122 protein-coding genes, 3 tRNA genes and 2 rRNA genes (2 of these 127 cut by a window edge) are annotated in these 115,343 nt (G+C 45.6%); 65 read left to right on the forward strand and 62 right to left on the reverse strand.

Annotated features, from left to right (window positions below):
- The 3 genes in view from gatD to QXH45_04995 are tightly spaced (at most 55 nt apart) and all read right to left on the reverse strand, a layout consistent with a single transcriptional unit that may run on beyond the window.
- Positions 1-917, reverse strand: the 5' portion of a protein-coding gene (gene gatD / locus QXH45_04985; protein ID MEM2078604.1) for a Glu-tRNA(Gln) amidotransferase subunit GatD. It extends 433 nt beyond the left edge of the window; 917 of the gene's 1,350 nt are visible here — the first part of the coding sequence; the start codon lies at positions 915-917; its stop codon lies off the left edge, out of view.
- Between the two features lie 48 nt (positions 918-965).
- Positions 966-2,729 carry a Na+/H+ antiporter NhaC family protein gene (locus tag QXH45_04990; GenBank protein ID MEM2078605.1) on the reverse strand — a complete coding sequence of 588 codons (1,764 nt, stop codon included), beginning with the start codon at positions 2,727-2,729 and terminating at the stop codon, positions 966-968.
- 55 nt (positions 2,730-2,784) lie between these two features.
- A complete protein-coding gene (locus QXH45_04995) occupies positions 2,785-2,934 on the reverse strand; it encodes a 30S ribosomal protein S30e (GenBank protein ID MEM2078606.1) in 150 nt (49 codons plus the stop codon).
- Between the two features lie 101 nt (positions 2,935-3,035).
- On the opposite strand from QXH45_04995, the gene QXH45_05000 reads away from it, so the two are divergent.
- The 5 genes from QXH45_05000 (at position 3,036) to QXH45_05020 (ending at position 7,644) form a co-directional block, all read left to right on the forward strand.
- Positions 3,036-4,247, forward strand: a complete 1,212-nt coding sequence (locus QXH45_05000) for a C/D box methylation guide ribonucleoprotein complex aNOP56 subunit (protein ID MEM2078607.1) — start codon at positions 3,036-3,038, stop codon at positions 4,245-4,247.
- A 5-nt stretch (positions 4,248-4,252) separates the two neighbouring features.
- A complete protein-coding gene (locus QXH45_05005) occupies positions 4,253-4,960 on the forward strand; it encodes a fibrillarin-like rRNA/tRNA 2'-O-methyltransferase (protein ID MEM2078608.1) in 708 nt (235 codons plus the stop codon).
- A 71-nt stretch (positions 4,961-5,031) separates the two neighbouring features.
- Positions 5,032-5,922 (forward strand): helix-turn-helix domain-containing protein, encoded by an 891-nt coding sequence (locus QXH45_05010; protein ID MEM2078609.1) that lies wholly within the window; start codon positions 5,032-5,034, stop codon positions 5,920-5,922.
- Positions 5,923-5,941: 19 nt separating this feature from the next.
- On the forward strand, positions 5,942-6,475 hold the full coding sequence (locus QXH45_05015) for an NTPase (protein MEM2078610.1): 534 nt from the start codon (positions 5,942-5,944) through the stop codon (positions 6,473-6,475).
- A gap of 2 nt (positions 6,476-6,477) precedes the next feature.
- Positions 6,478-7,644 carry a tRNA (guanine(26)-N(2))-dimethyltransferase gene (locus QXH45_05020; GenBank protein MEM2078611.1) on the forward strand — a complete coding sequence of 389 codons (1,167 nt, stop codon included), beginning with the start codon at positions 6,478-6,480 and terminating at the stop codon, positions 7,642-7,644.
- On the opposite strand, the gene QXH45_05025 is transcribed toward QXH45_05020, so the two are convergent.
- The 6 genes from QXH45_05025 to QXH45_05050 form a co-directional block, all read right to left on the reverse strand.
- Complete coding sequence (locus tag QXH45_05025) at positions 7,630-8,064, reverse strand: Lrp/AsnC family transcriptional regulator (protein ID MEM2078612.1); 435 nt, start codon at positions 8,062-8,064, stop codon at positions 7,630-7,632. The genes QXH45_05020 and QXH45_05025 overlap by 15 nt on opposite strands.
- Positions 8,065-8,105: 41 nt before the next feature.
- Complete coding sequence (locus QXH45_05030; protein ID MEM2078613.1) at positions 8,106-9,419, reverse strand: transglutaminase-like domain-containing protein; 1,314 nt, start codon at positions 9,417-9,419, stop codon at positions 8,106-8,108.
- Positions 9,420-9,653: 234 nt separating this feature from the next.
- Positions 9,654-10,526 (reverse strand): transcription initiation factor IIB family protein, encoded by an 873-nt coding sequence (locus tag QXH45_05035; GenBank protein ID MEM2078614.1) that lies wholly within the window; start codon positions 10,524-10,526, stop codon positions 9,654-9,656.
- Positions 10,527-10,532: 6 nt separating this feature from the next.
- Entirely contained in the window at positions 10,533-10,817 is a 285-nt protein-coding gene (locus QXH45_05040; protein ID MEM2078615.1) for an RNA-binding protein, read from the reverse strand.
- Between the two features lie 154 nt (positions 10,818-10,971).
- The gene (locus tag QXH45_05045; protein MEM2078616.1) at positions 10,972-11,277 is read right to left on the reverse strand and encodes a signal recognition particle protein Srp19; all 306 of its coding nucleotides are present in this window, start codon (positions 11,275-11,277) and stop codon (positions 10,972-10,974) included.
- Positions 11,278-11,294: 17 nt separating this feature from the next.
- Positions 11,295-11,681 (reverse strand): 30S ribosomal protein S8e, encoded by a 387-nt coding sequence (locus QXH45_05050; protein MEM2078617.1) that lies wholly within the window; start codon positions 11,679-11,681, stop codon positions 11,295-11,297.
- Positions 11,682-11,806: 125 nt separating this feature from the next.
- On the opposite strand from QXH45_05050, the gene uppS reads away from it, so the two are divergent.
- Positions 11,807-12,622, forward strand: coding sequence for a polyprenyl diphosphate synthase (gene uppS, locus QXH45_05055; GenBank protein ID MEM2078618.1), 816 nt, complete (start codon positions 11,807-11,809; stop codon positions 12,620-12,622).
- A 16-nt stretch (positions 12,623-12,638) separates the two neighbouring features.
- Here uppS and QXH45_05060 read toward each other — a convergent pair whose 3' ends face one another.
- From QXH45_05060 to amrS, 5 genes are all read right to left on the reverse strand, one after another.
- Entirely contained in the window at positions 12,639-13,535 is an 897-nt protein-coding gene (locus QXH45_05060; protein MEM2078619.1) for an ATP-binding protein, read from the reverse strand.
- A gap of 15 nt (positions 13,536-13,550) precedes the next feature.
- Positions 13,551-14,249: an acetate--CoA ligase family protein gene (locus tag QXH45_05065; GenBank protein MEM2078620.1), complete on the reverse strand. Its 699-nt coding sequence runs from the start codon at positions 14,247-14,249 to the stop codon at positions 13,551-13,553.
- 2 nt (positions 14,250-14,251) lie between these two features.
- Positions 14,252-15,634: a CoA-binding protein gene (locus QXH45_05070; protein ID MEM2078621.1), complete on the reverse strand. Its 1,383-nt coding sequence runs from the start codon at positions 15,632-15,634 to the stop codon at positions 14,252-14,254.
- 91 nt (positions 15,635-15,725) lie between these two features.
- A complete protein-coding gene (locus tag QXH45_05075; GenBank protein MEM2078622.1) occupies positions 15,726-16,520 on the reverse strand; it encodes an ATP/GTP-binding protein in 795 nt (264 codons plus the stop codon).
- Positions 16,514-17,596: an AmmeMemoRadiSam system radical SAM enzyme gene (gene amrS / locus QXH45_05080; protein ID MEM2078623.1), complete on the reverse strand. Its 1,083-nt coding sequence runs from the start codon at positions 17,594-17,596 to the stop codon at positions 16,514-16,516. The genes QXH45_05075 and amrS overlap by 7 nt, the downstream gene beginning before the upstream one ends.
- Before the next feature lie 61 nt (positions 17,597-17,657).
- Here amrS and prs point away from each other — a divergent pair, with 61 nt between their 5' ends.
- Genes prs through QXH45_05095 form a run of 3 tightly spaced genes read left to right on the forward strand, consistent with a single transcriptional unit; the run spans position 17,658 to position 20,378 of the window.
- Complete coding sequence (gene prs / locus QXH45_05085) at positions 17,658-18,572, forward strand: ribose-phosphate diphosphokinase (GenBank protein MEM2078624.1); 915 nt, start codon at positions 17,658-17,660, stop codon at positions 18,570-18,572.
- Positions 18,565-19,629: an RNA methyltransferase gene (locus QXH45_05090; protein ID MEM2078625.1), complete on the forward strand. Its 1,065-nt coding sequence runs from the start codon at positions 18,565-18,567 to the stop codon at positions 19,627-19,629. The genes prs and QXH45_05090 overlap by 8 nt, the downstream gene beginning before the upstream one ends.
- Positions 19,626-20,378 carry a ribonuclease Z gene (locus tag QXH45_05095; GenBank protein MEM2078626.1) on the forward strand — a complete coding sequence of 251 codons (753 nt, stop codon included), beginning with the start codon at positions 19,626-19,628 and terminating at the stop codon, positions 20,376-20,378. Before QXH45_05090 ends, QXH45_05095 begins: the two co-directional genes overlap by 4 nt.
- A 40-nt stretch (positions 20,379-20,418) precedes the next feature.
- On the opposite strand, the gene QXH45_05100 is transcribed toward QXH45_05095, so the two are convergent.
- Both QXH45_05100 and QXH45_05105 read right to left on the reverse strand, forming a co-directional pair.
- Positions 20,419-20,802 carry an RNA-binding domain-containing protein gene (locus QXH45_05100; protein ID MEM2078627.1) on the reverse strand — a complete coding sequence of 128 codons (384 nt, stop codon included), beginning with the start codon at positions 20,800-20,802 and terminating at the stop codon, positions 20,419-20,421.
- On the reverse strand, positions 20,795-21,340 hold the full coding sequence (locus QXH45_05105; protein ID MEM2078628.1) for an AAA family ATPase: 546 nt from the start codon (positions 21,338-21,340) through the stop codon (positions 20,795-20,797). Before QXH45_05105 ends, QXH45_05100 begins: the two co-directional genes overlap by 8 nt.
- Before the next feature lie 71 nt (positions 21,341-21,411).
- Between QXH45_05105 and thpR the strand changes: the two genes are divergently transcribed.
- From thpR to QXH45_05120, 3 genes are read left to right on the forward strand one after another with little or no spacing between them, the layout of a single operon-like run.
- On the forward strand, positions 21,412-21,981 hold the full coding sequence (gene thpR / locus QXH45_05110; protein ID MEM2078629.1) for an RNA 2',3'-cyclic phosphodiesterase: 570 nt from the start codon (positions 21,412-21,414) through the stop codon (positions 21,979-21,981).
- 32 nt (positions 21,982-22,013) lie between these two features.
- Positions 22,014-23,417 carry a CCA tRNA nucleotidyltransferase gene (gene cca, locus QXH45_05115; protein ID MEM2078630.1) on the forward strand — a complete coding sequence of 468 codons (1,404 nt, stop codon included), beginning with the start codon at positions 22,014-22,016 and terminating at the stop codon, positions 23,415-23,417.
- Positions 23,360-24,154, forward strand: coding sequence for a serine/threonine protein kinase (locus QXH45_05120; protein MEM2078631.1), 795 nt, complete (start codon positions 23,360-23,362; stop codon positions 24,152-24,154). The genes cca and QXH45_05120 overlap by 58 nt, the downstream gene beginning before the upstream one ends.
- On the opposite strand, the gene QXH45_05125 is transcribed toward QXH45_05120, so the two are convergent.
- Positions 24,151-24,402, reverse strand: coding sequence for a hypothetical protein (locus QXH45_05125; GenBank protein MEM2078632.1), 252 nt, complete (start codon positions 24,400-24,402; stop codon positions 24,151-24,153). The two genes, QXH45_05120 and QXH45_05125, sit on opposite strands and share 4 nt — an antisense overlap.
- A gap of 244 nt (positions 24,403-24,646) precedes the next feature.
- Between QXH45_05125 and QXH45_05130 the strand changes: the two genes are divergently transcribed.
- A tRNA-Pro gene (locus QXH45_05130) sits at positions 24,647-24,752 on the forward strand.
- A gap of 9 nt (positions 24,753-24,761) precedes the next feature.
- Here the strand turns inward: QXH45_05130 and QXH45_05135 are convergent.
- Positions 24,762-25,166: a thioesterase family protein gene (locus tag QXH45_05135; protein MEM2078633.1), complete on the reverse strand. Its 405-nt coding sequence runs from the start codon at positions 25,164-25,166 to the stop codon at positions 24,762-24,764.
- A gap of 120 nt (positions 25,167-25,286) precedes the next feature.
- On the opposite strand from QXH45_05135, the gene QXH45_05140 reads away from it, so the two are divergent.
- Positions 25,287-25,538 carry a hypothetical protein gene (locus QXH45_05140; protein ID MEM2078634.1) on the forward strand — a complete coding sequence of 84 codons (252 nt, stop codon included), beginning with the start codon at positions 25,287-25,289 and terminating at the stop codon, positions 25,536-25,538.
- Between the two features lie 9 nt (positions 25,539-25,547).
- On the opposite strand, the gene QXH45_05145 is transcribed toward QXH45_05140, so the two are convergent.
- Positions 25,548-27,653 (reverse strand): minichromosome maintenance protein MCM, encoded by a 2,106-nt coding sequence (locus QXH45_05145; protein ID MEM2078635.1) that lies wholly within the window; start codon positions 27,651-27,653, stop codon positions 25,548-25,550.
- The gene (locus QXH45_05150) at positions 27,628-28,230 is read right to left on the reverse strand and encodes a hypothetical protein (GenBank protein ID MEM2078636.1); all 603 of its coding nucleotides are present in this window, start codon (positions 28,228-28,230) and stop codon (positions 27,628-27,630) included. The genes QXH45_05145 and QXH45_05150 overlap by 26 nt, the downstream gene beginning before the upstream one ends.
- A gap of 58 nt (positions 28,231-28,288) precedes the next feature.
- Between QXH45_05150 and QXH45_05155 the strand changes: the two genes are divergently transcribed.
- Both QXH45_05155 and QXH45_05160 read left to right on the forward strand, forming a co-directional pair.
- Positions 28,289-29,299 (forward strand): replication factor C small subunit, encoded by a 1,011-nt coding sequence (locus tag QXH45_05155; protein MEM2078637.1) that lies wholly within the window; start codon positions 28,289-28,291, stop codon positions 29,297-29,299.
- Between the two features lie 4 nt (positions 29,300-29,303).
- A complete protein-coding gene (locus QXH45_05160; GenBank protein MEM2078638.1) occupies positions 29,304-30,608 on the forward strand; it encodes a replication factor C large subunit in 1,305 nt (434 codons plus the stop codon).
- Here the strand turns inward: QXH45_05160 and QXH45_05165 are convergent.
- The 3 genes from QXH45_05165 to QXH45_05175 all read right to left on the reverse strand — a co-directional run bounded on the left by QXH45_05165 (position 30,593) and on the right by QXH45_05175 (position 33,400).
- A complete protein-coding gene (locus QXH45_05165; protein MEM2078639.1) occupies positions 30,593-31,858 on the reverse strand; it encodes an ORC1-type DNA replication protein in 1,266 nt (421 codons plus the stop codon). The two genes, QXH45_05160 and QXH45_05165, sit on opposite strands and share 16 nt — an antisense overlap.
- Positions 31,859-31,861: 3 nt before the next feature.
- Entirely contained in the window at positions 31,862-32,365 is a 504-nt protein-coding gene (locus tag QXH45_05170; protein ID MEM2078640.1) for a hypothetical protein, read from the reverse strand.
- Positions 32,366-32,527: 162 nt separating this feature from the next.
- Entirely contained in the window at positions 32,528-33,400 is an 873-nt protein-coding gene (locus QXH45_05175) for an EamA family transporter (GenBank protein ID MEM2078641.1), read from the reverse strand.
- Positions 33,401-33,819: 419 nt separating this feature from the next.
- On the opposite strand from QXH45_05175, the gene QXH45_05180 reads away from it, so the two are divergent.
- On the forward strand, positions 33,820-35,034 hold the full coding sequence (locus QXH45_05180) for a hypothetical protein (GenBank protein MEM2078642.1): 1,215 nt from the start codon (positions 33,820-33,822) through the stop codon (positions 35,032-35,034).
- 14 nt (positions 35,035-35,048) lie between these two features.
- Here QXH45_05180 and QXH45_05185 read toward each other — a convergent pair whose 3' ends face one another.
- The 5 genes from QXH45_05185 to QXH45_05205 all read right to left on the reverse strand — a co-directional run bounded on the left by QXH45_05185 (position 35,049) and on the right by QXH45_05205 (position 40,682).
- Entirely contained in the window at positions 35,049-35,843 is a 795-nt protein-coding gene (locus QXH45_05185; protein ID MEM2078643.1) for a hypothetical protein, read from the reverse strand.
- 46 nt (positions 35,844-35,889) lie between these two features.
- Positions 35,890-37,188, reverse strand: coding sequence for an FAD-dependent oxidoreductase (locus QXH45_05190; GenBank protein ID MEM2078644.1), 1,299 nt, complete (start codon positions 37,186-37,188; stop codon positions 35,890-35,892).
- Between the two features lie 225 nt (positions 37,189-37,413).
- A complete protein-coding gene (locus QXH45_05195; GenBank protein ID MEM2078645.1) occupies positions 37,414-38,805 on the reverse strand; it encodes an aspartate aminotransferase family protein in 1,392 nt (463 codons plus the stop codon).
- 75 nt (positions 38,806-38,880) lie between these two features.
- Positions 38,881-40,386 (reverse strand): sodium:solute symporter family protein, encoded by a 1,506-nt coding sequence (locus QXH45_05200; protein MEM2078646.1) that lies wholly within the window; start codon positions 40,384-40,386, stop codon positions 38,881-38,883.
- Positions 40,383-40,682, reverse strand: coding sequence for a hypothetical protein (locus tag QXH45_05205; GenBank protein ID MEM2078647.1), 300 nt, complete (start codon positions 40,680-40,682; stop codon positions 40,383-40,385). Before QXH45_05205 ends, QXH45_05200 begins: the two co-directional genes overlap by 4 nt.
- Before the next feature lie 214 nt (positions 40,683-40,896).
- On the opposite strand from QXH45_05205, the gene QXH45_05210 reads away from it, so the two are divergent.
- The 3 genes from QXH45_05210 to QXH45_05220 all read left to right on the forward strand — a co-directional run bounded on the left by QXH45_05210 (position 40,897) and on the right by QXH45_05220 (position 45,075).
- Complete coding sequence (locus QXH45_05210; protein MEM2078648.1) at positions 40,897-42,699, forward strand: aldehyde ferredoxin oxidoreductase family protein; 1,803 nt, start codon at positions 40,897-40,899, stop codon at positions 42,697-42,699.
- A 29-nt stretch (positions 42,700-42,728) separates the two neighbouring features.
- A complete protein-coding gene (locus QXH45_05215; protein ID MEM2078649.1) occupies positions 42,729-43,016 on the forward strand; it encodes a MoaD/ThiS family protein in 288 nt (95 codons plus the stop codon).
- 148 nt (positions 43,017-43,164) lie between these two features.
- Positions 43,165-45,075, forward strand: coding sequence for an aldehyde ferredoxin oxidoreductase family protein (locus QXH45_05220; GenBank protein MEM2078650.1), 1,911 nt, complete (start codon positions 43,165-43,167; stop codon positions 45,073-45,075).
- A 280-nt stretch (positions 45,076-45,355) separates the two neighbouring features.
- Here QXH45_05220 and QXH45_05225 read toward each other — a convergent pair whose 3' ends face one another.
- Complete coding sequence (locus QXH45_05225) at positions 45,356-46,588, reverse strand: chloride channel protein (protein ID MEM2078651.1); 1,233 nt, start codon at positions 46,586-46,588, stop codon at positions 45,356-45,358.
- Between the two features lie 141 nt (positions 46,589-46,729).
- A complete protein-coding gene (locus QXH45_05230; protein ID MEM2078652.1) occupies positions 46,730-48,055 on the reverse strand; it encodes an aspartate aminotransferase family protein in 1,326 nt (441 codons plus the stop codon).
- 168 nt (positions 48,056-48,223) lie between these two features.
- Here QXH45_05230 and QXH45_05235 point away from each other — a divergent pair, with 168 nt between their 5' ends.
- Together QXH45_05235 and QXH45_05240 are read left to right on the forward strand one after the other, a co-directional pair.
- Entirely contained in the window at positions 48,224-48,688 is a 465-nt protein-coding gene (locus tag QXH45_05235; protein MEM2078653.1) for an Lrp/AsnC family transcriptional regulator, read from the forward strand.
- Positions 48,689-48,830: 142 nt separating this feature from the next.
- The gene (locus QXH45_05240; GenBank protein ID MEM2078654.1) at positions 48,831-49,322 is read left to right on the forward strand and encodes a DUF1122 family protein; all 492 of its coding nucleotides are present in this window, start codon (positions 48,831-48,833) and stop codon (positions 49,320-49,322) included.
- Positions 49,323-49,392: 70 nt separating this feature from the next.
- On the opposite strand, the gene QXH45_05245 is transcribed toward QXH45_05240, so the two are convergent.
- From QXH45_05245 to QXH45_05280, 8 genes are all read right to left on the reverse strand, one after another.
- A complete protein-coding gene (locus QXH45_05245; GenBank protein MEM2078655.1) occupies positions 49,393-50,916 on the reverse strand; it encodes an aldehyde dehydrogenase family protein in 1,524 nt (507 codons plus the stop codon).
- Between the two features lie 296 nt (positions 50,917-51,212).
- A complete protein-coding gene (locus QXH45_05250) occupies positions 51,213-52,346 on the reverse strand; it encodes a NosD domain-containing protein (GenBank protein ID MEM2078656.1) in 1,134 nt (377 codons plus the stop codon).
- Positions 52,347-52,726: 380 nt separating this feature from the next.
- A tRNA-Gly gene (locus QXH45_05255) sits at positions 52,727-52,802 on the reverse strand.
- A gap of 50 nt (positions 52,803-52,852) precedes the next feature.
- Positions 52,853-53,143 (reverse strand): 30S ribosomal protein S25e, encoded by a 291-nt coding sequence (locus tag QXH45_05260; protein MEM2078657.1) that lies wholly within the window; start codon positions 53,141-53,143, stop codon positions 52,853-52,855.
- A gap of 56 nt (positions 53,144-53,199) precedes the next feature.
- Positions 53,200-53,742 carry a DUF998 domain-containing protein gene (locus QXH45_05265; protein ID MEM2078658.1) on the reverse strand — a complete coding sequence of 181 codons (543 nt, stop codon included), beginning with the start codon at positions 53,740-53,742 and terminating at the stop codon, positions 53,200-53,202.
- A 56-nt stretch (positions 53,743-53,798) separates the two neighbouring features.
- Entirely contained in the window at positions 53,799-54,569 is a 771-nt protein-coding gene (locus QXH45_05270) for an ABC transporter permease (protein MEM2078659.1), read from the reverse strand.
- Positions 54,566-55,357, reverse strand: a complete 792-nt coding sequence (locus QXH45_05275) for an ABC transporter permease (GenBank protein MEM2078660.1) — start codon at positions 55,355-55,357, stop codon at positions 54,566-54,568. The genes QXH45_05270 and QXH45_05275 overlap by 4 nt, the downstream gene beginning before the upstream one ends.
- Positions 55,358-55,361: 4 nt before the next feature.
- Positions 55,362-56,312: an ABC transporter ATP-binding protein gene (locus tag QXH45_05280; protein ID MEM2078661.1), complete on the reverse strand. Its 951-nt coding sequence runs from the start codon at positions 56,310-56,312 to the stop codon at positions 55,362-55,364.
- A 55-nt stretch (positions 56,313-56,367) separates the two neighbouring features.
- Here QXH45_05280 and QXH45_05285 point away from each other — a divergent pair, with 55 nt between their 5' ends.
- Genes QXH45_05285 through QXH45_05315 form a run of 7 tightly spaced genes read left to right on the forward strand, consistent with a single transcriptional unit; the run spans position 56,368 to position 60,468 of the window.
- Entirely contained in the window at positions 56,368-56,643 is a 276-nt protein-coding gene (locus QXH45_05285) for a monovalent cation/H+ antiporter complex subunit F (GenBank protein ID MEM2078662.1), read from the forward strand.
- Positions 56,643-56,999 (forward strand): monovalent cation/H(+) antiporter subunit G, encoded by a 357-nt coding sequence (gene mnhG / locus QXH45_05290; protein ID MEM2078663.1) that lies wholly within the window; start codon positions 56,643-56,645, stop codon positions 56,997-56,999. The genes QXH45_05285 and mnhG overlap by 1 nt, the downstream gene beginning before the upstream one ends.
- Complete coding sequence (locus QXH45_05295) at positions 56,996-57,262, forward strand: hydrogenase subunit MbhD domain-containing protein (protein MEM2078664.1); 267 nt, start codon at positions 56,996-56,998, stop codon at positions 57,260-57,262. Before mnhG ends, QXH45_05295 begins: the two co-directional genes overlap by 4 nt.
- Positions 57,240-58,016, forward strand: a complete 777-nt coding sequence (locus tag QXH45_05300; protein ID MEM2078665.1) for an MnhB domain-containing protein — start codon at positions 57,240-57,242, stop codon at positions 58,014-58,016. The genes QXH45_05295 and QXH45_05300 overlap by 23 nt, the downstream gene beginning before the upstream one ends.
- A complete protein-coding gene (locus QXH45_05305; GenBank protein MEM2078666.1) occupies positions 58,013-58,417 on the forward strand; it encodes a sodium:proton antiporter in 405 nt (134 codons plus the stop codon). The genes QXH45_05300 and QXH45_05305 overlap by 4 nt, the downstream gene beginning before the upstream one ends.
- Positions 58,414-58,899, forward strand: a complete 486-nt coding sequence (locus tag QXH45_05310; GenBank protein MEM2078667.1) for a Na+/H+ antiporter subunit E — start codon at positions 58,414-58,416, stop codon at positions 58,897-58,899. The genes QXH45_05305 and QXH45_05310 overlap by 4 nt, the downstream gene beginning before the upstream one ends.
- 9 nt (positions 58,900-58,908) lie before the next feature.
- Complete coding sequence (locus tag QXH45_05315; protein MEM2078668.1) at positions 58,909-60,468, forward strand: proton-conducting transporter membrane subunit; 1,560 nt, start codon at positions 58,909-58,911, stop codon at positions 60,466-60,468.
- Between the two features lie 6 nt (positions 60,469-60,474).
- Here the strand turns inward: QXH45_05315 and QXH45_05320 are convergent, their stop codons facing one another.
- From QXH45_05320 to QXH45_05330, 3 genes are all read right to left on the reverse strand, one after another.
- Positions 60,475-60,888 carry a DUF120 domain-containing protein gene (locus QXH45_05320; protein ID MEM2078669.1) on the reverse strand — a complete coding sequence of 138 codons (414 nt, stop codon included), beginning with the start codon at positions 60,886-60,888 and terminating at the stop codon, positions 60,475-60,477.
- Between the two features lie 52 nt (positions 60,889-60,940).
- The gene (locus QXH45_05325; GenBank protein MEM2078670.1) at positions 60,941-62,767 is read right to left on the reverse strand and encodes an aldehyde ferredoxin oxidoreductase family protein; all 1,827 of its coding nucleotides are present in this window, start codon (positions 62,765-62,767) and stop codon (positions 60,941-60,943) included.
- Positions 62,768-62,837: 70 nt separating this feature from the next.
- Complete coding sequence (locus QXH45_05330; GenBank protein ID MEM2078671.1) at positions 62,838-64,298, reverse strand: DUF2139 domain-containing protein; 1,461 nt, start codon at positions 64,296-64,298, stop codon at positions 62,838-62,840.
- 118 nt (positions 64,299-64,416) lie between these two features.
- Between QXH45_05330 and QXH45_05335 the strand changes: the two genes are divergently transcribed.
- Entirely contained in the window at positions 64,417-65,289 is an 873-nt protein-coding gene (locus tag QXH45_05335) for a hypothetical protein (GenBank protein MEM2078672.1), read from the forward strand.
- A 12-nt stretch (positions 65,290-65,301) separates the two neighbouring features.
- Here the strand turns inward: QXH45_05335 and QXH45_05340 are convergent.
- Positions 65,302-65,375: transfer RNA gene (locus QXH45_05340), tRNA-Ile, on the reverse strand.
- Between the two features lie 264 nt (positions 65,376-65,639).
- Between QXH45_05340 and QXH45_05345 the strand changes: the two genes are divergently transcribed.
- Genes QXH45_05345 through QXH45_05355 form a run of 3 tightly spaced genes read left to right on the forward strand, consistent with a single transcriptional unit; the run spans position 65,640 to position 67,837 of the window.
- Positions 65,640-66,446, forward strand: coding sequence for an S-adenosyl-l-methionine hydroxide adenosyltransferase family protein (locus tag QXH45_05345; protein MEM2078673.1), 807 nt, complete (start codon positions 65,640-65,642; stop codon positions 66,444-66,446).
- 48 nt (positions 66,447-66,494) lie between these two features.
- Positions 66,495-66,938 carry a hypothetical protein gene (locus tag QXH45_05350; protein ID MEM2078674.1) on the forward strand — a complete coding sequence of 148 codons (444 nt, stop codon included), beginning with the start codon at positions 66,495-66,497 and terminating at the stop codon, positions 66,936-66,938.
- 11 nt (positions 66,939-66,949) lie between these two features.
- On the forward strand, positions 66,950-67,837 hold the full coding sequence (locus QXH45_05355; protein MEM2078675.1) for a hypothetical protein: 888 nt from the start codon (positions 66,950-66,952) through the stop codon (positions 67,835-67,837).
- A gap of 130 nt (positions 67,838-67,967) precedes the next feature.
- On the opposite strand, the gene cas4 is transcribed toward QXH45_05355, so the two are convergent.
- From cas4 to QXH45_05380, 5 genes are all read right to left on the reverse strand, one after another.
- Positions 67,968-68,597, reverse strand: a complete 630-nt coding sequence (gene cas4, locus QXH45_05360; GenBank protein ID MEM2078676.1) for a CRISPR-associated protein Cas4 — start codon at positions 68,595-68,597, stop codon at positions 67,968-67,970.
- Positions 68,581-69,042: an NUDIX hydrolase gene (locus tag QXH45_05365; protein MEM2078677.1), complete on the reverse strand. Its 462-nt coding sequence runs from the start codon at positions 69,040-69,042 to the stop codon at positions 68,581-68,583. Before QXH45_05365 ends, cas4 begins: the two co-directional genes overlap by 17 nt.
- Positions 69,039-69,590, reverse strand: a complete 552-nt coding sequence (cyaB, locus tag QXH45_05370) for a class IV adenylate cyclase (protein MEM2078678.1) — start codon at positions 69,588-69,590, stop codon at positions 69,039-69,041. Before cyaB ends, QXH45_05365 begins: the two co-directional genes overlap by 4 nt.
- Complete coding sequence (locus tag QXH45_05375; GenBank protein MEM2078679.1) at positions 69,568-70,632, reverse strand: histone deacetylase family protein; 1,065 nt, start codon at positions 70,630-70,632, stop codon at positions 69,568-69,570. Before QXH45_05375 ends, cyaB begins: the two co-directional genes overlap by 23 nt.
- A gap of 61 nt (positions 70,633-70,693) precedes the next feature.
- On the reverse strand, positions 70,694-71,710 hold the full coding sequence (locus QXH45_05380) for a phosphoesterase (protein MEM2078680.1): 1,017 nt from the start codon (positions 71,708-71,710) through the stop codon (positions 70,694-70,696).
- Positions 71,711-71,790: 80 nt separating this feature from the next.
- On the opposite strand from QXH45_05380, the gene QXH45_05385 reads away from it, so the two are divergent.
- Positions 71,791-72,969, forward strand: a complete 1,179-nt coding sequence (locus QXH45_05385) for a DNA double-strand break repair nuclease NurA (GenBank protein MEM2078681.1) — start codon at positions 71,791-71,793, stop codon at positions 72,967-72,969.
- Positions 72,970-73,003: 34 nt separating this feature from the next.
- Positions 73,004-75,118, forward strand: coding sequence for an ATP-binding protein (locus tag QXH45_05390; GenBank protein MEM2078682.1), 2,115 nt, complete (start codon positions 73,004-73,006; stop codon positions 75,116-75,118).
- On the opposite strand, the gene pgsA is transcribed toward QXH45_05390, so the two are convergent.
- Together pgsA and QXH45_05400 are read right to left on the reverse strand one after the other, a co-directional pair.
- Positions 75,026-75,610, reverse strand: coding sequence for an archaetidylinositol phosphate synthase (gene pgsA, locus QXH45_05395; protein ID MEM2078683.1), 585 nt, complete (start codon positions 75,608-75,610; stop codon positions 75,026-75,028). The two genes, QXH45_05390 and pgsA, sit on opposite strands and share 93 nt — an antisense overlap.
- The gene (locus QXH45_05400) at positions 75,603-76,469 is read right to left on the reverse strand and encodes a TIM barrel protein (protein MEM2078684.1); all 867 of its coding nucleotides are present in this window, start codon (positions 76,467-76,469) and stop codon (positions 75,603-75,605) included. The genes pgsA and QXH45_05400 overlap by 8 nt, the downstream gene beginning before the upstream one ends.
- Before the next feature lie 52 nt (positions 76,470-76,521).
- Here QXH45_05400 and QXH45_05405 point away from each other — a divergent pair, with 52 nt between their 5' ends.
- From QXH45_05405 to QXH45_05465, 13 genes are all read left to right on the forward strand, one after another.
- Positions 76,522-77,067 (forward strand): NUDIX hydrolase, encoded by a 546-nt coding sequence (locus QXH45_05405; GenBank protein MEM2078685.1) that lies wholly within the window; start codon positions 76,522-76,524, stop codon positions 77,065-77,067.
- An 8-nt stretch (positions 77,068-77,075) separates the two neighbouring features.
- The gene (locus QXH45_05410) at positions 77,076-77,423 is read left to right on the forward strand and encodes a hypothetical protein (protein MEM2078686.1); all 348 of its coding nucleotides are present in this window, start codon (positions 77,076-77,078) and stop codon (positions 77,421-77,423) included.
- A gap of 50 nt (positions 77,424-77,473) precedes the next feature.
- The gene (locus tag QXH45_05415; GenBank protein MEM2078687.1) at positions 77,474-77,899 is read left to right on the forward strand and encodes a CBS domain-containing protein; all 426 of its coding nucleotides are present in this window, start codon (positions 77,474-77,476) and stop codon (positions 77,897-77,899) included.
- 122 nt (positions 77,900-78,021) lie between these two features.
- On the forward strand, positions 78,022-78,660 hold the full coding sequence (locus tag QXH45_05420; protein MEM2078688.1) for a V-type ATP synthase subunit D: 639 nt from the start codon (positions 78,022-78,024) through the stop codon (positions 78,658-78,660).
- Positions 78,644-79,060, forward strand: coding sequence for a DUF61 family protein (locus QXH45_05425; GenBank protein MEM2078689.1), 417 nt, complete (start codon positions 78,644-78,646; stop codon positions 79,058-79,060). Before QXH45_05420 ends, QXH45_05425 begins: the two co-directional genes overlap by 17 nt.
- A gap of 22 nt (positions 79,061-79,082) precedes the next feature.
- Positions 79,083-79,376, forward strand: a complete 294-nt coding sequence (locus tag QXH45_05430; protein ID MEM2078690.1) for a hypothetical protein — start codon at positions 79,083-79,085, stop codon at positions 79,374-79,376.
- Positions 79,373-81,343, forward strand: a complete 1,971-nt coding sequence (locus tag QXH45_05435) for a V-type ATPase 116kDa subunit family protein (GenBank protein MEM2078691.1) — start codon at positions 79,373-79,375, stop codon at positions 81,341-81,343. Before QXH45_05430 ends, QXH45_05435 begins: the two co-directional genes overlap by 4 nt.
- A 54-nt stretch (positions 81,344-81,397) precedes the next feature.
- On the forward strand, positions 81,398-81,868 hold the full coding sequence (locus QXH45_05440; protein ID MEM2078692.1) for an ATPase: 471 nt from the start codon (positions 81,398-81,400) through the stop codon (positions 81,866-81,868).
- The gene (locus QXH45_05445) at positions 81,865-82,461 is read left to right on the forward strand and encodes a V-type ATP synthase subunit E (protein MEM2078693.1); all 597 of its coding nucleotides are present in this window, start codon (positions 81,865-81,867) and stop codon (positions 82,459-82,461) included. Before QXH45_05440 ends, QXH45_05445 begins: the two co-directional genes overlap by 4 nt.
- A 32-nt stretch (positions 82,462-82,493) precedes the next feature.
- Positions 82,494-83,441: a hypothetical protein gene (locus QXH45_05450; protein MEM2078694.1), complete on the forward strand. Its 948-nt coding sequence runs from the start codon at positions 82,494-82,496 to the stop codon at positions 83,439-83,441.
- Entirely contained in the window at positions 83,429-83,776 is a 348-nt protein-coding gene (locus QXH45_05455; protein ID MEM2078695.1) for a hypothetical protein, read from the forward strand. The genes QXH45_05450 and QXH45_05455 overlap by 13 nt, the downstream gene beginning before the upstream one ends.
- Before the next feature lie 62 nt (positions 83,777-83,838).
- Positions 83,839-85,593 carry a V-type ATP synthase subunit A gene (locus QXH45_05460; protein ID MEM2078696.1) on the forward strand — a complete coding sequence of 585 codons (1,755 nt, stop codon included), beginning with the start codon at positions 83,839-83,841 and terminating at the stop codon, positions 85,591-85,593.
- Complete coding sequence (locus QXH45_05465) at positions 85,594-87,000, forward strand: V-type ATP synthase subunit B (GenBank protein MEM2078697.1); 1,407 nt, start codon at positions 85,594-85,596, stop codon at positions 86,998-87,000. It abuts the gene before it with no gap.
- Here QXH45_05465 and QXH45_05470 read toward each other — a convergent pair.
- Positions 86,997-87,716 carry an MBL fold metallo-hydrolase gene (locus QXH45_05470; GenBank protein ID MEM2078698.1) on the reverse strand — a complete coding sequence of 240 codons (720 nt, stop codon included), beginning with the start codon at positions 87,714-87,716 and terminating at the stop codon, positions 86,997-86,999. The two genes, QXH45_05465 and QXH45_05470, sit on opposite strands and share 4 nt — an antisense overlap.
- 49 nt (positions 87,717-87,765) lie before the next feature.
- Here QXH45_05470 and QXH45_05475 point away from each other — a divergent pair, with 49 nt between their 5' ends.
- Positions 87,766-88,485, forward strand: coding sequence for a diphthine--ammonia ligase (locus tag QXH45_05475; GenBank protein ID MEM2078699.1), 720 nt, complete (start codon positions 87,766-87,768; stop codon positions 88,483-88,485).
- Here QXH45_05475 and QXH45_05480 read toward each other — a convergent pair.
- The 3 genes from QXH45_05480 to QXH45_05490 all read right to left on the reverse strand — a co-directional run bounded on the left by QXH45_05480 (position 88,447) and on the right by QXH45_05490 (position 91,834).
- Positions 88,447-88,689 carry a hypothetical protein gene (locus QXH45_05480; GenBank protein MEM2078700.1) on the reverse strand — a complete coding sequence of 81 codons (243 nt, stop codon included), beginning with the start codon at positions 88,687-88,689 and terminating at the stop codon, positions 88,447-88,449. The genes QXH45_05475 and QXH45_05480 overlap by 39 nt on opposite strands.
- A 105-nt stretch (positions 88,690-88,794) precedes the next feature.
- The gene (gene proS, locus QXH45_05485) at positions 88,795-90,240 is read right to left on the reverse strand and encodes a proline--tRNA ligase (protein ID MEM2078701.1); all 1,446 of its coding nucleotides are present in this window, start codon (positions 90,238-90,240) and stop codon (positions 88,795-88,797) included.
- Positions 90,209-91,834, reverse strand: a complete 1,626-nt coding sequence (locus QXH45_05490) for a M28 family peptidase (GenBank protein MEM2078702.1) — start codon at positions 91,832-91,834, stop codon at positions 90,209-90,211. The genes proS and QXH45_05490 overlap by 32 nt, the downstream gene beginning before the upstream one ends.
- Before the next feature lie 58 nt (positions 91,835-91,892).
- Here QXH45_05490 and QXH45_05495 point away from each other — a divergent pair, with 58 nt between their 5' ends.
- Positions 91,893-92,363, forward strand: coding sequence for a hypothetical protein (locus QXH45_05495; GenBank protein ID MEM2078703.1), 471 nt, complete (start codon positions 91,893-91,895; stop codon positions 92,361-92,363).
- On the opposite strand, the gene QXH45_05500 is transcribed toward QXH45_05495, so the two are convergent.
- Positions 92,349-93,368: a site-specific integrase gene (locus tag QXH45_05500; protein MEM2078704.1), complete on the reverse strand. Its 1,020-nt coding sequence runs from the start codon at positions 93,366-93,368 to the stop codon at positions 92,349-92,351. The two genes, QXH45_05495 and QXH45_05500, sit on opposite strands and share 15 nt — an antisense overlap.
- Positions 93,369-93,550: 182 nt before the next feature.
- On the opposite strand from QXH45_05500, the gene QXH45_05505 reads away from it, so the two are divergent.
- A complete protein-coding gene (locus QXH45_05505) occupies positions 93,551-94,522 on the forward strand; it encodes a DHHA1 domain-containing protein (protein ID MEM2078705.1) in 972 nt (323 codons plus the stop codon).
- Here QXH45_05505 and QXH45_05510 read toward each other — a convergent pair.
- Positions 94,519-95,325 (reverse strand): DUF2258 domain-containing protein, encoded by an 807-nt coding sequence (locus tag QXH45_05510; protein ID MEM2078706.1) that lies wholly within the window; start codon positions 95,323-95,325, stop codon positions 94,519-94,521. The two genes, QXH45_05505 and QXH45_05510, sit on opposite strands and share 4 nt — an antisense overlap.
- Before the next feature lie 99 nt (positions 95,326-95,424).
- On the opposite strand from QXH45_05510, the gene QXH45_05515 reads away from it, so the two are divergent.
- Positions 95,425-95,655, forward strand: a complete 231-nt coding sequence (locus tag QXH45_05515) for a hypothetical protein (GenBank protein MEM2078707.1) — start codon at positions 95,425-95,427, stop codon at positions 95,653-95,655.
- 17 nt (positions 95,656-95,672) lie between these two features.
- Complete coding sequence (locus tag QXH45_05520; protein MEM2078708.1) at positions 95,673-96,140, forward strand: hypothetical protein; 468 nt, start codon at positions 95,673-95,675, stop codon at positions 96,138-96,140.
- Position 96,141: 1 nt separating this feature from the next.
- On the opposite strand, the gene QXH45_05525 is transcribed toward QXH45_05520, so the two are convergent.
- Positions 96,142-96,768, reverse strand: coding sequence for a hypothetical protein (locus tag QXH45_05525; GenBank protein MEM2078709.1), 627 nt, complete (start codon positions 96,766-96,768; stop codon positions 96,142-96,144).
- A 27-nt stretch (positions 96,769-96,795) separates the two neighbouring features.
- Here QXH45_05525 and QXH45_05530 point away from each other — a divergent pair, with 27 nt between their 5' ends.
- The gene (locus QXH45_05530) at positions 96,796-97,812 is read left to right on the forward strand and encodes an SIS domain-containing protein (protein ID MEM2078710.1); all 1,017 of its coding nucleotides are present in this window, start codon (positions 96,796-96,798) and stop codon (positions 97,810-97,812) included.
- A gap of 13 nt (positions 97,813-97,825) precedes the next feature.
- On the forward strand, positions 97,826-98,695 hold the full coding sequence (locus QXH45_05535) for a phosphatase PAP2 family protein (protein ID MEM2078711.1): 870 nt from the start codon (positions 97,826-97,828) through the stop codon (positions 98,693-98,695).
- Here QXH45_05535 and QXH45_05540 read toward each other — a convergent pair.
- From QXH45_05540 to QXH45_05560, 5 genes are all read right to left on the reverse strand, one after another.
- Positions 98,664-99,530 (reverse strand): geranylgeranylglycerol-phosphate geranylgeranyltransferase, encoded by an 867-nt coding sequence (locus QXH45_05540; protein MEM2078712.1) that lies wholly within the window; start codon positions 99,528-99,530, stop codon positions 98,664-98,666. The two genes, QXH45_05535 and QXH45_05540, sit on opposite strands and share 32 nt — an antisense overlap.
- A gap of 346 nt (positions 99,531-99,876) precedes the next feature.
- Positions 99,877-102,956: ribosomal RNA gene (locus QXH45_05545) — 23S ribosomal RNA — on the reverse strand.
- A gap of 198 nt (positions 102,957-103,154) precedes the next feature.
- Positions 103,155-104,651 (reverse strand): 16S ribosomal RNA (locus QXH45_05550).
- The 16S and 23S rRNA genes sit together here, the layout of an rRNA operon.
- A gap of 363 nt (positions 104,652-105,014) precedes the next feature.
- The gene (locus tag QXH45_05555) at positions 105,015-105,632 is read right to left on the reverse strand and encodes an HAD family hydrolase (protein ID MEM2078713.1); all 618 of its coding nucleotides are present in this window, start codon (positions 105,630-105,632) and stop codon (positions 105,015-105,017) included.
- A 15-nt stretch (positions 105,633-105,647) separates the two neighbouring features.
- A complete protein-coding gene (locus QXH45_05560) occupies positions 105,648-106,364 on the reverse strand; it encodes a phosphoglycolate phosphatase (protein ID MEM2078714.1) in 717 nt (238 codons plus the stop codon).
- Between the two features lie 202 nt (positions 106,365-106,566).
- Between QXH45_05560 and QXH45_05565 the strand changes: the two genes are divergently transcribed.
- Genes QXH45_05565 through QXH45_05610 form a run of 10 tightly spaced genes read left to right on the forward strand, consistent with a single transcriptional unit; the run spans position 106,567 to position 115,234 of the window.
- Complete coding sequence (locus QXH45_05565) at positions 106,567-107,661, forward strand: FAD-dependent oxidoreductase (protein MEM2078715.1); 1,095 nt, start codon at positions 106,567-106,569, stop codon at positions 107,659-107,661.
- A gap of 5 nt (positions 107,662-107,666) precedes the next feature.
- Positions 107,667-108,176, forward strand: coding sequence for a 4Fe-4S dicluster domain-containing protein (locus QXH45_05570; GenBank protein ID MEM2078716.1), 510 nt, complete (start codon positions 107,667-107,669; stop codon positions 108,174-108,176).
- Positions 108,177-108,191: 15 nt separating this feature from the next.
- A complete protein-coding gene (locus tag QXH45_05575) occupies positions 108,192-109,700 on the forward strand; it encodes a complex I subunit 5 family protein (protein MEM2078717.1) in 1,509 nt (502 codons plus the stop codon).
- Positions 109,690-111,192 (forward strand): complex I subunit 5 family protein, encoded by a 1,503-nt coding sequence (locus QXH45_05580; GenBank protein MEM2078718.1) that lies wholly within the window; start codon positions 109,690-109,692, stop codon positions 111,190-111,192. The genes QXH45_05575 and QXH45_05580 overlap by 11 nt, the downstream gene beginning before the upstream one ends.
- Positions 111,189-111,470, forward strand: coding sequence for a hypothetical protein (locus QXH45_05585; GenBank protein ID MEM2078719.1), 282 nt, complete (start codon positions 111,189-111,191; stop codon positions 111,468-111,470). The genes QXH45_05580 and QXH45_05585 overlap by 4 nt, the downstream gene beginning before the upstream one ends.
- 9 nt (positions 111,471-111,479) lie before the next feature.
- Entirely contained in the window at positions 111,480-112,364 is an 885-nt protein-coding gene (locus QXH45_05590) for an NADH-quinone oxidoreductase subunit H (protein MEM2078720.1), read from the forward strand.
- Positions 112,357-113,994, forward strand: a complete 1,638-nt coding sequence (locus tag QXH45_05595) for an NADH-quinone oxidoreductase subunit C (protein ID MEM2078721.1) — start codon at positions 112,357-112,359, stop codon at positions 113,992-113,994. The genes QXH45_05590 and QXH45_05595 overlap by 8 nt, the downstream gene beginning before the upstream one ends.
- Positions 113,991-114,512: a 4Fe-4S binding protein gene (locus tag QXH45_05600; protein ID MEM2078722.1), complete on the forward strand. Its 522-nt coding sequence runs from the start codon at positions 113,991-113,993 to the stop codon at positions 114,510-114,512. Before QXH45_05595 ends, QXH45_05600 begins: the two co-directional genes overlap by 4 nt.
- A complete protein-coding gene (locus QXH45_05605; GenBank protein ID MEM2078723.1) occupies positions 114,505-114,975 on the forward strand; it encodes an NADH:ubiquinone oxidoreductase in 471 nt (156 codons plus the stop codon). The genes QXH45_05600 and QXH45_05605 overlap by 8 nt, the downstream gene beginning before the upstream one ends.
- Positions 114,965-115,234: a hypothetical protein gene (locus QXH45_05610; protein MEM2078724.1), complete on the forward strand. Its 270-nt coding sequence runs from the start codon at positions 114,965-114,967 to the stop codon at positions 115,232-115,234. Before QXH45_05605 ends, QXH45_05610 begins: the two co-directional genes overlap by 11 nt.
- Here QXH45_05610 and QXH45_05615 read toward each other — a convergent pair.
- On the reverse strand, positions 115,224-115,343 hold the end of the coding sequence (locus QXH45_05615; GenBank protein ID MEM2078725.1) for a DMT family transporter. Its footprint extends 732 nt past the window's final position; 120 of the gene's 852 nt are visible here — the last part of the coding sequence; its start codon lies off the right edge, out of view; its stop codon occupies positions 115,224-115,226. The genes QXH45_05610 and QXH45_05615 overlap by 11 nt on opposite strands.

Below are 115,343 nucleotides of genomic sequence, written 5' to 3' on the forward strand. Positions count from 1 at the left end.
TTCAAAATCGGGGTCTTGTTTGAATCTCTTGGTTCGAAAACTCTTCCAACTACCCTGACCTCCTTCCTGGCAGGGTAGACAATTGCTATCGGCTTATCATTCACTGATTGAAAAGCGTCTCGCCTACTTGTATGCATTTTCCTGGTTTTCACACCTCTGTGAACAAGGGAATAAGTATCCGAGGATTCTCCATGCATGACGATCACGGATTCTGCAAACGGAGCCTTCGAAGCAGTTATCACCGCAGAATACAAGTTGAAGAACGCGTCGCTACTAGGCCTGTCACTACTTCTCTGAGAGCCGACGAATACTATTGGAACTGGCTTGTTTTGAATAGCAAAAGCAATGGCTGATGCCGAATATGCCATCATATCTGTACCATGAGCCACTATGACGCCCTCTGCGCCTTCTAACATTTCATGGTATACTTCTCGAGAAATAGTTTCCCAGTCGGAGGGAGTTATGTCTTCGCTAAACTTCTTCATAGTCTCTCTCACGTTGAGGAAAGAAACGTCGAGTAATTCCGGCGCCCACTCTATTAATTCATTGGCGTCTAATAATGGAGTCACCGCGCCTGTAGTATAGTCCACCTTCGAAGCAATCGTTCCACCAGTTGCCAGGAGGGAGACAAACGGCTTTTCTATTCGCGAAGAATGTGCCCCGACTGATTGCCTTCCCTTTCGCTTTGATATTACGGTTACATTACTCAAATCTTCTATTCTTATACCTACATTATACCCATTAGACAATTTCAACACAATTATGGGTCTATTAGAGTAAAGCATCTGCCTAGGCATTAAGACTCCGGTGAAAAATTCTCCGTTAGGATTTTCTATTCTAATCAAGTCGCCCGGCTCTGCGCCTGCTTCTCTTAGTTTTTGAGCAACCATTCCAGTGTATCCGTGATAAATATCCATGGAAACTCACAAGGGAGATTATGGAAAGTAAAGGTTTAAAAAGAAAAATTATCCACTGTAATCGGGCAGTACTTCTGGAAGCCCTGTTTTTCTCGAATAATACCTGTTCAGTAATCTGTGTCCAACTATTAATGATATGACTCCTACCGATAGTAATATGACTGGGTTGAAGATCCCTGCAGCGAACAGTAGGTAAAGCACGAGGGATACTGCAGCCGCGAATGTTCCATAAGGCATTTGAGTCGTAACGTGGTCAATGTGATCGCTACCGCTAAACATCGAGGACATTATTGTAGTGTCGCTTATGGGCGAGACATGATCACCGTATATGCCTCCGCCGAAGACAGCTCCTACTGACGCGGCTGAGAGTAAGTATGCCATGCTTACATCATTGAACTGTATTAAAGCTATTTTCCAAGCAAGCGGGATCGCTATAGGCATCATTAATGCAAACGTCCCCCAGCTTGTTCCAGTCGTGTACGAAATAAACATCGAGACTAGGAAGATTATCAAGGGGACTAGAGTAGCGGGGACATTAGCGCTTATAGCATGCGCAACCACGTAGTCGGCAGTTCCAATGCTTTGCGTAGCCGTCTTAATAGTCCACGCCAGTACGAGGATCGCATTAGCGTAGACCATAAGGTACATTCCTCTAATGGTGTACTCCATGGCTCTTCTAAACGATATAACTCTAGAGAGCAGTGCCCCAACAAATGATATCGTGAAGCCTGTGAAGCTTCCCCATAACAAGGCCGTTGCGGCATCAGCATTCATTAGTGCATCCACGAAACCGATAGTCCACCATTGGGCTTCAAGCCCTTCTTCTTCAATGATCACTAATGCTCCCGTATACCACATGCCTAACAGGGTTATTCCGATCAACCCTATTATCGAAGCTATAAACAGCAAGTATGATGCTTTTTTCTCGGCTGTCACTTGTCCAAGTACTGTTTCAGTCGGCATTAAGGGTTGAGCCCCATCCCTTAACACTTTCCCTTCGGTCACAGCCCTATACTCGGCCTTCAACATTGGACCGAAATGTCTCCTCGAAGCTGCAACGAGGAATACTAAAACAAGAGCTAGAATCGAGTAAAAGTGGAATGGCACTGAGCTCAACCAGAGCGCGTAAGCAGATACATCTGGAGCCGCCGATACCAGACCATCCTCGAACTGACTACGCAACACATCGAACGCTCCATTGATTTGGGCAACCTCGTATCCGATCCACGTAGACACAAGCATTAATCCGGCGACGGGAGCCGCTGTGGAGTCAACTATGTAGCTTAAGAGTTCCCTGCTCACTCTATGCTTATCTGTAAGCGGCCTCATCGAGTTCCCTACCACGATGGTGTTAGAGTAGTCATCAAAGAAGACAAATAATCCTAGAAGCGACGTCATGATGGATGCGCTCCTCGCCGATCTAATCCGGCGTCCAATTACCTCTGCGAGCGAGTGCATAGAGCCTGACACGTATAAAATAGCTACCATCGCTCCTATTATGAAGTCGAAAAGCAGTATTGTAGCGTTCCAAGAATCAGTGACGCTGGAGACAATCCATTTCCAAGTCTCCATTATCGCCATGAGGGGGTTGTATCCATGAACCATTAAAGCCGCTATCCAAATGCCCGCAAATAATGCTGGTAGTACTTGCTGAGTATAGATAGCCAAGAAGATGGCTACCAGCGGCGGCAGTAGCGGGAACGTCGGGTATGGGAACCTCGCTCCCTCAGGCATGTATTCGGCTTCAGGAGGGGCAAATGCAACGAAGCCGATCATTAATACAACTATCAATAGTATTAACTTTGCCTTCATATTATAACCCACCACGAGAACATGTATATTTTGGAAAACTAGCGGTATAAAAGCATTATTGTTGTTTAGGAGGGTTTAAAATCCTTCTAACATACTCTACTCTATTTCTAACTCTCGGAGGCTTGTTTTTCTTCTGCTTTGGAGGTATCTTAGGGGTTGCGTTCCTGACTTTCCCTGCTTTTGTAAGCGAACCGTGTGTTGGCATATTAACACACCTTATTTTCTTTCTATCGAGTTTTCTACGGTTTTAAGGGATATTTAAATATTCTTTAAATAATATAAAACAATGATACCTCGGTGAAAGTAATGGCAAAAGCCTATCTTGCTGAAACATTTATTGGAGTACTAGCTTTCAATGATGATAAAAAGCCGATAATAAGCATCCCAGCCCCAAGCTCCATTGATGACCACGTTGAATATCTTTTAAGAATTGAAAACGGTGAGGATACCCCTCAGTTAATCGAGGCCCTTAGCAAGCTAAAAGAAGCGGGTTTCTCAGAAGTAGAGGTAGAGCATCTGACGACGGCAAGACATGTTTCAAACCATGGCTTGACACCAATCATCTCCTCAAAGAGGGAGTTATTCCTAGAAGTGCGCGGGAGGCTCCCTAACATCGCATTAGAATTGGGTTTATTCAAAACAGTCGAAGAGTACTACCTAAAATACCACGAGATAATGATGGAATATACTAGAAGAAAGCTCCGAAGGGAAGCTCAGAAAAGAGATCTCCTAGCTGTCCAGGCGATTAGAGCTATAGATGACATAGATAAAACCATCAACCTCTACATTGCAAGGCTCAGGGAGTGGTACAGCATTCACTTCCCAGAGCTCGACGAGCTGGTAAAGGAGCATCCGGAGTATGCGAAGCTGGTTCTGGAGCTGGGTGATAGAAGTAATTTCACGAAAGAAAACCTAAGGAGGCTCGGCTATTCCGAGGAGAAGGCCACGAAGTTAAGCGAGGCAGCCAGGATGAGCATTGGAGCCGATTTGAGTGATTTCGATTTAAACTACATCAGAATTCTTGCAAACATAGTACTCGAGTTGTATAAGTTGAGGGACACTTTAGATGGATATATCGAAGTAGTAATGAAGGAGGTGGCCCCCAATATTACATCCATTGTTGGCGCAAAACTAGGAGCAAGGTTAATGAGCATTGCTGGAGGGTTAGAAAGGCTCGCCAAGCTCCCGGCCAGCACTATCCAGGTATTAGGAGCTGAGAAAGCATTGTTCAGAGCTTTGAGAACAGGCGGTAAGCCTCCTAAACACGGTGTTCTGTTCCAGTATCCTGCAATTCACAAGAGCCCAAAGTGGCAGAGAGGTAAGATCGCGAGGACGGTTGCAGCTAAGCTAGCAATAGCTGCAAAGATAGACTTTTTCAGTGGTAGATTTATCGGTGATAGGTTAGTGAAAGAGATTGATGAGAGGATAGAAGAGATTAAAAAGCTATACGCTAAACCACCTGTTAAGAAGGAGGAAGAAAAGCCTAAACCCAAACCTAAGAAGAAGTGGAGGAGGTGAGCAACTTGAGTGAAGTAGTTAGTATTAAACCTCATGGAAAATACTATGGAGTCTTCATTGTGGAAATGGATGATGGAAGCGTGAGACTCGCCACTAGAAACTTAGTACCGGGTCACAGGGTTTATGGTGAGAAACTCTTCAGGTATGAAAACGTAGAATACCGGGAGTGGAACATGTATAGGAGCAAACTGGCCGGCGCCTTAGGAAATGGTATTTCTGAGATGCCGATTAGAGAAGGGCATAAAATCCTTTACCTTGGAGTGGCCTCCGGAACCACTGCAAGCCACGTATCCGATATAATAGGAGCTGATGGAAAGGTATTCGGGGTAGAATTTGCTCCAAGGGTCATGAGAGAATTCGTGATCGTTGCAGATGTTAGGAAGAACTTAATACCAATACTCGCTGACGCTAGGAAACCGTTTCAATACCGCCACGTAGTCGAACTCGTCGACGGCTTATATGCCGATGTAGCCCAGCCGGATCAGGCATCCATAGTGGCTGACAATGCCGATTACTTCCTAAAGGATGGGGGATACTTGTTGATGGCTATCAAAGCCAGGAGTATCGACGTGACAAAGGAGCCCAGCGAAGTTTACAGGAAAGAGATCAACACCCTGAAGGAGCGCGGCTTCGAGATTGTTGATGTGGTCCACTTAGAACCTTATGACAGAGACCATGCGATGGTTCTAGCGACATACTCTAGGAGAAAGTAGAAATGTTTTAATGGGTTTTTAACAATTATTTTTAATCAAATATGTAAAAATCAGTTGTATAAGGGTTTGCCTTGAAAGGCTCTAAGGAGTTCGACGAACTAATTGATGAAGTTTTGAGTACGTTGAAGAGAGGAGGTTACATCGTTCATATAGTATCGTATCCCGAGGACAGGCGAAGCATCGACATAGTAGCTAGAAGGGATAAGGAAGTATTGTTAATAAAAGTAGCACTGGATGCTGATAAAATCACAAATCTGGAGATCGAAGATCTGCGCAAATCCGCGGTCGCATACTCTGCCTCAAGCATCATAATTTCTAGGTCTTACAAGGGGAGAAATATAGAGGATGACGTTGTGTATGTTAAAGGCAACGTCAACGTGATCTCGCCCGAGCTATTTAAGAACTATATTGTGAAGAACGAGAAACCGTTGATATACAATATCAAGGGTGTGTATGTTCTACGCTTGGATCCTCATAAATTCTGTGAGAGAAGAATGGAGATGAATCTCTCAAGGGGGGAGCTGGCTGAAGCTTTGGGATTAACGCGTAAAGCTCTTTATCTATATGAGAAGGGCTCCTCGATGGTTTCATTGAACACGGCTTTACAGTTGGCGGAATATTTTGGAGAAGACATATTTAAAGAGATCGATCCCCTCAAAGACAGGGTCAGCGAAGAAGATGCAACAGTCATCAAGAGCGATCGAGAACGCTTGGATCGAGAGCTTACAAATATTCTCTCAAGGTATAACTATGTAGGTATTCTATTCAAGAGGACGCCAGTCGATATTGCGTTGAAAGGTGATAGAACATTCAGCATCGTAAAACAAGATGAAACAATGGAGTCTCATCGAAAATTAGATGAAGCAGAAGAAATGGCCAACCTAACGGAATCCCTCTTAATAGTGTTGAAGGAGAAGGATGGGTTGAAGGAACTTGAAAAATTAATTAAGAAAATTGCATGATACTCAGTGCGGAGTAAAAATGAATATCGTGATAACCGGACGACCTGGGGTTGGAAAGTCTACTCTTTTCATGCATGTTATTAACAAGTTGAGAGAGAAAGGGTTCATGGTATATGGCTTTCGCACTCCAGAAGTCAGGGATGGAGGCGTCAGACTGGGGTTTAAGATAGTAGACTTGTCCACTGGTGAAGAGTCCTGGTTAGCCAAAAAAGGCGTTAACTCGCCGGTCAAAGTGGGGTCTTATGGAGTGTTGGTCGAGGAAGCCTCAGCATTAATCGAGAAATCTTTGAAAACAGCAATAGAAGCTAACGGTATTATAGGTATTGATGAAGTTGGACCCATGGAGCTGAAAATACCAGTATTTAAGCCATTGCTTCTCAAAATATTAGCGAAAAATACAGTGAAAATCCTGGTAGTCCACGAGAGAATGAGCGATTCAGAAATCCTATCGAAACTTAACAACGGGAAGTGGTTTAATGTAACAGTTTCAAACAGAGAGATCTTACGGGATAAAGTCTTTGAAGAGGCGTATGCTTCACTAAAGAGGGTTTAAGTATGATATTTCAGGAAAGCGAGGAAGTAATTAGCGAAGGACTTGCCAGAGTAATTGTTCCACGTTTGAAATACTACATCAGGTCGGATGGAAGGTTTGAACCAGCATGGATGCCCGTTTTCTACAATCCAGAAGCCGTTCTCGGGAGAGACGTCACGGTTTTATATCTCTCCACAAGATTTAAGAACGGTTCAACATTCATAGACGCTTTGGCAGGGACTGGAGTACGGGGTATTAGGATATCGTTAGAGGCAAACGGCGAAGGCATAGTCAACGATGTAGATCCTAGGGCTTACTACTATATTAAAAGGAACATCGCCATTAACAATCTTCAACAAAGAGTTCAAGCCTTCAATCAGGAGGCAAATGCCCTTTTAAATATGCTCACCTTCACCGGGATTCCGTTCGACTACGTAGATGTTGATCCATACGGCTCACCCGTTCCCTACCTTGATTCAGCGTTTAAACCACTCGCCAAGAAGGCATCGCTAGGGATCTCAGCCACAGATACCGCGCCCTTAACATGTAGCAATAGGGCCAAAATGCTTAGAAGGTACTGGCACAAGTGCGTTGACGTGGACTTCAACAAGGAGTTGGGTATACGCGTCTTGATATCCAACGTGGCTCTTAGAGGAGCCGCTCACGATGTTGCCGTAAAGCCTGTGGTATCATTCCAATACCGGCACTATTACAGAGTTATATTTGAAACGGAGCGGGGCGCTTCGCCCTCTCTCGCTACTCTCAACAAATGCATAGGCTATATATGGTATTCCCCCAAGACGCTTGAAAGAGGATTCATTGATAATGAAGTGGGAACGATGGAACTCGAGAAAGAAGGAGTCGTCTTAGTTGGACCCTTGTGGAAGTGCAACATTTTTTCAACCGAGGTGATCAACGATATGATCATTAATTCCACAAAATATCCATGGCTTCAGAGGCAAACGATCAAGCTACTGAAAACGCTAAACGATGAATCAAGAGTTGAAAACCCGTACGTCAGGCTCGACAAAATATATTCCAGAGTCAAAAAGAACATGCCTCCAATCGAGAGGATTATTGAGGCCTTACAAGACCATGGATTTAGAGTATCCAGAACGCATTTCGACCCGAGAGGCATTAGAATAGATGGGGACTTCCTAGAAGCGGTCAAAATACTAGAGAGCCTTTAGCTGAGGCCCCAACTCTCTAACAAGTTTTCTAATATAATCTGATAGCCATGTGCATGTTGTAGGATCATAGTATCCTCCCTGGTAGCACCTGTATATGAACGGGCAACTTACGCACACAACATCCAATACTTCTTCGAGACCGCTCTCACTTTTGGCTGATTTACGAGCCACCAGTACCTGATTTATCTTCTCAATATCCGGTTCAATAAGGAAGGTCTTTCGCCCATTTACCACAGCCTCCTTTCTCCTGATGATTCCAATAGACTCCAGTTTCTGTAAACTTCTCGAAGCAGCTCTACTGTCTAGTTTAAGTTCCTTCCAAATCTCGCTCTGATATAGAGGTTTGTCAGAGTTTCTCAATATGTGACGTAGTATCCTCAAATCCTCATCACTTAACTCGTAATCTAGTTGAGAGGTCATTTCTGACTCACTGAGCCTACTTTTAATTAATATTATGGAAATTAAACCGTAATATATTTAAACAATCCACCCCTCGTGTAATAGCCCCCTGTCTTTCTCCTTAAAAAGTATGCCACAGTTAGAACAGCAACTCCTGTGATGGAGAGTAAAAATAAGATCGTGCTAGTAGATATAATTTCACTTCCGGCTCGCCTCGACTCCTGCTCGCTCAAAAATCTCTCCTCCGAACTGGTTATCGTGGATGTGTTTGCGTCGGAGCCGTTCTCGGTAACCGGTGGACTAGGGGGGAGGGGTTCCCCCGAGAACGTCCGGTTGATAAAATCCTCTATAAATTCCTGGTTTAACTCTAATCCAAACGAATCGATGAACTCGTCACGCGAAAAGATTGCAATCAGCTGAGACCCATTAATATTTCTATGTAGATCAAGCATTTGCTCAACCGCTGATTCGTTTACCGCTGTTTCTCTTGATTCGCTCTCAAAAAGGAACGGATAGCGCCAAAGGGAGCCTGCCAACCAATCGACGCTAACCCATTCAATCCCTGGAATATATACCAGGGTGAAAGCGTGTGGACCATTAAATCTGAAAATGTAGGTTACGTTTTCAACAGGCATTACATACCTCGAAAATCTTTCATCACTGATATATACATATCCATATCCTATTGTTGCCGGGATCCCGTAGTAGTTTAAAATTTCGACGAGAATCCTTGACATGTCATCGCAATCTCCCCGGCGGGATTGAACAACCTGTTCAATGCTCCGTGGTTCCGCACTAGCATCATACTCTATGAACTCCATGTAAATAAACCACGCTGCCGCCGCCGCAAGGCCTACCGCGCTAGCATTTGCAACGGGGATCCCATAAGTTCGTTGGAACCATGCCTCGAACTGGGGAACAACTATGTTAACAACAGCGGAGTTCTGCGGTCTTACATACTTGTTAACGACTTCACTGGGGAAATCGCTCCAAGACGTAGGCTGGTAGGATACGTTGGATAAAGCTTTAATAATCAGGGTTTCCATCCAGCCCGGCCGAGGATAGCAAATCCGTATTTTGTTGACTAAATACGCGTAGGCCCCCTCGCCTTTTGCAACATTAAACTCGAATCCACTGACTGTAGAGTTGAACACGACATTCTTAGTGTAAAGTGTCTCCACGGTTTGATTAATAGTTGAGCCCAGGGTAAAGTTTGACGGCGACTCTAGATACAATGTCTCGGTATTATTTGAAAAACTAATCCATATAGCGTTGAGGAAAAAGAATTCCTCGCAGTCAACCGGAACTTGAACATCCGCGGTTAAAATTATAGGTTGAAAAATCGCGTATGAAATGATCAAGAATAGTAACAACAATAGTGCGGACCTCTGAAACGATCCCGATGTTTTTCCATGGCGTATCATGAGTTAACCACGATTAATCGCTTATGTTTTAAATTCAAATAAGCCTTTCCATCCAGTATTTTAACAGTCTTCACCCCTCTGTGACTATTATTGCCATAGCAAGTATTGCTGAAGAACGGCTAGCTCTGCTCTCTCATAATCTGGGATTTCAAGCTCTGAAATAATGTTAGGATGGACCTTTAAAAGCTACATTATAATGTCTATATACGTGTTCTTGACTATTGCGTCATAGGCATTTCTCACAGCAACATCCGTTAAACCCACTGAGCTTCCTACCTCCAACTGATTCCTCTTATTATTAGAGATGACGCTGGCTAAATAGACCGAGGCGGCAGCAAGGCTTGCAGGGCTCTTTCCGCTTAAATATGTTTCCTCGGTGGCGGATAGTAGCTTGTTGGCCAGGACCTCAACTTCGGCCGGAAGAGCAAGTTTTTTAACAATAACTGTAACATAAGTCCTCGGATCATACTTCTGAGGCTCTATTTTGAAGTCTTTAACGCTTTCCCTTATCTTCCTAATACCTTCCCATAAATCATCCATTGTAATACCAACTTCCTGTGCGAAAGCTCTCGCTACTTTGGGCTGATTGTGGATCTTGTATGCCAGGTATAAGGCCGCCGCCGCGATCCGTCTTAACGTTTTTTCTTTATAGTTCATACCTTTCACTGTTTGACTAGTTAAGTCTGCCGCAGTCTCCTGCACGCTTGAAGGTGGTTTTAGGATCTTGATCAATTCATTAAGCTCGGTTAATCCTTTCTTTACTATTCTACTGGACTTGTCAACTCTTATATCATAGTGCTTAGCTGCCCACGTCCTTCCCGACTTAACATGCGTTATGATATTCCCAGAGATCTCGGTGCCACCAACACCGTGATCGTGAACACGGTTCGTGAATGCTCCGCTGTATCTTGGCGTGGAATCGGTTCTTCCTGTCGACTCGAAACCACTGTAAACCGGCTTTTCATCCAGGACTACCCCACAACTAGTGCAGATAAACGCGTTTAAGTTTTCATCGAATACTATATGAGTTGATCCACAAGACTTGCACGCTATCTTCACGCTATGTCACCTCCTGGTTCTCCTCCCTGCGCGCCGGGGCTTGCGCTCAACTGGAGGTTGAAAATAGTAGAATGAGCCGGGATGGATTGACGCTACCACCTCCGGATTCTCAAGCTTTACTACTATTCGTGGATCCTCCACCCTGCCGATGATGTCAACGACTCTGCCAACCCTCCTCATGTTTTCATCATACACTGAAAAACCCAGTGTCTTCGAAGCATCTGCGACTTCGCTCACTAAAATCACGTTGCCATCGCGCGTTACTTGGTGAACACGGCCAAGCTTCTTCATTTTAATCACCCAGGACCGGGTAATACTGCTGTAATATATCCTTTGACTCTTATGCTTAAAAGGAGTCTCGCCAATAATACCTTTTTAATACAAAATTACCCGAATACATCAAAATTTAATCATTATCTTAAATTTCACCATAATACTATAGATATTATTTCAACGGTTTTCTTGACCTATTTTCCTTAATCTCCTTTGCAATTCTGATGAGGAGATTATGCTTCTCAGCATTCTTATCTACTAACACTCTGCCCTTAACCCACCATTGCCCAGGGTATGCCTTATCCTTCTCAAGAACCGGGTTTAAACCCAGTTTTAATGCTGCTTGAAAAATCTCTTCGATCGAGGGTGACGGAACACTCAGTGAAGCCGGGATTCTGCGGCCCTGTTTTCTCGTGAGGCTTGAGTCTAAATATGATGGATAAACAACTACTTTTCTTCCCCTATATTCTCGGCTCAAAAAACCACCAATAAGAGCTAACGCTTCAACAATACTCCATTCAATACTCCGTCTTGCCCGGGCCTTGACGTGATTTTAACAAGCCCCAGCTCCGTTTTAACTACTGTGCCTTTTGAAATAATTTGAAACCTAGCGTTCTGCGGGTTTGATGGCGTTTCCACAACGCTCATTATCTTTACTTTGCGGCACGACTTCTCCTCAGGTAGATAGACGTTCACGTATAAGGCCTTCTTCACCCTCACTTTTCTATTTCCACCTCTGGTACGAACGATCTTTATCTCCTCCTTGTCGGCAAGAACGGTTGAAGTAGGCGGGGAACCCAGCTCGTATTTTCTCTTGCCTTTGTGAACACCTTTCACTCCACCAGTTGGCTTTCTCAAGTCGTTGCCTTGGTAAAACGACATGTTTCCAACCCCTTAAGCACTATTAAAGAAAATGAGATGATTATTCATTTTTAAATATTCTCTTCTTGAAGTTATGAACCTTAATATAACTGGTTACATTATTATGGATATGAGATGATGCTGATTTGAAGACGAGCAGAGAGAGAATAGAAGCGCTGACCTTGAAAACTGGCAATAGATTCCTAAGGCCTTTCTACAAGATCTATGAGAAGTGGCTGTGGCTACAGATAAAGAATGGCCCTTTTCCAAACCACGTGGGGATCATACCTGATGGCAATAGGAGGTGGGCTAAGAGAGTTGGGCTAGATCCTTCTGAGGGACACGTTTTCGGATATGAGAAGATTAAAGAGACATTACGATGGATATGGGACCTAGGCATTAAACATGTTACTATCTATGCGATGAGCACCGAGAATTGCAGGCATAGGCCTCCGCAGGAGAGGGAAAAACTCTTTAACCTAGCATTTGAAGGGTTGAAGGAGTTGAAGGACCTCCCAGAGATACACGAGTATAAGGTTAAAGTGAAGATTATAGGGGATTACACCCTAGTACCTGCGGATTTGATAAATGCTATAAGAGAGTTAGAGGAAAAGACGAAAGACTACCATAACTATAGTTTAAACATAGCTCTGTGTTACGGAGGTAGACAGGAGATCTTAGATGCTATAAAAAAGATTTTGATGGATCTTGTAGCTGGGAAAATCACACTAGATGAATTAACAGAGGAGAACTTCAGGAAGTACTTGTACACCAATAATTCCCCCGACCCTGACTTGATAATTAGAACAAGCGGAGAAGAAAGAATAAGCAACTTTCTACTGTGGCAGTCAGCATACAGTGAACTATACTTCTGCGATGTCTACTGGCCAGAATTTAGAAAAATAGATTTTTGGAGAGCAATTAGGAGTTATCAATTTAGGGAAAGAAGATTTGGAAGATAGACTCTAAGTTAACAGGTTATTCTGATATCAGGTCGTCGGGTTCTCCGTAGAGTATCTTCAACTCCTCGATAGTGAGTTTACCGCCCCGCTTGAGCTTCTCCATAATTTCTTGCTTCTTTAAATCGATTATTCGTGTGACTTTACTCTTCTCCAACTCTTTCTGAAGCTGACTGATTTTTTCCCTCAAATCCGCTTGCTTCTTGAAGTATTCGTCTATCAGCGCAGATAGTTTGTTAACTCTCTCCTGCTTCTCGTTAATCAGTGATTTCAGCTCGAGATTTCTTTTGATAATCTCATCTATTTTAGACTTCAACGTGTCTTTTTCTTGCGTCAACTTGTTTATCTCATCTCTTAGAAGCTTCATCTTCTTGGTTAAATCTTCAACTTGAATCCTTATACTAGACAATAGTGCTTTCATCTCGAGCGTGCTATTCCTCTCCCTTCTCAAGGCTTCAGCCTTGTCAAGGAGCTCTTTCAATCTTTTAATCTTGCTTATGATCCTGTTCTCTTCTTCAAGCGTCAGTACCCGAGTCTGAAGCTGCCACTCTAAACGATTGATTTCTTCCCTCAGTATCGCCGTAGGAGTTCTAGCCTCCTTCTCCATTTCACGAATCTGATTGTTCTTTGCCAAAAGCAATTCCTTCAACTCTTTGAGTTCAGCCAGCCTTGACTTCTTCTCGTTGCTAAGCTTTTTGTACTCTTCAATCAGCTCTCGTCTCTTAGAAACTATTGATTTATATTTTTCCCTAATGCTTGGTAAATCGTTCAACAACTTAGCTCTTTCCGACCTAAGATTCTTCAGCTCATCAATGATTTTTGCTCTTTCTTCTTTAGCCCCTTTTATCTGCTCTCTAACTAGGTTCAACTCATTAGTCAATCCTTCGATTTGTAATTTTAACTCAGTGCTCTCCATTTAACTACCCATCCACTATGTTTTCTTCAATATGATCCTGGCGTCGACAGCTATTGCGGAGTCTGGATATGCCATGACTGGGTTTAAATCTATTGATTCTACCTCTTCATTGTCCTCGAGAAGTCTTGAAGTCTTAATGATCATGTCGGCTATTGCATCCTTATTGACAGGGGGTTGACCCCTATAGCCGTCTAATATCTTGTAGGACTTAATCTCCCTTAACATTTCAAGCGCATCTTCCATCTTGACTGGTGATACTCTAAAGGAGACGTCTTTCAATACTTCGACGAATATTCCTCCTAGCCCAAACATTACGACGGGGCCAAATATTCCATCCCTTACTCCCCCGATAATTACTTCAAGCCCCTGGGGAGCCATGTTGTACATTAACACTCCGACCAGCCTTGCATTAGGAGCTCTCGACCTAACGGTTCTGAACATTTCATCCACTGCTTTAGCAACTTCCTCCGGAGTTTTCAAGCCAAGCCTGACTCCTCCCACATCGCTTTTGTGAGAAATGTCTGGAGAGACTATTTTTAAGGCAATGGGGAATCCTATCTTAGGTGCTAACTCTTTTGCTTCCTCACCACTATTAACCACGACTACTTCAGGCGATTTAATACCATAGTACTTGATCACTTGGAAAGCTTCATGCTCTAATAGCTTGGTCCTACCTTCATCTAAGGCTTTTCTAATGATCTCTTTGGGAATCAATTTTAATCACACCTCTTCTTTATCATGCTATAAGTATATAATGCTTTTAGGGCTTTCGCAGCTCTTTCAGGCGACTCGAACACTGGCACTCCTCCAGATTCAAGCTTCTCGGATATCTTCTTGGCCTCCTCGCCGCCAATGGCGAGAGCGATAATTGGCTTGCCATATTTTTTCTTGGACTCTATCAAGTAGTCCGCGATCGCCCCTCTTATTCCGGGGACCTGAGGAAGAGCTACAACAACTACTGCATCCACATCGCTCCTCGGCAAGATTTTCTCAAGAACTTTCATATATCTCTCATCATCAGTATCGCCTGTTAAGTCAATTGGATTTTCAATGATGCAATGAGGGGGGAGAATACTCTTTAGCTCCTCCTTTAATTCAGGCGGCGTCCTAGGCAATTCAAATCCTTGAGTTGCTAAGGCGTCAGTCAACATTACCCCGACGCCCCCAGCGTCTGTTACGATGTATACTTTGTTACCCTTCATCAAGGGTTGGGTCAAGAGGATCTTAGTAATATCCATTATATCGTCGAAGGAGTCTGCCTCTATTAATCCCGCCTGTTTTATTGCCGATTTGTATAAGCTATAGTCGCCAGCCAGAGCTGCCGTGTGGCTCGCCGCGGCCATGCTGCCCCTGCTCGTCTTACCAGCCTTGTATATCACCACTGGCTTGACTTTCACGACCTCGCGAGCTACTCTTATGAATTCTTTACCTCGGTTAGTTTTCAATCCTTCAAGATACATAAGGACGATCTTTGTTTTCTCGTCATCCTTAAAGAACTTTAACAAGTCAACATCATCTACGTCGACTTTGTTACCATAGCTCACTGCCCTCGAAACCCCAATATTGTTGTATGCCATCCAATCGATTAGGGCGGATGCGAAGGCACCGCTTTGACTTATGAATCCGACGTGTCCTCTCGGAGGCCTCTTCATTTTCTCCTCTGGCAGGAAGAAGGTGTCGACCCCGCTCCAATTATCAAATATTCCTATGCAATTGGGTCCAACAATCCTTATACCGTATTTTGAGGCTATCTCCTTAACCTTGTTTTCTAACATCTCGCCTCGAGGAGTATTTGTCTCTCTAAACCCTCCGCTTATAATGATCACTGCCTTGGTCCCTTTCTCTCCCAAATCCTCAAGAACTTCTGGGACTCCGTCAGCGGGAATAACTATGACTGCTAGGTCTGGCGCTTTAGGCAGTTCTGAAACTTTCTTATAGCATTTCAATCCCATGATGCTCTCGTAGTTCGGATTTACAGGGTATATCTCTCCCTTGAATTTTTTCACGAAGTTCTCGAGAATGACTTTTCCAACTTTTCCTGGCTTATCGCTGGCTCCTACTATCGCCACTGACTCCGGATTGAAGAACTTTTCTATCATAATCTCAACCAATAATCCTGTTTGGTATAGATTATCAAGGCGTCAAGAAAATAAATATTAAATGTCTCCATCGATGCACGGAATAGCCACACTATAGTACCGGGTTCGGCTCCTCCGTAAGATAGTCCTCTCCACCGGCAACTATCCTCTGAATACTTGCATACAAGTCGTCGAAACCTTGTCCATTAACATTGGATACTGGTATGGACTCGAAATTGTGTAATTTCTCTGCAACCGCATAGACTTCCTCAGAGGACCACATGAGCAACGTTTCAGCATCACCCACTACTTTACTCGCAAGCTCATCCGGGTCTTCAAGCATGCTAAGCAAGCTCGAGAACTCGCTCTCGGAGAGTAGGTCTGTCTTAGTAAACACGTTGATCTGTGGATACTTTATCCTGAAGAATGTTGAAGCGGACAACAACATCGCCGAAAACAAGTTGCTCGGTTTCAGCGCGTATAGCCCATCAATCAGGAAGAGCGCGGCAGCCTTTGATTCGCCTATAAGTGTTCTCAATACTATGGGTCCTGAATCTCTGAACGCGAATATCTCTAACTGTCCGGGAGTATCAATTATAACGTAATTTGCCCTCAATGAATCAACCTGGTCTTTCAACTCATTGATGCTAAACGCCAACATATCCACGGATGCAATTAAAGCACCATTAGGTCCTAGTCCCTGCTTAACCATAATCTCCCTTGCATCAATCCACTCCCTAACATCCACGTCGGGTTCGTAGGGAAGCTCCTCGACAGCTGGATCCAGGTTAACTATGGAAGCATGTAATTGATGCGAATCTAGGTAGTTCATCAACATACCTGTCAACGTAGTCTTACCGCTTCCCGCAGTACCGAGAACAATAATGTAGTAGGGAATCTTCACCACCAGATTAAAGATTCTCTGAATCTGGAATCGTGAAAGACTCCCTTAAATCTTAGAGTATAATTACACCTTGGACACTTAAAATCCTTTGTTAAACCCCACCTACTGATATAGAAACCCCTCCTCTCCACTACGAGAGAGCCGCATGAAGGGCAAAAAGTGTTCTCTAGCTTGTGACCCCAGACGTTTCCCAAATAAACATGTTTCAAACCCTTCTTGAAGGCTATCTCCGCTAGCTTCTCGAGGGTTTTCACGGGCGTGGGCGGTATATTGTTCAGCATGTATTCAGGGTGAAACCTAAGAAGATGGAAGGGGGTCTCGGGGTCTAAATTAGCTGCGATCCATTCAGCCAACCTAGCTAAATCCTCCTCGGAATCCCCTATCCCGGGAATTATTAAATCAGTGATTTCTATCCACCACCCCTGTTTCTTCATCTCAATCAAGGATTCGTAGATGGGTTCTGATTGAGGTACTCCCATGTACTTCCTGTAAAATTCTACATTCCCTGATGCTTTGAAGTCCACTGTAGCAGCGTCTATCAAACTACCCAAAAGCTTTATCGCCTCAGGAGTCATATACCCGTTGGTCACCATGGTATTGAACAACCCTTTCTTCTTAGCTAATACAGCTACATCAAACATGAATTCAAAAAACACCGTGGGCTCGTTGTATGTGTAACTTATTCCTTCACAACCTCTTGACACGGCCTCCTCGACGACTTCATCCGGCGTGTATAACTCTCCATACACTCGGTCTCTTCGAGACTGGCTCAACAACCAGTTCTGACAAAACTTACAGTAGAAATTGCAACCAACCGTTGATATCGATAAAACACATGAGCCCGGGTGAAAATGCATCAGCGGCTTCTTTTCAATAGGATCCGGGTTGGCCGCCGTCAGCATGCCGTAGACTAGAGTGTAAAGCTTCCCATCATGGTTAAACCTGACTCCACATGCCCCGTAAGCCCCTGGAACTATTAGACATCTCCTGTGACATAGATTGCACTTCACTACTTTATTCGAGACGGGCTCCCATAGAACGGCCTCTCTAACTCCAGGTTGGTCAGGGGCAAACCCCATTACTCTCACTAAAAGGGTTTTTACCAATAATACCCTAATAAGTCAAGCAGGGGATGCGGGAGTGAGCGCCGTTGTAATCCCTGGAAGAAATTACGTTAGCCAAGCCGAGAGAATAGCCCAACGGTTAAACTGTATGCTTATCAAAACTCATTACAAGGAGTTTCCGGATGGAGAACAATACGTAAGGATTGAACCACCTGAGCAGTTGAAGAACAGGAAAGCCTTGATTATTAACACAATGTATCCATGGCAAGACAGGAGTCTCGTCGAGATATTGATGCTGGTAGATGCCGCTATGAGAGCTGGAGCAGAAAGCGTTCATTTAATCATACCTTACATAGCCTACTCTAGGCAGGACAAGATTTTCCTACCAGGAGAGCCGGTTTCTTTTAGTTTAGTGTTGAAAGCATTGAAATCCATGGGGGCTCGTTCACTATTAACGGTTGATGTTCATAACCCTGAGCGGCTCTCCGAGTTCGAGGGGTTTGTAGAAAATATTCTTGTTTCAGACCTGTTGGTCGCGGAGGCAATGGATATTGTCTCAAATCCCGTGGTAATTGCTCCAGACAAGGGAGCCTTGAAAAGGGCAGAGTTTGCTGCCCGGAAATTAGGCTTAAAATTCGACTATCTAATCAAGACTCGTGACAGGGTTACAGGACAGGTTTCATATCAACCACGTGAAGTAGAGATTAAAGGGGAAAACGTGGTTATGGTCGACGACATAATAAGCACGGGGGGAACCATGGCCGAGGCGTCCAGACTATTGTTAGACAAGGGCGCAGCCTCCATAGTGATAGCAGCAACCCATGGATTAATGATTGGAAACGCGCTTGAGAAGATCAAAGCCGCTGGGGTGAAAAAAGTTTTGCTGGCAGATACGCTGGGAATCCGTCTCTCCGACCCTCTCATAGAGTACATCGACATTACCAACAGATTATCGGACGCGATTAAAGAGATGGTTGAAAAAGTTGAGTGACGTCCCAGAAGACTTCATGGAAGAGTGTCGATGGATTAATGAGATATTTAACGAAAGACTTGAAAAGGTCGACGTTTACTTCGTGCTAAACGGCTCCAATGAGGAATTAGCGATAGGAGAGCTGAAAGCCCTTCTTGAAACGTATGATTTCAACAATCAGCTGAAGTGCACAACTATGGTATGCACTACTGAAGTCCCGTTAAGACTTCTCGATGTAATCATGAGAAGGTCTGGTTTTCTGAGAGAGGCTGGGATCTACCTGGGTGAGGATGATCCCCTGAACCCTCGTCTCGAGATACAAGCATTTTTGAACGATGTGAAGGGTTGGATTCACGCATCAGTTATGAAGAAAACAGTCAGCGAGAACGTCGTTGCTCCCTATCTCTCCCTTTTTTCATCGAAGACGCGGTTAGGCTTCAATTATTCCAAGGGTTGCGAGGTCAGGTTATTGTTCTCGGATAACAGAGTAGTGGTAGGGGTTAAAACTCACAAGCATAGGGACTTCTGGACGAGGAGGGGCAGATTCTATAAGCCATTCGATAGAAGCATCGCCCTGAACCCAAGAATCGCCGTGGCAATGGTGAATCTAGCAAGAGTTAGACCAGGGCACGTTTTAATAGATCCATTCGCGGGAACGGGGACCATCCCAATTATTGCTTCATTTTTCGGGATTGCATCAATAGGTATTGATCTAGATTGGAGTCTCGCTCATGGAATGCTGGTTAATCTCAAATACTATGGTTCAAACGCTATCCCGATCCTGGGGGACTCAACAACGCTCGCGCTCGTGGGCGCTGATGCTGTCGTAACAGACCCTCCTTATGGAAGGGGCGCCAGCACGCACGGCGAGAGCATACATTTACTGTATTCTATGTTCATTCACAAGATCCTCGACTGGGTTAAGCCCAAGGCCTATGCTGTCTTTATAGCACCATCTCACCTTGAATACTTCGTTGAAGACAAGTTGAGGGAGGAGGGATTATATCTCGTCAATAAGTATTATGATTACGTACACAGTAGTTTGACCCGGGCAGTATACGTGGTGAGACACGATTGAACATCAGAGTCTTCATGTTAGGTACAGGCGCTGCCATACCTATTAGTAGGGGATTACCTTGCATAGCCGTGAAGGCTGATTCAAATATTTACCTGCTCGATATTGGAGAGGGTTGCCAATCTAGGCTGTTCAAAGCCGGTTTGAGCCCATTGAAGATTAAAGCCGTGTTTATAACACATGTTCACGGCGACCATTACCTGGGGTTATTTGGTCTGATACAAACCATGCATCTTTCCAACAGGAAGGATCCATTGAAGATTATGGCTCCTAAAGAGATTTTCACTTTGATCGAAAAGTATAGGGAGTTGCATTTGCTTAACATAGGTTTTCAATTGAGTTTCATCGATATCACCGAGGGAGTAGAGTATACTGATGACAAGATCACAGTTACTCCATACCCAGTGTCTCACACAATTCCCGCGTACGGTTTTCTACTCAAGGCTGGTAAGACCGTGATAAGCTACTCGGGAGATACGGGACCTGCATCGACAACCATAGAATACTCGAAGAACGCAGACATATTGATACACGAAGCAACTTTTACTTCAGAGATGAGGGAAGAAGCACACGAACAGGGCCACTCGACCTCAGGCGATGCCGCAATGATAGCCTCAAGAGCAGGAGTAAAGCTTCTGGTTTTAACACATATTAGCGCCCGATACTCAGATGATAATGAATTATACGTTGATGCATATAGGTTCTTCAGAAACGTAGTAGTGGCAAAAGATTACATGATCTTACTCTCCTGAACCATGAGAGACGTTGAGACTTGATCAAGTTCTTAAGATATTAATCTGCAAGATACTTCACGACTTCATCAAGGTTATCACCAGTAACCACGATCTTGATCGGGCCCATGGGGGATTCTCTCGAGTCGTCAACGAACGAGACTCTGGAAGCAAAAGCTGCCTGTTTATGAAGAAGAATCGTTAATTGGTTATCATTGATTCTTCTTAGGAGATACGATTTGGCCGCCGGACCAATCTGCTGAACTCTAATGAGCTTTCTCAATGGCTCAAGGGACACAATATCTACTGATATACTCTTCACAAACGTGTTTTCACCATCCCTCACTACAACGAGGTCTCCCCGATAAACGTTTTCCACAGCTTTTTTAACCTTCTCAACCTCCTCAGTAGCCCGGACTTCGGCTTCAACCTCTATTTTAACCATCCTTCTTCACCAATCTCCCAAATATTTCCAGAGAGACTTTCTCCAATTCCTCCACAGTGGATTCATTAACAATCATGAAGTCGGCCAAAGCGATCAAGTTTCCAACCCCGAATCCAAGCTCTACGAGATCCCTTAGTGTGAAATCTTCGTATGAAATAGGATCCCCTGGTCTACGCCTCTCCAGGATCCTTTGGAATCTTGTTCTCGGTGAAGCATGTACTGCTACTATGATTGTCTCGCCAAGCTTCTTGAACTCTTCGAGCTCCTCAAGGCTTCTAACGCCGTCTATTACAACAATATCGAGCGATTTGTCTATTCTTTCTATGGTCTTAAGCGCAATTATTTTAGAACCGTATTCCCTCCTCAAAATGATTGATGTTTCAATCATTGTTTTAGGCGTTATTTCATTAAAACGCTTCAACGCTTCTTCCCTCACGATGTCACCCATGTTGTAGACTTTAATCCCAAGCCGTTTTGCGACATCGATTACCATGGTTTTCCCGGCGCCGGGCATTCCTACGACAAGTATTAGTTTCAACACGTCTCCCTGTGTTCACAGTATATAAGCGTTGAGGGTTATAACTAATTTGAGATCGCGAAGGGTTCCCAATGACGGGGGATTTGATAAGGATCTTCATAGCCATCGAGGTAAGAAATGAGGAAGTATTGAAGAAGTTGGTAGAAGTCAGGGATGCAATAACTTCGACAGGTGCAGACGTGAAACCAGTGGAAGACGAGAACATACACTTGACTCTCCGATTTATAGGAGAAGTGCCCAAGGAAATCGTGGATAAAGTTTGCAACTTATTATCTAACGTAGAGTTTCCGAGGTTTGAGATGCGGGTTAAAGGGCTTGGAGTTTTTCCATCGATCAATAGACCCCGCGTCATATGGGCAGGCGTCTCCGAGGGATCAAGCGAATTAACAAAGTTGTATGAGATCGTCGAGAAGGGCTTACGAGCTTTAAAGATACCTGGGGAGAGAGAGGAATTTACCCCTCACATTACTTTGGCGCGCGTTAAAAGCGGTAGGGGCGTGGATAGACTCGTCAAGGTCATCGAAGCATTTAGAGATTACGACTTCGGGATAACAATCGTTGACAGAGTGGTTTTGAAGAAGAGCACTTTAACGCCTAAAGGACCGATCTACAACGATGTATGTTTCAAAGCATTCAAGTAATCCTTATGATAGTTTTGGGTCGAGGTAATAATATGTCGTGGATAGTAGAGGAAGAGGTCCTCGCTAAAATAAAGCCTAGTAAGGAGGAATATGAGCTCGTTAAAACCATATTCGAGAGAATCTCAAACACTATTGGAGAAGTTAGTGAGGCCAGCGGATTAGCAGTAGAGGTCACCCTCCAGGGCAGCATTGCTCACGACACGTGGTTGTCCGGGGATAGGGATCTAGACGTCTTCGTGCTGTTCCCAACCTCTTTATCGCTGGAAGAGTTGAAAACCAAAGGATTCAACATCTTGCTCGAGGCTGCTAAGAGGCTGGGTGCTTACGAGCTTAGGTTCGCCGAGCATCCTTACGTAAGAGTCTTCATGAATGGTGTCGAAGCCGATCTGGTCCCGGCTTTTAAAGTAAGTGACCCTGGAAAAATAATATCGGCTGTGGATAGAACCCCCTTTCACACCACCTATGTTAATCAAGTCTTATCCCATGCGGAAAAAGACCAGGTTAGACTATTGAAGAAATTCATGAAGACCATAGGAGTCTATGGGGCTGAGCTTAAGACAAAGGGTTTCAGCGGCTACGCTGTGGAACTACTCATTGCGAAATACAAATCGTTTAGAAACGTGCTCGAACAGGCTTCTCAATGGGATATTCCTACTTTCATCAATATTGTGGGAGAAGATTTTACCGAGAATTTGAAGAACAAGTTGAAAAGAAAATATCCGGAGTCAGTCATATTCCTTCCCGACCCCGTCGATCCTCTGAGAAACGTCACCGCTAACGTTAGCATTAGAACTCTGTCTACATTTATTCTTGCATCCAAATGTTTTCTCAAACATCCCGACACATGGTTCTTCGAACCAGACACACCCCAACTACAGCTCAATGAGATAATGAAGCACTCCCTGGAAAGATGTATTATCGTACTAAAATACTCGCTAAGCAATCCGCCGCCTCCAGACGTTCTATGGGGGGAGCTCCAGCGTGTTGAAAACAATATAGTAAACGCCCTGAAGAACCATGATTTCGAGCCTATAGATTCCTCTTCATGGAGTGATGAGAAAACCGTTGCATTTATACTCCTCGAAGCTTCATCATGCGAACTCCCTGCGCACAAGCTCTATGTTGGACCTAGAGCATCCATGAAGGAAAGATCTGATAGTTTTATCGCTAAACACGCCGAGGGGGAATACGGTCCATGGATCGGGAAGGATGGCAGGCTCAGGTCCTTGAGAAAAAGGAAAAGTACTGATATAGTCGCCGTGCTAAAGGAGTTAATGCCGGTTTACAATGTTCCGCCTCATCTGAAGCAAAACACTCCAGAAATAACTAGGCTGTCTCCAGAGATAGCTATGGAGATCGTTGAGAAAAGGGGGGAGGCATGGCTAGCAGAGTTCATTTTGAAGAAACCGTTATGGATGGAGAAGTGCATTGGCTGAATCTCAACGATGACTTTGTGAGGAAAGTGCTCTGTTTCCCACTGAGCGATTGCAACGTAATCGCTGAAAGGTTAAACGGATTGAGAAACGACGGGTTCATCTACCTCTTGGAGACAGGGTGGAGATTCAAGGACATAAGGATCGCGGGAAAAGGGTATGCTGGACTAGTAGTTATCGCTAGACACAAGAAGCATGGTATCGGCGCCCTAAAGATAAGAAGACTTGACAGCAGGAGGGACAGTTTGTTACGTGAAGGATACATGATGAGGAGTGCCCAACCCTCCGGTCTTTCCCCAGCCGTCTACATCGAGAGAGACGACTATATTTTCAGGGAATACCTGTTGCCGAGCGAGTGCATCGCATTCGATAGATTTGTAGAGAACGCGTTGAGAGATAGAAGAACCTCAGCTCTGACGGAGGCCTTAAAATACTTAGTCCGTAGATTGCATACGCTTGATAAGCTTGGAATTGATCATGGAGAGTTGAATAGACCTGGTGATCACATCCTTGTTTGCAAAGACAGATTCGTTCTCATAGATTGGGAGAGCGCGAGGAAAAGCGTAAGACCTAGGAATGTGACGAGCGTTTTCTCACACCTTGTATTCAGGTCTCCCCATAGAAAAACCATCCAGGAAATCTTAAAATGGAGATTGGACGTGGTTATCGACAAGCTGAAACAATACAAGGATACGTATGATATCAGCGTGGTCGAAGATCTACTGTGTGGACTAAATTAATGATGTAGCGATACTTCCCCTGCTCTTCCAGACATAGGGATGGCCTTTCTCTCTTCGATTTTTCTGGCACTCGTGATCCTTATATCTCTCATCGTTGGCATGGCCAGGTCATGCTTGCACCGGGGACATATACCCCCATGTATCCTATAAACCTCTTCGGGCGTCGGCACGCCGTAATAGTCTTGGCCGACCTCGTAAAATATCGATAATATGTAGCCACAGTTTCCACAAATATAGCGTACAGGCATCAGGGGCCACCGTACAGGTAATAATTGAGTAATACCAGTAGTTAAGATGGAGGACTAATAATACTTTAAACAATCATTTTTAAAAAATCATAATAGTTTCACGAGTACTAAATGTGATTTTTAAAATGATTTTGAAAAGTATTATATGCCAAAAGGTTTAAATAGAAACAGAGGTGAGTGAAACTATTGGATACATAGAAACTTAAATGTTTTAAATACTCGTATTATTTCATGTTAAATAAGAGGGGCCGTAGTCTAGCCTGGCTAGGATGCCGGCCTGGGGTGATTACCCCGCTGGCCAGGTAAGCCCGGAGCGCCGGTGATCCCGGGTTCAAATCCCGGCGGCCCCATTGAAAAACTTACATTAGTTTTGAGGAGAGCTCTCTAACTTTTTCAGCAAACCTACTTCTATTGACTATAAATCTTTCATGAACGCCCTCTCCTATTACGACGTCCTTAACCATTGCTACCACGTTGAAAACTATTTTTCTCCCTTCAACGCTTTTAATCGTGGTTTTTACTTTTACTATGGAATTAACTGGGGCTGGGTTAAGGTGTTTAATGTTGACCAGGGTTCCAACGCTGGTGTACTCTTCCGGCAAGAATTTTTGGAGACACCTGAGAGATGCAGACTCCATGAAGCCTATCATACTCGGAGTCGATAGTACGAGGACGTCGCCGCTACCGATGTGCCTTGCAGTGTGGGTTTCGAGTACTTTAAATTCTTCCTCGCAGGATGTTTCAACCGGGATTTGAAAACTCATGATAATCTCCATGAAAAAATACAATATACACTGTATTTAAAAAGTTATGTGAAATAATAATTTAAAACCTTAAAAACTGATTAAGGTGTTAAATGTAATGACTGCTTTCAGGTGGTTGTGATGAGCAGTGAGCAGGAATATGTCGTCAAGATTGGTGAGAAGGAAATAGTTGTTGACGAAAAGGTGTTGGAAGTCTTAAGGGAATACATCAAGACTCCAATGGGGCTGGAGGAGCTGGCGGAGAAGCTGGGTCTGGAGGGTTGGGAGGAGGCATATGAGTTTCTCAAGGCGATTCCGGCATGGATACTCTGGACTCCGCCCTCAATGTGGAAGTATAGGAAAGAATGGATTGCTCGCAAAGAGCATGCTTGACCAATACTCCTATTTGACTCTTGCTATTGTTTTGCCTGGCCTGGGCTCGTAGTACTCGCCGCTTGCGATGAGCTTTCTAAGCTGCTCGAGCACTAGCTCGCGCTCGAAGCCCTTCTCGACGGCCCTCTTAACCAGCTCCGCCCTCTCGATCTCCCCAGTCTCGTCCAGGAGCTGGTCCATGAAGCTCTTCAGCGCTTTAATTTTTTCTCTCCTAGCCGCTGAGGTACCTGTTTCAAGGATGTCTATATCGATCATTTTAGACTCAATATCGTATCCAACCTTAACCAAAGTCGTCAACACTAATCTTATAGCTTCTTGAGCGTCTTCCTCGGTTGCTTTTTGCTTCAAAGCCATTTTAGCGTTTGCCTCAGTGAGCCTTATAAGCGCCTCTAACTGCCTCGGAGTTATGGCGATCGCGGATGGTTTGCCGGGTTCAGTTGATACTGAAGCAAGCCTCATGCTCACGTAGAAGTCTTCTAATAGCTTCTTAGCCTCCGGAGTTAGCTGGGGTCGTATATATCTTCTAGCATAGCTTACGTATTTCTTCAGCAACTGGGGATCTATATGGGGCCTCGCCCGCTCGGTGTCGCTGTGGACTTCGAGAATATGCTTAGCCAGCATTCTGTCCCTATCCTTATTTGGTATGTCTTGGATAACGAATATTAAGTCAAATCTTGACAATATGGTCGGCGGCAGATCAATATTCTTGCTTATGGGTTGAGTGAGATCGTACCTTCCAAACTTCGGGTTTCCAGCTGCTAATACTGATGCGCGAGCATTCAGTCTTGCTACAATTCCTGCTTTAGCTATGCTCACTGACTGTTGCTCCAATGCTTCGTGAATAGCACTCCTGTCCTCCTCCCTCATTTTATCGATCTCGTCAATACAGGCGACTCCCCCATCAGCTATCACTAGTGCACCGGCCTCAAGGTAGTACTCACCCGTCGTTTTATCCCTGAGCACAGTTGCTGTCAAACCTGCCGCGGTTGAGCCCTTACCGCTCGTGTAAAGCCCCCTGGGAGCTATCCTCGACGTGTACTGGAGTAGTTGAGACTTAGCCGTACCCGGGTCTCCCACGAGAAGGACGTGGACATCGCCCCTTATCCTTGTTCCATCTTGAAGTATCTTGGGGACTCCTCCAAACAACAAGAGAGCTATTGCCTCCTTCACATCCCAGTGCCCATAAATCCCAGGGGCTATACTAGCAATTATTTTCTCCCGAATCCAGGGATCCCTGGCTAACTCCTTGATCTTTTCTTCATCCTCCCTAGTGATCTCAATCTCCTCGAGAATCTTCTGCTGGACATCCACGTGGTTTGCCTCGATATAGAAGGAGAACAAAGGCTTAAGACCGGATGGCTTCGTCACGGATGTGAACGGTGCTACCCTTAATACTCCAGTGATAATAACCCTGTCTCCCGGGCGGGCTACGTCTATTAAATCCCCTGTCAAAATGACTTCGACACTGCGGGGCATCTGACCAGGGGGTATCTCCTCGGGTTTCTCCTGAACTACTATTTTCTGCCAATCGACAAACTTGCTCTTCTCCGGGACCAACTCGAACCTCGCTACCCTGCCACAAATTGGGCATGAAAGCGGCCTCTCGAGCCTCTCCCCCATTTCACCCTGTTCTGGATAAACGAACTGATGCAATTCTCCAGTCTCATTTTCCACGTGCCTGTAGAATGCTTTAACGATCCTTGCCTCAACTTTAGAGACTCTTGTGACTATCCCCTCTAGGGCAACTAGCTTGCCGATATAATCACTATTCAATTCTCTAATCCTGAAGATTCTAGGCGGGTTCCTAAACCTGGGATAGAATTTCTCCACGCCAGATGCGTATTCTGGGTAAGCTTTCCTCATTATCTCCATTATGGCTTGACTAGCGGTCTCCAATCCCTTGTCCGGATTATCGGTTATAAATCTCGCGAGTTCTCTATTGAAAAGAACGAGATCATCGAAATCGATGACTAGGCTCTTCTGATTCATGTAAACCATTTGCCTTATTCTATCTTGATACTTCGCAACACCATCTCTCGTCTGAAACTTCTCGAGAAATTTGCGAAACTCTAAAAGAGCGTCTAAACCCTTATCCTTTGAGACCTGGGCCTCCATGACCACCCCTCACTGATAAGTTCTTCCTGTGAATATCGAAAACGGTCTTTAAGTGAGAGTAGAGAACCTTCTCCTCCTCGCTCAACTTCTCACTGATCTCTTGCGGAATATCGATCAAGTGTAGAAAATTAACGATCTTCCTCACCCTCTCCCTGGTTAGAGAATCGTAGAACTCCATGAACGTCTTAAGCTCATCCGCATATATCCTCCAGTCTGGCGCCGTCTTTACCTTGTTCTCCAGCTCCGTTATCCTCCTCTTCAACCTGGTATAGAAATATCCGTTAAGCTTGGATAGCTGCAGCTTACCGGCGTATGATTCTTCGAGATAAACTAGTTGGGACAGTTTCTCCAGGGTGACATCCAAGTCCTTTACCTTGCAAACTCCTTGCTCTTGCAACTTGTACGCGAGCCATCGGGGAAGAGCGTACTCCGAGCCTTTCATCAACTCAATATAACTCTCCTCAAGGAAGATTTTCAATCCACCAGAGACTACTTCAACTTTAACGCTCTCTTCCTGGAAATCTCTCTCCATAAACCTTAACACTACCTCTTCAACAAGCTCGAGTAAACCCGTCAAAGTACCAACCCTTAGTATGGAAAATCTCTTTATTTACCAATCCTCCTATTAATAGAGAATAGAATTTAAAGCGTCGGTCGGGTGGAGTGTTTTGAGCGAGGCCGAGCTACTATGGACTGAGAAGTATAGGCCGAGAACTCTGGACGACGTTGTCAACCAGAGCGAGATTGTCTTGAGATTGAAAAAATTTGTCTCAGAAAAGAACATGCCGCACCTCTTGTTCTCAGGACCGCCGGGAACTGGTAAGACTACGATGGCTCACTGTCTAGCACATGATCTCTACGGAGAGAACTACCGACAGTACATGCTTGAACTAAACGCCTCAGATGAAAGGGGTATAGATGTGATCAGGAGTAAGGTCAAGGAGTTCGCAAGGACGCGTGTAGTGGGCGAGGTACCATTCAAGATAATACTCCTCGACGAAGCGGACAACATGACTGCTGATGCTCAGCAGGCTTTGAGGAGGCTGATGGAGCTTTACACTGTTTCAACTAGGTTTATACTGATAGCTAATTATCCAAGCAAGATTATCGAGCCTATTCAGAGCAGGACGGCGGTGTTCAGGTTTACTCCATTGAAGAAGGAAGACGTTGTGGAGAGGCTGAGATACATCTGCAATAATGAGAAAGTCGTGTGTCGCGATGACGCCTTGACAACTATCTACGAGCTCTCTGAGGGAGATATGAGGAGGGCGATAAACATTCTGCAAGCATCAGCAGCCTTGGGAGAAGCGACAGTAGAGAACGTCTACAAAGTAGTTGGTCTAGCTCATCCCAGGGAAGTTCGTGAAATGATTCAGCTAGCTTTATCCGGTAATTTCAACGAGGCGAGAAGCAAGCTTCGAACCCTAATGATAACATACGGATTAAGCGGGGTGGACGTCGTCAAGCAGATACACAAGGAGTTGTTCAGCTCGGAAGTAAAAATTCCTGACGAGCTGAAAATCGTTATATCCGACCTGGTAGGTGAAATACAGTTCAGGCTCGTCGAAGGAGCCGACGATGAAATACAGTTGAATACTCTACTAGCTAGACTCGCACTAATAGGCAAGAAGTTTAAGCCAGGGTGAATTCTTGAGCGCGAAAGTACCATGGATTATAAAATACAGGCCCAAGACGATCGAGGAGGTCGTAGATCAAGAGGAAGCAAAGGAGCAATTGTTGAATTGGCTCGAAAACTGGGGGAAGCCCAGTTCTAAATTCAAAGCAGCCCTTCTACACGGGCCTGCAGGATGCGGAAAAACAAGCCTCGTTGAAGCAGTGGCTAGGAGTAAAGGCTACCAGCTATTCGAAATGAATGCAAGCGATTTCAGGCGCAAAAGCGACATAGAAAAAATCGCTAAAGTAGCGGCCCAAACCTCCGGGTTGTCCAGTAAGATGAAGATAATATTGCTCGACGAGGTAGATGGCGTGAACGCTAAGGCTGATGAAGGAGGGATCGAGGCAATACTGGAGTTGATAAATATCACGAAAAACCCGGTTATACTGACTGCTAACAACCCGTATTCAGCGAATTTGCGCCCTCTCCTCCAGCATGCGCTCGTTATTCAATTCAAGAGGCTCACGGAAACCAACGTCATCCATGCGTTGAGAAGGATATGCCAAGAGGAAAAGATAGAATGTAACGATGAAGGCTTGAAGGAAATAGCTAGGAGGAGTGAGGGGGATTTGAGGAGTGCTATTAATGATTTACAAGCAGTTGCTGAGGCTCATGGAAGGGTGACCCTGGAGCTTGTCAAATCCCTAACAACGTATAGGGATAGGCAGTACGCCCCTTACGAGGCGCTCCAACAGCTTTTCAACGCGAAATACCTCTTTCAAGCAAAGGACGCTCTAACCTCTACAGATCTCGACTATGACGAGCTCTTCCTATGGTTGAATGAGCATATTCCGACCTATTATGAAGACCCGGAGGAAATGTACCGCGCTTACGAGGCATTGAGCAGGGCAGACGTATATTATGGGAGAATCAGGAAGAGCGGGCAGTGGGATCTCCTCTCATACATGTTCGACATGATGGGTCCGGGAGTCGCTTTCGCTAGAAAATCCTACAAATATCGATGGAAGCCCTTTAAAGCTCCTGCTAGGAAAAAAATGCTCAGCGAAACTAAACGCTCTCGCGAGGTCCGGGAAGCGTTAGCTGAGCATTTGGCCTCGAGACTTTTAACTAGCAAGGCAACCGTTAAGAACGATGTCCTTCCATTCTTGCGGATAATATTCAACTACAATCCCAAATACGCTGCGAGAATAGCAAAAGGGTATAATCTCAGCGAAGAACATATCAACTGGCTTGCCGGAGGCAAGGCTTCAGAGATAATTGGCTACGTGAAAAAAGCAAGCAAGCAGAGGGAAAAGGCTAAGGGCTATAAGCCCATCTGAATCTTCTTTCTAATCAGGTCATCAATATATTTTTCGAGAACATCCAGGGGTCCGTACGGAAGGGATACTATAGTAGTTCTGCCCCTCTGCCCCTTCCCGCTGGAGCGGGCTTGGATCACACCTGCTTTCCCAAGATTCATCACATACTCGTAGAGTTGCGTGTGTTTTCTCGGGATCTCCCCGTAGAGCTCACATATCATTCTATACTCCTCCTCCACCTCACCCATTTTCAACTCCATTCTACCGGTTTTCCTGTGGAGCCTGACAATGCTCAAGAGGACTAGGAGTTCGTGAATGGGGCTGTGCCTTATCGCATCGCTTACGTTAAGTATCTCCCTAGAGGTGCTCATTATCGCCTTCCTAACGTCGTCCAGTGTTATCCTATAGCGTCCATCAATCTCCGCTATACTGCCAGCGGCGTGAAGTATTTCAAGCGCGTGCCTAGCGTTCCCGCTACCTCCCTTATCCCATCCCTCGAATTCAGCAATAAACCTTAGTATTTCATCATCGTAGCTTCCCTCGTAGAGAGATGATTCAGCCCTATACTTCAATATATCGTAGAGCTGGGCTGAATTGTAAGGTTGCAACTTTATCAAGTGCCTGAGTAAATATCCCTCCGTAGTGGGATCCACGAAACTCAGTCTTACCGAATCGAGTGCAATGAATATGAAGTTCAACCTCCTAAAGACTTCTTCGGCGTCATAAGTTCTCACAATGAAATATACGGCCTCCGGCCCAGACATGCTTGCGAAATAATGGAATTCATCAAGAGTTATGATGGCGTATTCATCCCTCTCATCCAATTGACTAAGAACCAGATCATACATCTCCTTGACGGAGAGCCCCCTGGGAGGGATCGGGATATCTAGCTGCCTCCCTATATCTGATACCACGTTGTAAAGGGTCCTGTTTCTGTGACAATTAACGTGAGCATACCTTATCCTGAACCCCCTCTCCCTTGCAAGCCTCGTGAAATCCCTGCCGAAAACCCTTGCTAAAGCCGTTTTCCCCGTTCCAACGCCTCCGGTCACCAAAACCCTCTGTGATATTGAACCCGGAGTAGTGACTAAGTGTTTGAAAAAACTCGTCAACTCCTTTAGCTCCTTCTCCCTGTGGGGCAAATGGTCGGGTATGTATTCAGGCGAAAGGCTTTCACGGCTTTTGAACACACTTGGTCTTTCAAGTTCATCCTCAATAATCTTCCAAGTGTTCTTGTCTTCCACGAGAACCACGCCGAAACTTTCACTCATCCATTATTTCTCAAGGCGTTTAAAAACGGGTTGGCAGAAGCCGAGTCCACTATACACGGTGTCTCCAAAGCCTTCGATGAACAAACAGATTCTTGACTCAGGAGAATGCTTTACGTTTTTCGCCCTTAGGATCTCCCTCACCTTTTTCCACAATGCCTCGCTCCGACCTCTAACCCCTCTCAATCTAAGCCGTAGCTTCACTTCCCCTATATCGCCTAATACTTTTTCGATACACTTAATTAATTCTTCAAACTCCTCTTGAAGCTTGAACACGCATGAAATCGGTATGATATTCTCGACGAAACCGTATTCGCGAAAAACAACCGCTCGGTAGGCTTTCTCCGGGCTCAGAACTCTACTGTAAACAAGCAAAGTATCAGGGTAATTAGTTTTCACCACGGTTACTTGGGGATCCTTCTTGAAAAGAGCGTTACCTACCTCCTCTTCGCACCAAGCCTCACTCCCTTGTTTGCAGGTAACAATTAACACTGGTTTCCCTTCATTCAATGCTAACCCCAGAGATTAGACATTTCCAAATATGGTTATGAAGCCATATGTGCATACTGCTAACTCGGCTTTTCTCCAGCGCTTCAACCAACTGAGCGGGAAAAACAGGTGAGCCGGACACTCCATAATCGATCCCGAGACCGCCTCCCGTAGTGAACCAGATTAACCCCGGGTTTCCAAGGCAGATGCTACGACTCCGCTCAGAATCAACAAGCCCCCGATGATCTTCATGAGAGTGAACTCCTCGGAGTATATGATTCTTGAGAGGACAGATGCCGTCAATGGTTCGATGGTGGATGCTATCACAGCCCAGCTCGTTTTAATCCTCTTTAACCCAAGCATGTAGAGATAATACGCCAATATTGTGACGAAAAATGCCAAGTAGAGAGAGATGATGAAAACGCGTGCTTCAATGAGCCTTGAAACGTTGCAACCACCACTATTTTGGAGGCAGAGCAATGCGATAAAAGGCAATGCCCAAGCCGACCCTCCTATACCCGTCTCAAAGGGTTCTACACCCTCATTCATCAATTTTTTACTGAAAACTATGTAGAGGGCGAAGAAAAGCGAAGAAGACACTCCCAAGAGAAATCCGAGCGGCTCGCTAACGAATCCCTCGGAGCACACCAGTATTGCGCCCGTCACTGATAAAACAAGAAAGATCAAGTTTACCTTGGACAAACCCTCCTTGAGAACCGCCCAGGATAGAAAAGACGCAATGACAGGGTGGATGTAAAGTAAGATGGCGGCTGTTGAGACCCCGATACGCATGACTGCGTAGTAGTATGAGATGTGGAATGGCCCAAGCAGGAAGAAACCTATGGAAGCAACCTTAAACATCTTTTCAGGCTTGAAACCCCGGGAAAACAGTATAGCAAAGTAGAACGGAAGGGTCAACACTAACCTGTAAAAAAGTAGAAGTTCCGGTGAAACCCCTAGCTGAAACCCTAATCTAGCAGCAACTCCAGTAGTACCCCATAGAAACCCCGCCATCATTATGAATATCGCATTGATATCCGCTAAGTTCTTCCTCAACATTGACACCGCGTGATGTAATTTCTGAAATTAAAGTATAAATAAAGTATACATACTCCCTAGTGGGTTGATTAGGCTTACGTATGGATTATAATACAATTCATATTTTGTGAGTTGCATTGTAGCCTCTCTACATCGTAAACCATCTCGAATCTGTATTTATGTGAATTTTGTAGGAAGGTTCATAACGTGCGGTAATTTCACTGCTTTCCCTCTAGTGACGTTTTCCAAAATGGCCATTTGTAAAGCCCATCAATTTAAAACTTATATTAATCGAACTTCGTTCATATACTCAGAAATGGAAAGAGAGCTGAAATGTCTTGCAGAAAACTAGTCTAACCGTAATTACTCAGAATTTCAACTCAGGAAGCTACTTGCAACTCCCTATGTTGAGCTTGTATAGTTCTTTTGAGGCACTAGTGACGCTCAAAAGTTTGGTTAACGGACGAATCATTCTCATAGATAATGCTTCATCAGACAACTCATATGATAGGTTGTGTCGACTAGGAACGGAATTATCACATGAAAAAAACATTGACTTTGAATGTATCAAGCTGGAAAAAGATCTCGGTAATAGCTTCGCAATCTCATATGGGTTTATTCTAGAGAGGAAGAGAGGAACCAAATACATTATTAATATGGACAACGATTTTATCATTCTTAATCCTTACGTTTTAGAAGAGATGATCAAGCTTGCTCAATTATTTGAACGAGTTGGTGTAAAGTATCACGCAGTTTCATCTTTTCATATTGTGGCAAGTAGAGATCGTTTTCTAAGATCTTTTAATTCTATGGACAAAACAAACTGTGAAGCAATTTTCAAACATTTGAGTAATAACATTTTAGATTACAAAGTGTTGGGACTCAATATTACTTATGTAGACATGCTTAATCGACCTATCCGTATTTTTCCAGTTATCGACCAAGAAGAATTCTATAGTATCGTCAAGGAAGTGGTTTCTTTGCCAAGGTTTTTCATCTCGGCGTTTGTTCCAGCCACTTTCACGCTCTATAGTACTCATTCAGCACCGCCTCCACCGTTTTTCTATATACTGGGAGATGATATCTCATCCGGACTTGAACACTCTAAAAGGGGATACATCAGTGCGGTTTTACCAATTGTTGGAGGAATACATTTTGTTGAATCCTCACAGAAGTCTAACAAAGTACGATTTTATTTCGGGTTCAGAAATTATTTATTAGCAAACCCTTCTGCAAAATCTAAAAGAATTCTATTGAAAAACATAAGCACCGCTTATAGTTTGATTTATTCAACACTTGATATTGTTAACTTAAAGAAACCGTTGAAGCAAAGGTTTTCACCATTACATAGAACACTGTCAAAAACTTTTCATGATGACAAACAAGGGTTTAAGGAGAGTAGATATGCAATACTAGGAACTTTACACGCAATTCTTAGAGAAAGAGCTTTTAGAAGAAAAATTGACGAATGGATGGGTAAATACATTCCAGACACGGGTAATGACTTGCTAAGGTATCTAAGACTAAACTTCACTAGCTGGAGTAATGGGAGTTTTTCCCTAGAAAAACTTATTAAATATATGGTCTTACCGGATAAGTTCATTAGTAGGGAGGCTAATTCAAAAATACTTAAAAATAGGCTTAGACGATAGGTCTTGAAATTCTTCTAATGAGAAAATAGAATTGATTTAAATGAATGATATAAATGTGTCAATCTCATTTTACCATAATCATAATTGAACTCATATTTCCTCAAGCCATGAGAGAGAGCGTAGAGATATCCGGCAACGTTGAATAGGAATGCCTTGAGTTCTTTGTACTGATAAGGTTTCATCGCTTTCATTAGGCGTAGGTATATCCTAGTAATGGGTAGGATGAGTAGCAAGAAAAAAGGCATCCCCCATTTATAGTATTCAATACCATAAATGAACTCTCGATCCTTTAATGTGAGAATTTTAGGCATATTGATTTTTCCTACCCCATCGTAAGTAATAGGCCATATTCCTTTTGAAATAGCCATGGCGAGTATGTAACCATCATCGCAATAATTGATGGGATATTTTTTCTTGAGGAATTTTTTGAAGAAAGACGTAGATATCAGCATAGCAGGTCCCATACCCGCCACCAGAGGTTTTCTACTCACCAGGTTCTTCACGTAATCCTGGGGAAGAATCACGTCACCGTCTACCTTAAAGATGTAGTCATAATCGTCTACTTCAATATCGGTTATCAGTAGAGCCGCGTTGAATGAATATGCGACTTTCACAGGAACAGGCCACGAGGATCGCGTTGGAATCACTATGTTCTGAACTTGAAAGTTGTATTCCCCTAATGGAATCGGAGATGCAGAGACGACGAAAACATCTTGATAAACGCTCTCTTGTTTCATTACACTCTTAAGGCTTTGAGGATTAAATGTGGATTCATCCTTCGTGAAATATAAAGTAAGTATCTTAATCAAAATCTATCACCCGAAATCTACTTTAATTGTGCATGAAAAATTAATCTTAGATTAAAGATCCAACACTGGCCAGAACATCCGCCAGGACCATATCCATGTTCAAGTATCGCCATTTCCCCCATCTCCCTACGGAGGTGATTCCAAGTCTCTCCATCTCTTTATGTATTTCAGACCTTTTTGATGATAAATTCAGCTTATGTATGGGATAACCATATTCATGGACGTAAGTCTTTTCAAAAATTACCTTCCTAGTATCGATGGCACCAAGCCTCTCAAAGTCCTTAAGTACTCTTTCAGAGATATCAGCAGGAATTTTCGTGCCTTTTGGAATCGTTATTTCAGCTATCAGCAATGATTTACCTGGTGGAGAGTTGTAGGGGCTATAGTTGCTTATCCAAGCATATCTATGGAACGATATGTCCTTATCCGGGACATAGATCCAGTGATGATTTGGTGCGGGTTCGTCTAAGGCAATTGCTACAATTACTACTTTATTATAATCAAAATCTTTTATCTCTCTGAGTTCATCTTGTAAAAGTTCGCTGATTTCAATTAATTCCGGAATTGGTATAGTGTTGACAATTCTCTTACATTCTATGCTGTCATTTATTACAAAGTGGTTCCCTATTTTTCTGATACTATTGACGGAGAAATTTGTTAAAAATCTAGCCCCGAGAGAGAGCGCTCTCTCGAAAACCCTCTTTGCGAGAGAATGTATTCCTCCTCTAGCAGGATAGTAAAAGCGGGCTTGCTCTACGTAACCCATCGTGGGGATGCCTAATGCTGATTTAACAACCTCTCTCCAATCTGGTATTGGGAGTCGCCCAGGTGTAAAGACCCAGTCTACGTCTATTTCGTTGAGAGGTCTTTTCCAAATTTTCTCATTGTATGGGATTAGATACTTGTTAGCAATCCACTTGCCGAAGAACCCTCTAATCCACTCTTCCAGATTTCTTGGTGTCCAGTTATCCTTCAGTAATTGTAATGCCTCTAAGAAGGAGACTAAAGCCTCGTATCTCTCCTCGACTGGAAGTACGTGAAGACCGTTTTCTAGGGGATATGGCACTAAAATGTTACCAAGTCTAATGAACGAATTCCTATGATGGTATACTACGTTGCCTCCAAGGATAGAGGTAATTCGACTCAACACCTCTTTATTTTTCGAGAAAATGACATGGGAACCTCCTGTGTCTATTGTGAAGCCATTTATAATTTCGGTCCGCAGTAGTCCTCCAATCACATCCTCTCTCTCAAGGCATGTGACTTGGTAGCCTCGCTCCGAAATTATCTCGGCGGCAATGACGCCCGCCCATCCACACCCAAGAACGACGATATCGGCATTCATAGATCATCATCTATTGTTTCAATTATCGCTATCTCAGATTCATAAATACGTGTAATTAAAATTAATATCAACCATTTATTCTAAAGGATGTGAGACCGTATTGATTTATGGCGAGGAAACACAAAAAATACAAGCTATTAGTTCTAGATTTGGTGTGAACGTGCTGTTAGATATTACAAAATTTCATAAGAATGTTTGACGTAAAAAATATCAAATAGGTGTGATCTATATTGATTCTTCTATGCCAATGGCTTCGACGCTTTTTCCCTTTATCTCCTTCGCAACCTTATCTGCGGTCTCTATTGCTTTCTGAACATCTTCTTTTGTGTGCATGATGGATATTGTCCATTGTTCATCGTATGCTAGTGGCTGGGGGATAATTCCGTTAATTACCATTCCCAAGGTCCAAACAAACCACTGCCCCCATGATACTTTTAACACAAAGTCTCTCCAGTTGTTTACTTCTTCCTTGGCGAAGAACACTGTTCCTTTATTGGCTAGTTGAACAACGTGGGCTTCTAGTCCTCTATCCTGTATTACATCCCTATATCCCTTGGCGAGTTGCTCGCTTAACTGATGAGTGTATGCTAGGTTTGACTCTATTAACAACTCCGTCACGGTTATGTATGTCGCGTAAGTCGATAACGGGTTAGAGTTGAAAGTGCCTCCATGAGGGACTTTCTTCGGTCCAATCACTTCCATTATCTCTCTGCTTGATAATACTGCTGAAAACGGGAAGCCTCCTCCTAGTGCCTTAGCAACTGCTACGATATCTGCTTTAACGTTAAAGTATTCTTGAGCCCCCCTGACCCACATACCCGAGGTCTTTACCTCGTCAAAGATGAGAAGGGAGTTGTATTCGTCTGCGAGTTCTCTTAAATGTTTTACAAACTCCTTCTTTCCGGGAACGAACCCCATGTTCATTGCTACTGGTTCTAGAATGATCGCGGCAACCTCGTTTCCATGATTTCTCATTATTTTCTCGACGGCGTCGGAATCGTTCCATGGAGCTATGATTACGTTCTCCGCTACTTCCTTGGGAACAACATTATGCGGGTATCCTGTGGGAACAGATCTAGGGCATTTCGCGTTTCCAGCGTGTCTTAAACTAGGTTTAACTCCCACCATTACTAGTTCGTGTGAACCGTGATAGTGTCCCTCGAACTTTATTATTTTGTTGCGTCCAGTTACTACTCTGGCGAGTCTGAGAGAGAGCATGGTGGCTTCTGAACCAGTGTTTGAAAAGCGTACCATATCATATCCATATCTTCTCGTAAGAGTCTCTGAGAGTTTTAGACTGATCTCTGTTTCATGACCATATATTGTCCCATCCTCTAGTCTCTGCTTAATCTTCTCAATGAGAACAGGGTTAGCATGACCAACAACTAGTGCTCCAAAAGCCATGTTGAAATCAATGTACTCGTTTCCGTCGACATCATAAATTCTTGAGCCCTTTGCTCTGGAGATGAACAATGGATATGGTTCGAACACTCTCCAATTACTATGTACTCCGTAAGGAGTTAGTTTTGATAGGTTGGTCCATATTTCTTGGGATTTTTTGGTCCTGTCTACTAGAATTTCTTTATAAATTTCCGTGAGGGATTTGCTTTGGGTCAAGCTAACACCTACATAGTTATTTGTGAACTTGAACAATATTTAAAAATTAGGTAAAAATAATTGGACAAAGTTTAATCACTGCTTTGTCTGTCCATAGTATTTTTCAACGAAGTGCCTTGAAGGAGGAGAAGTCAACAATGACACTACTATGAGAGCTATTAGAGAGATCAAGGTTGGTAGGGCTCCTTCCCAGATACCGAAGGGATTATGTGGTGGTTCAGGCCACACTACATATGTAAATAATAATAGTGATGCAAATCCGGCGAGATAGCTTGCAAACCCCCCGTATTTATTAGCTCTAGGCCATAGAATGAGCACTATCGTAGGCCATGCTATAATCGAGTATGCAGGCCAGCACAGCTGATATCCAAGTATCACCATTGGTGCCTCCGGATTCAACGCTATGATCATGCTCACCAAAGCCACAAACACTACTATCAAAGTGGTAACAAGCCTTCTCTTATTCGCAGATATTTTCACTCCTATTCCTTTCTCTATGATGTCGACATCTATGAGCGAGGAACATAATAGTAGCATAGCGTCTATCGTTGATCTCGTAATGGCTATCAAGCCAATCAATATAAGGATCAGAACGAGTCCTCTCCCAAACAAGGCTTCAAACAATAATGGAACAAGGCCTTCAACAACCTCTACCTGGGGTAAATTACCACCACAATATGCAGCAAGACTCAATCCAATTAACAAAGGCGATACAAATGCGCCAAGAAAGAACCCAGCTATAGAACCCATTCCTCCAATGATTACGCCCTTGTAGTTTTTAGCAGCGAAGAATTTTACCGTCAAGTGCGGTATAAACAACCAAGATATTCCGTAGAAAAGATACATAGTAAGGAAGTATTGTAATGGTTGAGTTTTCTGAAAGATTTGTGGGCCCAGCTCTGACATGTAAGCCGACCAAGCAAGCTTGTCGACTCCTCCCCAGTGAACAAATGCTCCATAAACCATTGAGATGAAGCCGACTATGAAAGCAACTCCAGCTAGAATGTCGGCGTACGCAACAGCCCTCATCCCGCCTGCACTGACATATATGATCACGAATATTACGTAGATTAATAGGAACATGTGGTATGGAATTTCACCACCTGTGGCTGCTGACAGAACACCCGCCGCAGGGATGTATATCATTCCAATGTAGATGATAGTAGCGTAGAAGATCATTAATGCTATCAGTATTCGGAGAGGTCTCTCGAAACCATTCACTCTGTGAATGATTAAATCAGTCGGAGTAATGTACCCGAATTTCTTCCCCAGCCTGTAGAGGCGTAAACCTATTGCAAAGAATAAGCCAACATAGCTTAGGTAAAATATGGTTTCTATCACCCACCACTCAAACCCCTCGCTCACAATCACCGCGGGCATGCCCACGAATTCCCACGCCTCCATGTAGGCAGCCATATACGTGAACATCACAGTTACTGCTGAGAGCGTGCCGCCTGCAACGTAGAACTCGTGAAGACCTTGTTTAGTTCGCCGAGCTCCGAGAAACCCTACTACTGTAGTGATCAAGAAGTATCCTATGGATATTCCTAAGACTATTAGAGTCCAAGTGGATAAGTTCATTTCAAACCCTCCCTAGACTTGTTTTCAACGCGGTTACGAATATTCAACAAGTATATGGTAGCGAAGAGAAAATTCGCGATAATCCAGGTTGCAGCAATGATGATTGCGCCAGTCACAGGTTTCGGAAGCCCCATAAGACTCTCGTTGGGGCTCCATACTAGAAGGTTCTCAGATACGTACCAGACGATGTAAGCTGCTATCGCCAAGTAAGGTATGATCAAGACATATTCCCAAGAAGTGAGTGTGGATGGAATATAGTCGGCATCTGAGAATGATTCTTTATCATCATTAGACAATACTTTTCACCACTTCTATACTTGTTTTTTAGACAGCATTAATAACTATTCATTATGAAAATTGGTCAATGTCTATATTCCATTAAATCAAACATCCAACGCAATAGTGCCTTAGATTGGGATGAATATTTGGATTGCGTTTGATTACGAAATAATTGTTTTTTAAATATTGGACAATAGAAAATATTAATCTGGTCAGCGAGAGGCATTAAACATGATTCATAAAACTCAACTTCTCTTACGTATTGACCTGTCCAATCATAAAATTGAAGAAGAAGAAATTCAAGACAATATTGTTGAAAAATTTGTCGGTGGAAAAGGTCTTGCCTCGTACTTCATGTACAAAGAATTAAAGCCGAGAATAGATCCCTACTCTCCTGAAAACAAGCTGTTCGTATTCAACGGTCCTTTGGCATACATCTATCCGACTTTCACTAGAACGGTTGTAGCTTCTAAATCTCCATTAACCAACTTATTCTGCGATAGTTACGCAGGCGGTTCATTCGGGCTGGAGTTAAGGCGGGCCGGATATTCTGGAATCATCGTCGAAGGGAGGAGCGATAGAATGGTGTGTCTCAAGGTGACTAGGGATGAGAAAACCCTTATTGATTGCGAAAGCTTGAGGGGAAAGACGACTTACGAGGTGGGGGATTTCTTCAAAGACTATTCAATACTAACTATTGGACCAGCTGGCGAGAATTTAGTGAGATATGCTGGTGTGTACATTGATCTAAGGAGAAACCCTGATACGAGGCCTGGAGTTGCTGGACGAGGCGGGCTTGGGGCTGTTTTAGGCTCGAAAAACTTGAAAGCCATTGTGGTAAAGGGATGGTTGAAACATGATGAATTGACTGTAGGAGTGAACGCTACGAGAAGACAAAAACTGATTAACAAGTACTTGGAAATCATAAAGCGGGATGTAGTCCCTGGCATCGGCATCGGGGGGAATCTGCCTGTTTTCAAAGTAGCCGCGGAATCCAAGATACTGCCGGTTAAAAACTTCCAGCAAGGTGTCCACGAAAACTGGGAAGAATTGACTGACGACTCATGGTCTAAGGTAACTACTAAGAGAATAACTTGCCCCACGTGTCCAATAGCATGCGGAGATACGATTGTCGCGAACGGTGAGTCAACCGAGAGAATAGAGTATGAAACTGTTGCAATGGATGGTTCAAACTTGCTGATAATCAGTCGTAAGTCTTTGACAAAGATTAACACCACACTCAACGCACTAGGTCTCGACACTATTTCCACCGGAAGCGTCTTAGCATTCATGACCGAGCTCGCCGAGAAGGGAGTAGTAAAGGACTTCAATGTCAAGTGGGGAGACCTCGACTCTTATTTGAAACTCATGAATGATATTGCCCATAGGAGAGGGATAGGAAACCTTCTAGCCGAGGGAGTGGCAAGAATAGCGAAATATCTAAGCGCGGAGGAGACGGCTGTGCATGTCAAAGGATTGGAAGTCCCCGCATACGATCCTCGCGGAGTGGTGGGCATGTCTCTTGCCTATGCTACAGCAGACAGAGGTGGAGATCACTTACGAGCATGGACGGTTGCATCAGAATTATCGACCAGCCTCTCACCCGAGGGTCTAGTCGACCTGGTCAAATACCTGCAAGACAGAAACGCTGCACTCTGGACCCTCATAGCGTGTGATAATATACCAGGAAATTCCATTAAGCCGCCAGACGAGATAATAAAGATTTACATTGACATGTTGAATACTCTCGGATTTAACCTCGATTACGCTGACTTCCTCGAGATGGGTGAAAGAATCTACAATTTAACGAGACTGTTCAACGTGAGAGAGGGGGTTGGAAGAAGGGAGGACGATTTACCCCTTAGATTTTATCAACCAAGAAAAGATACAGGCTGGGCGATCAAGAAGGAAGACTTTGAAAAAATGCTCAATTTGTACTATGCCAAGAGAGGTTGGAGCGAGAGTGGAGTACCTCTCGATGAAACATTAAATAGATTGGGGCTCACAGAATATGTCTCGGTGAAAGAGGCTTAGCCATCCCCTCTCGACGTCGTGGTATGAAAATGCAAATCAGGATTAGAGTCTACGGGATGTTGAAAGAACTTGTTGGCAGAGAAGAATTAACTGTGAGCCTAGACTCTGAAAGAATCATTCTAATAAGTGTGATTGAGAAAGTTCTTGAGCAATATCCTCAACTCGGGGAATTTATTGAACTCGTCGACGATGACGTTAGAGTGAGAGGAGTTAGTATTTTGTTAAATGGACGACACGTTATGTTTCTCGGGGGATCTAAGGCAGTAATTCACAACAACGATGTCCTAGATCTCATCCCACCCATGCGTGGAGGATGAACATTGAATCGATCAACTCAAATGGTTAGCTTGACATCAAGATTCAAGATTATTGAATTGACAATCTTGAACCTGATTGTTTTTTATCATATTGTAAGCCCTGCATACAGTTTTTATAAAAGATGTCTTCTAAACCTCGGTTCGGAGGATGGTTGAGTTGGTTAAAGGAATAGCTGGGAGTATTCTAATCGTAGATTTATCTACTCAAAAAATTCTACGAGAGAAGACTAGAGTCGAGTTTATTGAAAAATTCACCGGGGGCTACGGCTATGCTGCAAAAGTATTTCACCAGTATCTTAGAAAATATGGTGTTTTTGATTCATTCTCAGCAGAAAATCCTTTCATAATTATGACAGGCCCGTTAACCGGGGTCAGCTCCTTCGGCGCTAAAACATGTATTTCTTCCCGATCGCCTCTTACAGGAACTTTCTCGTGGGCAGTTAGCAGTGGAGGATATGGCTTAAGTCTTAAGCGAGCAGGCTTTGACGGAGTTGTAATCACTGGAGACGCGGAAGAACCGGTTTATTTAATCATCGAAGACGATTACATCGACCTGAAGAGTGCTAAACACTTATGGGGTCTCACCACAAGTGAAACACATGTTAACTTGAAGAGAACTCACGGTAGCGATTTCAACTCAATCGCGATCGGGCCTGCCGGCGAAAAATTAGTAAAATATGCAGCCATCGTGAGCGATGAGAGAAGGTGTGCAGCTCGCACTGGTCTAGGAGCTGTCATGGGTTTCAAGAAGCTCAAGGCAGTTGCAGTCAAGGGTTCCAAAGAAGTCGAAGTATACGATAAAGAAGAGTTGAGAATGCTTAACAAGGAATGGTTGATCAAGGCATCCCAATCCCTCCGTGGAAAAACTCTCGGCGATTACGGAACCGGCGCCATGGTCCAAGTATATGCCACGACAGGCGGCTTACCGGTGAAGAATTGGACCAAGAATACATGGGAACACGCGGTCAAGCTTTCGGGCCAATATATTATGCAACACTACAAGAAGGGAACAGGGAAGAACGTCTGCAGCAAGAGAGTTATGTGTAGCATAGCCTGCGAGAGAGTCGTTGCCTATGATGACCCAGTCCTCGGGAAATACGAGGGTAAAGGACCTGAGTACGAATCACTGGCTTCACTCGGCTTAATGACGATGATAGATAATCCGGTGGCAGTCATAAGAATGAATGATATATGCGACAATCTAGGACTAGACACGATCTCAACGGGCGCGGTCATCTCTTGGGTCATGGAGGCTTTCGAAAGAGGAGACTTATCAGTAAGGGACACGGGCGGGCTCGAGATAAAATGGGGCGATTACGAAACAGTTTTCAAACTTATTGAAATGATCGCTAATCGGGAGGGAATAGGAGATTTGCTTGCTGAAGGAGTTTGGAGAGCCAGCAGTTTATTAAATCCTAGAACTTCTGGATACGCTCTCCACGTGAAAGGGCTAGAGTTTCCCTATCACGACCCTAGAAGATGGAAGAGCATCGGATTAGCCTACGCTACTTCAAATAGAGGCGCTTGCCACCTTCAGGGAATGACCTACCATGTAGATAGGGGTGCTTTGAAACTCCCAGAGTATTCAATAACTAATCCACCGACCAATCCCTTAGAGAGAGCTAATGCGGTAGTAGTCACTCAAAACTTATGTGCATTTCTAGACAGTGCAGGGTTATGCAAGTTTGGTACCCTCGGGATCGTCGACTTCGACTTCGTTGCAAGAACATGGTCTGCTACAACAGGATTGAAGATTGACAAGTATGGAATCTTAACCATGGGTGAGAGAATCTGGCTGAGCACGAGAATTATTAATTACCTACTAGGGTTCGCCAATAAAGACGACAAATTACCAAAAAGGTTTACAAGCGAACCCATCTCCGAAGGACCCGGGGCTGGTTCGGTCTGCGACGACCTCCAAGAATCATTGAAACACTACTACGAGATTAGAGGCTTAACCAATCATTCAACACTTACGGATAAGCTGAAGAAACTAGAGCTCGACGAGTTCATCGAGGATTTGGATAGAATAAACCCATCGCAGTTGACAACAGAGTAGCTGTGGTTAGCGAGCCAGCTGATTCAACCAAGGATTTTATTGAACGTTCTGCAAGCAACTTTCTCGGAAAACACTATACTATTGCTTCGTGAAATAATTGCATGAGGGGAAAGGCTTATGAATCACGTTTAAACCTCCACCCTAGATTATTAAAAACCAGCATTAAACAGCGTGAAAGCCCTCCTAACCCGAATTCTTACACTTATTAAATATTAAAGCTGGCAAGATTACTTTTCAACGTCTGAGTTGACGGTCTCTCATGGTTTCAAATAATATCCCACTATCTTGTAGGAATTTGATACTTGTGTACCGTCCACGGTAGAGTAAGCATGTATGATATTGATGACGAGATTAATGTTGGAACAAGCATTCCTGGTCCGAACACTTCCGCTACTAAGGCAACCGATGTTAGAAAGGTATTGTTTACGCCTGCGAAAATGCCCGCTATAGCCGAAGTTATGATCACGTACTGGTTGACTTGAAATCCCAACATGCTGAATAACTCGTTCAACAAACGACCAAGTATGATTCCTACGAAAATCCATGCTCTAAAAATCCCTCCGAAACCCCCACCCTTCACAGTGAGCGACGTCGTAGCGATTCTTGCTAATAGAAGAAGTAGAAGAAATGATGCTGTTGCTTTGAAACCAGGATCCATGAATTTTTCAACTATATCGCCGCGAGAGTCCGGGATTAGAAACACGAGGACCGTAATTACCAAGCCAGCAATCAGGGGCGTGTGAACTCTGAGCCTCCCATTGGTCGCTTCAAAGGTGTTCATTATTTTTACAATTAATATCGTTACAACCGCAGCGATTAAGCCTACGAGAAGACTTGTGAACACCACAGCTAGGTTGATTTCCGTGTGAAAAACATACTTCCATGGCCTGGCTGTGGGTCCTATCAATAAATGTGAGACTATGAAAGCCGTTATGGACGCGATCGCTGCATGTAAGAATACAGGAGCCTCCAAGTCTTGCTTATATGGTATCTCCAATGCGAAAAGAATGCCTGTCAATGGGGCTTGGAAGGATGCCGAGATACCTGCCGAAGCTCCAGCTAGGATTAAATGTCTCCTCTTGTCTTCACTCATCTTTAAAGCCATCGCAATGTTCGAAGCTACACCAGTTCCTAAGACTAGGAGAGACCCCTCGGGACCTAGAGTGCCGATCAACCCTATTGTTAAGAGTGAGAGAGCAAAATATCCCAAGGTCTCACTCAGGCTTATCTTCTGGCTGTAATGGTATGAATACAACAGTATGTCAGTCCCCCCGCCTCTTCTAATCTTAAATCGCTCCGAAACCATGTAGGAGACGACTAGTACTGGTACTGTAAGAAAAATGCTATTGAAGCCAATGCTACGTGAAATGCTCGAAAAATATGAAATTCCGTTCACTAAGAGAAATTCCGAAAACCCGCAGAAGACTCCTATCAGTAGAAGTAACGCTACCTCGAGAAGAGTTATGGATAAAAGTTTCCTCAAACCCCCATGGTTTGCCGTGTTCAAAGACATCGCAACTTCACCAAATCTTTTTATCCGTCGACCACAGCGTCAAAGCCGTATATTCACTATTAATCACAAGTCTTCAAAAATTAATCAAAACCCTAATATCTTGTGTGATAACGCGTTTAAGTTGCTCTACGATCACTAACCCTAGCCCTCTCTAGTATCATTATTGAGTTCTCTTATTGAGTCCTCTAGAACGTCTAGACCGCCCTGTAGCATCTCCTCTTCTATAGTCAATGGAGGATGTATACGAATCACGTTTGAATACATCCCAGCCTTCAGTAGTAATAGTCCCTTATTTCTCGCTTTTTCAATAATTACTGATGTTTCATCGATTGCCGGCTCCTTGGTTTTCTGATCCTTTACGAGCTCGATGGCTTGCATCAAGCCTAGTCCTCTAACATCTCCAATAATTCGATATCTCTCTTGCATCTCCAGAAGCCTCTTCCTAACAATAGTTCCGAGTCTCATGGCTCGTTCAGGCAAGTTGTCTCTCTTAATTATCTCTATTACTTTCAAGGCAACGGCGCATGCAACTGGATTGCCACCGTATGTTCCCCCAAAGCTCCCTGGGCGTGTCTGATCCATGATTTCCTTCTTGCCTATCACAGCTGATAATGGGAGTCCGTTGGCTATAGCCTTAGCTGTTACCATTATCTCCGGAGTTACATTGAAGTGTTCAGAGGCCCACAATCTCCCCGTTCTCCCCCATCCTGCTTGAACCTCATCGTCAATAAGTATTATTCCGTTTTCATCGAGGAAGGTTTTCAACTCTCTAATATAGTCTTTCGGGGGAACGACGAATCCCCCCTCACCCTGAATCATTTCTATAATGAAGGCTGCGATTCTCTCTGGGGGAACTCGAGCATGTATAAACCACTTTTTAATGTAGTCGAGACAAGCCAGTCCACACTCAGGATATCTTTGCTTGAAAGCGCATCGATAGCAATACGGGTATGGGACGAACTCCACCCCCGCAGTGATTGGCTCTAAGTCCACCTTGTAAGGCTTGTACTTTCCTGTGCTCGCCAGGGCGAAACCGTAAGTGCTTCTCCCGTGAAACCCGTTTTCAAAAGCAACTATCACTCTCCTACCCGTTGCTTGTCTCACAACTTTGATGGCATTCTCCACGGCCTCTGAACCACTGTTCTGCAACACTACTTTCTTCTCGAAAGAGCCTGGAGATATTTCTGCCAGCTTCTCTGCCAACTCCACGTAGGGTCGATAATTCGCTACCATGAAGCACATGTGCCACAGCTTCTTTAATTGTTCCTCAGCAACCTCTATCAACTCCTTATTCGCATGCCCAAGATTAGTTACTCCAATACCACTGGTAAAGTCAATGTACTCTTTACCATTTACGTCAACTAGGATGGAGTTCTCTCCTTTTTCGATCGTGACAGGGTGAAGGAGTCCTGTACCATTCATTATGAATTTTGATCGCAGATCGACAAAGGGATCCGGGTTCAACAATTTGACACCATTAAAGTTTTTAATTCGACCATATATTATTTTCCAAGTATCATGAGATTGGAACTTTAACGAATTCTATTATTAATGACGCAGTATTTGTTCATTGTCTTAAGAGAGGCGAAATAATTATTAGGAAAATGTCCAAAAATTCTTAGTAGGGAAGGCTTTTTGAAGGTTAAAGTCGATCTAGACGAGCTCGACTTGAGCATTCTTAGAGAGTTAGAGTCCAATCCCAATGTAGGAGTTAGGGAGCTAGCTAGGAAGGTGAAAGTGCCAAAATCGACAATATACTACAGGTTACAAAGGCTGAAGAGGTTGGGAGTTATCAAAGGATACAATATAATAATAGACAGTGAAGCCTTAGGATATGAGTACCACGTAGTAGTTTTCGTTAGAGCAAAATACGGTCCCCAATATCACGACGAAGTGGGAAAAATCCTGTCAAATAACCCATATGTGCAAGCCGTGTATTACATTCTCGGGGACTGGGATTTCGTCGTATTAGCAAAATTTCCGAAGAAGGAAGTCTACATGGACTTCCTTGAAACATTGATTAACTCGAAATTCGTCGAGAGGAGTAATACTTTCATTGTAGCGAAAATCTACAAAGAAGATTTCAGACTGAAGATTTGAGAAAAATAAGCCAAGACTCTTTAATGGTGGTGAAAATAATCCGCCATGGGGCTATACAATCTCAATGGTTGAGAATCTAGGGCTTAATACTGTAATTAAGATATAATAGTCAATGACCAGACATTTTACCTGGGTGAATTCTTTGCTTTGTGAAGATGCATTCAAAAACAAATTAGGGTTTGAAGTCTCCATCGTAAAAAAGAGAGGACGATTTGCCGAGGAAGAGAATTATGAGGTATTCTTGACCTACAAGGGAGTTCCAAGAAGACTTTTAATTATGAAGATTTTCCATGGAAGACCCCCTTACTATCGCCGCTGGATTGAAGTATTCGCGATCAACGCGTCTCTAAGATGGAGCGACTTTGAATTCCGATTCGTGAATAGCGAGTACGAGGATAGACTCCTCGAGTGTTTGAGCTCGATACTGGGACCAGGGGAGTGGTTGTATATTGAATACTTATACGATGAGGAAACCATGCGCGAGCTGGAGAGAGGATCTCCCCCTGAGCAAACCCGCTTGGGTTCGAAACTAATCAGGATGGGTTTCACCTGGTTTAAAAACTGGTATTATCCAGAGGGCTTCATGGAGGGAGGGCCCAAGCTTCAAGCCGAGAAGGCGTCAAACAGACGGTGAGCTTGAGAAAACACTTTTGAGCAATTTTCAACCATCACCGCTCTATCTCGCTTGTTGAACCACGTGGAGCTCATATCAAATAGTGGTAGATCCCCTTCCCCTTGAAGTTGTAGATTATGGTCTTGGTGGCCATCACGTACTCTATGCTGTAGCCAATGCCTTCTCTCCCTATACCGCTCTCCTTCCTGCCTCCGAAGGGGTAGTATCCTATCCCATGCCTAGGCATATCGTTAACATATACTGCTCCGACCTCGGAATACCTCACCAAATATCTTATCTTGTCTATGCTCGAGCCGAATACCGCTAGGTCAAGACCCTGCCTCCTTCCATTAATCAACTTTACTGCTTCCTCTAGATTGTTGAATGAAGTTATAAGGGATACTGGCGCGAACACCTCTTCCGTATAAAGGGTTGTTTTCACCAATTCATGATGATCCCTTAATTCGACTAGGGTGGGCAACATGTACGTATCGCCGAGTCTCTCTCCACCGTATAAAACTACTCCCCCATGTGACACGGCGTTCCTCACAGCTTCGAGAGCCTTGTCAACCGCATCCCTACTGATCAACGGGCCCATCGTAGTCTCCTGCCTCCGCGGGTCTCCAACGACTACTTTGCTCAACTCCTTGATTAATGAATCCTTGAAGTCATTGTAAACCGGGTTTTCAACTAGAATGAGCTTTATAGCATCACATCTCTGCCCCGCATAGCTGTAGATTCCGGCTGCGACCAGGCTAGCGGATTTCGGAATATCTGCGTCTGAAAGGATTACAGCAGGGTCTCCTCCACCCAACTCCATGATGTACTGTTTAATGCCCCCGCTCCTGAGAACTTGTTTACCAGTCGAGCTACTCCCTGTGAAGCTTATCACTGAGATCCTTTGATCAGATACGAGTTTATCCGCCTCTCTCCCCGGAACGCTGGCGATGGAGAAAGCCGTCTTCGGGAATCCGCTCTCCTCTACTACCTTAGCAAACATTATAACCGGTAGCGGGTCGGCGGAGGGAGGCTTTAAGATCACTGCATTCCCCGCTATCATGGAGTAAGTGAACTTGGACACCGCATCGAACAATGGATAGTTGAAAGGTATTATGCCGAGGACCACCCCGTAGGGCTCCTTCCTCACTATGCCCTCGGTTTCAAGGGTCGAGGAATCCCAGTCCCCGGGCAAATACTCCCCCTCAATCTTTCTCGCGTCGAGAGAGGCGTCGCGGAGTCTGGAAATGCTCGCCGCAACCTCGCCCCTGGCTTGTTGATACGTTTTACCCGAGTTGTAAACAAGAGCTTCGACGAAAGCTTCCGCATGCTGCTCCAGCAGGTCAGCTATTCTCTGGGCTATTCTCACCCTCTTGAAGCCTGGAGTATCCCTTATCGACCACCTGCCCTTATCGTATAGTAGACCCAGGGACCCGTCGATCGTTTCAAATGAGGATACTGGTGCGAAAGCTATCTTGGAGCCATCTATCGGTGTGGTCACTGGATAGTAGTCTTCTCCATACCTCCACTCACCGCTAACATAGGTCTTAAACCGTGGGAGATCATTCGTGATGTCATATATGTCTTTGAAGAAGGGGTCTCGACGGAGTAAATCCATCATTCCACCATGTCTAATTAATGCTAAAACAACCTTATATATTAGGACAACCTAACACGCCGTCGTTTCTTCAATATCCAACCCCCTCAAAGAACCCTCTAAACAGCTGGGCTTAGAGCGCGTTGAGAAATCGGGCCCGAGCCTTGAATCTCCGTGACCGATAGCGCGGGCAGAAATCTCTTATTTAGCGTGAGGTCTCAAGAATCCGCGTAAGGATGCGCGAGCAAACCTCCTTTATCAAGCGTGGTGCAGAGATCCCTCTCTTCACGAAAGATTCGAGCATCCGCGGCAAATCTTTAATGCCCGCTACTTCTCCTCTTCCTTGAGGCGTAGAGAATAATTAATGCTGTTGAAGCCGTGGCGACAGCTACAACTATAATTACTGACCCGTTACTACCTCCCTCCCCACTAAGTGGCAGTGGGCTAGTAGCTGTCTCATGAAGTGTCGTAGAAGAGTATGGAGTTGTCGTTTCCAATGTGGTAGTTGTAAAGGTGATTAGAGTGGGGGTAGGGGTTGTCAACGTAGTAGTCAACAACGTCTCAACGTATTTTAAAGGCAGATAATCGATATTGTTCTCCTCGAGTACGAAGGGAGTGTCGCAAACCCCGTCTCTATCGCCGTCCCCACACGTCTCCGAGAATCCGAATCCATCCGGGTTGAACCAGGCATTACCCCCCATCAAGCTCCCACCGATGATGTTTACTCCCGGTTGTAGGCTAGCGTTCCAATCATTATAGTGTGTGACTGAGATGGCCCAGTTGGTAGTGCTATTGAACAAGTTGTTATAGATCAAGTTATCCCTCGACCCCCAGAGGTATACGCTCTGCTCGCTCGCGTTGAAGACTGAGTTGTTGAATATTTTATTGTTGTCCGAGCTGTCCAGGTATATGCCCGTTTTTGAATACGCTATGAGGTTGTGGTTAACAGTATTATTGTCCGAGTCCACCAAGGAGACTGCTTCTCCACTAATGTTCATAAAGGTGTTGTAGAATAATTTATTATAGTTCGAGTCCAGGAGCCCTAGTCCCTCACCATTTATCCCAGTTAGCGTGTTGTTGAAAATTGACGCGTACACAGGCCCGAGGAGATCTATCCCGCAGTGATAGCTGGATATATGAAGGTTCGTCAACGTGATGTTGAACCCGTCTATGACGTAGATCCCTATGCCGACACCAGCTCCCGTGAGCGAGTATCCGGCGCCATCCACTACCACGTTGCTCGCAGTGATTCTTATACAGTAGTCCTTACTGTCTTGGAGCCCTGTAATGTTCGTAAAAAGCCTGTAACTACCTTGAGCAGTTATATCCACGCATCCTATTACTTCATATGTGCTAATGTCCTCCCCGATAGTAACGTTCAAGCTCAAGCCCGTGGACGTTGCGAAAAACCCCAGCAACAATACGCAAGCAAGCAATGTCTTAAATCTCATAAAGATTCGCACATAATTATCCTGAATGCCGAGATTAATTAACGTTTGTCTCAAATCATACATACGAATCCTTCTTTGAAAACCCAGGGAAACCAGAGAATATAATTTCTTCTGTACGAATTAACTTTATTCCATTCTAGTTTTAATCGTCCTAGCCACACTGTAAGGCAATAAACCAATGGCTTTTTCATCCTCAGGAACTAATCAGGCCTTTTGATTCCAAATACCTAACCCGACCATTGACCCGTGAAGCTTGGAGAATCTTTACTCAAGTATTCCTATCATCAAAAAGTATCTCGGATTATCCCGATAAGACCATGTCCTCACGATTTTTTCCACCCGCAGGCAGGGTAAAATATTGTGGGAAGAGGGAAGATTATTGCGGCGGCCGGGATTTGAACCCGGGATCTCCGGCTTGGGGGGCCGGCGTCCTAGTCCAGGCTAGACGACCGCCGCGCCAGGTTATTTTGATAGAAGTTTGGGTTTAAAATCTTTGAATATGTTCTTTACCGGGCTGGGATGTATATTGGTGTTCTGCGCCCGCCGCTGTAGAGAGTGAGAATGCCTTTCCTCTCGGCTTCCCTCAGAATCCTCCTGGCTACGCTGATCTTGATGTTCAACTGGTTTGCGAGAGTGTAGGGTGTATAGTATTTGACATCGCTCTTCTTTACTTCTTTCTCAAGTCTTTTGAGAATATCCTCTGTGGGCTGGTAGATGTTGGCTAAGTGTATTTTTGCCTCTCCAGCCTCTTTCTCCTTTACTTGCTTCTCCGGCTTAGCCTTCTTCTGCGCGGACACTCCACTCACCCTGTTAAACATCTACTCTTATGGATAGAGCTTTAAGGGTTTTTAATTTATTCCTTCTTAAACCCTTCCATGTAAACGTCGAGATAGAATGGTATCACAGCGAAGATGGATATTAGCTCCGGAATGGCTGCTCCCCGGGGAGCTCTTACTGTGAAGTGCAACGCCCACCCTGTGATGGACGCGATTATTCCTATTAGGGATGCATTCCTCCTCCATCCATCCGTTCTCGACGAGTAGTATACGAGGAATGATAGGAGGATTATGAAGAAGATGATTGAAACTATGAAATGAGCCAGCCCATAAACCTCATCGAAGACTCCCACTAAGGCTAGGGAGAAGCCCGCTGAACCCATTAGGATCCTAAATCCCCTCTCAACTCTTGAGGCGATAAGGGAGGTCGTGTAAAGTAGAAATCCCCCTATTAAGAGTCCGAGGTTGAATATGATAGCTACGTTGCTCTTCGTAGCATGCCCCAGGTCGCTTAACGCGTTGTCCAACAGGTTGAACCAACCGGAGAGTGCTGCTGCCAAGGTTATGAATGCCAGTGGGGTAGCTATGGATACTATTGGAGTCAGCTGTTTAACCTTCATAAAACGGCCCCAACGTATCATATTCGTTTCACAATATATTAATATTTGGCTGATTATCAATCCCTGAGCAAATTCCTAATATATAGCCTGTACGCTAGTATCGCTATGATCGCGCTCCATAAAGTGAGACCTATAAAGTTATATAATGGGTCTATGGAAACATCGTACTGGAACGCCCACCTGTAAATATTAGTAGCCATTGTGAGCGGGGAGTAGTTAACGATCGGTGCGAGGGGGCCCAGCCTCAAAGCTATTACAGCCTGCGGGTAGAAAATATTGGAGACAAAGAACAACATGTAGTAGGTGAGGGATCTAATCGTTGCCTGCAGATTGAAATCCCTGGTCACGGTTGAAAGAGAGATCGATATGCTGGACATGGTTAATGCTACCAGGAAAGACGTTGGTAATATGTAAGCCCATCCCCTCGGAGTCGGCACTGTAAGGATTATGGTGGCGAACAAGAGGAAGCCCGCTTGATACATCAATCCTCTCAAAGCACCTCCCAACAACCTACCAATAATCAAGCTCTCCCTTCGAACCGGCAGAGTCAAGAGGTAGTGAGTCACCTCTCTCCTCAATTCGACGCCAACTTCTCTCCCAATACTGAAGGAGGAAATGAATAATGATAGGCATAAAATCCCTGGGGTTACGAATCGAACATAATCAGGGATGAGCTGCCTATTCACTACTCCGTTGAATATCAAGCCGAAAATCAGTATGTCAGCCAGGTTCATAGCTACTTGACCAGCGAGCCAATACTTGTAGCGCCAAAACCTTGCTAAATCCCTCCTTGCAATGAGAAGTATGTTCAACACCTCTGCTCTCACTTCACACCACCTGCCTCGAGCTTTTTCTCGAACAGCTCAATCGCGACTACTAGGAGGCCGAGGCTTAGGCCGAGCACGTAGAAGAGGGATTCGACGGGGGAAAACTGTGTTAGAGTATACCCAGGTATGAGAAGGGCTCTGAGAAAATCAGCGAAGTGCGTTAGGGGATTCATGAGGGCTGAATAGTAATAAGCTTCGATACCTATGGCCTTTATGATCGGTAAGGGGTAAAAGATTGAGCTCAGCCTCACCAGTATTGCGTCTATGGTGCCGAAAAATATGTCCGTGGTATCAGTTGATTTAAGCTTCATGACAACTAGGACGACGAAGCTCACGACGCCTGTTGAGAATGCGAAAGCTGATGCAACCGATATTAAAAGGCTCGGGAGGTCTATGCGTCCTATGAGAAGTAGTATGAACATCATCATTGGGATTGTGAACGCGAGGGTCGATATCGAGCCTCCTAGAACTCGTCCAATGGCGAGAATGCTTCTCTTTACGGGTAGCGATAGGTGATAATCTATTATGCCATCATCGAACTCGTCTGCTATCACGTAAGCTCTAGCAATGCTTGCTGAGTACAGAAGGGCTGAGTAGAGGCCTAATAAGTAGAAGTTATAGTAATCGACGCCTATGTCTGGACGAGCGAGTCTCGATATTGCATATCCAAACACAAGGGATTGTATAACAAACCACGCAGTCCTCATGGCTATGAAGGCTTTCTGCCTTCTAAGCTTCATTAAATCCCATTCAACGACTCTTAATACGTTTCTCGCAACCTCTAACATTAAACTATTCCCTCAGTTTAGCACCTGTTATATACATGAAGACGTCGTCGAGCGTTGGCTCCTTAATCATTATCCTCTTTACAGAAACGCCCCTCTTCCTCAAATATTCCAGGATTTCCAGCGATTTCTCCTCGCCTTTATTCATGAATATCCGGATCACGTTGTTGTTGGCTTCCGTCTTCCCATATACCGATAAATCGTTGATCAAACTAGTGGATAAGTGTTGCTCCTCGATGGTGATCTCTAAGATGTCTCCCCCCGGGATCGTGTCCTTTAGCTCGTCGATACTGCCGACTTTCCTCAGCTTACCCCTGTAGATTATTCCTATCCTCTCGCAAACCCTTTCAGCCTCGAACATGTCGTTAGTGGCAATTATTATTGTCGTGCCATTATCTCTCATCTTCTTGATGATCCCCCAGAGCACGTGTTTAGTAATAACGTCCACCTGCGCAGTGGGCTCGTCGAGAATTGCAAGCCTTGGTTTTTGAATCAACACTTTGGCCAGCTCCACCTTCTTCCTAGTTCCCCCGCTCAGCTGGTAGAAATACTTGTTCCTATGCTCCCACAACCCGAGCTCCTCCATTACATCTTTAACAACCGATTTAGCCTCACTACTACTATAGCCCGAGATCTTAGCATGCCAGAGGAGGAGGTCCCAAGGCTTGTCTATCCACATGGCTTTAGGCTCCTGGAAAGCAATGCCAATGAGCTTCCTCACCACGTAGTCTTCTCTAACAACACTGTGACCATAGACTAAAATATCTCCACTCGTGGGCTTGTAGACAGTCGAAATCGTTAACAATGTCGTTGTCTTCCCTGAACCGTTCGGGCCGAGTAGGCCAAATATCTCTCCATCATAAATATCAAGATTCAATTCATCTACGGCGACTGTCTTATCAAACCTCTTGGTGAAATCTCTTATCTCGACAGCCTTCTCAACCATATAGTCCGCCATTAACGGGATGATTTATTTACCCATGCCTTTTTTAAAATTAAAGGGTGCCGATTCAATGGTTGACTTAACGTTAGTATTGCTTGCAAGCGCTCCATTATACCTTGCCGCTGTCGTGTTATATGCTGTAAGGCTTGTAAAAGGGCCCACCATCCCCGACATGGTTCTCGCCGTGGACTGCATAGCTTTCGACCTAGCAGTGTTTCTCATCATAATAGCTCTATACTACCGCACCCCTCTTCTCATTGCTCCTTCGATCGTTCTTGCTCTTTGGGCGTATCTTTTAGATGTCTTTATTTCCAAGCACTTGATCTCTAAAGAGGTGGGAGAGTAATGCTTGACCAATTTTTATTCTGGATAGGATCAATACTACTTTTCGCAGGAGGGGTTTTTGACCTCCTAGCCTCCATAGGCCTCCTCAGGTTTCCCAACTTTTATGTAAGGCTGCATGCAGCAACTATAGGAGCAGTATATGGCGCCTTCCTACCCCTTCTGGGCATATCCCTACTAGTTCTCTCCCTAGATGATTTCCCCGCTAAATACATGGTGGCCGGAGGCGCTTTCGTCACAGGAATAATAATCCTAATAGTTGCCCCTGTGGGGAGTCACGTGTTGGCTTATGCTGCTCACAAATCTAAAACCGTTCAATGGAAGCCCACGGTAGATCATTTGGAGGAGGACTCGCATTGATCACTCTTATCCACTTACTGCTATCCTTTGCCAGCCTCCTAGCAATAGCATTTGTATTCCTAGCGATAACTGAGAAGGATTTGTTGAAAGCCATAGTTTTCTCGGCTGGGCAAAGCATCGCTTACAGCATCATCTTACAGCTATTTGTAGCCCCAGACGTACTCCTGGCATACATAGCTGTATCCGTGGGCATTTACTCAGCGCTACTCGTCTACATAGTTAGTAAAACGGAGAGGTTCGATGGAGGCGAGAGAAGTGGGTAGAAGAATGATCATCTTATTCGTAATTCTTGCCGTTTCACTATTGATAGCTCTCGCGATCTCTTACATGGAGTTGGTTGAACCAGTGAAGGAGTTAAAACCCTTAGGGCTATTCTACATTGAAAACTCTTATTTTGGGAACTATTCCTCGAAAAGCCCCGAGGCAGTTACAGCAATTGTTTGGGATTACAGAGGCTTAGACACTATTTACGAGTCCGCAGTGTTTTTCCTCGCAATAGTTGGAGGATTATCGATATTTAGGCTTACAAGAGAGCCGCCGAAAGAAGGCAAGCCATTAGGTTTGACAAGGATTTCGAGAAACGGGACAAAGATAGTTGCACTACTAATAATCAGCGTATCGGCGTCTATAGCTCTGCACGGACACTTAACACCTGGCGGAGGATTCCAAGGAGGATCCACCTTAGCAGTGGCTTCCATACTACTCATCCCAACATTCTCGATAACACGCCTCCTCAGTGCAGGTGTTACTTCCACGAGACTGGTGATCGCGAGGAGCACGGCGATGACGTGCATAGGCTTAACGGCTGTCCTCCCGGTGATAAGGGGTCTCGAGCTTGTCACCAATACATCCCTTTACCCTGCAGAGGTCGGTGGTGTTTTGTTGAGCGGGAGCTTGTTTTTCTACAACTTGTTTGAATACTTGGCCGTGGGCTCGGGGTTCACTGCTGTCTTCCTGTACTTATCCACTTTCGAGCACGTTTACAAGGAGGAGATTCGTGAGGAGGTGGTGGCATGAGCGAAGACGTTTTCGCATGGTCCATGGTATTGATAATGCTACTTGTGAATACCGTTATTTCAATCTACGGAATAATCTACAGGAGGAGTTTGACCAAGAAGCTCATAGCGTTAACGATTCTCAGCGACACAGCTAATCTGACCTTCATACTCATAGGGTACAGGTTCGTCCAGCCAGCTGTACCACCTGTTCTAACCCAGCTGAGTCTGGAAAACCTCGAGTACTTGAGGCAACATGCGGTTGACCCTCTGCCTCAGGCGTTAGTGTTAACAGGAATAGTCATCAGCATGGCGGTTAACGCTCTAATTGCCTTCGGAATCATTCAAGCATTCCGCATTACAGGCTCGACCGATGCTAAAACTGTAGTGAAATACTTCAGCGAGGAGGCGGTGAAGGAATGATCAAGCACGTTGCTGTAGCCTTAATAGTATTCATTGTTTACATTTTGTTCTCAGGTAGCATCACAATTTACGACGCTGTTACAGGGACGATAGTCGCTGCATTATGCAGTTATTTCATTACACCCTATATTGTTCAAAACGAGGGAAAACTCTGGCAACCCAAACGCCTGCTAACATTGATGGCTTACTTTGTAAAATACATCACAATAATTGAGTTTAAAGCTCACATGGATGTTGTGAAAAGAATATTCACTCTTGAAATAAACCCGGGCATCGTGAAGATTCCATTAAAGGCCCAAAGCGATTGGGCTAGGCTCCTCGTAGCCTCCTCGATCACAAACACTCCTGGAACAGTAGTTGTAGACGAGAAAGACGGATATTTCTACGTGAACTGGATAAACGTGACAACAACATCTCCCGAGGAGGCTAGGGTGATCATCAGCGAGGAGTTTGAGAGGGCTGCTGTAAAAATCTTCGATTAGGTGGTTTGAATGAACCTGGACTACTTGTTAATCGGAATGGTCCCATTTATTCCAACTATCGGAGCTTTCTCCGCTCCACTGGCCTCAAGCATTCTTAAGAGGAGAGGGATCAGTGTTTACTACGGCACAGTTTTCAGCCTAGTGACGTTGATAGTTTCAGCCAGACTCTTAATGACTGCCTACACCGAAGATAAGCCGGTAGTTTTCAAAGCAGGAGGCTGGCCTCCTCCAATAGGCATTATTTACATCCTGGATAGAGTAAACGCCATATTAGCTTTCACGACTGCTCTCGTCCTTACCCTTATCTTCATCTACAGTATAGAATATATACGAGACGGGGGTGAATTATGGTACACTATTCTACTCTTGGGCGCGGAGGCAGGGTTAATGGGCGTAATTCTGACAGCCGACTTCTTCAACTTATTCGTCATGCTTGAGGTAACGAGCGTTTCTTCATACTCGCTTGTAATGTACTATAGAAGCAAAGCATACGCTATAGTCTCGGGCTTAAAATACGCCTTCGTTGGAGCAATGGGCACAACACTCTACTTCGTCGCCTGTGCACTCCTCTATAATGCCTATGGAACCCTAAACATCGTGGATTTGGCGTGGAAGATTCGTGGCCAATACTTCTCAATAACTGGAGTTCCCGCGGAAGCCTACTTGTGGTCCCTCGGAATAGGTCTCGTATTAATGGCTTGGGCGTTTACTATTAAGAGCGGGGTATTTCCAAACCATTTCTGGCTACCCGATGCGCACCCAGCCGCCCCCACTCCTATCTCAGCACTCTTGAGCGGGCTTGTCATAAACACAGGCGGTGTGTCCCTATACAAATTCATGTATATTGTTCTTGGTGGAAACATTAGCCCAGAGGTCCAAACTCTGAAGAATGCTATATCCATTATCCTCATGTTCACTGGGACATGCTCAGCTATTATCGGAGCTCTTCTCATGAATATTCAAAAAGACTTGAAGAGACTGATCGCTTACTCGACAGTAATGAATACCGGGTTCCTATTCATGGCTGCTTCAACAGGAACGGTGCTCGGCCTTTCCGCCTTCATTTACCACACTATCGTTCACTCGCTGGCGAAATCAGTCCTATTCCTCTCGAGCGGCGTTTTCATTAAGGCAACTGGTTCGAGAAGCCTCGAAGACATAAGTGGACTCGGATTCAAACACCCTGTTGCCTCGACGGCTCTAACGGCTTCCATCATGACTCTAGCAGGTATACCACCTCTTCCAGGATTCCTCAGCAAATTACTCCTCTATGAAGCTCTCTTCCAATATAATGTTGCATCAGCCATAGCAATGATCGTAGCCAGCACTATTGGATTGATCTCTTACATGAAATTATTCTATATCATATTCTTCGGTACAGCTGGAAAAGAGAAGCAAGAAGCTCGGACGAGAACCGCTAACATCGTATTAGCAATTTTCACAGGAGTGTTAATATTGCTCACGACCTTATTGCTGACCTACCCTGGATTCTACAATGCTCTAGTATCTAGAACGGTTAGTCAAATAGAAGATATTGAAACATATCTCAGGAGCGTCCAACTCATTTAGAAGGGTTTAATCGTTACAAATTATTGAAACTTCAACGATGTCCCCGTCTTTTAATCCGAGAAGATCTCTCAGCCTGTGTTTCGAAACTATCTCAATTATTTTCGAATCATGCTTTGTCTTAAAAGGCTTAACGACGAATACGTCTACTCCGTCACCGATGAAGGCTCTGTATGCGAGAACGGGGGCGTGCTCCGGCGTTGGCGGATTTACAACTACTCCGCTACACCTTGACATGTCTTCTAATGCCTCAACAAGCTCTATGTTCAAGGTTCCTTGAAACGGTTTAAAGCCCAGTGCTCTCTCAAATTCATCCATATATTTAGCAACATAGAATGCTCCCTCGCCTAAGCCACGAGTAATTCGACCTCTAATTTTGACAACCTTGTGAGAAGATCCATTCAATTCAACTTCATCGATCAATAAGAGCAAGTGAGCCCCCCTTTATTGATGAGTAATGTGGATTGTTAAAAAATCATTTCAATTCAACTAGGTTTTCAAGCACCGGGATTGTGAAAGACAAGTTTAATCGCTCCAGGGTAGATTTCAGCGGAACACCGTTGTCATCCCACCCTCTTAACTTATAGTAGTAGTTGAGCATCTCTCCATACTTTGCAGGATCCAATCTAGATCCCGCATACGGTCCCTTAGTCAGTGGATGCTTAAACCATCTCGCGGGCGGATAGTCCATCATCCGGTTCCAGCCAGCGTGTTCTCTAATCCAGAAAGCTCTGATCAACGTGTAAATCCTCTGCGCTACTTGGCTCATATCGTCGAGAGTCCAAGAGATTCCGGTAACAGCTGAGAGGAACTTTGGATAGTATTCAAGATTTAAGCCGACCTCAACCCATGGCAACCTGCACGTGGTAAGGCTTTCGAACATTCCGCCTCTGATGTTTTGCAGGAATACAAGCCTTTCTACTTTTTCATGAGAGTAAGATAACCTGTCTGTTCGGACCTCGTAACTTATTATCCAAGCATCCTTGTGATGAGCACCTATCGAAGATGTTCCATACGCCAACGCCATCCCCGGGGCCGCGTGACAGTTGTATGCAGATACTTCTAATCCTTTAACATGCATGGCAAACTCCATAGCCTCCTTTCCAAGGCCCCATGCCATCCTCATAACTCCTTCAGCGAGATAATCCCCAAGCCCCCTTCTGTATGAAGTGTCGAGCGCCAGCTCCCTGATCAACTTATAATCTCCCCATTCAAGTCTTTCCCTTATCAGTCCTTTCTCGCTCGCCTCCATCGCAAACCCTATGCTACTTCCAAGGCTTATCGTGTCAACCCCCATAAGGTCTGCAATCTTGTTGATCTCTGCAACGCGCTTCAAATCGGGGAGCAGTATATTGCTACCCAGCATGGCAACGTTCTCGTAATCGAGCTCGCTTTTCTCGCCAAGCTCGTCTTCAATCACATTTCCACACTGCATGTTGCAGTATGGACATCCCTTTCTCTCAACCTTAAGCTTCTCCATCAAGTCGCCGCTTATCGTCTCGTAGAGTTCCCAGACTGCTTCCCTGAAGTTCATAGTGGGCAAAACACTGTTTTGATTACTCCAAACAATAGTTGACATAGTCCCCTGGCGAATCCAGTAGTCGTAATTATCGCTTTGAGTCACGCTCTTGTAGGCTTCCTCACTAAGTTTTTTCAACTCCTCAGGGTTCGCGATCTCTGGCTCCAGAGTGCCTTTCACGACTAGGGCTTTCAGCTTCTTACTGCCCATCACAGCACCTACTCCAGGTCTCCCCCCACTCCGACCCTTCTGCGAAACTATCGTAGCATATCTAACCATGTTTTCCCCAGCAGGACCAATGAGTAGAACACCCGTATTCCTCCCATGAGTCTTCAATAGGATGTCCTCTGCGTCAAAAGCGTTCCTCCCCCATATATCCTCCGCTGAATGAATCTCTGCCTTGTTGTTCTCAACATATATATAAACTGGTTTCCGAGACGCCCCTGTAACTACGATTGCATCGTAGCCGGTTCTCCTAAGGTGATAAGAAGCCATGCTTCCTAGATTACCGTCTCCATAACCATTCGTCAACGGACTCTTCGATGCTACCTGTATCTTGCCGCTGCTCGGTAAAGGTAGTCCCGATAAGGGTCCATTAGCGAATACTAGAGCGTTATAGGGTGATAACGGGTCAGCGCCTTGGGGCACGAAATCCCATAGTAATCTAGCCGCTAATCCTCTGCCTCCAATATACTCGGCATATACGCTAGGATCGAGCCTAATCTCTCTGGTCTTCCCAGACGACAGATCCACGTGTAGGATTCTTCCCCACCAACCTTTCATGATTACACCACCATATTATTTGTAAGTCATGGAAATATATAGGAATCGGTTGAGTAAAAACAGTACTGCATTAGCTCAATTCAATATAGATGACTGAGCTTTGGTCTGCTGAGTCGAGCTTGAACGATACGATGTTCGAGTGATTTGACAAGTCTACGCGATTCCAACCTTCAACTAGATCGATCCTTTCCTCATCGATCCTCATAGGAGGCAATCCTACATCATACTCAATTATTCTCAATGAATTAAGCTTGGAAGAATATATTCTCACGGTTTTCTCCTTGTATCCTGTCAACGGGATTCCTCCGAAAACATTATCCAATACGCCCTCCCCTAGGATCCTGAAGGCTATTGAAGGGGGTTTTGAGCCCAGGAGACTGTCTTCTCTCCATTGTATGATTTCCCTCCAGCCCGTTTCCAATGGAGTTGCGTCCTTGCCTCCGAGATTGGGGGTGTTGCTTACCCCAATCAGTATGCTATCACTCTTTTTAGCCATACTAGTTATTCGAGCACCCAGGCTTGCGACTATCCTGGCGGTTGGAGGCGTAATGTAAACGATTGTTGAGGGTCCAACTATGGAGTTAAACAATCTAGCCTTCGCCCTCCCCTCCACCCCTACGTGGAGATATCCGTGGCTATAGGCGTTGAAAGCCGCGAGTACTCCTCCACCCACTGGTAACGCGTTGCTCCTGTGTGGAGCATAGGGTGTGCCTGGGAAATCGAACATTCTCACAAACCTTGGCTTTTCAATTTCGGGCTCAATAGGGTTTCCAACTAGAATACCACCTCTGAAGAAATGCCAGTATCGAACGTAGGCTGAGATCGCATACCCGCTCCCCCTTCCCTCTACTGGGAAGCCGTCCACGCTGATCTTCGACCAATCCTCTATGAAGTGTTTAACCAGTTTCTTTTCGACAAGGTCGACACATTGAACACCGTCGACCCCTCTTTTCCAATTAGGTTGGAGATCGAAGCACGCATATTCTTGAAACAATGCCCCTTTCAAAGCGGGAACATTGCTAACCTCGACGGCTTGACCTGAATGCCTGTCGATTCTGTAGATGCCGAGGTTCCTCATCCCATCGGCTCTGGCTATCAATAAGGAATCGTCCAGAGGGTCGTAAATTATTTGCGAGACTTCGCCCGCCCACTCGTACTCGTGGTGAACGCTCTCACTCCAGATCAAACGTATTCTCCGTTCACTAATATCGTATTCGTGAACGTGGGAATACTTGTTTCTGAAATCGATCTCCCCTGCATTATCTATCCTTCCCTTGAAGACAGCGGGCTTATGAACCCATCCTCCGAAGTAGATTTTATCGTCGACGTAATCTACTGCATTGTAGGTATCCCCGCCCGAGGCTGGACCTTTCCCCAGCTGTTCAAAACGATATACTATCTCTGCACCATCATCGTGGTGAAAATGCGCTTCGCCCTCCATTGCCAGGGTGTAGTAGACTACGTGTTTATGATATAGGAGGCCGAAGACTCCGCCGCTCCCCCATTCCGGAGCATAGGTTGGCTTAATCATCTGCCTCAAGCAGACACCAATATGCTATCATGCGAGAGGGAGTTAAATACTGAAGCGACCCCTCTTCATGTAAATCATTAAATTGTTGATCATCATATCTCCTTAGTGGTGAATAATAGTGAATGGTCAAAGCAGGATTTTACTAAGAAATATTTACTACCAAGGCGCGAAAGGCATTAGTAAGGGATTTGTCTTCATAGAAGGCGGGAAGATAAGCGATACTGGGGAAGAACCCCCGCCGGAGTACGAATTAAGCGATGTTGTATATGATTTCGAGTATAAAGCCTACGCAATTCATGGGTACGGGTTGCTGGTGAAAGGTGTAGAGTACCCTTTTAGAGGGCTTGTGAAACCGGACCTATCGGTTTACTCAAAGACCGAATTGGAGATAATAGCACTATACGCTCTAGCATCGTTCTATTCAATGGGGATCTCCCTCCCTATAGTAGATACCGAATTCCCAGATATCTTCAACAAGATTGCAAGAGAGCACAATCTCCAACTTGTTATCATGCATGAGAAGGGGTCGATCCCACACTACAATGGTATCTTATACGTTGAAAAAGAGAACGATAAGCTCTATTTCAACGACAACTTCATAGGATTAAGAGAAAACATATTCTGTCGGCCAGAAAGCATTAGGGGAGATTGCATGATCCTAGATGCTAGGGAACTTGAATCCCCTTCCCCAGCTGCCATCTTCGCGTCAAGTAGGGACGATCCCAAAATAATTTCCCTTAAACTTCGCGAGCCTTACAGGCTATTGGGTTTAGATGAGGGATTGATAAGTAAAGGGTCGATTTCGGATATTGCGATCTACGACCTCAGACCTCCGTTAAAACAACAGCCATTAATAGGTGAAATACTATTTCGAACGCCTTTCAGAACAACACAACCGGACATCGTTTTAATTAAAGGAGAATTCGCAGTTGAATATGGAGACTTCATTCTTGCATCAATACCTGGAGGAATTTTCAAAGAGATCGAGTAAAAGCGATTCAAGTGGGCCCGCGGGGATTCGAACCCCGGGCCTCCCGGTTATCAGCCGGGCGCTCCACCAAGCTGAGCTACGGGCCCATTCAAGGATTATTGAAACTATTTTAACGGTATTTAAACCTTAACGAAGCCCTCAACCAAGTGAGTCATCATCCATCGGTTTATCCGCTGTATTTCATCGGGCTCAGACAAGAATTATGAAACAAGTCTCTTAATAAGCCGTTGAGGAGCCGGGTTTTAAAAGCTACAATGGGTCATCACTTCTCAGCCCGCCCATCGTATACATCCCCGGCTATTATTAAAATCATATTCAGACTAAAATAAACCTGTAGCAGGTGTCTATCCATGCTAATAGTTCTCCAAACAGACTTCGGTTACAAAGACCCATACGTAGGAGTGATGAAGGGTGTGATTAAATCCATTAATCCTCAAGCAGAAATCCTGGATTTAACCCATGGAGTTTCAAGACACAACATCCTCGAGGCTGCTGTGAATTTGCTGGTATCAGCCAAGTATTTTCCCCCAAATACCATCTTTGTCACCGTGGTAGATCCGGGAGTTGGGACCCAGAGAAGAGCATTAGTAATCAAGACCAGAAACTACTATCTCGTTGGACCCGATAATGGAGTATTATCGCTCCTCGCCTTGAAGGATGGAATAGTAGAAGCATACGACATCTCTAAGTCACCCTACATTCTTCCAAATATTTCAAGCACTTTTCACGGAAGAGACGTGTTTGCACCAATAGCAGCATGGCTGAGCAGAGGAATACCCATCCAGCAGCTAGGGATCCGTGTCTCTCCGAACAGCATATTAACCCTCGCCATAAAGGACCCGGAGGTAAACCCGGGTCAGGAGTTATTTGAAGCCGTTGTACTAGGCATCGATGTGTTTGGAAACATCTCCCTGTACGCTGGGAAAGAAGTACTGCAGAGCGTTGGGATAAGGCTGGGGGATAGACTATTGGTCGAGTCGAGTGATAGCAGGGTCGAATGCACGATGGTTAACACCTTCGGCGATGTTGAACCAGGAGAGTTCGCCTGCTATATTAATTCATGGGGGTTTTTCGAAATCGCTGTAAATCAAGGAGACGCCTCTAGCATAATTAATGTTAAACCCCTAGATAAAGTGAAAGTTGTGAAAAAACTCTGATAATGGTTTTTAATCACTAGTGAAAAATACTATATTGATGTGTTTCTAATGAGTTTCGAGAAAACAGATAAAGTGTTGAGATTTGGGAAAAGATTGATTAGTGTGATAAACTCAGTGATTATTTTAATGACGAGCTTGATTCTAGCTGTTACCCTTGGTATCATACTGAGAGATGTATACTTTCTCTTGACAGGTTTCAACTCTCTCGACTTTTCACTAATACAAAATATGGCTAATGAGGTAGTATTTCTATTTGTTTATGTCGAAATCGTTAGAAGCGCTATCATCGCTAAGCAAAGGCCAGAGATATATGTGGTCGCACTCGCTGAGGTAGGCTTCATAGTGTCTATACGAGATGTTGTCAGGTCTTCGATAATGGGTGTTGAAGAGGACTTATTGCTTTCCTCTCTATCTGTTCTACTCTTCGCCATTGTGCTCTTAATAATGTATAAGTACGTAGTACCCTCGAGAGCTCCTCCAAAACCCGACTAGGATGATTCCACATGTATAAAACCGTTATGAAGAACGTTTACGTAATCCCAGGGAGCCCGAACACCATTGTTATTAAATGCTCGGACTACAACTGGGTTGTTGACCCGGGAATGCTGGCTAGCCGCGAGGTCGTCTTGAAAGAATCCCTATCCAGGCTTGGCGTCAGCGAATACGATGTCCTTCTCTCCCACACTCATTACGATCATATCGAAGCCTTAAGTATTCTAAACCCAAGGAGAGTGTTTGTCGCGGCTGAAGAGTATAGTAGTATGGTGAATAGTGAAGTTAGAAACGCGTTAACATATGGATTCAACCAACTACCGCTCCTAATTGGATTAAAACGCATCGAGCTACAAAGGAACTCTGTGAGAATCGTTAGTGAAGAATTCAAGCTTGGAGACTTTTGCGGAGAACTGGTCGACCTCAAAGGACACTCACCAGGGCTCCTAGGGTTGACTATAGAAGACGCAATATTTGTCGCGGACTCAGTGTTCGGAGACAAACTCCTAGCAAGAGTTGGAATACCTTATCATTTCAACATCGAACTAGCTGTAAAAGCCCTAGAGAAAGCCCGAAAATATGCTGAAGACGGTTATTCAGGCATTCTCAGCCACGGTCCCTTCGTTAACAGCAAGAAGTTGGAAGAGTTCATCGACCTCAACCTCGATAGGCTTAGGAAGATAGAGGAGTTTACAATAGAATATCTCAGCCTACAATCGCTGTCGCTTGAAGAATTAGTAGCAAAGATCCTTGAAACCCTGGGATCACAATTGAGCATTGAAAACATAATATTGGGGACGGTGACGGTCAACTCGATTCTCTCCAAATTATCCAGGGATCGGGGGCTAACAGCGGAATTGAGGGACAACGTTGTAAAGTACCGTTTGGGGAGGAAATAACGTTGGTTATTCAAGACTAGACACAATTATAGAGACTGATTAAGATCAGAACTCAAGACCTTCATCACGGGTTTTCAGGTCTCCCGAGATCATCATGCACACATACATATTCGCGTAGGATGTTATATCTTTACTCCCTTCTCTCTAGGGAAAAAGGACACAGCCTCTTAAAGACGCAATAGCTACATTCCCACTCGTATTTCGGATGATCCGCGTCCTCCAAGAGAGTCTTGACGAGAGACTTTAGATTTATGCCTTCTCTCCTAACTAGGAATTCCACGATCTTTTCGGGGGTGATGTAAACGAGTGTTCCGTAATCGTAATTTAAAATCTCGAGATAAATTTTCAACTGACTAACGTGATGCTCCTTTGGAACATCCTGAGCTGAACGCGCTGTTTTAATCTCGACGACCAGACCCTCATCCCTCTTCAAAGCATCGACCCTGCCCCTTAACGTATATTTTTCACCGTCAACGTCGATTTCAGCGGAAATCTCCACCTCCGTGTTAAAACCTTTCTCCATCAAGAGTGAAGCAATGCCGGCGTGAACAAGATTTCCGAGCACTGCTGATGGTTCAAACTTTATGGTCAACTCTGGATACATCCTTCTGAAAAAATATTTGCGAGTACATCCCACTAAGTCTGTAACGTAGATCAAGTGTGGATCTTTCAGCTCTTCGAGTCTATGAAGCTCTTCTTTGACGTATTTCTCGTAAAGTATTCGCGTTATTTTCTCGTCAGGCTTAACATAGACTGTCAATTTCAAACACCATGTATCTACAATAACTATGTAAATACGTGTCTCCCGTATTTATTCTTCTCAAAATATCAGAAGCCAATTCTCGAGTCGCTCTCCCAGTATTATCCGGAAGCCTAGTTAACTGGAAGAACCCAACCTCCTCTGCATCCGAACCAGGTCTTAAACTACCACCAATCCTTTGCAGTAGAAACTCTATAATTACATAGTGAGGTTGCTCTTTTACCCTCGGTATTAATTCAACGATTCCGTAAATGCCTGTGGGCTCTACACTGAGGCCTGTCTCCTCTAGAATTTCTCTTTTAACAGCATCAACGGCTGTTTCTCCATGCTTCTGCCTTCCGCCAGGTATGCTCCAAAAGCCTTTGCATGGATGGTTCTTTCTTTTTACGAGAAGAATGGACGAGTCTTCGATCAATATGCCTCCAACGGAGGGTATAGGAATCATTTTCCTCCTACCACGTTCTTCAGGTACAATTCTAGATATGTCTCCTCGACTATTGAAAACTTTCTCGAATACTTCTCGATGAGTCTTTTAAAATCCAGAACTGCGTCATCCTTTTTCATTTCAATCTCAAAGAAAACGCCCAGCGGCTCGAAGAAATCTATGGAGGCTTCCATACCCTCCTTCGCGAGAATCAATCTCTTCTTACTAAGCCTCCACTGAATTGTGAACCCAATTTTCCTTAACAATGCAAGTGCTCGAGAGTAATCATCGGGGTCAAGTCTCAACTCAATTTCTTCACGAGCCTTAACTCCGTCTTCAAAACCTTTAATCCGGGGACCTTTATACGTCAGCCTTAGGCTTGATCCTTCAGTGCATGTTCTCTTTCTAAGTCTCAACGCCTGATCGCTTGTCGAGAACACGTGGCCCTCCTTATCAAAATAGATGTCCTCTTCATCACAAAAAGTCTTCACGGAGAAGCCGTCTTCAATGAGCATTTTCTTCAAATCCTGAGGATCGATCGAAACCCTAAACTTGACTTCCCTCTCCAATCCCTATCCCTTTACCTAAAACCTTCTGCTTGATCTTTAAAATAGTTTTCTCATTGACGCTCAAATCCTCTCTAGAGTTCGCATGATACATGGATCTTGAGGGATTTATGCTGATCTTAAAACCCCATAATCCCTTGAGAAAAGATTCAACACCTTTAACCAAACCAACAGAATATCCCCCCTCCAACACTATCAAACTCCTACTCTTGAGGTCTCTAATCAGTCTGCCGAGAACATAGTATGATGCCTCAGTTAATCTTAAATCGGCAAGACCATCATTGACGTAGGCGTCGAACCCTGCAGACACAACTAGTGCCTCCGGGTTATACTCCTCGAGAAGTTTTGAAACCATATTCAAGGTCTCAATGTAAACATCATCCCCTGTGAAAGGGCTGAAGACAAGGTTAGCTTTAAACCCATACCCCTCTCCCACTCCTATTTCAAACGGGTAGCCTGTATAAGGGTAAAGAGATCTGGGATGCTGATGGAGATCGATGTGGAGGATCTTATCGCGGTAGAAAATCTCCATGGTGCCGTTGCCGTGATGCACGTCGAAGTCTAATATCGCTATTCTACTAAACCCTCTATCTTTGAAGGCAAGAACAGCTGCTCCCGGATTATTCAGTAAGCAGAATCCTTGAGAAAAAGCCCTCATAGCCTTGCCAGCTATACCTGCATGATGACCCGGAGGTCTAGTAACGTAGAATACGATATCGTGGAGCTTGCTGGCTAAACCATAGCATGAACCAAAAGTTCTGTATGCCAGCTCTAATGAGTCATGGGCCAAATAAGTGTCTTCATCTATTATCGAGTACCTATTCCTGGACAACCTCTCCAAGTACTCTATGTATCCTTTGGCATGTATTCTGAAGGCAATTCTTCTGGCCTCTTCTAAGTTGACTTCTGGCCTCGAGTACTCGAAGTCAACTCGTATTTTTCTCAACAGCTCAATTATCTTTGCTACTCTCGCCGGGTTCTCCGGGTGTTTTTCAAGCGGTATATGCTTGTTTAACGATTCATTTTCGACAATGATTCTGACCAAGAGGCTTTCCTCTGATAAAGAAATATTTCAGCGAGAATAAAAGAGTCTTCTCCTATTTTTCCTAAGACGCGTAGTAAATGCCTTTATACAGGTGCTGGATTAATTCGTCCTTATTTATATTCTTAGGTAGTCTGACGATGGCTAGGTTGGGGTGGCCCGCTATGTCAAGTGCGATCCCTTCCCCTACAAGGAACTTAGCGATCCTGTACGCTCTACCATTAGAGGCTTTCAAGACGAGGAGCGAATAATCTCTATTGGTGTTTGCAAGCAATGCCACGGGCGATTTGAGGATCGAAGAGACCTTCGATGCTAGGGCAGTTACCCCTCTCTTCTTCCAAGCATTTCTCGCGTCGACAAACCTGAGATCACCTATCTTAACAGCCGCAACAGCTAGTTCCACCGCCTTATCACTAATCTCCTTATCCCTTTGCTGAATACTCGCTTTCACCTTCTCCCAGAGCTTCTCATCGAGAGGCATGGGGATCGGTGCCGGCGATGAAAGCCACTCAATGATCTTAACCCAAAGGTTCTCGTCCCTTTCGACAGTTAAAGCCTTAGAGAACATTTTCGTAAGCTCGAAGAGTTTTATGTAATTACTTGGAACCCTCTTGCCCATGTCCATGTACTCGACCACCTCTACGAAGCTTTTAAGTCTTTGATGAACAGAGATGCCCCTCGCCTGTAGCTCGCGATAGACAAGAGTTGAGGTAGGACTTTTATAGTCAACCAGAACCGTGTCGGCGACTTCTTCAATCTCCTTCAGTCTCTGAACACTCGTTATGTGATGGTCCACGTACATGATCTTTTTAACTCCAAAGTGTTCCTTAAGCATTCTACAAATGTTTTTTATAGTGTCATTGAATGGAAGGTCGAGAAAAACCACCAGGTCATAACTCCCGTTGATGCTTGTTAGGAAATACTTTATTCTATCGGGGTCCACAGGCGTCTTGTCGACAACTCCTTGGCATTCCAACGGATATTTGCCTAATTTCTCTTGCGAGTAAGATATTAAGGCTGTCGCCACTATTCCGTCGGCATCCCAGTCCCCCGCGGCTAGAATCCTGCAGACTCTGGTCATTTTGAACCACCAGTAAGCACTCTCCTAGTTAAACCTTACAGTTAAAACAGTGTTTTTATATGTATTCATTCAGATGAGTCTTGATCGCGATCGAGGAGATAGCTGAAGTTATAAGAAAACATGCAACCCAGGTAGTGAAGCCTGTTGTCGACGAAGACTCCCGCAGACCAGCGGAGGTGCAGGAAAAAGAAAACAACGTTAGGCTCCTCGTTGAGCCCGCGAAAGCATTGAAACGGTTCGAAAAAGCATCAGAGGTAAAACCCTACTTCAACCTCTACGCTCTAGATAGTAGTTCGAGAGCGTTAGATACTCCATACTTCTTCATAGCAATAGCCACGGGGACTTTAGTCAACAGGTTTACAGGGAAAACCATTGACTGCCCACCCGTATCCCTTCTTCAGGGAAGTCTTAAGGATTCATGTAGGTTTCTATCAGTCATTCCTAATTTCGAATCCAGCGTAGAATTCGAAGATAGATTCTCCAATTTATTGTTCACGAAAAACATCATCGGTGAAAAATACGATCACTCATACAACAAATACGTCTTGCTTGATGAGACACGATTGCTCGTCGAATCCCATCTATTGATTCAAGGTATGAGCAAGGGTCTTCTCGACGAATCTATCATCCTTATTGATGGCCCATTGATTTATCCTTCATTCTTTGAGTCATCGATATCAGGCCACACATCGAGGATTGACTCGTACAAGGCTAGCATAGAAGCTATTAATGAAGAGAGAGTTTCCGTTTGGAAAGATCTCCGCAAGAGGCGTTCGCGAGTAGTAGGTATAGTGAAGAGGCTCTACAGAAGCTACTACCTCAGCGCCTGCGACCCCCTCGAAATAGGCGTTTCAAACTTAAACGATGAGACTTATCTATCAGCAGTGTCAAGAAGGTTCTCGATCGAAGAAGGGTTGAAACCGTATCTTCTCGGCCCCTTGAAAATTGAATCAAAATTAAAAGAAGTCAAAGTCGAGAGAATAGCGTGGTACCTGGGAATACCTAGGCGAAGCTTCAGCTCTAGAACGCCTTTGACAAACTACACTCATTATAGAGTTGAGACTGTGGCGGATAGTGTTCTTGATGAAACGGTTCTCTTGCCAGTAATATATGACAGCTTGTCCACAGGCACTATTCTACCAATATCCATAATGATCGCCGATTACCGTGCAAGAAAATTGTCAAGCATAATCTCACATTATCTTGTATACTCGATGGGATTAGGGGAGGCAAGCGTTTATCAGTATTTATCTATTTAATGCGTTAGCTGATCAGATATCTAGGGGTTGGTCTTTGAATACGGATTTTATAAAATCCCTTGAAGACAGGCTTTCGGCAGCCGTTGAAATCGCGAAAAAATACGGCAGGGTTATTGGATTCGTCTCTAGAACAAGTCCCTCTAGAATAGATGAGGAAGGAGGTTTCGTCTATTTTGAGGTAGACCCCTTGGTCTACTTTAATGACTTCGCCGATATAGCTTCGGCCGGGAGTTATCTTGCGGTTGTTGATTTGAAAACCCTTCATTTAGTCAGCTTGAAGATAATTGCTGTGGAGAGACGGGACATTTTAGCAGAGTTAGACATGCCGGAGATGTACGTTTCAGTACCGACCACAGAGGTCTCTGGACTGCTAACTAAGACGAGAGTCAAGGCGAAGCCTCTACTATCCTATGATGTGACCCGTGATCTCGTGGTGTCAGCGGACTATGTCATAGAGCCTCAAAGCCCTGTTATAAAGTTGGAGAATACCCAGGCCATTCAGAAGGTGCTCGGACTTCCGGTTAAGGGCGTGTTCCTTGGTCACGTTACCGTGGGAGATAAAGTCCTGTTTGATGGAAACGCGGAACTCTACCTTCCCTTGAAGGCCTTTTACCAACACATTCTACTCATAGGGACAACGGGTAGCGGGAAAACCACATTGATCAAGAACATGGTGTCATCGTTAACGTCGAAGTTCTCAATCACGGAGGACGTGTCAGTAATCATAATAGATCCCAACCGCGACTATTTAACTCTAAATTTGAGGCCTCCGTGGGTGTTCGATGAAACGCTTGTCTCAGGAGAAAAAAGGGTCTTGGAAAGACTTTCAGGGAGGGTGAACCATCCAAGAGGAATAATCATACTACTACCTATAACTCGATTCCTCGTAGACAGGCACATCGAGACCGGTAGTACGTGGGCTAAGACTCTTAAAAACATATCAATAGACTACATCAGCCAAATCTTGGAGCCCATTTCGAAAAAATTCGCTCTCCAATACGATGTTGAGGCCGCTGACGTCGTGGAACAGCCCAGCTCAGGAAATCCCTTTAGGTTCGTCCGTGTAAAAGTAAGAGTCAAGTATTCAGGATTGGATGAAGAAATCGAATACATAATCGTGCCATACGGGTTCAGGTTCACTGATTTCACGCCCAGGGAGTTTATTTCGCTAAACCCATATTTCACTAGACAAGCCAAGGATTCTTTGACTAGACTTTTGAGATACATGAATGATATGAGATTAAATATCGAGACAGTCTACGACATATACGATGCGTTGCGAGATGCCAGGTTGAGGTTAGATGAAAAACAGAGAGCCCCAAGGGGAATCGTCCTGGATCCCAACAAGGAATACCTAGTAGACCTTGTAAGGGAGATAGCGATTCACAAGAGCACTCTTGAAAACATTCTTAGGCAAGTGGGTTCTATAATAGATACAGGTCTCTTCGACATAACAATCAGCACCCAGGGCGAGGACAAGTATCTGAGGGAGCCTCCACTAGACCTCCTCCTTGAGAAACATTTCGAATGGTTCAATGGGTACCCTATAGTAGTAGACTTGGAGCATCCGCTCGAATATTCCCTAGCAGACCCCGAGAAAGTCCTGAGCATTATAGCCTTTAGAATTTTGAACAAAATATTCGAATGGAAGATCCAGCAGGGCAGAAGAAAATTGGAGTCAAACCCCGTCGTAATAATAATAGATGAAGCGCACAGGTTTTTCCCCAGTAAATCAGGTATTGAAGACTATATTGAACACGTATCAGCAATGATAGACAGGATTGCTAGGCTCGGAAGGGCTAGGAGGCTAGGATTAATATTTAGTACTCACAGCCCCAAAGACGTTCATGACATAATACTCCAACTTGCCAATACGAAGGTTATCTTGAGAACTGATAAAAGCCACGTAAATCTTTTAGACATTCCATTAGAGTATCGGGAATTAATTATGAAAATGAGTGACAGAGTTGCCGTCTTGAAAAGCCATGCGCTAAGGCTTGGATACGTTACTTTCAGAACTCCGCCGCCGCTCGCCGGACACTACGACCTTTCAGCTCTAGAGTCCACTCCTGCCCAAGGATCTCCTAACGTGAACTATTCGCTGAACAACAGTTATGAAAGAGAGAACGAGAGCAGTGTAAAGCAATAGTAAAGCGATGCTTCTGCTCCAATTATTAATTATTAGGATAGCGGTTATCAACAAAATCCTCTCGGCTCTCTCCACAAGCCCCACCCCTTCTATCCTTAATCCTAGAGACTCAGCTTTCGCTCTAACGTAACTCGTCAGGAAGGCCAGTGACATTAGTCCGAAAATAAGATATTCATTAAACCCTAAGATGGAGAGAGATGCGATAATGAGAAAATCGTTCACTCTATCAATGGTTGAGTCAAGAAAGCTTCCAAAAACAGACGCTTTACCGCATGCTCTCGCGACTGCCCCGTCAAGAGCATCGAGGAAGCCTGAGAATGCGATGGATAGAATGAAAATCCAAACGCTACCAAGAAGTTTAAACAAAAACAATCCTACCAGTAAGATGAAACTTGAAGAAATAGTTAACAAGTTAGGGTGAACTCCAAGGCTACACAATGGTTTAGCGATGAGCCTCATTACTCCTTCTATTTTTCTTCGAATTTTACTCAACAACGCATTTCTCACCGCATACTTCCAGACATAGGTTTTTCATTCTTAAAGCATCTTGCTCTAGTATTGGGCTCTCACTGATTATAACCGAGTCTACGCCCGCGTCGCACAGACCTTTGCACACGATCCTAAAATCTGGTCCATATTTTTCTTCATCCAAGGTGTGATGCTCTCTCTCCCCTCCCCTTCCATAAGCTATCTTGGAAAAGTGAACATGCAATGGTTTTAATGCTTCAGACCCTAGCGAGGATTCTATTTTCTCAATTATCTTCAACACGTCATCTATTTTTGAAATGAGTCTCCCAGAAGTTCTAGCGTACAAGTGAGCGAAATCCACCACGGGACGCACTCCCTCGATACTTTGAGCGATCAGTATTGTTTCATCAAGATCCCCCACCTGAGAAGTCCTCCCAGTGGTTTCGGGACCGAGCCAGACTTCGCGCGCCCCTATTTGAGCCTTGTACTCCGCAACATGCTTAAGGTTTTCAATTACTTTTTTAACAGCCTCTCTCTTAGAGGGAGCCTCCTTATAGTATCCTGGATGGAAAACCACCACATAAGCATTCATCCAGTAAGCTGCCGTTACAGATTCTTTTAGCCTTTGTATGCTTGCCTCGACGGTGGATTTTCTACCCGCCAGGTTTATAAAGTATGGGGCATGAAGGCTCAACAAGATGTTATTAAGTCTAGCCTCTTCTCCGAAAGACCGAGCCTTCTCCTCCTTAATATTGACTCCGCGAACAGCCTCATACTCCATGCAATTCAAACCCATTTCTCGGAGAAACGACGGGGCTTTAAGCAAATCACTTGACTTCATCGTTATCGGTTTTCCCGCAGGACCAAAGCGGAAATGAGGCACGGTTTACACCTTGTTAATTTATTTAATTTTCAGGGAGTAAATAAACCAGAGCGTGAGGTCGTTGAACCCAGTTAAAATTCATGAAGAGTTGCTGTTCAAGGGATTAAGGTTCAAAGTAGTCAGGAGAAAGTATGCTAAGAGTGAAGGAGAAACGTTCGAGAGGGACATTGTTTTATTCCCCGAAGCTGTCGTAGTTCTACCGTTTATTGAAAACAACAAGGTAATCTTGATAAGGCAATTTCGTCCAAGTATAGACGATTATATAATTGAGGCTCCCGCGGGAGTTATCGATGAAGGAGAGACCCCGGAACAAGCTGCCTATCGGGAATTAGAAGAAGAGATAGGTTATCGAGCAAGAGAGTTGATGATGCTCGGTGAGTTCTACCCCACCCCAGGTTACAGCACGGAGAAGATGTACTTTTTCATTGCCAGTAACCTCCGATTCGTGGGGGCTAGACCCGAGAGATACGAGATCATAGAACCCTTCTCTATCACCATCGACGAAGCGCTTACCTTGATTGAAAACAATAGAATCAAAGATATGAAGACAGTTTTAGCCTTACTTTTATATCAGGCAAAACATAATAGGAGATGGTAGGAGTGGGAATGAGCATAGAATTGCCAACACTTAAGCGAGCATTGTCGATAAGACTGATTTTCGAGGGAGTGAGCGGTTGGGCGACTAGGGACTTGATCGAAGTAATAGAGGACTACTTAATGGAGAGACTGCCTCTAATTCTCAACAACTCCCTAGACCCACATGGGCTAGAAGCGTCAATACTGGATGAAGACCCGTGCCGGATAGTGCCCGATGAATCCATTTGTAAAAATAGCGTTGCAGTTGCTATTTACGAGCATGGTGGATCGAGACCGCTCTTCTATGCTATATATTTATGGAAGAAGGGGGACAACACTTTCGAGTTCAGCCTCGACAGGATCGTTCAGAAAGACTGAGGTTTCAAAGATATAAAGAGCGGTGAGAATATTTTAATTAGGTGAACCTAATGTCATTCATGAGAAGGAAAAGAGGACTACCAGTTAGGACTTCGGATATAATGTCAACCCCACCAGTAACCGCTGAGGAGACGACCCCCATAGAAGAGGTTGCTAAGAAAATGTTCGAGCACGATGTTTCAAGCGTCCTAGTAGTAGATTCAGCTGGAAGACTGGTTGGAATAGTCACGGAGAAAGACATAGTGGGGGCATTAGCCATCGGGAAAATCGGTAGCAGTATTCCAGTGGCAAGGTTCATGAAGGAGAACCCTATAACAGTTAACCCAGACACCCCCCTTGATGAAATATTGGAGAAAATGAGGCGATTCAATATACGTCATCTCCCTGTAGTCGATAAAGATGGAAAGCCTGTTGGCATGGTTACCCAGAGGGATCTCTTAGACGTGGTTCTTACATTGTTGAAAATAATCTCGTAAGAACGCTCGCGCTGAAACTAAAATAACAGATTCAAACGCGGTTTCGAGACTCCTCATGAGGACTCACACAGCCGTGGATTGCAACCTATTTAAATCCTCGATTTTCTTTAACTTATTATTCAGTGATTAATTTGTCAACCCTGCAGAGGACAAGGCCTACTAAGATCGAACTCATCAGGCTTCGAAAACAATTAGTCCTAGCTGTAAAAGTTCACAAAGTATTGCGAGAGCGTTTAACCGTTTTGATAAATGAGTTTTTGGCTCAGCTTAAAGAATCCATAGAGAAGAGGAAGAAGGTCAACGAACTAATCCTCCCAGTTTACAATAGAAGCGCGGGCCTCATCGGCGTCTACGGGGAGAACGTTTTCGACCTCTTCTACAAGAGCAGGCCTGAGCTAACCAGCATAGTAACGACCGAAAACATTATGGGTGTAATAACTAGGGGGATGATAATCAAAACCCAGAGCGAAGATAAAGCATTATACGCTGGATTCAAGGACTTCCAAACTCAGTCGCTCGAGCTTTTGAAAGCTATTGTGGAGCTGGGTAAAGCTGAAGAAGCTGTATTAGCCCTTGGACGTGAAATAAAGTCGACGAAAAGACGCGTGAATGCCTTGAACTACATAGTAATTCCGAGGCTGAGCACTCAGATTCGATTATTGAGAATGAAGTTCGATGAGAGAGAAAGAGAGGAAAAATCAAGACTGAAGAGAGTAAAAAGCGTATTGGACAGGAGGAGGCAACATGAGGGAGTACAATGATTTTTTAACGAAATACCTCGAGGGCGAGTTGAGACTTGTTAACAAACATCTTCCTTACAAGAGGTTGAATCTCTGCGAACTCCTCAAGATGCCGGTCCCATACGTTGTCCTCGCAGATGGGAGCCTACACGTGTTTAACCCCGATGAGTTGAAAAAGATAAAAGAGCTCCTGGGGGATAGAGGGTGTGATTTAACGCTTCCCATAGTAGTGGAGTACGTTCAGAGCGATGGAGAAGGGTTCTACGTCGTAAATAATCCCTTAGAAGCAGAAGTTATTTCGAAAACACTGGGACTCCCGGGGACACGGGAGCGGTTAGTCCTCTACCGGCCTCAAGTCATAGAATTGCGTAGAAAGCTGAGAACTACGACCACAATCTTAATAAGACCAGGGGTTAAATAGCTCCTTAAGGAGAGGTTTCAACTTGAGCCTCGCTGAAATCGATAAATTGATCGACGACATCTTAAGTGAGGCTGAAAACAAGAAGCTAATGATCCTTAAGAATGCGCAAAAGAAGGCTGAACTAATAAGGCAGAAGCCCTTCCCAGTGGAAGAGTATAGACAGGAGGCAGGGAAGATTCTCCAGGAAGCTGAGGAGTCAACCAAGCAAATCATTGCTGAGACTGAAAGAAAAATACTTGAACTGAGAAATATTCCAGAAGAGAAAAAGAGAGAGGTCATAGAGCTAATAAAGAAGTACGTAATGTGGTTAAAATGAAGGCTGTCTTAAACAGGCCTGCGAGAATGCTGAAGCTTAGAGTTGGTTGTTTAAAGGATAACAAGAAGGCTTTATTCCATTTTCTCGAGTCCTTGGGAGTAATCGATCTTCGGGAGATAAGAGAGTCAAAGGAGGTTGCTGAGAGAATAGAGAAGGCGAGGAGGCTATACGACTCCATACTCAAGATTCTTGAGAAGGCTGAAGTCAAAATTATTGATGCGTCTTTAAGCGAATACGAATACTCTACTCTAAGCCTCGACACGATTGAAAGAGACGTTAAGAAGATTGAAGAAGAAGTATTCAGCCTTGAGTACAAATCAAAGAGCCTTGAAAACACGCTGAATAGTCTAAGAGAACTAGAGAGAATAGTGTCAATGCTCCCGAATGATGTGGAGACTACATGGATTCATTTCAAGGGAAAACACATCGCATCCTTAGCCGTGATGGGTAAAAAACCCTTGGTTTCAGAATTCGTGAGTAAACGCACCGATATTAGACTGGTTTTTAAGGCGGAGAGCGATGAGGAAGAAGCCGCAGTCTTGGTCTTCTCAAGCATGATTTATAGTGAACTCATACAAGAACTGCTCCGACTGGGCATAGGATACGTTTCCGAGCAGGCTATGGAGCTTATTAGTAGATACAAGATTGTTGGAGATTTGAAAGCAAACATTCCGAAACTGATAGGTGAAAAGACCGGGGAAATCAACTCAGTTAGAGAAGAATTGAGAAAGACCATTAGCAAATACGTTGACCTTCTCGGCAAATATCTCCTGTTCCTCGATAATTTAGTTTCAAGTACGAAACTCAACACCTCCTCCACAGAGCTCAGACACCTCGTATTTGTTGAGGGCTGGATACCCGAGAAGTATTTTAATGATGTCTTCAAGGAGATCAATAATAGCTCTCTGGTAATGTTTTTCGAGGTAGAGAAACCGAGGAGAGGTAGCGATAATCCCCCTTCCCTAATGGAGAATCCCAGACCTCTAAGACCGTTTGAACTAATAACTAAACTGTATGGAGTCCCCTCTTACTGGGAGATCGACCCTACCCCGTTAGTTGCTTACTCTTTTGCCTTCTTTTTCGCCCTGATGAATAACGACATTGGCTACGGCCTAGCTGGAATCGTCGCCGTCCTGCTCGTGCTGGATAAGCTCGTGGAAAATCCCTTCGGGGAAAGCTATCGGATGTTTAAGAAGCTCCTGCTGATTAGCAATGGACTGTCAATCATATTTGGAGCAATGTCTGGGGCTTTCTTCGGAGACCTCTTACCAGCCGTTTTCGGAATAAGCGTACAACCAATTGTAGAAGTTTTCACATCACCCATTGAGATAATCAAACTATCTATCATCATAGGGTTAATACACGTGAACATAGCCCACATTTTAGCGGTTGCCAGAAGCTTGAGTGAAAGGAGGAAAGGGGATTTACTAAACGAACTGGGCTTGTTAATTTCACAGATTTTCGGAATACCATACATACTCCTAATCTTCTTCAATCTAAGAGTCCCTATCTTAAACGAGCTCGGCAGAGACATGCTATTGTATCTATCGCTACTTGGCATCGTTATCATCATCGTCGGAAATTATCTAAACATGAGAGGCCTAGGCTTGTTCATGTGGATATTCCAAATAACTGGCATACTAGGCGATGTTTTAAGCTACGTTAGGCTCGCTGGGGTTGGGCTTGCGACCTACTACATGTCAGTAATATTTAATACAATGATAAAGCTGATGTGGAACGGGTTGTCAGCATCAATACCCGGAGCTGGATTCTACATCGGACTCTTAGTATCGATTCCCTTCTTATTCCTAATTCACTTAATGGTCTTAATCTTGTCCATCCTAGGAGCTTTCATTCACTCGCTGAGGCTCTGCATCCTGGAGTTTCTCCCCAAGTTTTACAGTGGAGACGGTAGGGAATACAACCCCCTGAAAATCACCCTCTCGCGGAGAATAGTGGTTAAGTGAAATCCAACAATTTTTATATGGGGTACTCGGTTTAATCAAGTTGGTGATTAACCCTTGGATGCTCTCGCTATAGGGATTGGTTACTTTGCCGCCGCACTACCCGTCATAGGAGGCGTGATCGGGTCTAGTAAGGGCATGCAATACGCTGCTAGCGTCGGAGCCTCCGTCTTAGCTGAGGAGCCAACGCAGTTCAGGAACGTATTGATACTAGCAGCCCTCCCGATGACTCAGACTTTCTACGGACTTATTCAGATGATATATTTAATCTCCATTTATACCCCCTTGAAAGATGGTATGATAGAGCTTTCGAAAGCTCTCGCCTTACTCGGATTGGGCTTCATAGGATTCATGACAGAAGCCCTCTCAGCGTGGGCCCAAGGAGCCGTCTGTGCAAGCGGCATCGCTGAACTCCCTAAAACGAAAGGCGCTAACCTAGTCAGTACTATCATCCTAGCAGCCTACGTGGAGCTCTGGGGTATTCTCGGAATAGTATTCATGATACTCGGCATTACGCTGATCGGGTGAAAAGACTTTTGGAGCCGGAGAATCAGGTAATGGAAGCTCGTAATAGATTGATCGAGGAAGCTAGAAGAAGGGCTAACTCGATAATAGAAGAAGCTGAGAGGGAAGCTGAATCAATTATTCGTAAAGCTGAAGAAGAGTGGGAAAGGAACGCCCTTGAATTGAAAAACAGAATACTGGAGGAGGCAAGGCAACAAGCCTCCCTCCGAATATCAGAGGCTCAAACAGTTTCAAGACTTAGGATATCTCAGGAGTTATCATCCATTATTGAAGAATTATTCCAACAGGCAGACAAAGAATTAGAGAATCCGCCAGCCTCGGTGATCGAGCAGTCCCTAGAGAATTTACTACTAGAATCGCTTAAGTATGTCGATAAGCCGAGGAAAATTCGCGTGGCAAAAAGGGATGTCGAAATAATGAAAGATGTTGCAAGGCGTCACAACTTGAACGACGTTGAGATAATTCCAGAAGATATTAAGGGTGGGCTCATTCTTGAATCAGAAACCGGGATCATAATTGACAACACCTATGAGTCGAGATTGGCGGTTGCTCGAAGAGTTCTGGTACCGATAATCCGCAAGAAGATATGGGCTTGAGGGGAGATTTTACAGACACAAGAGGGAAAGAAATGCAACATGTGCACGCATTAACCTTGGAGGAGGTTTCATCTCTCCTCCAATATAATGATTTAGCGAATGCTTTCTCCTCCCTTTCTGAGAAGGCTTTAGCTGGAAGAATATTGAAGAGGGTTTCAACACAATTTTATACTCTATTAGACGTTCAACGAGACATCGACGACTACTTCACTCTTAAGATAGGCGAGCTTCTCGAGGCAACAAAAGATGAAACCGCCAAGAAAAACTTGACCTTAATACTAAATCTTTCAGAGCTCGTCAACATTGTAACGATTCTCCATAATCTAAGCATTGGGAGAAAACCTGCGATCATATATCCCTCGGTCTTAGTAAAGAAAATCCTTCCTCCCACTGGGGAGGAGATCGATCTGACTGCGTTAAAGGAAAGCGTTAGCAAACCTTTCGGCAGACTCATAGATCAATACGTTATCAATAAGAAGATTGAAGCAAGCGAGATTAGAAGGGCACTCAATAAATCCGTAGAGGGGGTTGACAAGATATCCAATTATAGGGTTTGGAAAGCGATCGGCTTATACCATGACATCATAGCTTTAAGACTCTGTAGAATGTTTCCAGAACTAATTGGCGAACACGTTAGCCTACTCATCCTAGAGGATAAGGCGTTTAAAGACGCCTGTAACATGGATTTGCCAGAGCTCTCTAAAACTGCTTCAGGCTATAGAAGAGTGGTTATGGAGTTTTTTGAGGCCTTGAATGATGCTTTATCTTTCCTTGGCGGAGTTGAAGCCGTTGATGTCGCGTTGATCTTAACCATGATGAGCATCTCCAAAACACTCACAGGAAGCGTTGAAGAAAGCAGCGTTAAAAAACTGATACATCTCATGGCAAATAGTATGATTTTGAAACTAATTGCTCTCTCCATCTACACTGGTTTCTATAAAGTGGAGCTTCAGAGGTTGATGAATAAGTGGCTGAAGTAAAACATCCCCCATTTCCAGAGAAGAAAATACTAGTTTTAGGAGACCCTATTTTAGGTTTAATAGGAGTGGCCGCCGGAGCCGATGCCCTGATATACAGGGATAATTGTAGCGAGACAGTTGAAGAATTGAAGAAAAATCTTCACAACTACAGTGTTATAATTTACTTCCGAGAGATGGAGTCGAGATGTAAGAACTTGAGCATCCTGCTCAACGAGTTTAGACAGCATGGACTAGTGATAGCCTTAGACAATCCTAGAGAAGTTGAAAAAATCGACGTCATAGAGTATTACAGAAGCATTGTGAAAAAGTATTTAGGGGTCAGCATTGAGCTTTAACCTGATGAGCTGTTTTTTATTTTCGAACACGCTTAATCTAGTGTGTTTACGAGGTGTCGAGTTTGAATAATAAAGGAGTTATTTACAAAGTATCAGGCCCTTTAGTAGTTGCCGAAAACGTTAAAGGCGTAGGAGTCTACGAGGTAGTGGAAGTAGGGGAAGAAAGACTAATAGGTGAGGTCATCGGTGTTGAACAGGATAAGGCTATAATCCAAGTATACGAGGATACTACAGGATTAAAAGTCGGGGACCCTGTCTACCCAACTGGACAGCCGTTATCAGCGGAACTCGGCCCGGGGCTTTTAACGTCCATATTCGACGGGATTCAGAGGCCCTTACCCGTAATTGAGGAGTTGGCTGGAATTTTCATTAAAAAAGGCATCAAAGCCCACCCCTTGCCTAGGGACAAGAAGTGGAGTTTTAAACCCCTCGTGAAACCTGGAGATTTAGTTGAGCCCGGGGATTTCATTGGATCCGTTAAAGAAACCGAGCTAATCACTCATTACATCATGGTTCCGCCGAATGTCAAGGGGGTTGTTAAATGGATCGCTGACGAGGGTTCATATACTATTGAGGAAACTATTGCACAAATAGAGAATACCGAGGTGAAAATGTATCAAAAATGGCCTGTCAGGAAGCCTAGGCCGTACATCGACAAACTAGACGCTAGGGAACCATTGATAACCGGGGTGAGAATCATTGATTTCTTCTTCCCGATCATCAAAGGAGGGAAGGCGGCAATACCCGGGGGTTTCGGCACAGGAAAAACAGTTGCTTTGCAAGGACTAACTAAACGAAGCGAAATAGACATTACCATTTACATCGGATGTGGTGAGAGAGGGAATGAAATGGCAGATGCTCTCCATAGTTTCGTTAAGCTTACAGACCATAGAACTGGTAGACCCTTGATGGAGAGAAGCGTGTTCATCGCCAACACAAGCAATATGCCGGTTGCGGCGAGAGAAGCAAGCGTGTTCATGGGAGTAACCATTGGTGAGTACTACAGAGATATGGGTTACAATGTATTGCTAGTGGCTGACTCCACTAGTAGATGGGCTGAAGCAATGAGAGAAATTAGCGGTAGGCTTGAGGAGTTGCCCGGTGAAGAAGGCTTCCCTGCATACCTGGGATCAAGGCTTGCATCATTCTATGAGAGAAGCGGGCTGGTGAAAACCGTAGGGAAACCCGAGAGGCTGGGCAGTTTAACAATAATAGGGGCTGTCTCTCCTCCTGGGGCTGACTTCAGTGAACCAGTTACTCAAGCTACGTTGAGAATCGTGAGAGCATTATTCGCGCTAGATGTCAACCTTGCGTATAGGAGGCACTACCCAGCTATTAACTGGCTCACAAGCTATAGTCTCTACGTTGAAAACGTTAGAGACTGGTGGAGTAAGCAGGGAGTAGAGTACGAGGTGGTAAGGGAGAAACTGATGAATATTCTGCAAAAAGAAGCTGAACTCGAAGAACTTGTTAGGCTAGTGGGGACCGAGGCGCTCCCGGCAGAGGATCGACTACTTCTAGAGGTTGCAAGAATGATTAGAGAAGACTTCCTTCAGCAAGACTCTTTTAGTCCCGTCGACGCGTTTTGCCCCCCGTTGAAAACCGTGTATATGGCGAAGGTGATAGCAATGTTTTACGACTACGCCAGAGAAGCTTTGAGAAGCGGTGTAATGCTAGAGAAGATACTTAACCTCAAGGTTAAAGAAAAAATCGCTAGAATGAAGGAGATACCATTGATCGACTTCGAGAAGTCATTCATGGAGATTATGGATGATATCAAGAAAGAATTTGAGTTATTGAACCAGGAGGTGGCATGAATGAGTCTAAATCTAGTAATAAGGGAGAGTAAGAGCCTACTTAAGGCTCAGGGAAGCTTGTTATTCGTGGAAACAATTCCAGGAGTCTCATATGGAGAGTTAGTTGAAGTGGTCCTTCCGAACGGCGAAGTCAAGCTTGGGCAAGTCATTGAAGTAGGAAAGACGATGACTGTAATACAAGTATTCGGCGGCGTCACAGAAATAGACCTGCAAAAAACTCGTGTCAGGTATAGGGGAGAAGTCCTCAGAGCACCTGTATCAATAGACATGTTGGGGAGAATACTCGATGGCTTTGGAAGACCCATAGATGGAGGAGGAGATATAGTTCCTGAAGATTATTTAGATATAAATGGTTATCCATTAAACCCCTCAGCAAGGCTCCCTCCTTCAGAGTTCATTGAGACGGGGATGTCCGCCATAGACGGATTATTCAGCATCGTGAGAGGGCAAAAACTCCCAATCTTCAGCGGTTCAGGACTCCCCCACAATAGAGTAGCAGCACAGATCGTTAGGCAAGCTAGAGTTTTGGGAAGGGAGGAAAAATTCGCTGTAGTCTTCGCGGCTATAGGAGTTCCCTACGATGATGCAATGTTCTTCATAGAGAACTTTAGGAGAACAGGCGCGATGGAGAGGACCGTGGCGCTAATCAACACTGCCAACTCACCAGTTATTGAGAGAATAGCCACTCCTAGATTCGCATTAACTATAGCAGAACACCTGGCATGGAACTACGACATGCACGTACTAGTAGTGATGACCGACATGACTTTCTACTGTGAAGCTTTAAGAGAGTTGAGCGCAGCTAGAGAGGAGGTACCTGGAAGAAGAGGGTATCCGGGATACATGTATACTGATCTGGCAACGATATACGAGAGAGCGGGTAGAGCAGCAAACAAGAAGGGAAGCATAACCCAGCTCCCCATCCTCACTATGCCAGACGATGATATCACCCACCCAATACCGGACCTCACCGGCTACATCACTGAAGGCCAGATTGTATTCTCAAGAGGGCTGTGGTTGAAGGGTATTTATCCCCCAATAGATCCTTTAATGAGTCTCTCAAGACTGATGAAAGACGGAATAGGCCCAGGTAAGACGAGAGAAGATCATAGTGGAGTTTTCATGCAACTAATAAGCTCATATGCCGAAGGAGTTAGACTGAGAGAGCTCTCGGTCATAGTCGGTTCTGAAGCGTTAAGCTCCAGGGACAAGAAGTTCCTAGAGTTCTCGGACGTGTTTGAAAGAAGGTTCATCGGGCAAGGAGAGTTCGAAAGGAGAAGCATTGAGCAAACCCTGGACATAGGTTGGGAGTTATTGGCGATTCTGCCTGAAGAGGAATTGAAGAAGGTTAAGGTTGAGCATATTAAAAAATATCATCCAAGGTACAGAGCAGGGCCTCGAGCCTAAGGTAGATTCAGCTCGAACCCCCCACCAGCTTTTATGAGAGAACTCCTGTATCTCTCCTCCATATACGACACAGCCCTGTCTCCTGTACAATGTAGCGGTATTAGTCTCCTTATACCCAGCTGTGTTATCATTGAATCGACCGTCCTCTTGATCACCTCATCTGGAGCATTCCTCAAATGATACCCTCCTATCAGGACTCCTATCTTCTTGTGGAAAATAGATGAAACCTCCCTGAGGCTTTCAACACCTGGATGTAAGCAGCCGGACACGACGAGCAACTCGTCCCCGAGGTCGTGTACCAGGTAGTGTTCGAAAGGCGGTCCGTAAAAAGGCCCTGTTAAATAAGTATCCTTCGCTAATTCAACTGTTTTCAATGTTTCAAACGGCATAAGATCATATGATCGAATCAATTTGCCTAAGGTATTCATCGAACCATATGGAATATAGGTAGTGAGATGCGGGTTCTCCCACGCTACGTGCTTAAACCCTCCGTAGTGGTCTGAATGAGGATGGGATACTACTGCTACATCTACTTTCGAAGCATCTATTCCAAGCCGTAGCATGTTGTTTTCCAGTGATTTCTCGTCTGGGCCCATGTCAAACAATATCCTGAATCCACCATTATCCAGTAAAATAGACAACCCGTGCTTCGCGATTATGCCCTCTCTCGTCGACTTATCATTTAAAACTATAACGATCCTCATCTCGAATCGCACGAGAGATTATTTATCAAGTATTTCCTTAAATTTAAAAGGGTATTCCAGCATGAGCGTTGCCCTCTTATTCACTGGTGGAAAAGACTCTGTTTTCGCTGCTCACCTGCTTATGGAGAAGGGTTTGAGCGTTAAGGTTTTAATAAGTATCATACCCTTCTACGATTATTCCATGCTTTATCATAAGCCCTTTCCCCAAGTACTAATGCTACAGAGTTATTCGCTAGGAATCCCTCTAGAAAGCGTGAGTGTGGTGAACCCTGAAAAGGAGTTGGATGCGTTAAAGCAGGTCTTATCCAGATGTGTCAGAAAATATGGCGTTACCGCTTTGGCGTCGGGAGCTGTCTTGAGCAATTATCAAAGAAGTCGGTTTGAGAAAATAGCGTCAGAGCTTGGTTTAGAATCGGTTAATCCTAACTGGGGAATCAATCAACACGAGTACATGAAAAAATTAATAGATAAAGGAATAAAGTTTATGATTCAATCGATAACCACGATGGGATTGCCACACAACATGATCGGCAGAGTATTATCCCGCGAAGACGTGGAGAAAATTCTAATATTAGCAGATAAATACGGTTTCAACCCCTCATTCGAGGGTGGAGAGGCAGAGACAATAGTGTTAGATGCTCCGTTGTTCAAGTATAAGTTAGACTGTAACGGGGATGTGGTGAGGAAGTCTGATTATGAAGCATTCTTCTCTATTAAAAAATGCCACTTAGTCTCCAAGACTTCACAATCTCTCCAGGTAGACCTTGAGCGTCTCAGCTAAATTCTCAGGCTTAGTATACCACTTGTCGTACTTGAATGTGTTATTCTTTATCGTGACGACGACGTAATCCTTTTCATCTCTAACAGTTGCTACGACGTTTCCCTCCTTAATCAACTGTACTTCTCCAGCACTTTTATCTTGGAATTTTATACCTGGGATCTTTGAAGCTATTTGGATTTTGAATTGCTTGATATATTCACTCATTTTTCTCACACACCATAAAGCTGAATGTTTTAAAAAATATTCTATCCCTTTAAAATCTTAATCGGTTTCCAAAATAAATGTTATCATATAATTTTAGTCCAGGATCTAATATGTCACTCCGAGAAGAGCCCATCTATCTGCTTTTCCTCCATTACAAGACTCGTATTTCGAAGGATCGCCGAGCTGAATGGGGGACTCTACTATCTCTCCCAATAATTGTTTACCGGTTGCCTCCTCAAGCTTATCTGAACATTCCTTGGAGCCGTCCCAGGGCATTATTAGAAGACCCTTGAACTCTTCGAGGCGTTCCCCTTCGAGCTGTGTCTTCCTAACCATTTTTTCCAGATGCTTTAAGCCTCTAATCCTTAAAGATTCGCCAACTTCTCTCCAAATAGCTTCGAGTATTGGTACTAGCTCATCGATTCCCACTGTTGTCTTCGGCTTTCCATCTCTTCGGGCAATGGTAACCGTGGAGTTAGAGGCTTCTTGCCTTCCTATTTCAAGCCTCGTTGGAACACCCATCATCTCCCAGTAGTAATATTTCCAGCCCGGAGTATGCTCCAAATCTTTGTCGACGAAGACTCTAATTCCATGGTCTTTCAAAAGCCTCTCAACTTTCATCGCGTACTCTAATACGTCCTCCTCGACACCCTTCATGATTGGAACAATTACCACTTGAATAGGAGCTATCTCGGGCGGGAAGAATAAGCCTTTTTCATCCCCATGGACTCCTATCACAGCCCCAAGGGTTCTCTCGCTAACGCCGTAGCAGGTTTGGTATACGTGTTTCTCGACTCCATCGTTATCCATGAACTTTATATCAAAAGCTTTCGAAAACCTTTGCCCTAGATTTATTACACTTCCAAGCTCCAACCCCTTTCCATCCGGCATGACGGTTATGAAGTCGTAGTTATATTCTGCGCCCGCAAAAGTATCCCATGGTGGCGTTTTCACAATGAAGTAGGGTAGTTGAAGCGCGTCGAAGAATTTCTTGTAAATGTTGATCGCCTCACGTATTTGATCCTCAGCTTCGCTCATGCTCGCGTGTGCAGTGTGAGCTTCTATGAATCCCATGATCTCTCTAACCCTAAGGATTGGATGAGTCATCTTTGTCTCGTATCTGAAAACGTTGACTATTTGATACATCTTCACTGGAAGGTCCTTCCTCCCCTTTATCCACATATTCCACATGTAGTACATGACGGTTTCACTGGTCGGCCTAACGAATAACCTCTCCTCGAAACGCTTAGTTGCTGTACCCTCTACTACGAAGGTTTCGCCTCCGAAACCCTCTAGGAAATCCCTCTCCTTGCTGAAAACGCTCTCGGGTATCATGGTGGGAAAATACGCTTCCACGTGACCCGTTTCTTCGAGAAGCCGTATCATTATTTTCTGCGTGAGTCTAAGAGCCTTGAGGCCGTATGGCATCCAAACATTCATTCCCTTAACCGGGTATCTAATATCTACTATCTTCGCCTCCTTGAGGATTTTATGATACCATTCTGGGAAATCCTTGTACTTATCGAATCCTACCGGGTTCTCCTTTCCCATCAAAGTCACCTTGGATCCTGTGAAACTTGCTCAATACTTTAAACGTATAGTCTAGCTTAAATGCCTCTTCATACTTTCCAACAGCATCTTCAAACACTCCATGCAGGAGTGTCTCAGCAAAGGATTTGTTGAAATCAGTCAGAAGGAAATCGTATAAGCCTCCATCAGACCGCTGCAACATTATCCTGTAGGCACTTCCTTCTTTCTCAGCAAACTTTTCAATAATTTTCTCCACTTGCTTTACCAGGACAACCGTGCTACCTAATCCCGCATAGTAATGGATTTGTTCATTAATCCTTAAAGCCGCGCACTCCGTTAAAGCCTTGGTTAATATTCTCATGGTTTCACGATCACCGATTAATCTACGAGCCTGCAGGGTCTTGACAACAAGAGATCTGTACTCTGATGAGAGATCATCACGGATCAAATACTCGAATAATCCTTGAGCCCCAATCTCTGACGGATTAACATGCATTATGGTTCTCAAAACAAAATTCGATATGCTATCCACTATTAGATCAACTTGCACATTTTCGAAATTATCTAAACTACTATAGTGAATCTTCCAGGAAAACATTCTTTGAAGAGTGGTTACAAGTATCGTGGGAATCCCCTTCTTCAAGTATGATAAGCTGTCGAAAGAATAGTGATTTCCGCCTGAGACGGCCTCCCAACCCGGGGGCAAGGATTCTATTAACAACTTTCGAAGAGAGGGGTGATAATACACGATGGGTTCTGGTTGATGAACGGCATCAATATTTATTGAGAAAACAACGTTCTCAAGTCTCGACTTATTATTCATGACTTCCAGAAAATAGTTCGAACCCCAGGACCAGGGATAGGGCTTAAGGCTTGGAGAGCCCAGTTCCTTTGCGGTGAAGGAAATCAAGATCACATTTGGTCTTTCTCGGGTCTTGCTTAAAAGACTTGTTAAACGTTCGAGAGTTTTCAAGCCCACCAAACTATCTCCTACGCCCTCGAACCAGTGATCATGATGTGATGAAACATGTATTTCGCCCTCCCCCCTTCCGTTAAACCCTGCAATCACCGAATACCCGAAGGAACTCTTGACCTCGGCCTTTACCAGGAGCCTTGCTCTCCTAGCTTGATCCGTCTCCAAGTATTTAACAAGCCTCAAGCCGTCTCGGGAGTCCAGGGTAACTATAGGTATCGGGGGCGGGAGGCCTCGGTTGCCTGCTACGTATGGTGGGTTCGTTATTACCACCTTCCTAGTTGTTAATCCATCCTTTTCAAGAAGGATTACCGCTGAAGCACCTTTTTCATAAGCATCGAGGATCTTGACCCCAGTTGAATAATAGTTCTCAGGGTATTCCGATACCAATATGCCACCTGGCTTCATTGAGGCCGAATTACTGGATGTTAAGTAATCTTCGACTTCGACTTCAATGGTGTAAGGTAGAGGAATACAGTTTACTTCTAAATCCCCTACCGTTAAAGTGCACTCAATGGGCTTCCAAGTAGTAACAGGGGTTTTCATGAAATCCGTCCAGTCAGCGTTCTCTGATAGTTTTCTCTTCAACTTTTCAACGGTTTTCCTCTCGATATCTGAGCCGGCTATTACCTCCTGAACCAAGTGATCACGCTCTATTTATTTTTAAAAGCGGTAAATCATTTTGTATTCATGGCTGACCGTGTTGATTAAGGTATACTCTCTAACCGTCAAAAATTTGTTGAAGTTTATTGACGCATTGAAAACTCTGGGATACGTTATTGATGAGGGACCTCACGCTGTATTAGAAGACAATAGCGAGGTCTCATTGTTCAAAGGATATAGGGGCGGTGAAATCGAATTCATCGTCGTGTCACACTTTTTAACACAGTACTATAAGGCTGTGCTCGAATCACCCACTACTGATGAAGAATTCCTTGGAAAACTCTTAGAGTTGAAGTATAGCGGCGAGAGATGGAGCATCCCAGTATCCCCAGTTTACATCGTGACTTTTAACGATGCGCTGGAAGGATTCCTCAACTCCTACATGGATGAATACCCTATTGAAAACGGAGAAGAGATCGTCAACAAATACAGAACGAGCAATCCAAACTATCATAAGATAATAGAGGCCGCTGTGGGAAGAGTCCTAGATGGGTTAAGCGAGAGCTAGGTTTTTCTGAGACTTAGATATGGACGTGCCACAATACGGGCAGAACGCGGCGTCGGCTGGGATGCTCCGCCTACAACTAGGGCACAATAACCCTTCACCAGCTATCGTTGAGAGCTTATTTTCAAGCTTTTCCCTGTATTCACGCTTGATATCGTCGATCGTTAAATGTAAATAGACCTGAGTGGTCCTTATATCGGTGTGCCCCAAAAGTCTCTGAAGAGATGGAAGGCTGATTCCGCTTCTAAGGGCCCTGGTCGCGAAAGTATGCCTGAGCACATGGGGTCTCACCTTTCCAGGCGGAATACCCGCTCTTAGAGCAAGCCGCTTAAGCTTCTTATACAACCCCCCGTAGGTCAGGTTTACCAGTCTATCATCCCTCGCTAGATTGTTCAGCTTGATCCACGACTCAATCAGCTTGAATGTATCTGATGATGCCGTAACATACCTTTCCTTCCCGTATTTTCCCTCAACGACCTTAATGACTCCGTTGTCGAAATCTATGTCCCCAACCCTTAGGCTCAGGATTTCCTTACTTCTCAAACCAGTATCCAGAAGCAACCGGAGAATTAACGTATCCAATGGCCCCCTAGCTGCGGCTAGAAGCTTGTTGACTTCTTCATCGGTTAAGGCAGTTATCTTCGGTGATGGTTTCTTAACACCTGGAATCTTGAGCTCCAAGCCAAGCCATTCAAAGAATCTCTTGAGGAAAATCGTATAGTAGTGAAGCGTTGACTGCCACTTATTCTTATCAAGAGTTTTTCTGCGGGGAAACCCATTCCTAAGTCTTTCATTTCTCCATGCCAAAACATCTCTGAGCGAAACCTCCTTTAATGGTTTACTCCCTATGAACTCTAGGAAATCATTTATTGCCGACTGATAAGCTTTTATAGTATCCTTGGAAGCGCCCGTGGACTCTAAAAGCATGACAAATTCTTGAAGGACCTCCTGATTGCTAAGCTCCAGCAACTCCGACGGTGCTTTGCCAACGTCGATTCGCCCAGGCACTTCTAACCCTGGGAAAAAATCCCCGGGGTTTTTCTTTTAAACATGGGCTCCCCGCTCATATTAGCAACGGTAAAAAGAGAGGGCAAACATATAATTGAATAGGGATGAGGAAGCGTGGCAGGTGTAACCCTAAATGGGGATGATATCCTCGCGCGGGGCTGACCGTCTTGCAAGGTGATGTAATGGAGAACTGGGTTATCCTCACTCATGGCGACGGAGACGGGGTTGCAGCGGGTTCTCTTGCATACGCTTTCTTTAAAAGAACTGGGAGAAGCTGCGATGTTTTCTTCACGCACCCTGTTGGATTGGTTGAAGATTTAGCCTCCTTCACTAAAAAAGGCGACAACATTGTAATCCTAGACATCGCCGTCGATGAATTAAACAAATCGAGACTCGCCGATCTCCTTGAAGACAGGGGTAAAGACGGGAGGATCATTTACATAGATCATCATCCGATGCCCGAGGATTTCATATTAAATGGAGAAAACGTTGAAATCGTACACAATACCTGTTGCTCGGCATCGGAGTTATCCTATAGGTATTTTCACGAGAGAGGGCTCAACCCCGACTATGGAAGAGTGGCCTTAATGGGAGCCATAAGTGACTACCTCGACGAGACGGAATGGGTTAGAGTAGAACTGCTCAGATGGGATAAAAGGAGCATTTATCTTGAAGCCGGCATCGTGACGCAAGGGTTAGAGGGTTCTCGAAGAGATCATGATTTCAAGAGGAGAGTTCTTGCCCATCTGAGCGATAATAAGCTTCCAAGCACCCTGACCGAATTGGTTACTAAGGCTTTATCTCAAGCACTAGCTGACGAAGAACTTAGACTGTGGGTTAAATCCAACGTCAAAACATATGGAAAAATCTCGCTCATTGTCGACCCCAAGGGGAGTTTAGGGAGGGCGGCAAACTACTCAATGGTGTACGGTGAAACCCCTATAGGATTAGCGGCTGAAACCCGCGGAGAATTATACGTATTAAGCCTGAGAAGTAGGGCGGGCGTTGACCTAAATAAATTGCTAAGAGAATTGAGCAAGCGGCTAGACATTCATGGGGGAGGCCACCCGCATGCCGCCGGGGCAAGAGTGAGAAGAAATTTGTTTAAAAAATTCTTGGATGAACTTAACGAGCTCGTTGCGAATCAATCTTAGACCATTAGAGAGATTTTTTCCTGAATAAGGTTATTAGCCTCCTCAGAGCCTAATTCGACGGGCTTAGTCGAGGCAAGCTCCTGCAAAATGATATCCGTGTTTTCAGCCAATACTTCTTTCCCCTTCTCAGATGATTTCAAAAACCTATATCCTCTTCCATCCATTATGATTATAGCATCTATTACGACTCCTCTTTCACTGGGTTCCAGAGTTACCATGCCTATAGTTTGATCCTTGTGGTCTACCATCTTGAATAGTAGTCCGTCAAGGGCTGTTTCCCCGAGCAGATATATAGATTTCACATTTTTCAACAAGTCTGCTCCAGAAACAATCTCTAGGGATTGTTGAACAACCTGTGCCTCCTCGGGTTTAATCGCTTCTTCAACCCTTTCAGCAACAGGTAGAACTGAATACTGTTTTATAACTTCCTCAAGCTTCTCCTTCAAGACTTTCTCAACGGTTGCTGAAACTTGTTCATCTGGAATCCTCTTGAAAACCTCCAATTTTAGTGTGTTGTAGTCGAATACTATTCTCTTAGAGGGTTCATCGATCCTGTACTTCACTCTTATTCTAACAGCATCCCCCTTATCGGTACGCAATGATTCAACAAGCACGTGATAAATAACCCTATTTAGCTCTGCTGAAGCCCTGGCGGCTTCCCTTGCGAGATTTTTATCATTCTTTATTTCGTTTCTTAATTGAGCGAAAAGTGTTCGCCTCACTTTTGTGGCGTAGCCTCCGGATATGACGATCCCTGTGTTAAGTTCCCTTATCAATGGTTTCGAAAGGCTGGGCTCGCTCAATTAATACCACCATAAATATATATTATGTTGTCTTGGTATATTACTGTTTCATTTACTTTTATTAGCTCCTCATCAATAATTCTATATAGGAGGAGAGTCTTGGATTCTGATGTTCATTTCGAGGGGGTTGTCGTAGGGATCGAACAACCCGATGGGATCGAAGAACCCTGCCTCCTCGTGAATGGAAGAGCCGGGGACTACTCTGGAGAGTTCTACATAATCCTGGATGAGAAGTCTTACAGCGAAGCCCTTAGGCTGGGAATTGGGCAGCAAGTCGGGGGAAAAGGGAGAATCATATCGTACAAACCTCTGATTATTAGAAAGGTTTAGGTGGAGGTAGTTTGAGCCTGAAACTCCTCTCGAAGCCTCCTAGGATCAAGGTCCTAGAGGCCATTGGGGCAATCGGCGACGGGAGAATCAAACTGATAGGTGATAATAAAGCCCTGGTCAAGTCTAGCACTGGGGAGAAAGAATACAAGGTAGTGATTATGAAGGAAGGGATAGATGCGTTTAGGGTTTTCAGCAATGATAACGGAACCATTTACAAAGGTTACGTTGGATACCCGATCATAGCCCTCCTAATAATGAAGGGCGAGCTACCGCTTGATAATGTTGTTGCAAAGGCTCTCAGCGGTATACCGTGGAGGGAGCTTAATGAAAAATATCAGAGATACGCCGTCGTAGAGAATATCGTGATTTCGCGGGCAGAGAGGCTTGGAGTCCAGCGGACAACGATAGATGAATATGTTAACGTAGTCTACAAGAAGCTTGGAGTGGTTAAAATCTACTTCGATGAAACGTTGGGCTCTCAGTGATTCAGAGAAGATTTATCTTCCCCTTAACTATCTTAACGTACTTCCTCCTCACCAATTGGTCCAGGATTCGGCGGGCATCTGTTTTATCGATTTTTAACTCGTTAGTCAGTATGAACATTGCATCCCTGAGGCTTAAATCACCGTAAGTCATCATAGAATCTTTCAATAGCTCGTATGCTTTTCCAACCGTACCATATGGTTTGTCTATGATCACTAGGTCATCGTCGAGTATTCTAAAACGTATCTTCAACAATTTTCTCTTGTTGAAGTATATGTAGTCGTTTTCAGCTTTAGATATGATTGCTCTTTCGAAAATCCTTGGAAATCTTAGCCTGGAAATAGGTGTAGTGAAGACGATAACGTTTTCCAAATACCCATTGAAAAGGGGAAGCCTGGAGGGCTCAACTATTACGAGTCTTCTCGAAGTAGGGGACAATTCTGTAGTCAATTTACCGGGCTCTAAACCACTCCGTTGTAACGCTGGGAGAATTATATTCTTCTCATCGATTAACACCAGTGGATCTGAGGAGGCTCTAGCCACATGGTAGATGAGCTTCGCAACAAGATTCATGTAGTGTGTCTGAATTATTTTCCATCCCGTGGTTAAATCCTCTATTAACGGGTTCATCTAATTCACTAAGTAATATTTATTCCCGTGGCTTCTTTAATCATAACTGGTGACTTGATGGAAGAAATGTATCTAGAGTGGGCTAGGCAGGCTAGAAATGCGTTTGAAAAAGACCACGGTTTGAGATTTGATAGGGTTTTCAGGAGCGTAGTAGTAGCGGGCATGGGAGGTAGCGGGATCGTTGGAGACGTTTTAGCGACGCTTGCAACACTTTACTCATCGACGCCCGTGATAATTATTAAAAACCACGTTCTTCCACACTTCGTCTCCACCGATGACTTGTTGTTGGTCGTCAGCTATAGTGGCAATACTCTTGAAACCCTTCGATTATTTGAGACAGGGTTGAGGAGAAAGATACCGATGACCACCGTGTCGAGCGGGGGCTTATTAAAGGAGAAGTCCCTCGAGCAAGGGATACCTCATGTTCAACTGCCAAAGGGGCTTGCCCCGAGAGCATCCCTCCCATCAATGCTTTACGGGATTCTCAGAATTTTAATAGACAATGGCTTATTTCGGACGCCGCCAGGAATGGTTGAAAACAGCATAATCTTCCTTGAGAAAACAGTAGGAAAAGCCCTCGCCGAGGCAGGGTTAATCGCAGAGTGGATCCATAATGCTGGAGGATTACTAGTAATATCGACTCATACACCCCTGGAAGCCCTTGCTCTAAGAGGCAAGAACGAGTTTAACGAGAACGCTAAGATCCCCGTCAAAATTGATGTATCCCCTGAATGGATGCACAATGACATCGTAGGATATGAGAGCCCATTCCTGAAGGACTTCAGCATACTTGAAATAGTAGATCCGGATGACAAGGTGGGGGTCAGTCTCGTCAACTTCATGGAGAGAATCTATTCGAGAATAACAAGCAAGTTTTACAGACTGAGTTTGGAGGGCGGGAACCTGTTGGAGAAGCTGATGTATGGATCACTATTGCTGGGATTGTCTAGTTGCAAACTCGCGAGAATCAGGGGATTAGACCCGTTGAGAACCCTGTACATACAAGAATATAAGAATGAGGCAGAATCGATCTTCAAAGATTAACCCGGGATCCTTGTTGAAGCAGGACATCTCGCTTGAGAAGCTACTCTTGGTCCTCAACGGTTTTCTCCTGGGATTCTTGATCATAACCATCTTAACCGACGACGTTAGAGCATGGATCCTATGGAGTCTTCTAGGGGATGAAAAGTTCTATCTTACAGCGGGAATCATACTGTTCTATTTGATGGAGAGAAATACTGGAGTCAACGTTGCAGTAGCTGTCTTGCTTTCAGGCTCGCTGAACATTTTCCTGAAATACGCCTTCAACCTACCCAGACCCCCCCAGGAGCTTTGGAGAGGAGAGGCTTCCGGACCCGGGTTCCCAAGCGGCCACTCCCAAGTCTCCACATCCTTTTGGAGTTCAATAGTATTTCAAAAGAAAACCATGGGTTTAACAATCTCCTCGTTGATTATTGTGACTGGAGTATCTCTCAGCAGGATTTATCTCGGAGTACATTATCCACTGGATGTCGCCGGGGGAGTGATCTTTGGTCTAGCATGCGGAATATTACCCGCCTTGAATTCCCCAAGCAAGGCTTCACGATATAGGCTTGTTACTCTCACCGTTGCCTCTGCATTGAATATTGTGAACTTAATGAGGGGGAGCGAGGTCTTGGCGAGTCAGGCTCTTCTAGGATTATCTCTCTCCCTAGCGTTCAACCATAAGAGGATTGACTCGGTGGAGACCCTTCTGAGAGGGTTCAGGACGCGGGACAGAGTGTTCATCGGGGTCTCGACCGCCGTAGTCGCTATGATAGTTTATTCTTTATCATCATCCATACCTTATGGAGTCTTAACGGGTTTCTTCCTTCTCGGGTTTATCATGGTTTCTGCTCCGAAAATCTATTCCATAGTCACAAAGAAATGGCAGGGCCGATCCTGCTGACCCAGAAGGCCAAGAGGCCGAGCATCATTGCTTTCAAAGTGTTTCTTCTCGAGCTTTCTAGGACCTGCTTGTCACCAGGCTTTCCACATGCTTTGAAAAGGCTCCTCGCGTAGAAATAGCCGGCGAGCGAGATTAGGGTTATGTAAGCAAGGCTTGCCCCGCCTATGAGTCCAGCCGTGACACCGAGTAAGGGTCCGAGTAAACCAGCTGCTTTGAGTATCACCAGGGATGGTTGAACCCCGATTCTCAAGGGTATGGTGTTGTAACCCATAGACTTGTCTCCCTCCATGTCCTGTACAGCTTTCAACACTTCGCGTCCCGTGTTGACCGTGAAGATCGTTAATGCAAAGAGCGTTGTGAACACTATAGAGTCCTCTGGGAGTCCCGAAGCCACATAGCCATACACAATTGGTCCAGTGGTTGAAGCTGACACCATGAACTGGCTCCACCAATACTTCCGCATAAAGTTGTAGAGCACTCCTATGGACAAGTAGATGAGAGTTACTGCAACAAGACTCCAACCCACGGCCACGTTGACTAAGACCGCTGCGGAGGCTAAGATCATAGTTAACGCCCACGTTGTCCCAACCTTCGCCTTCCCGCTTGGAAGAGGTTTCCACGGCTTGTTAACCCTGTCGACCTCGACATCGACGATGTCGTTAACCAGCATGCTGGCAGCTGTCGCAGTGAAGCCCGTGGTGAAGCCAGCAAGCATTAGCAAGGCTTTCCCGTAGTCAATACTGTATGAAGAGTATGCAAGAATCGAGAATACTACGCCTATCCCACTCATAAAGGAGTTCAACGGCCTGATCATCTTTAAATAGCTCGTGTTCATAGGGGTTCCCTTTAAGCCCCAACCTATTCAAAGTTGAATCATAAAATCAAATATCATGGTCCATAGTAATAAAGAAGCTTAAGTAGAAACTATTAAGGAGTGGTTAAAGATAGGAATCATTCAGTGATGAAACGACGGTAATCTAACCCTGCTAGGGGATGAGGACCGTTACCCTTCCTGATAGAATATAACATCTGAACAATCAAGTTTATGCTCAACAGAAGTGTTTCCACAGGAGAGCGAGCGCTGTGGGGGCTGGTGCATTCAGAGTTTATACTCGAATTCATGGGATCCCGCTCTACCCCGGGTCGTAGATAAGCTTACACCCGGCTCGTCCCCTGAGTGAGATACTGCGGCGTCGGGCGATTGGGAGCGGCGGGCTGAACCCCTCGGGGATAACCCCTTGGGGCTTACACCCCCGCCCCATCAACCCCGTCTTCTACGGGAGCCCGTGCCGCCGCGGCAAAGCCGCAGCGACTGGCCGCCTCTTTTCGGGGAGGGGTTCCCGCTTAGATGCTTTCAGCGGTTACCCCTTGCGGCGTGGCTGCCCGGCTTTGCCCGCCAGGACAACCGGTAAACCAGAGGCCGCGCCGCCCCGTTCCTCTCGTACTGAGGGCAGCTTCCCCTCAGGCGGCCCGCACCCCCCGCGGGTAGAGTCCGACCTGTCTCACGACGGTCTAAACCCAGCTCACGTTCCCCTTTAATGGGCGAGCAGCCCCACCCTTGGGAGCTGCTGCACTCCCAGGATGGGAAGAGCCGACATCGATGTAGCAAACCGCGGGGTCGATGGGAGCTCTCGCCCGCGACGACTCTGTTATCCCCGGGGTAACTTTTCTGTCATGCCCGGCCCCCACCGAGGGGGGCACGAGCGTTCGCTAGGCCTCGGTTTCCCGTCCGGACCCCTTGTGTTCAAGGGTCCGGTCAGGCCGGCTTTTGCCCTTGCACTCTACGGCGGAGCTCTGACCCGCCTGAGCCGACCTTTGGGCTCCCGTGTTATCTTTTCGCGGGAGTGCCGCCCCAGCCGAACCGCCCACCTAGCGTTGTCCCCTCGGCTGCCCGAGGGTTAGGCCCCCGAGTTACGATAGGTGGTGTTTCATTGCCGCCTCCGCTGTGCCCGGAGGCACAGCATCACGGGCTCCCACCTACGCTACGTACCGTAACCCAGGGGCCAGCGCCAGGCTGCGGTAAAGCTCCACGGGGACTTATCGCCCTGCGGGGGGTTGCCGGACTGTGCACCGGCTCCGTGTCTTCACGGGGCCCCGGGTCAGGACAGTGGGGACCTCGTTGATCCATTCATGCGCGCCGGAACTTACCCGGCAAGGCATTTGGCTACCTTAAGAGAGTCAGAGTTACTCCCGGCCTTCAGCGGCGCTTCGCCGGGTTGCACCCCGGTTTCACGGACCGCCAGTGGCCAGGATTCAGCCCCCGTACAAACCCTTTCGGGCTTGCGGGGACCTATGTTTTTATTAAACAGTCAGGCCCCCCTAGGCACTGCGACCTGCGGTCCCAGGGTTATCCCCCAAAACCGCAGGCACCCCTTCTCCCGAAGTTACGGGGCCAATTTGCCGAGTTCCCTGACCCGGGTTATCCCCCAGACGCCTTGGGCTTCTCACCCAGGGGCACCTGTGTCGGTTCTCGGTACGGGCGCGGGGAATCGTTCCCCACCCCCTTTTCAAGGGCCCCCGGAGTCGGTGGAAGGCTCCTAACGGAGCCCCATTCCCGGCTTCAGCCCCTTCTCACCATTACGGTTCTCCGGGGCCTTCACCGGTTAGCTGGGTCGCGCTCATACGAGCGCCCCCAGTCCACCTATCCGGAGGCGTCAGAGGTGGGGCTTGCGTTGCCGCACCTATCCCCGCGGCACGGGAGTATTAACCCGTTTCCCATTCCCCGGGTCCGTGTTACGGCCCGGGTTAGGACCGGCTAACCCTCGGCCGACGACCGTTGCCGAGGAACCCTTGCCCTTTCCGGCGGAGGGGATTTTCACCCCTCTTCGCTGTTACTGCCGCCGGGATCTGCACCCGGATCGGGTCCACCGGACCTCACGGCCCGGCTTCTGCCCCAACCCGGCGCCCGCCTACCGGATCACGGCTCCATCGGAGCCGTGCCCCGAGGTCTCGGCGGCCGGCTTGAGCCCCGACCAATCTTCGGGGCCCCGCGACTCGGCGGGTGAGCTGTTACGCACTCTTTAAAGGATGGCTGCTGTTAGGCCCACCTCCCCGCTGTCTAAGTCGCGGGACGCCCTTCGATTGGCACTTAGCCGGCACTTAGGGGCCTTAACCTCGGTCTGGGTTGTTCCCCCCTCGGCCCCCAGCCTTACGCCGGGGAACCCCACTCCCGCCTTCTACGGTGGCCACAGGTTCGGAGTTGGACCGGGGGCCGAAGCCTTTCGGCTTCCGCACCCCCGATCCGTAGCTCTACCCCGTGGCCAACCTCAGGCGGGGCTGGGCTGAGACCCACTTCGGCGGGAACCAGCTATCACCGGGCTAGATTGGTCTTTTGCCCCTAGACGGGGGTCATGGGAACGAATTGCACGTCAGAACCCTTTCGGGCCTCCACCGGGGTTTCCCCCGGCTTCGCCCTGCCCCCGCCTAGATCGCCCGGTTTCTGGTTCCACGGCAGTGACTCCAGGCCCTTTGGGACCCCGCCCCTCGCCGCTGAACGCGGCTGCGGGCTTGTCGGTTTCCCTACGCCTACGGGGCTTTGACCCCCTTAAGCTCGCCACTACCGTGGACTCCCCGGCCCGTGTTTCAAGACGGACGGCGCGACCCCGATCAACCCGTCTCGTACTCCCGAGTCACCCCGGTTTCCTTCGACGGGTTTCACTTCTTAAGGGCCGCGCCGTATGTAACCGCCCGGTTTCAGGCTCTTTTCACACCCCTTTCGGGGTTCTTTTCAGCTTTCCCTCACGGTACTTAGTTCGCTATCGGTCTCGGGACGTATTTAGCCTTGGAGGTCGGTGACCCCCAACTTCCCACGGCAAAACCAAGCCGTGGTACTCTGGTTCCCGGGCAGGAGCCCCCATGGTTTAGTCTACGGGACTGTCACCCTCTACGGTGGGCCATTCCAGGCCACTTCGACTACCATGGGTCGGCTCCCTGGGGTTTACCCCCAGCCCGGGAACCCGTAACCCCACATCTCTCCACGGTCTTCCCGTGGAGATTTGGTCTGGGCTGTCCCCCTTTCGGTCGCCCCTACTCGGGGGATCTCGTTTGATTTCTTCTCCTCCCCCTACTAAGATGTTTCCGTTCGGGGGGTTCCCGCCCAGGTGACCAGGCGCCACGGATTAAACCCGTGGCGGGAAGTCCCATTCGGCGATCCCGGGTTCGACGGCTGCATGCGCCTACCCCGGGCTTATCGCAGCTTGCCACGGCCTTCCTCGGCGCCCGAGCCGAGCCATCCACCGGGCGGCGTCCTCGCCGCAGCCCCAGGGACGAGGAGCAGGATCCCATGAATTCGACTGGTACCCCTGAATGTACCAGCCCCCACAGCGCCCATCACCCCTTGTGGAACAGGGGTTAGCGCCTTCACACGGGCATTACACCCGTGTTGCATAATAATGGAGGAGTGTACAGGCTCATCCACGCATCGCTCTGAGCGGCTCTCCCACCGTTCGGCCTAATTGGCAGGAGGTGATCCAGCCGCAGGTTCCCCTACGGCTACCTTGTTACGACTTCTCCCCCCTCAGGAAGAGGGAGTTCGACCCGACCAACGCGGCCAGGCCTCACTCCCTCTCCCCTCGGGTGGAGCGACGGGCGGTGTGTGCAAGGAGCAGGGACGTATTCACCGCGCGATGTTGACGCGCGGTTACTAGGGATTCCGCGTTCACGAGGGCGAGTTGCAGCCCTCGATCCCAACTGCGGCGGGGTTTGAGGGATTGCCTCCCCCTTTCGGGGTCGGAACCCGCTGTCCCCGCCATTGTAGCCCGCGTGTAGCCCGGGGGATTCGGGGCATGCTGACCTGCCGTGGCCCCCTCCTTCCTCCGCCTTAAACGGCGGCAGTCCCCCCAGTGTGCCCTAGAGCCGTAGCTCTAGGTCGCAACTGGGGGCAGGGGTCTCGCTCGTTGCCGGACTTAACCGGACACCTCACGGCACGAGCTGGCGACGGCCATGCACCTCCTCTCAGCGCGTCAGGCAAGGTCATTAGCCTGGCCGTCATCCTGCTGTCGCCCCCGGTGAGATTCCCGGCGTTGACTCCAATTGAACCGCAGGCTCCACCCCTTGTGGTGCTCCCCCGCCAATTCCTTTAAGTTTCAGCCTTGCGGCCGTACTCCCCAGGCGGCGGGCTTAACGGCTTCCCTGCGGCACTGGGTGGGCTCTAAGCCCACCCAACACCTAGCCCGCATCGTTTACAGCCGGGACTACCCGGGTATCTAATCCGGTTTGCTCCCCCGGCTTTCGCCCCTCACCGTCGGGCGCGTTCCAGCCGAGCGCCTTCGCCACTGGTGGTCCTCCCGGGATTATAGGATTTCGCCCCTACCCCGGGAGTACCCTCGGCCTCTCCCGCCCCCTAGCCCGGTAGTATCCCCCCCAGTCCCCGGGTTGAGCCCGGGGATTTAGGAGGGGACTTACCAGGCCGGCTACGGGCGCTTTAGGCCCAATAACCGTCCCGACCACTCGCGGGGCTGGTATTACCGCGGCGGCTGACACCAGACTTGCCCCCCGCTTATTCCCCCGCCTACCTACAGCGGGGAAAAGCCCCCGGAAAGGGGGCACTCGGGGTGGCCCCGTCACGGTTGCCCGCATTGCGGAGGTTTCGCGCCTGGTGCGCCCCTTAGGGCCTGGGCCCTTGTCTCAGTGCCCATCTGGGGGCTCCCGCTCTCACGGCCCCCACCCGTTATCGGCTTGGCGGGCCATTACCCCGCCAACTACCTGATGGGCCGTAGCCCCATCCTCGGGCGGCTTGGCAGCGATAACCCCTGCCAAACCCTTTCGGGGAAGGACCCTTCCAGGCGCCTTCCCCTATGGGGGATTAGCACCAGTTTCCCGGTGTTATCCCCCTCCCGAGGGTAGGTTAGCCACGTGCTACTCAGCCGTGCGCCACGCCCCGCGGCGGCGGAGCGTGCGACTCCCATGGCTTAGCCCCACCCCGATAGCGGTCGGGTCCGGCAGGATCAACCGGAGTTACGGCCGCTCGGAACGGTGGGAGAGTTTCCGCGCGTGATGCGCGGATGAGCCTGTACACCCCTCGTCAGACCTGAGCTTCCCGAGGGTAAGCGCCCCCGGGTGGCTCGGGTCTCCATATTCCAGAGTAAGCGTCTAGAAACATATCTAGCAAGGGGGATTTATATACTTTACCCCTCTTGATCATTGAAACATTCATTGAATATTCAGTGTTGTAGTGCGCATGTACCCGCGGCAGGAGGCCGGTTAATCACTCACCGGGCTACGCCCGGCGTCACAACCATGCCGCCGCCGGGTTGCCGCGGGCGTTTCTATCTTATGGTAATTCATCCTAAAATAGGATTCTGCGAGGGTATTTACGAGCCTACAATAGCTTGGTCAAATCCCCTAGGGTTTTGACAACGTAAAATGGTGTGCAGGACCAGCCTCCATCATAACTCCCATTCCTGTCCACGAGAATAAAGTCTACCCCAGCCCTGGAGGATGCGACACAGTCGACGAACCTATCCCCAACGTAGACTGCCTGAGAGGCCGGGAGTTTCAGCTCGCTTAACGCCTTCAGAATCACGTCTGGCTCCGGCTTCCCCTTAACGCCTTCCTCAACGCCAGAGATAACCTTGAAGAAGCTCGTCAAGCCAAAGTATTCGAGGAACATTCTAATCCTGGGGGTAATGCTTGATGATGCAACTCCTAGGACGTATCCTTTCCTCTCCAAGTACTCTAAAGTATCATGGACTTCTGGAAACACTCTAATCATTTTCCTCCAGTTCTCCTCGATAATCCTCTTCCTAACGCTCTTGAACCTCTCCAGGTCAACATTACTAGCATCTAGGACCTTCTCTAACACCGTGTCAAGCGGGTAGCCTATCATCTCACTCACTCTGCGGGGGTCGACTCTAGCCCCCACAATCCTGCCGGCCTCAACGAACGTCCAGACTATGAATTCCTCGCTATCCACAAGAGTGCCGTCTAAGTCAAACAATATTAGTCTCTTCAGCTAGAATCCCCCTTCCAAAATCATTTTCACGAATTCTAAAACTCCTCTCCCGCTGGGAGATTTCAAGATTATACTGCATGCTCTTTTCAGCTCCTCGTCAGCGTTGCCGACTGCAACACTATATCCCACTTGCCTCATGATTTCAACATCCATGATGCTGTCTCCTACTCCCGCGGCCTGGGATGGATCTATATTCAATCTATCAAGTATGTATTTCACCGCAACACCCTTGTTAACGCCCTTTGGAACTAGGTGGATAGCATATCCGCTGTAGCCTACTTCAACGTCCCCATACTTAGCTTCCACGTATTCCTTAATCATCCTGAAAACGTGCCAGCCATTCAATCCCTTCTTAACCTTCAAAGCATACTCGTACTTCCTGAATTGATTCTGCCACGAGTCGTCAACGTAGTCTGAAAACCTTCTCAGGACTTCAAGGTAAGCGTGGTGCGATGAACCACGGGCCAGGCCGACGAGCCCCCATTCATCATAGTAGAGAATAGAGCCGGACTCTCCTGCGACCGGGCCGTTCAACCCGAGGTACCGAGCCAATCCAATAACAACGGGGACGGCATTGCTTGATATAATGCTCAAGTATGTTCCTCTCTCCGCTAGTTTCCTCAAGTATTTAACCAGCTCTAGGTCTAAAAGATACGTGTTCCTGTCCTCCGTGATTGTTCCGTCCACGTCGAAGAAAATTATCTTAACCTCGCTCATTACTGAACCCTTACGAATCTCCTCGTGTAAAACTACATAAGACTTTGCTAATAAACCCTAATGATATTTATGTATAGATACGGGTGGCTGTAAAGTGGAATATATATTTGATGGGGATTTATGTGTTTAAGTATATAGAATAAGTAAAAATACATAAGAATTATAAAGGCATACCTCAATAGCAAGAGATGAGTGAGGAGGCTTGGCTGATTACCTCAAGTTTGCTTTCACGTGCAAGGATAAACCGGCTTCGAATAATTTGAAAGTCGGCATTATAGGAGCTGGTCCAGCCGGCTTAGCCGCGGCAGGATACTTAGCTTGCCAGGGCTATGAGATCACAATATATGATAAGCAACCATACCCTGGAGGATTGATGCTATTCGCTATCCCTCCATGGAGGATACCTAGGCACAGAGTCATTCTTGGAACCAAGGAGCTCGAGGAAAAATACGGGGTTAAGTTTGAACTCAGAACAAAAGTCTTCTCCGGAGAGGCGAAGCATCACGAAGAGGGCGACGAGTTCGTTGAAAAGAAGGTAGGTCTTGAAGAAATAGTGAACAATTACGATTTAGTCTTGATAACGACGGGTACATGGGTTTCTAAAATACCGAAGTTGCCTGGGGCAAACGCTAAAGGAGTTGTTTCAGCGCTTGAATACGTATACAAGTTCAGGCTCTACGAGTTAAAATTACTTGAGAGAAAACCTCACGCAGGCAATAAGGTGGTAGTAATAGGTGGAGGATACAGTGCCATAGACGCTGCGGAACAAGCCCTGAGAGAGGGCGCCGAATCATACCTCCTCTACAGAAGAACCATTAACGAGGCGCCGGCCGGCATTTTCGAGATAGAGAGGATTCAGAGGATGGGTGTTGAATTCATGGAGCTGGTTTCACCTGTGGAGATAATTGTGGAGAACGGTGGAGCCAAGGCGATTAAGATGCAGAAAATGAAGTTAGGGCCGCTGGACGAGACAGGCCGACCACAGCCCGTCCCCATAGAGGGCTCGGAATTCCTGATCGAAGCAGACACGATAGTCTTTGCCACAGGTGAAACAGCCACACCACCATTGGCATCCGTTGAAGAATACATGGCGAAACTCGGAATAAAACTCTCCAGAAACAACACCATAATCGTTAACGATAAACTCCAGACGGGGAACCCCAAAGTATTCGCTGCAGGAGACGTGGTCAACGGGCCTACTAAGGTCGGCAAAGCCATTTCAAGCGGATTATACGCTGCGAAATACATGAACGCGTGGATCCAAGCCAAGCTTCTAAAACAACCCCTCGCGAGGTGAAGCCCGTGAGCGGTGAGTCATCCAACCCGGTCGCATCGAGATACCTCAGGATCATAGATATCGGAACCTGCATTGGATGCGGGGCATGCGAAGCAGCATGCGGTTTCATTCACGAGGGACACCCCTACATTAAAGTCTATAGAACGTCGATAGGGCTTGAAGTGCCTGTCTCGTGTCTCCACTGCGCTAAGGCCCCCTGTATTGATGTTTGTCCAACCGGAGCAATGACTAGGGATAAGGAGGGGGCAGTATACGTTGTGGCAAGTAAATGCATAGGATGCATGGCGTGCTTGTACGCGTGCCCGTTCGGTATCCCCGAGCTCGACAAGTCAATGAAGATATCGACTAAGTGCGACCTGTGCTCCGACCAGAGGAAGAAGGGTCTCGAGCCCGGATGTAGCTCCTTATGCCCAACTGGCGCGATAATTTACTCTCCCGAGCCCGGAGTTTTCGATATAGCAAAGAAAAAGACGGCAGAATCATGGGCCAAGGCAAGGTATGAATCCCTGATGTAAGCAGGGGATAAGCGTATGTTGTCGATAGCACCATTTGTTTTTTACATATCAGGCGCATTACTATTCGTTTACCCGGGCATAAAGAGGGAAACCGGTTTACCAGGTATGCTCTTACTCAAGGTCTCCTCTGCAGTCTTATTGTCCATCGGAGCTTATTCTTCACTCATCGCGGGGGAGACCGATCTTTTCGGGTGTTTACTAGCTTTAACCACAATCGTATTGGGATCACTCATCTCTCTCTACGGTGCGGAGTACTTCAGATTAAACAACTATTCGAAGTCTGCAAACATCCTTCTCGACCTTCTCGTTGTGTCTCTGTTCTTAACTTTCACATCTTACAACGTGATCCTTCTGGCCTCTTTCTGGACGCTCTCGGAAATACTCGCCTTCGCGCTTATAAAGGAGGGGGAAGAACACTCCTACGAGGGTTCTTTAACGTCTTCAAGAGGTTTCATCTTCACCTCGACGCTGACTTTCGAGGTAACCGTGTTCACGCTGATAATAACTTCAGTGCTCTTAGTAGCTGGTTCCATAAGGTTTGAAAACCTTCTAACACCTTTCCCCGTTCTCGCAAGTGCTGGGATGCCGGTTCAACCGTACTTGATACCGTTACTGCTTGCAGGCTTCATTACGAAAGCCGCGATAATTCCTCTTCACTTCTGGCTGCCGAGCGCGCACACTGCAGCACCATCCCCCGCATCTGCATTGCTAAGCGGGGTTATGACTCTACTAGGATTCCTGGGGCTATACAGGCTAAAGGAGCTCGTGGATTTCGGAGAGTATCTTCCAGTAATAACTGCCTTCCTCGTTATAGCAGGTATCACCTCTATCATATATGGCGGCATTCAATCAATCAACCAGAGAGATGGTAAGAGAATGCTTGCATACGCGACAATATCTACTAACGGCTTCATAAGCCTGGTCTTTGCACTATACATCTCCTATCCCAGCAGTATTTCGCTCCTCGCCTTGACATCATCAATAATAATGCACACTGCTTACAAGACCACTCTATTCGCTGAAACCGGGCTCATCGAGTATTCCTATGGAACGAGGTATATTCACGGATTACATGATGTTTCAACACACCTGCCGATCTCGTCCTTGGGAGGGCTGATGGCTGTTTTCACGATGCTTGGCCTCCCCGGTTCCATTGGGTTTACTTCAAAGCTCCTCAGCATCTACGCCACACTCTACGAAGGATTAGACTCTTTGAAAACTATCATTATTCTGGGAATAGCCCTCTACATCGCTGTGACCATAGCAATCAGTATTACGTATTTCAAGATCTACCTTAGAAAGAGCAGGAGCGTCCTGCAACCAGTCAAAATGGTTAATCACAGGACGCAAGCCTACGTGCTGGCCCTCGGCTCACTAAACATACTATTCAATCTACTCGTAATGGTAACTGAGTTCACAACGATTGTTTTAATCACGTTTTTCACCATGCTCATTCCCGTGTTAGTTTCCCTATTATTCTACACAGCGATAAGAGGGGTGAAGCCGCGTGAACATGCTGGTTAAAGCATACATTGGGGTCGTCATCTTACTCTCCGCACTCGGGGCATTAACCGTCGACACACGTCCCAGGCTCTCCAAAGCATTAAGGATTATAGCTTTTCTCACGCCGAGCCTGGTTTATCTCCTAGGCTTTCTACAACTCCTTTGGTTCCAACCATACTTTATGATCATGGCAACAATAGTAGCAATGGGATTAACCTTACACACTGAGGGATATTACAGAGTAATATATGGAAAGGTAATGTACCAGCAACTAGTGATGGATACAATGCTGTCCCTAATAATTCTATTATTCGCAGCTGAAACCCTGTTGGAAGTTATCACGCTCTGGATCATTCTTGAAATGGTCTCTGTTCTTCTCATTCTAATGGAGAGGGGTTATGAGAACTACCCTGTAGTTATTAAATACCTAGTGTTCTGTGCGACCCCTGGAGACATATCCGTGCTTTCAATATGGGTTCTTCTATCACAGAAGCTAGGGCTCTTAGATTCTCTACTCATCCCATTGAGCCAGCTCCCCGCAGGCAGTGTTGGCACTGGACTCCTCGAATCCCTAATATTAGTTATAGGTTTCTTGACGAAGCTAGGGCAGTTTCCACTCCACTCATGGCTACCGACAGCACACTACTATTCACCATCCCCCGGCTCCTCTGTTATAAGTGGGTTGCTTTTGAAAATGGGCGCGTTTTCACTTTTGATCGTAACCACGATATTCAACCTACATCCACTAATTCCATACGTAATTATGGTTCAGGGAATCGTGACATCCGTGTATGGTTACTTAATGACCACTGTCCAAACAGATGTTAAGAGAGTGATCGTTTACAGCTCTTTAGGCCACATGGGCCTGGTCACTATCCTGTTCGCGCTATACGGATTAACCCAGAATCCACTGATTCAAGCTTTAATAATAGTCTACGTAGTTTATCACGGAGTTGCTAAATCGCTCGGATTCGTGAACATTTCTTTAATGGAGCAGTTAGCCAATACTCATGAGCTTTACAAGCTAGGCTATCTCGGGCTTGTCTCGCCAAACGCTTTAAACATCGCTTTTATATCATTCCTCAACCTCGCGGGACTGCCACCGACACCCGGATTCATTGTTAAATTCTCCCTAATTTTCATCTCGCTCTCTCTCGTATTATCGGGTAGCCTTTTAACTCTCCCAGTACTAGTCATCATAGGATTGTCGACAGTCCTGACGGTGATTTACACGAGCAAGTTCATAGCAGCATACACGTCTTCAATAAAACCACCATTGAAGATCCCGCCTGAGAACTTGAATAAGCCAGAGCTAGTCGGAGACTACTTCCTAGCTATATTTTCGATAATCCTCTCGTTTATCCTGATACCCTTGCTATTACCTGAGTTCTGGAGCTACCTCTTACTGGTGATCACTGGTTTTACAGCTCCGTTAACCATATACATATGTATCAGGAATCTTAAAAGAGGAAGAGAGGAGGAGAAGAGCTGGTTGTCGGGGGTTGAAGCATGAGCTCAGCGAAGGCAAGCGCGATGAGATGGTTTGAAAAACTACTGGAGAAAACGCTTGGGAAGAGAAAATCCTCGAGATTCGCAATCATTCAGAGAGCTGTTCAGTCCTCGATAACCCTCGGTGATGCTTTCTTCTTGAAACTAGGATACGTAGTGAACAAGATGTCGAACGCGCTGAACAAGCTTCAAATAACTATGATCGAGTCGATGATAATTGCATCGCTATGGTTTGGATTGATCGCAATGCTCATAGTTTGGTTGGTGATATACTCGGGCTGAGGTGGAAGAATGATAGAATACGTTGCACTCGCAATCATGTCGATTACCTTGCTAATCCTCCCGATCATGCTGGATGGGTGGGAGAGAAAGCTGAAAGCAATAGTGCAAAGCCGTGTAGGCCCGCCTCTAACGCAAACGCTGTACGATTTACTTAAACTACTTGGAAAAGAAGTGAAGCCCTTCCCAGGTTCATCTCTGGCGCTCTACACCATTATCAATACCATATTGCTTCAGGCAACGGCACTAGTATTTCTTAACTATTTTATAATGATTAGAGCGGATTTCACAATCTTCTTCACTGGTGTAGCCTTATTCATTGTCGCACAAGCCTCGAACATCATAACACCCCTTCTTGTTCCAAACCCCTTTTCCCAAGTCGGCGGATACAGGGAGGTTATATTGTCGTTGATCAATGAGTTCACAATGATTTTATCAGTGGGAGTCATATCGTACATCGTGAACAACGTATCATTAAGCTTCTTTGGGATAGTTGGATTGTCCTCAGCGTTGATCACCCTTTTGATCACCAGTTACGTTAGCACGGGACGGCCCCCCTTCGATATAGCTGAGGCGGAAGTAGAGCTTGCCTCAGGAGTACTGGTAGAGTTCAGCGGTCCTCTCCTAGCAACGTATGTCTACAGTATTTTAATGAGGCGATTACTCGCCAAAATCATTCCCATATCGCTCATCATAGGAGTACTGTTGAACTCTAATCTTCTCTCATCTATCGTTTCAATTCTCCTACTGATCATCGTTTGGAGCCTATACGCTCTTGTATCCTTCACTCTTGGAAGAAGTAGAATCGATATTGCCCCCTATAGTCTCCTAAAGCTTTATATTCCTCTGCTTACCATATCTATAACAGGGTTATTGATAGGTGCTTACTATGTCTGAAAGTTCTCTCATACTGAAAAAATACATGGATCTAGCCAACGTTTTCAACGCCTCTGTAACAGTTGACGGAGATACTATTCACATCCTGGCGAAACCGGAATACCTCCCGAAAATAGCTGATAAATTATTCAACGAGTTTAAATGCGTGCATAGAACATGTGTTGCTACCGATGAAAGACCGTTAAACGGATTCTTCTCTCTTACACACTTATTCACCGATGACTCCCATGGGTTCTATATATCATTGAAAACATACCTCGATGGCGAAAACCCAAAGGCTCCCAGCATTATTAGCGTGGTCCCCGCCGCTGATTGGTGTGAAATGGAGGCACGAGACCTAGTCGGAGTTGAGTTCGAGGGACGGGAATCTTACCGCCTAGTACTCCCTCCCGGTTGGCCCGCCGACGCACATCCTTTAAGAAAGGATTTCCAGTACGATAAGCGTCCAAACATATTGCCAGTGGGAGAAAAGGTAAGCACGAACGAAGAGGCCTCAACTATCCCCGTGGGTCCTTATCATCCAGCACTTCATGAGCCGGAATACTTCGAGCTATATGTTGAAGGAGAGAGAATAGTTGATGTAAAGTATAGGGGCTTTCACGTTCACAGGGGAATAGAGAAGCTTGGAGAATCGAGGATGACGTATCAACAGGTCAACTTCTTGGCGGAGAGAATATGCGGGATATGCGGGTTCGAGCATAGCACCTGCTATGCTCTCGCCGTCGAGAAGGCGGCCAAGCTCGACGTACCGGAGAGAGCTCAGTACATCAGGAGCATTATACTGGAGATAGAGAGGCTCCACAGCCATTTGCTCTGGCTCGGCGTTGCATTCCACTTAGTGGGGTACGATGCTGGGTTTATGCACATGTGGAGGATACGGGAAAAGATAATGTATCTATCCGAATATCTGACCGGGAGCAGAAAGACCTATGGCATAAACCTGGTTGGGGGCGTTAGAAAAGACATTAATGAAGAGAAGAAGTCGAAAGTCTTGGAAACACTCAGCACTCTTGAAAAAGAGTTTAAAGAAATAGTTGAAGTCGCCGTGTCCGTTCCTCAAGTTAAGCGGAGACTAACTGGAACCGGTGTCCTGCCCAAGGAGGATGCTGTAAAACTAGCTGTTGAAGGACCTGTTGCAAGGGCTTCAGGCATAGATAGGGATGCTCGAAGGGACTTACCCTATGCCGCCTACAAGCACGTATCGTTCAAGGTACCAGTCTACACGGAGGGAGATAATTTAGCAAGAGCCCTTGTAAGGATTGACGAGGTCTTCGAGTCAATCTCGATGATTAGGCAACTACTGGATCAAATACCTAAGGGTCCCATACGTCTCGAAGAATTCGAGATCCCACCCGGGAGGATTGGGGTTCAAGTCGTTGAAGCCCCTAGAGGAGGAGATGTCCACTTCGTAATAACCGGTGAGGGAAAGCCCTACAGGTGGAGGGTTAGAGCCCCCACCTACAATAATATCCCAGCCTTGAGAGTGATGCTGAGGGATCAGCCCATGGCCGATGCCCCCTTAACCATCGCGAGTATTGACCCATGCTTCTCCTGCACCGACCGCGTGGTCGTTATCGGTAAGGATGGTGTTATAAAGAAGCTCTCGCTCACGGGAGGCGTGATGCTATGAGTGAGAAGCTAAAACCCGCTAAACTATTAGTGATAGCGTCGAAAGCTGGAAGAGTGACGAAAAGGTATCCCTACGACGAGCCCTTATTATCCCCTGATTTCAGAGGTAAGATAACAATAGATGAGAACTTGTGTATTGGATGTGGAGCATGCGTTAACGCGTGCCCGCCGAACGCTCTACAATTAATGAAAGATAAGGACACGGTCGTTCTAAGATACTTCGTGGGTAGATGTATCTTCTGTTGGAGATGCGTTGACGTGTGCCCAGTGGGAGCTATAAAGGGATTGCGAGAGTTCGAGCTAGCAACAAACGATATCTCAGACCTATACGTGCATGTCGTGCACAAAAAGGCTAAGTGCGAAAAGTGTGAGGGTGAGGGGGCAACGCAGAGAATGCTATACTACGTTGTTCAAAAATCCCCCATAGTTGAAGAATACCTTAACGAATGCCCTGACTGCAGGAGAAAATCATTCATAGACTCCGTGGTCAAAAGAAGGACGGGTGGTGTAAGTGAGTAAGTTATTAAAGAAAAGCCTATGGGTATTTCACCTCAACACTGGAAGCTGCAACGCATGTGACATCGAAATACTCGACGTTTTAACCCCGTATCACGATGCCGAAAGATTTGGAGTTAAACTCGTGACCTCGCCCAGGCATGCTGATGTAATCTTACTGACAGGCCCCATAACAATTGAAGCGCTTCCGAAAGTAGTCAACGCGATCGAGGCTGCCCCAAGACCCAGGGTTGTCATAGCGCTCGGCTCGTGCGGTGTAGGGGGAGGTATTTGGCACGATACATACTCCACCATAGGCGGTGTGAGAGGCCTTCAGAAAATTCTCGAGGAGAGAGGGGTAGTAGTAGATGCATTCTATTATGTTCCAGGATGCCCTATTAGGCCTGAAGCATTGCTCTACGCTGTCGCAGTTTTCAAGGGACTTGTCCCCAAGAAGGTGAAGAGCGAGATCAAGCATGCAGAGTAAAAAGACGCTAGTATACTTATGCAAGTACACGCATTATGAAACTCCTTTCTCCAGACACTTCATCTCTGGAATCTCCAACTGCATAGTATGGGGTAGCATCAACCTAGAAGCGCTAAGGAAAATCCTGCCAATGGATTTATATGAGACTTTGATAAAGGAGGGGCAGGTGATTTTAACGGAGCCGAAGCTATACGTTGATATAACAGGGCAGGAGTACAGTGGTAAGGAATACGTCGTAATAAGAGTAATTAACCAGTGAAGCCGATAAATCCTATCCCTATTCCTGTAATAATTAACAGAGAGCCTCCTAAGCTAGCCGCGTCGAATCCCTCCTTATTAATTATCGCTGATAAAACCCTTCCAACCAA

Source organism: Thermosphaera sp., assembly GCA_038827615.1.
In the GTDB taxonomy this organism is placed as follows: Archaea; Thermoproteota; Thermoprotei_A; order Sulfolobales; family Desulfurococcaceae; genus Thermosphaera.

Coding starts and splice junctions, on each gene's coding strand:
- QXH45_05415 (MEM2078687.1), top strand. CDS start 77,474: ATGTCATTCATGAGAAGGAAAAGAGGACTACCAGTTAGGACTTCGGAT.
- QXH45_05100 (MEM2078627.1), bottom strand. CDS start 20,802: ATGGTTAAAATAGAGGTTGAAGCCGAAGTCCGGGCTACTGAGGAGGTT.
- QXH45_05325 (MEM2078670.1), bottom strand. CDS start 62,767: ATGAAAGGTTGGTGGGGAAGAATCCTACACGTGGATCTGTCGTCTGGG.
- QXH45_05215 (MEM2078649.1), top strand. CDS start 42,729: ATGCAAATCAGGATTAGAGTCTACGGGATGTTGAAAGAACTTGTTGGC.
- mnhG (MEM2078663.1), top strand. CDS start 56,643: ATGCTTGACCAATTTTTATTCTGGATAGGATCAATACTACTTTTCGCA.
- QXH45_05300 (MEM2078665.1), top strand. CDS start 57,240: ATGGAGGCGAGAGAAGTGGGTAGAAGAATGATCATCTTATTCGTAATT.
- QXH45_05435 (MEM2078691.1), top strand. CDS start 79,373: ATGAAGGCTGTCTTAAACAGGCCTGCGAGAATGCTGAAGCTTAGAGTT.
- proS (MEM2078701.1), bottom strand. CDS start 90,240: ATGGGAAAGGAGAACCCGGTAGGATTCGATAAGTACAAGGATTTCCCA.
- QXH45_04995 (MEM2078606.1), bottom strand. CDS start 2,934: ATGCCAACACACGGTTCGCTTACAAAAGCAGGGAAAGTCAGGAACGCA.
- QXH45_05245 (MEM2078655.1), bottom strand. CDS start 50,916: ATGGATTTACTCCGTCGAGACCCCTTCTTCAAAGACATATATGACATC.
- amrS (MEM2078623.1), bottom strand. CDS start 17,596: ATGGGGTTTGCCCCTGACCAACCTGGAGTTAGAGAGGCCGTTCTATGG.
- QXH45_05380 (MEM2078680.1), bottom strand. CDS start 71,710: ATGACCAGAGTCTGCAGGATTCTAGCCGCGGGGGACTGGGATGCCGAC.
- QXH45_05025 (MEM2078612.1), bottom strand. CDS start 8,064: ATGACCTCTCAACTAGATTACGAGTTAAGTGATGAGGATTTGAGGATA.
- QXH45_05020 (MEM2078611.1), top strand. CDS start 6,478: ATGATATTTCAGGAAAGCGAGGAAGTAATTAGCGAAGGACTTGCCAGA.
- QXH45_05540 (MEM2078712.1), bottom strand. CDS start 99,530: ATGAACACGAGCTATTTAAAGATGATCAGGCCGTTGAACTCCTTTATG.
- QXH45_05145 (MEM2078635.1), bottom strand. CDS start 27,653: ATGGAGGCCCAGGTCTCAAAGGATAAGGGTTTAGACGCTCTTTTAGAG.
- QXH45_05580 (MEM2078718.1), top strand. CDS start 109,690: ATGCTGGTTAAAGCATACATTGGGGTCGTCATCTTACTCTCCGCACTC.
- QXH45_05450 (MEM2078694.1), top strand. CDS start 82,494: ATGCAACATGTGCACGCATTAACCTTGGAGGAGGTTTCATCTCTCCTC.
- QXH45_05190 (MEM2078644.1), bottom strand. CDS start 37,188: ATGAATGCCGATATCGTCGTTCTTGGGTGTGGATGGGCGGGCGTCATT.
- QXH45_05365 (MEM2078677.1), bottom strand. CDS start 69,042: ATGATTCCTATACCCTCCGTTGGAGGCATATTGATCGAAGACTCGTCC.
- QXH45_05210 (MEM2078648.1), top strand. CDS start 40,897: ATGATTCATAAAACTCAACTTCTCTTACGTATTGACCTGTCCAATCAT.
- QXH45_05310 (MEM2078667.1), top strand. CDS start 58,414: ATGATCAAGCACGTTGCTGTAGCCTTAATAGTATTCATTGTTTACATT.
- QXH45_05560 (MEM2078714.1), bottom strand. CDS start 106,364: ATGAGCGAGGTTAAGATAATTTTCTTCGACGTGGACGGAACAATCACG.
- QXH45_05345 (MEM2078673.1), top strand. CDS start 65,640: ATGCTAATAGTTCTCCAAACAGACTTCGGTTACAAAGACCCATACGTA.
- QXH45_05050 (MEM2078617.1), bottom strand. CDS start 11,681: ATGTCGTTTTACCAAGGCAACGACTTGAGAAAGCCAACTGGTGGAGTG.
- QXH45_05480 (MEM2078700.1), bottom strand. CDS start 88,689: ATGAGTGAATATATCAAGCAATTCAAAATCCAAATAGCTTCAAAGATC.
- QXH45_05000 (MEM2078607.1), top strand. CDS start 3,036: ATGGCAAAAGCCTATCTTGCTGAAACATTTATTGGAGTACTAGCTTTC.
- cca (MEM2078630.1), top strand. CDS start 22,014: ATGTCGTGGATAGTAGAGGAAGAGGTCCTCGCTAAAATAAAGCCTAGT.
- QXH45_05350 (MEM2078674.1), top strand. CDS start 66,495: ATGAGTTTCGAGAAAACAGATAAAGTGTTGAGATTTGGGAAAAGATTG.
- QXH45_05125 (MEM2078632.1), bottom strand. CDS start 24,402: ATGCCTGTACGCTATATTTGTGGAAACTGTGGCTACATATTATCGATA.
- QXH45_05475 (MEM2078699.1), top strand. CDS start 87,766: ATGAGCGTTGCCCTCTTATTCACTGGTGGAAAAGACTCTGTTTTCGCT.
- QXH45_05120 (MEM2078631.1), top strand. CDS start 23,360: ATGGCTAGCAGAGTTCATTTTGAAGAAACCGTTATGGATGGAGAAGTG.
- QXH45_05135 (MEM2078633.1), bottom strand. CDS start 25,166: ATGAGTTTTCAAATCCCGGTTGAAACATCCTGCGAGGAAGAATTTAAA.
- QXH45_05225 (MEM2078651.1), bottom strand. CDS start 46,588: ATGTCTTTGAACACGGCAAACCATGGGGGTTTGAGGAAACTTTTATCC.
- QXH45_05275 (MEM2078660.1), bottom strand. CDS start 55,357: ATGTTAGAGGTTGCGAGAAACGTATTAAGAGTCGTTGAATGGGATTTA.
- QXH45_05610 (MEM2078724.1), top strand. CDS start 114,965: ATGCAGAGTAAAAAGACGCTAGTATACTTATGCAAGTACACGCATTAT.
- QXH45_05575 (MEM2078717.1), top strand. CDS start 108,192: ATGTTGTCGATAGCACCATTTGTTTTTTACATATCAGGCGCATTACTA.
- QXH45_05315 (MEM2078668.1), top strand. CDS start 58,909: ATGAACCTGGACTACTTGTTAATCGGAATGGTCCCATTTATTCCAACT.
- QXH45_05200 (MEM2078646.1), bottom strand. CDS start 40,386: ATGAACTTATCCACTTGGACTCTAATAGTCTTAGGAATATCCATAGGA.
- QXH45_05585 (MEM2078719.1), top strand. CDS start 111,189: ATGAGCTCAGCGAAGGCAAGCGCGATGAGATGGTTTGAAAAACTACTG.
- QXH45_05425 (MEM2078689.1), top strand. CDS start 78,644: ATGAGGGAGTACAATGATTTTTTAACGAAATACCTCGAGGGCGAGTTG.
- QXH45_05250 (MEM2078656.1), bottom strand. CDS start 52,346: ATGAGATTTAAGACATTGCTTGCTTGCGTATTGTTGCTGGGGTTTTTC.
- QXH45_05220 (MEM2078650.1), top strand. CDS start 43,165: ATGGTTGAGTTGGTTAAAGGAATAGCTGGGAGTATTCTAATCGTAGAT.
- QXH45_05140 (MEM2078634.1), top strand. CDS start 25,287: ATGAGCAGTGAGCAGGAATATGTCGTCAAGATTGGTGAGAAGGAAATA.
- QXH45_05600 (MEM2078722.1), top strand. CDS start 113,991: ATGAGTGAGAAGCTAAAACCCGCTAAACTATTAGTGATAGCGTCGAAA.
- QXH45_05285 (MEM2078662.1), top strand. CDS start 56,368: ATGGTTGACTTAACGTTAGTATTGCTTGCAAGCGCTCCATTATACCTT.
- QXH45_05280 (MEM2078661.1), bottom strand. CDS start 56,312: ATGGCGGACTATATGGTTGAGAAGGCTGTCGAGATAAGAGATTTCACC.
- QXH45_05595 (MEM2078721.1), top strand. CDS start 112,357: ATGTCTGAAAGTTCTCTCATACTGAAAAAATACATGGATCTAGCCAAC.
- QXH45_05505 (MEM2078705.1), top strand. CDS start 93,551: ATGGAGAACTGGGTTATCCTCACTCATGGCGACGGAGACGGGGTTGCA.
- thpR (MEM2078629.1), top strand. CDS start 21,412: ATGACGGGGGATTTGATAAGGATCTTCATAGCCATCGAGGTAAGAAAT.
- QXH45_04990 (MEM2078605.1), bottom strand. CDS start 2,729: ATGAAGGCAAAGTTAATACTATTGATAGTTGTATTAATGATCGGCTTC.
- QXH45_05410 (MEM2078686.1), top strand. CDS start 77,076: ATGAGCATAGAATTGCCAACACTTAAGCGAGCATTGTCGATAAGACTG.
- QXH45_05355 (MEM2078675.1), top strand. CDS start 66,950: ATGTATAAAACCGTTATGAAGAACGTTTACGTAATCCCAGGGAGCCCG.
- QXH45_05330 (MEM2078671.1), bottom strand. CDS start 64,298: ATGATTAAGCCAACCTATGCTCCGGAATGGGGGAGCGGCGGAGTCTTC.
- QXH45_05040 (MEM2078615.1), bottom strand. CDS start 10,817: ATGAAGAAGCTTGGCCGTGTTCACCAAGTAACGCGCGATGGCAACGTG.
- QXH45_05525 (MEM2078709.1), bottom strand. CDS start 96,768: ATGAACCCGTTAATAGAGGATTTAACCACGGGATGGAAAATAATTCAG.
- QXH45_05015 (MEM2078610.1), top strand. CDS start 5,942: ATGAATATCGTGATAACCGGACGACCTGGGGTTGGAAAGTCTACTCTT.
- QXH45_05165 (MEM2078639.1), bottom strand. CDS start 31,858: ATGAGTGAAAGTTTCGGCGTGGTTCTCGTGGAAGACAAGAACACTTGG.
- QXH45_05265 (MEM2078658.1), bottom strand. CDS start 53,742: ATGAAGGTTAAACAGCTGACTCCAATAGTATCCATAGCTACCCCACTG.
- QXH45_05465 (MEM2078697.1), top strand. CDS start 85,594: ATGAGTCTAAATCTAGTAATAAGGGAGAGTAAGAGCCTACTTAAGGCT.
- QXH45_05060 (MEM2078619.1), bottom strand. CDS start 13,535: ATGGAGAGCACTGAGTTAAAATTACAAATCGAAGGATTGACTAATGAG.
- QXH45_05070 (MEM2078621.1), bottom strand. CDS start 15,634: ATGATAGAAAAGTTCTTCAATCCGGAGTCAGTGGCGATAGTAGGAGCC.
- QXH45_05590 (MEM2078720.1), top strand. CDS start 111,480: ATGATAGAATACGTTGCACTCGCAATCATGTCGATTACCTTGCTAATC.
- QXH45_05305 (MEM2078666.1), top strand. CDS start 58,013: ATGAGCGAAGACGTTTTCGCATGGTCCATGGTATTGATAATGCTACTT.